The 112,855-nt window shown below is 65.1% G+C and carries 103 protein-coding genes (2 of these 103 running past the window's edge); 57 read left to right on the top strand and 46 right to left on the bottom strand.

Features of this window, described 5'->3' with window-relative positions; genetic code table 11:
* Positions 1-669 carry the 5' portion of a cisplatin damage response ATP-dependent DNA ligase gene (locus tag ACLI1C_RS17310; protein ID WP_411398802.1) on the bottom strand. 909 nt of this gene lie to the left of the window's left edge, so the window shows 669 of its 1,578 coding nt (coding positions 1-669); its start codon is at positions 667-669; its stop codon lies off the left edge, out of view.
* A complete protein-coding gene (locus tag ACLI1C_RS17305) occupies positions 666-1,664 on the bottom strand; it encodes a ligase-associated DNA damage response exonuclease (RefSeq protein ID WP_411398801.1) in 999 nt (332 codons plus the stop codon). The genes ACLI1C_RS17310 and ACLI1C_RS17305 overlap by 4 nt, the downstream gene beginning before the upstream one ends.
* 79 nt (positions 1,665-1,743) lie before the next feature.
* On the opposite strand from ACLI1C_RS17305, the gene ACLI1C_RS17300 reads away from it, so the two are divergent.
* Complete coding sequence (locus ACLI1C_RS17300; protein ID WP_411398800.1) at positions 1,744-2,580, top strand: aldo/keto reductase; 837 nt, start codon at positions 1,744-1,746, stop codon at positions 2,578-2,580.
* 51 nt (positions 2,581-2,631) lie between these two features.
* On the opposite strand, the gene ACLI1C_RS17295 is transcribed toward ACLI1C_RS17300, so the two are convergent.
* The 5 genes from ACLI1C_RS17295 to ACLI1C_RS17275 all read right to left on the bottom strand — a co-directional run bounded on the left by ACLI1C_RS17295 (position 2,632) and on the right by ACLI1C_RS17275 (position 9,728).
* Positions 2,632-5,541 carry an insulinase family protein gene (locus ACLI1C_RS17295; RefSeq protein ID WP_411398799.1) on the bottom strand — a complete coding sequence of 970 codons (2,910 nt, stop codon included), beginning with the start codon at positions 5,539-5,541 and terminating at the stop codon, positions 2,632-2,634.
* A 238-nt stretch (positions 5,542-5,779) separates the two neighbouring features.
* Positions 5,780-6,754: an aldo/keto reductase gene (locus tag ACLI1C_RS17290; RefSeq protein ID WP_411398798.1), complete on the bottom strand. Its 975-nt coding sequence runs from the start codon at positions 6,752-6,754 to the stop codon at positions 5,780-5,782.
* Between the two features lie 85 nt (positions 6,755-6,839).
* A complete protein-coding gene (locus ACLI1C_RS17285) occupies positions 6,840-7,514 on the bottom strand; it encodes a GntR family transcriptional regulator (RefSeq protein WP_411398797.1) in 675 nt (224 codons plus the stop codon).
* Positions 7,515-7,610: 96 nt separating this feature from the next.
* A complete protein-coding gene (locus ACLI1C_RS17280) occupies positions 7,611-8,924 on the bottom strand; it encodes a Gfo/Idh/MocA family protein (protein WP_411398796.1) in 1,314 nt (437 codons plus the stop codon).
* 279 nt (positions 8,925-9,203) lie between these two features.
* Positions 9,204-9,728, bottom strand: a complete 525-nt coding sequence (locus tag ACLI1C_RS17275; protein ID WP_411398795.1) for a heme-binding beta-barrel domain-containing protein — start codon at positions 9,726-9,728, stop codon at positions 9,204-9,206.
* A gap of 179 nt (positions 9,729-9,907) precedes the next feature.
* Here ACLI1C_RS17275 and ACLI1C_RS17270 point away from each other — a divergent pair, with 179 nt between their 5' ends.
* A complete protein-coding gene (locus ACLI1C_RS17270; protein WP_411399072.1) occupies positions 9,908-10,630 on the top strand; it encodes an ABC transporter ATP-binding protein in 723 nt (240 codons plus the stop codon).
* Positions 10,630-13,176, top strand: a complete 2,547-nt coding sequence (locus ACLI1C_RS17265; protein WP_411398794.1) for an ABC transporter permease — start codon at positions 10,630-10,632, stop codon at positions 13,174-13,176. Before ACLI1C_RS17270 ends, ACLI1C_RS17265 begins: the two co-directional genes overlap by 1 nt.
* A 42-nt stretch (positions 13,177-13,218) precedes the next feature.
* Here ACLI1C_RS17265 and ACLI1C_RS17260 read toward each other — a convergent pair whose 3' ends face one another.
* Complete coding sequence (locus ACLI1C_RS17260; RefSeq protein WP_411398793.1) at positions 13,219-14,193, bottom strand: alpha/beta hydrolase; 975 nt, start codon at positions 14,191-14,193, stop codon at positions 13,219-13,221.
* Positions 14,194-14,836: 643 nt separating this feature from the next.
* On the opposite strand from ACLI1C_RS17260, the gene ACLI1C_RS17255 reads away from it, so the two are divergent.
* The 6 genes from ACLI1C_RS17255 to ACLI1C_RS17230 all read left to right on the top strand — a co-directional run bounded on the left by ACLI1C_RS17255 (position 14,837) and on the right by ACLI1C_RS17230 (position 24,582).
* Positions 14,837-15,292 (top strand): Hsp20 family protein, encoded by a 456-nt coding sequence (locus tag ACLI1C_RS17255; RefSeq protein WP_411398792.1) that lies wholly within the window; start codon positions 14,837-14,839, stop codon positions 15,290-15,292.
* Positions 15,293-15,520: 228 nt separating this feature from the next.
* Positions 15,521-15,994 carry a DNA starvation/stationary phase protection protein Dps gene (gene dps / locus ACLI1C_RS17250; protein ID WP_411398791.1) on the top strand — a complete coding sequence of 158 codons (474 nt, stop codon included), beginning with the start codon at positions 15,521-15,523 and terminating at the stop codon, positions 15,992-15,994.
* Positions 15,995-16,636: 642 nt separating this feature from the next.
* On the top strand, positions 16,637-21,382 hold the full coding sequence (gltB, locus tag ACLI1C_RS17245; RefSeq protein WP_411398790.1) for a glutamate synthase large subunit: 4,746 nt from the start codon (positions 16,637-16,639) through the stop codon (positions 21,380-21,382).
* 12 nt (positions 21,383-21,394) lie between these two features.
* A complete protein-coding gene (locus ACLI1C_RS17240) occupies positions 21,395-22,822 on the top strand; it encodes a glutamate synthase subunit beta (RefSeq protein WP_411398789.1) in 1,428 nt (475 codons plus the stop codon).
* Between the two features lie 400 nt (positions 22,823-23,222).
* Positions 23,223-23,765 carry a hypoxanthine phosphoribosyltransferase gene (hpt, locus tag ACLI1C_RS17235; RefSeq protein ID WP_411398788.1) on the top strand — a complete coding sequence of 181 codons (543 nt, stop codon included), beginning with the start codon at positions 23,223-23,225 and terminating at the stop codon, positions 23,763-23,765.
* A gap of 271 nt (positions 23,766-24,036) precedes the next feature.
* A complete protein-coding gene (locus tag ACLI1C_RS17230) occupies positions 24,037-24,582 on the top strand; it encodes a DUF2087 domain-containing protein (protein ID WP_411398787.1) in 546 nt (181 codons plus the stop codon).
* Between the two features lie 28 nt (positions 24,583-24,610).
* Here ACLI1C_RS17230 and ACLI1C_RS17225 read toward each other — a convergent pair whose 3' ends face one another.
* The 6 genes from ACLI1C_RS17225 to ACLI1C_RS17200 form a co-directional block, all read right to left on the bottom strand.
* Positions 24,611-25,780, bottom strand: a complete 1,170-nt coding sequence (locus ACLI1C_RS17225; RefSeq protein ID WP_411398786.1) for a DUF459 domain-containing protein — start codon at positions 25,778-25,780, stop codon at positions 24,611-24,613.
* A gap of 71 nt (positions 25,781-25,851) precedes the next feature.
* Entirely contained in the window at positions 25,852-27,057 is a 1,206-nt protein-coding gene (locus ACLI1C_RS17220) for a lytic murein transglycosylase (RefSeq protein WP_411398785.1), read from the bottom strand.
* Between the two features lie 106 nt (positions 27,058-27,163).
* Positions 27,164-28,150 (bottom strand): UDP-glucose 4-epimerase GalE, encoded by a 987-nt coding sequence (gene galE, locus ACLI1C_RS17215; protein WP_411398784.1) that lies wholly within the window; start codon positions 28,148-28,150, stop codon positions 27,164-27,166.
* A 127-nt stretch (positions 28,151-28,277) separates the two neighbouring features.
* The gene (locus tag ACLI1C_RS17210; protein WP_411398783.1) at positions 28,278-29,519 is read right to left on the bottom strand and encodes an outer membrane beta-barrel protein; all 1,242 of its coding nucleotides are present in this window, start codon (positions 29,517-29,519) and stop codon (positions 28,278-28,280) included.
* A 146-nt stretch (positions 29,520-29,665) separates the two neighbouring features.
* Entirely contained in the window at positions 29,666-30,124 is a 459-nt protein-coding gene (locus ACLI1C_RS17205; RefSeq protein ID WP_411398782.1) for an NfeD family protein, read from the bottom strand.
* A gap of 12 nt (positions 30,125-30,136) precedes the next feature.
* On the bottom strand, positions 30,137-31,129 hold the full coding sequence (locus ACLI1C_RS17200; protein ID WP_411398781.1) for an SPFH domain-containing protein: 993 nt from the start codon (positions 31,127-31,129) through the stop codon (positions 30,137-30,139).
* A gap of 134 nt (positions 31,130-31,263) precedes the next feature.
* Here ACLI1C_RS17200 and ACLI1C_RS17195 point away from each other — a divergent pair, with 134 nt between their 5' ends.
* The 3 genes from ACLI1C_RS17195 (at position 31,264) to ACLI1C_RS17185 (ending at position 36,346) form a co-directional block, all read left to right on the top strand.
* Positions 31,264-32,145 carry a Ku protein gene (locus ACLI1C_RS17195; protein ID WP_411398780.1) on the top strand — a complete coding sequence of 294 codons (882 nt, stop codon included), beginning with the start codon at positions 31,264-31,266 and terminating at the stop codon, positions 32,143-32,145.
* Positions 32,146-32,148: 3 nt separating this feature from the next.
* Positions 32,149-34,737: a DNA ligase D gene (gene ligD / locus ACLI1C_RS17190; protein WP_411398779.1), complete on the top strand. Its 2,589-nt coding sequence runs from the start codon at positions 32,149-32,151 to the stop codon at positions 34,735-34,737.
* Between the two features lie 427 nt (positions 34,738-35,164).
* The gene (locus tag ACLI1C_RS17185) at positions 35,165-36,346 is read left to right on the top strand and encodes an L-lactate dehydrogenase (protein ID WP_411398778.1); all 1,182 of its coding nucleotides are present in this window, start codon (positions 35,165-35,167) and stop codon (positions 36,344-36,346) included.
* A 3-nt stretch (positions 36,347-36,349) separates the two neighbouring features.
* On the opposite strand, the gene ACLI1C_RS17180 is transcribed toward ACLI1C_RS17185, so the two are convergent.
* From ACLI1C_RS17180 to ACLI1C_RS17160, 5 genes are all read right to left on the bottom strand, one after another.
* Positions 36,350-37,153 (bottom strand): anti-sigma factor family protein, encoded by an 804-nt coding sequence (locus tag ACLI1C_RS17180; RefSeq protein WP_411398777.1) that lies wholly within the window; start codon positions 37,151-37,153, stop codon positions 36,350-36,352.
* Entirely contained in the window at positions 37,150-37,656 is a 507-nt protein-coding gene (locus tag ACLI1C_RS17175; protein WP_411398776.1) for a sigma-70 family RNA polymerase sigma factor, read from the bottom strand. The genes ACLI1C_RS17180 and ACLI1C_RS17175 overlap by 4 nt, the downstream gene beginning before the upstream one ends.
* An 18-nt stretch (positions 37,657-37,674) precedes the next feature.
* Positions 37,675-38,067 (bottom strand): hypothetical protein, encoded by a 393-nt coding sequence (locus ACLI1C_RS17170; RefSeq protein WP_411398775.1) that lies wholly within the window; start codon positions 38,065-38,067, stop codon positions 37,675-37,677.
* A gap of 102 nt (positions 38,068-38,169) precedes the next feature.
* A complete protein-coding gene (locus ACLI1C_RS17165) occupies positions 38,170-38,820 on the bottom strand; it encodes a response regulator (protein ID WP_411398774.1) in 651 nt (216 codons plus the stop codon).
* A complete protein-coding gene (locus ACLI1C_RS17160; RefSeq protein ID WP_411398773.1) occupies positions 38,817-40,199 on the bottom strand; it encodes a cache domain-containing protein in 1,383 nt (460 codons plus the stop codon). The genes ACLI1C_RS17165 and ACLI1C_RS17160 overlap by 4 nt, the downstream gene beginning before the upstream one ends.
* Before the next feature lie 228 nt (positions 40,200-40,427).
* Here ACLI1C_RS17160 and ACLI1C_RS17155 point away from each other — a divergent pair, with 228 nt between their 5' ends.
* A complete protein-coding gene (locus ACLI1C_RS17155) occupies positions 40,428-41,528 on the top strand; it encodes a TRAP transporter substrate-binding protein (RefSeq protein WP_411398772.1) in 1,101 nt (366 codons plus the stop codon).
* Between the two features lie 130 nt (positions 41,529-41,658).
* Here ACLI1C_RS17155 and ACLI1C_RS17150 read toward each other — a convergent pair whose 3' ends face one another.
* Positions 41,659-43,050: a TRAP transporter large permease gene (locus ACLI1C_RS17150; protein ID WP_411398771.1), complete on the bottom strand. Its 1,392-nt coding sequence runs from the start codon at positions 43,048-43,050 to the stop codon at positions 41,659-41,661.
* On the bottom strand, positions 43,050-43,613 hold the full coding sequence (locus ACLI1C_RS17145) for a TRAP transporter small permease subunit (RefSeq protein ID WP_411398770.1): 564 nt from the start codon (positions 43,611-43,613) through the stop codon (positions 43,050-43,052). The genes ACLI1C_RS17150 and ACLI1C_RS17145 overlap by 1 nt, the downstream gene beginning before the upstream one ends.
* A 296-nt stretch (positions 43,614-43,909) precedes the next feature.
* Here ACLI1C_RS17145 and ACLI1C_RS17140 point away from each other — a divergent pair, with 296 nt between their 5' ends.
* From ACLI1C_RS17140 to ACLI1C_RS17125, 4 genes are all read left to right on the top strand, one after another.
* Positions 43,910-44,887, top strand: coding sequence for a carbohydrate kinase family protein (locus tag ACLI1C_RS17140; protein ID WP_411398769.1), 978 nt, complete (start codon positions 43,910-43,912; stop codon positions 44,885-44,887).
* Between the two features lie 96 nt (positions 44,888-44,983).
* Positions 44,984-45,700, top strand: a complete 717-nt coding sequence (locus tag ACLI1C_RS17135; protein ID WP_411398768.1) for a cytochrome c biogenesis CcdA family protein — start codon at positions 44,984-44,986, stop codon at positions 45,698-45,700.
* A gap of 13 nt (positions 45,701-45,713) precedes the next feature.
* Positions 45,714-46,127 carry a thioredoxin domain-containing protein gene (locus tag ACLI1C_RS17130; RefSeq protein ID WP_411398767.1) on the top strand — a complete coding sequence of 138 codons (414 nt, stop codon included), beginning with the start codon at positions 45,714-45,716 and terminating at the stop codon, positions 46,125-46,127.
* Positions 46,128-46,193: 66 nt separating this feature from the next.
* On the top strand, positions 46,194-47,069 hold the full coding sequence (locus ACLI1C_RS17125; RefSeq protein ID WP_411398766.1) for a c-type cytochrome: 876 nt from the start codon (positions 46,194-46,196) through the stop codon (positions 47,067-47,069).
* Between the two features lie 7 nt (positions 47,070-47,076).
* Here ACLI1C_RS17125 and ACLI1C_RS17120 read toward each other — a convergent pair whose 3' ends face one another.
* On the bottom strand, positions 47,077-48,663 hold the full coding sequence (locus ACLI1C_RS17120) for an L-aspartate oxidase (protein WP_411398765.1): 1,587 nt from the start codon (positions 48,661-48,663) through the stop codon (positions 47,077-47,079).
* Positions 48,664-48,739: 76 nt separating this feature from the next.
* On the opposite strand from ACLI1C_RS17120, the gene ACLI1C_RS17115 reads away from it, so the two are divergent.
* Positions 48,740-49,183 (top strand): hypothetical protein, encoded by a 444-nt coding sequence (locus ACLI1C_RS17115; RefSeq protein ID WP_411398764.1) that lies wholly within the window; start codon positions 48,740-48,742, stop codon positions 49,181-49,183.
* Here ACLI1C_RS17115 and nadA read toward each other — a convergent pair.
* Entirely contained in the window at positions 49,180-50,247 is a 1,068-nt protein-coding gene (nadA, locus tag ACLI1C_RS17110; protein WP_411398763.1) for a quinolinate synthase NadA, read from the bottom strand. The two genes, ACLI1C_RS17115 and nadA, sit on opposite strands and share 4 nt — an antisense overlap.
* A 126-nt stretch (positions 50,248-50,373) precedes the next feature.
* On the opposite strand from nadA, the gene eda reads away from it, so the two are divergent.
* The 6 genes from eda to ACLI1C_RS17080 all read left to right on the top strand — a co-directional run bounded on the left by eda (position 50,374) and on the right by ACLI1C_RS17080 (position 55,749).
* Positions 50,374-51,009: a bifunctional 4-hydroxy-2-oxoglutarate aldolase/2-dehydro-3-deoxy-phosphogluconate aldolase gene (eda, locus tag ACLI1C_RS17105; RefSeq protein WP_332689340.1), complete on the top strand. Its 636-nt coding sequence runs from the start codon at positions 50,374-50,376 to the stop codon at positions 51,007-51,009.
* Positions 51,009-51,740 (top strand): molybdate ABC transporter substrate-binding protein, encoded by a 732-nt coding sequence (modA, locus tag ACLI1C_RS17100; RefSeq protein WP_411398762.1) that lies wholly within the window; start codon positions 51,009-51,011, stop codon positions 51,738-51,740. The genes eda and modA overlap by 1 nt, the downstream gene beginning before the upstream one ends.
* 12 nt (positions 51,741-51,752) lie before the next feature.
* Complete coding sequence (gene modB, locus ACLI1C_RS17095; RefSeq protein ID WP_411398761.1) at positions 51,753-52,433, top strand: molybdate ABC transporter permease subunit; 681 nt, start codon at positions 51,753-51,755, stop codon at positions 52,431-52,433.
* A 578-nt stretch (positions 52,434-53,011) separates the two neighbouring features.
* Positions 53,012-53,926, top strand: coding sequence for an SMP-30/gluconolactonase/LRE family protein (locus ACLI1C_RS17090; protein WP_411398760.1), 915 nt, complete (start codon positions 53,012-53,014; stop codon positions 53,924-53,926).
* Positions 53,927-54,003: 77 nt separating this feature from the next.
* Complete coding sequence (locus ACLI1C_RS17085; RefSeq protein WP_411398759.1) at positions 54,004-55,104, top strand: sensor histidine kinase; 1,101 nt, start codon at positions 54,004-54,006, stop codon at positions 55,102-55,104.
* A 6-nt stretch (positions 55,105-55,110) separates the two neighbouring features.
* Positions 55,111-55,749 (top strand): class I SAM-dependent methyltransferase, encoded by a 639-nt coding sequence (locus ACLI1C_RS17080; RefSeq protein WP_411398758.1) that lies wholly within the window; start codon positions 55,111-55,113, stop codon positions 55,747-55,749.
* A 27-nt stretch (positions 55,750-55,776) separates the two neighbouring features.
* On the opposite strand, the gene ACLI1C_RS17075 is transcribed toward ACLI1C_RS17080, so the two are convergent.
* On the bottom strand, positions 55,777-56,112 hold the full coding sequence (locus tag ACLI1C_RS17075; protein ID WP_411398757.1) for a TfoX/Sxy family protein: 336 nt from the start codon (positions 56,110-56,112) through the stop codon (positions 55,777-55,779).
* Entirely contained in the window at positions 56,109-57,659 is a 1,551-nt protein-coding gene (locus ACLI1C_RS17070; protein ID WP_411398756.1) for a UxaA family hydrolase, read from the bottom strand. Before ACLI1C_RS17070 ends, ACLI1C_RS17075 begins: the two co-directional genes overlap by 4 nt.
* 125 nt (positions 57,660-57,784) lie before the next feature.
* Here ACLI1C_RS17070 and ACLI1C_RS17065 point away from each other — a divergent pair, with 125 nt between their 5' ends.
* From ACLI1C_RS17065 to ACLI1C_RS17055, 3 genes are all read left to right on the top strand, one after another.
* The gene (locus ACLI1C_RS17065) at positions 57,785-58,534 is read left to right on the top strand and encodes a GntR family transcriptional regulator (RefSeq protein WP_411398755.1); all 750 of its coding nucleotides are present in this window, start codon (positions 57,785-57,787) and stop codon (positions 58,532-58,534) included.
* 8 nt (positions 58,535-58,542) lie between these two features.
* On the top strand, positions 58,543-58,977 hold the full coding sequence (locus ACLI1C_RS17060; RefSeq protein WP_411398754.1) for an RbsD/FucU family protein: 435 nt from the start codon (positions 58,543-58,545) through the stop codon (positions 58,975-58,977).
* Between the two features lie 97 nt (positions 58,978-59,074).
* Positions 59,075-59,926, top strand: coding sequence for a fumarylacetoacetate hydrolase family protein (locus ACLI1C_RS17055; protein WP_411398753.1), 852 nt, complete (start codon positions 59,075-59,077; stop codon positions 59,924-59,926).
* 36 nt (positions 59,927-59,962) lie between these two features.
* Here ACLI1C_RS17055 and ACLI1C_RS17050 read toward each other — a convergent pair whose 3' ends face one another.
* Positions 59,963-60,337, bottom strand: coding sequence for a RidA family protein (locus ACLI1C_RS17050; RefSeq protein WP_411399071.1), 375 nt, complete (start codon positions 60,335-60,337; stop codon positions 59,963-59,965).
* Between the two features lie 170 nt (positions 60,338-60,507).
* On the opposite strand from ACLI1C_RS17050, the gene ACLI1C_RS17045 reads away from it, so the two are divergent.
* The gene (locus tag ACLI1C_RS17045; RefSeq protein ID WP_411398752.1) at positions 60,508-61,083 is read left to right on the top strand and encodes a tetratricopeptide repeat protein; all 576 of its coding nucleotides are present in this window, start codon (positions 60,508-60,510) and stop codon (positions 61,081-61,083) included.
* An 86-nt stretch (positions 61,084-61,169) separates the two neighbouring features.
* Complete coding sequence (locus ACLI1C_RS17040; RefSeq protein WP_411398751.1) at positions 61,170-61,466, top strand: GNAT family N-acetyltransferase; 297 nt, start codon at positions 61,170-61,172, stop codon at positions 61,464-61,466.
* 3 nt (positions 61,467-61,469) lie between these two features.
* On the opposite strand, the gene ACLI1C_RS17035 is transcribed toward ACLI1C_RS17040, so the two are convergent.
* Together ACLI1C_RS17035 and ACLI1C_RS17030 are read right to left on the bottom strand one after the other, a co-directional pair.
* Positions 61,470-61,676 (bottom strand): hypothetical protein, encoded by a 207-nt coding sequence (locus ACLI1C_RS17035; protein WP_411398750.1) that lies wholly within the window; start codon positions 61,674-61,676, stop codon positions 61,470-61,472.
* Positions 61,677-61,805: 129 nt separating this feature from the next.
* Complete coding sequence (locus ACLI1C_RS17030; RefSeq protein ID WP_411398749.1) at positions 61,806-63,512, bottom strand: diguanylate cyclase; 1,707 nt, start codon at positions 63,510-63,512, stop codon at positions 61,806-61,808.
* A 197-nt stretch (positions 63,513-63,709) separates the two neighbouring features.
* On the opposite strand from ACLI1C_RS17030, the gene ACLI1C_RS17025 reads away from it, so the two are divergent.
* Positions 63,710-64,156: a hypothetical protein gene (locus ACLI1C_RS17025; RefSeq protein WP_411398748.1), complete on the top strand. Its 447-nt coding sequence runs from the start codon at positions 63,710-63,712 to the stop codon at positions 64,154-64,156.
* Between the two features lie 13 nt (positions 64,157-64,169).
* Here the strand turns inward: ACLI1C_RS17025 and ACLI1C_RS17020 are convergent, their stop codons facing one another.
* A complete protein-coding gene (locus tag ACLI1C_RS17020; protein ID WP_411398747.1) occupies positions 64,170-64,772 on the bottom strand; it encodes an alpha/beta hydrolase in 603 nt (200 codons plus the stop codon).
* A 149-nt stretch (positions 64,773-64,921) separates the two neighbouring features.
* Between ACLI1C_RS17020 and ACLI1C_RS17015 the strand changes: the two genes are divergently transcribed.
* A complete protein-coding gene (locus tag ACLI1C_RS17015; RefSeq protein ID WP_411398746.1) occupies positions 64,922-66,316 on the top strand; it encodes an L-serine ammonia-lyase in 1,395 nt (464 codons plus the stop codon).
* Between the two features lie 9 nt (positions 66,317-66,325).
* Here the strand turns inward: ACLI1C_RS17015 and ACLI1C_RS17010 are convergent, their stop codons facing one another.
* Positions 66,326-66,661 (bottom strand): hypothetical protein, encoded by a 336-nt coding sequence (locus tag ACLI1C_RS17010; RefSeq protein ID WP_411398745.1) that lies wholly within the window; start codon positions 66,659-66,661, stop codon positions 66,326-66,328.
* A gap of 16 nt (positions 66,662-66,677) precedes the next feature.
* Positions 66,678-67,343: a helix-turn-helix domain-containing protein gene (locus ACLI1C_RS17005; protein WP_411398744.1), complete on the bottom strand. Its 666-nt coding sequence runs from the start codon at positions 67,341-67,343 to the stop codon at positions 66,678-66,680.
* 146 nt (positions 67,344-67,489) lie between these two features.
* Between ACLI1C_RS17005 and ACLI1C_RS17000 the strand changes: the two genes are divergently transcribed.
* A complete protein-coding gene (locus ACLI1C_RS17000) occupies positions 67,490-68,218 on the top strand; it encodes a response regulator (RefSeq protein WP_411398743.1) in 729 nt (242 codons plus the stop codon).
* A 2-nt stretch (positions 68,219-68,220) separates the two neighbouring features.
* On the opposite strand, the gene ACLI1C_RS16995 is transcribed toward ACLI1C_RS17000, so the two are convergent.
* The gene (locus ACLI1C_RS16995; RefSeq protein ID WP_411398742.1) at positions 68,221-69,768 is read right to left on the bottom strand and encodes a PAS domain S-box protein; all 1,548 of its coding nucleotides are present in this window, start codon (positions 69,766-69,768) and stop codon (positions 68,221-68,223) included.
* A gap of 111 nt (positions 69,769-69,879) precedes the next feature.
* Positions 69,880-70,326: a pseudoazurin gene (locus ACLI1C_RS16990; RefSeq protein WP_411398741.1), complete on the bottom strand. Its 447-nt coding sequence runs from the start codon at positions 70,324-70,326 to the stop codon at positions 69,880-69,882.
* A 219-nt stretch (positions 70,327-70,545) separates the two neighbouring features.
* On the opposite strand from ACLI1C_RS16990, the gene nirK reads away from it, so the two are divergent.
* The 4 genes from nirK (at position 70,546) to ACLI1C_RS16970 (ending at position 74,714) form a co-directional block, all read left to right on the top strand.
* Entirely contained in the window at positions 70,546-71,673 is a 1,128-nt protein-coding gene (gene nirK / locus ACLI1C_RS16985; RefSeq protein WP_411398740.1) for a copper-containing nitrite reductase, read from the top strand.
* Positions 71,674-71,735: 62 nt separating this feature from the next.
* A complete protein-coding gene (locus tag ACLI1C_RS16980) occupies positions 71,736-72,629 on the top strand; it encodes an SUMF1/EgtB/PvdO family nonheme iron enzyme (protein ID WP_411398739.1) in 894 nt (297 codons plus the stop codon).
* A gap of 79 nt (positions 72,630-72,708) precedes the next feature.
* Positions 72,709-73,407, top strand: a complete 699-nt coding sequence (locus ACLI1C_RS16975; protein WP_411398738.1) for a Crp/Fnr family transcriptional regulator — start codon at positions 72,709-72,711, stop codon at positions 73,405-73,407.
* Positions 73,408-73,496: 89 nt separating this feature from the next.
* Positions 73,497-74,714, top strand: coding sequence for an NnrS family protein (locus ACLI1C_RS16970; RefSeq protein ID WP_411398737.1), 1,218 nt, complete (start codon positions 73,497-73,499; stop codon positions 74,712-74,714).
* Positions 74,715-74,724: 10 nt separating this feature from the next.
* Here the strand turns inward: ACLI1C_RS16970 and ACLI1C_RS16965 are convergent, their stop codons facing one another.
* Positions 74,725-75,231 (bottom strand): DUF2249 domain-containing protein, encoded by a 507-nt coding sequence (locus tag ACLI1C_RS16965; RefSeq protein WP_411398736.1) that lies wholly within the window; start codon positions 75,229-75,231, stop codon positions 74,725-74,727.
* A gap of 224 nt (positions 75,232-75,455) precedes the next feature.
* On the opposite strand from ACLI1C_RS16965, the gene ccoN reads away from it, so the two are divergent.
* From ccoN to ccoS, 8 genes are read left to right on the top strand one after another with little or no spacing between them, the layout of a single operon-like run.
* Entirely contained in the window at positions 75,456-77,099 is a 1,644-nt protein-coding gene (ccoN, locus tag ACLI1C_RS16960) for a cytochrome-c oxidase, cbb3-type subunit I (protein ID WP_411398735.1), read from the top strand.
* 6 nt (positions 77,100-77,105) lie between these two features.
* Complete coding sequence (gene ccoO / locus ACLI1C_RS16955) at positions 77,106-77,837, top strand: cytochrome-c oxidase, cbb3-type subunit II (RefSeq protein ID WP_411398734.1); 732 nt, start codon at positions 77,106-77,108, stop codon at positions 77,835-77,837.
* Positions 77,838-78,011 carry a cbb3-type cytochrome c oxidase subunit 3 gene (locus ACLI1C_RS16950; RefSeq protein ID WP_332686296.1) on the top strand — a complete coding sequence of 58 codons (174 nt, stop codon included), beginning with the start codon at positions 77,838-77,840 and terminating at the stop codon, positions 78,009-78,011.
* Positions 78,002-78,880: a cytochrome-c oxidase, cbb3-type subunit III gene (gene ccoP / locus ACLI1C_RS16945; RefSeq protein ID WP_411398733.1), complete on the top strand. Its 879-nt coding sequence runs from the start codon at positions 78,002-78,004 to the stop codon at positions 78,878-78,880. The genes ACLI1C_RS16950 and ccoP overlap by 10 nt, the downstream gene beginning before the upstream one ends.
* Positions 78,877-79,089: a hypothetical protein gene (locus ACLI1C_RS16940; protein WP_411398732.1), complete on the top strand. Its 213-nt coding sequence runs from the start codon at positions 78,877-78,879 to the stop codon at positions 79,087-79,089. Before ccoP ends, ACLI1C_RS16940 begins: the two co-directional genes overlap by 4 nt.
* Before the next feature lie 24 nt (positions 79,090-79,113).
* Positions 79,114-79,923 carry a DUF2189 domain-containing protein gene (locus ACLI1C_RS16935; RefSeq protein ID WP_411398731.1) on the top strand — a complete coding sequence of 270 codons (810 nt, stop codon included), beginning with the start codon at positions 79,114-79,116 and terminating at the stop codon, positions 79,921-79,923.
* Positions 79,924-79,926: 3 nt separating this feature from the next.
* Complete coding sequence (locus tag ACLI1C_RS16930; protein WP_411398730.1) at positions 79,927-82,188, top strand: heavy metal translocating P-type ATPase; 2,262 nt, start codon at positions 79,927-79,929, stop codon at positions 82,186-82,188.
* Positions 82,185-82,346: a cbb3-type cytochrome oxidase assembly protein CcoS gene (ccoS, locus tag ACLI1C_RS16925; protein WP_411398729.1), complete on the top strand. Its 162-nt coding sequence runs from the start codon at positions 82,185-82,187 to the stop codon at positions 82,344-82,346. The genes ACLI1C_RS16930 and ccoS overlap by 4 nt, the downstream gene beginning before the upstream one ends.
* On the opposite strand, the gene ACLI1C_RS16920 is transcribed toward ccoS, so the two are convergent.
* The gene (locus ACLI1C_RS16920; RefSeq protein WP_411398728.1) at positions 82,343-82,798 is read right to left on the bottom strand and encodes a hypothetical protein; all 456 of its coding nucleotides are present in this window, start codon (positions 82,796-82,798) and stop codon (positions 82,343-82,345) included. The two genes, ccoS and ACLI1C_RS16920, sit on opposite strands and share 4 nt — an antisense overlap.
* A gap of 132 nt (positions 82,799-82,930) precedes the next feature.
* Between ACLI1C_RS16920 and ACLI1C_RS16915 the strand changes: the two genes are divergently transcribed.
* From ACLI1C_RS16915 to ACLI1C_RS16880, 8 genes are all read left to right on the top strand, one after another.
* On the top strand, positions 82,931-83,377 hold the full coding sequence (locus tag ACLI1C_RS16915; RefSeq protein ID WP_411398727.1) for a hemerythrin domain-containing protein: 447 nt from the start codon (positions 82,931-82,933) through the stop codon (positions 83,375-83,377).
* Positions 83,374-84,060, top strand: a complete 687-nt coding sequence (locus ACLI1C_RS16910) for an NnrU family protein (protein WP_411398726.1) — start codon at positions 83,374-83,376, stop codon at positions 84,058-84,060. Before ACLI1C_RS16915 ends, ACLI1C_RS16910 begins: the two co-directional genes overlap by 4 nt.
* A 12-nt stretch (positions 84,061-84,072) precedes the next feature.
* Positions 84,073-85,419, top strand: a complete 1,347-nt coding sequence (hemN, locus tag ACLI1C_RS16905; protein ID WP_411398725.1) for an oxygen-independent coproporphyrinogen III oxidase — start codon at positions 84,073-84,075, stop codon at positions 85,417-85,419.
* 65 nt (positions 85,420-85,484) lie between these two features.
* Complete coding sequence (gene ligD / locus ACLI1C_RS16900; protein ID WP_411398724.1) at positions 85,485-87,914, top strand: DNA ligase D; 2,430 nt, start codon at positions 85,485-85,487, stop codon at positions 87,912-87,914.
* Between the two features lie 37 nt (positions 87,915-87,951).
* Positions 87,952-88,854 carry a Ku protein gene (locus ACLI1C_RS16895; RefSeq protein ID WP_411398723.1) on the top strand — a complete coding sequence of 301 codons (903 nt, stop codon included), beginning with the start codon at positions 87,952-87,954 and terminating at the stop codon, positions 88,852-88,854.
* 4 nt (positions 88,855-88,858) lie between these two features.
* Positions 88,859-89,935: a tetratricopeptide repeat protein gene (locus ACLI1C_RS16890; RefSeq protein ID WP_411398722.1), complete on the top strand. Its 1,077-nt coding sequence runs from the start codon at positions 88,859-88,861 to the stop codon at positions 89,933-89,935.
* A complete protein-coding gene (locus ACLI1C_RS16885; RefSeq protein WP_411398721.1) occupies positions 89,935-90,579 on the top strand; it encodes an alpha/beta family hydrolase in 645 nt (214 codons plus the stop codon). Before ACLI1C_RS16890 ends, ACLI1C_RS16885 begins: the two co-directional genes overlap by 1 nt.
* Positions 90,576-91,346 carry an exodeoxyribonuclease III gene (locus tag ACLI1C_RS16880; RefSeq protein WP_411398720.1) on the top strand — a complete coding sequence of 257 codons (771 nt, stop codon included), beginning with the start codon at positions 90,576-90,578 and terminating at the stop codon, positions 91,344-91,346. Before ACLI1C_RS16885 ends, ACLI1C_RS16880 begins: the two co-directional genes overlap by 4 nt.
* Before the next feature lie 7 nt (positions 91,347-91,353).
* On the opposite strand, the gene ACLI1C_RS16875 is transcribed toward ACLI1C_RS16880, so the two are convergent.
* The 10 genes from ACLI1C_RS16875 to ACLI1C_RS16830 all read right to left on the bottom strand — a co-directional run bounded on the left by ACLI1C_RS16875 (position 91,354) and on the right by ACLI1C_RS16830 (position 107,163).
* Complete coding sequence (locus tag ACLI1C_RS16875) at positions 91,354-93,849, bottom strand: hypothetical protein (protein WP_411398719.1); 2,496 nt, start codon at positions 93,847-93,849, stop codon at positions 91,354-91,356.
* Positions 93,849-95,090, bottom strand: coding sequence for an HAD family hydrolase (locus ACLI1C_RS16870; protein WP_411398718.1), 1,242 nt, complete (start codon positions 95,088-95,090; stop codon positions 93,849-93,851). The genes ACLI1C_RS16875 and ACLI1C_RS16870 overlap by 1 nt, the downstream gene beginning before the upstream one ends.
* Positions 95,087-96,148: an ABC transporter ATP-binding protein gene (locus ACLI1C_RS16865; protein ID WP_411398717.1), complete on the bottom strand. Its 1,062-nt coding sequence runs from the start codon at positions 96,146-96,148 to the stop codon at positions 95,087-95,089. The genes ACLI1C_RS16870 and ACLI1C_RS16865 overlap by 4 nt, the downstream gene beginning before the upstream one ends.
* On the bottom strand, positions 96,141-97,190 hold the full coding sequence (locus ACLI1C_RS16860) for an ABC transporter ATP-binding protein (protein WP_411398716.1): 1,050 nt from the start codon (positions 97,188-97,190) through the stop codon (positions 96,141-96,143). The genes ACLI1C_RS16865 and ACLI1C_RS16860 overlap by 8 nt, the downstream gene beginning before the upstream one ends.
* A gap of 2 nt (positions 97,191-97,192) precedes the next feature.
* Positions 97,193-98,326 carry an ABC transporter permease gene (locus ACLI1C_RS16855; RefSeq protein ID WP_411398715.1) on the bottom strand — a complete coding sequence of 378 codons (1,134 nt, stop codon included), beginning with the start codon at positions 98,324-98,326 and terminating at the stop codon, positions 97,193-97,195.
* Between the two features lie 12 nt (positions 98,327-98,338).
* The gene (locus ACLI1C_RS16850; protein WP_411398714.1) at positions 98,339-99,325 is read right to left on the bottom strand and encodes an ABC transporter permease; all 987 of its coding nucleotides are present in this window, start codon (positions 99,323-99,325) and stop codon (positions 98,339-98,341) included.
* Positions 99,326-99,480: 155 nt separating this feature from the next.
* Positions 99,481-101,385, bottom strand: coding sequence for an ABC transporter substrate-binding protein (locus ACLI1C_RS16845; RefSeq protein ID WP_411398713.1), 1,905 nt, complete (start codon positions 101,383-101,385; stop codon positions 99,481-99,483).
* A gap of 370 nt (positions 101,386-101,755) precedes the next feature.
* Complete coding sequence (locus tag ACLI1C_RS16840; RefSeq protein ID WP_411398712.1) at positions 101,756-102,838, bottom strand: LacI family DNA-binding transcriptional regulator; 1,083 nt, start codon at positions 102,836-102,838, stop codon at positions 101,756-101,758.
* 51 nt (positions 102,839-102,889) lie between these two features.
* The gene (locus ACLI1C_RS16835; RefSeq protein WP_411398711.1) at positions 102,890-104,116 is read right to left on the bottom strand and encodes a CehA/McbA family metallohydrolase; all 1,227 of its coding nucleotides are present in this window, start codon (positions 104,114-104,116) and stop codon (positions 102,890-102,892) included.
* Entirely contained in the window at positions 104,113-107,163 is a 3,051-nt protein-coding gene (locus ACLI1C_RS16830) for an alpha-mannosidase (RefSeq protein ID WP_411398710.1), read from the bottom strand. Before ACLI1C_RS16830 ends, ACLI1C_RS16835 begins: the two co-directional genes overlap by 4 nt.
* 253 nt (positions 107,164-107,416) lie before the next feature.
* On the opposite strand from ACLI1C_RS16830, the gene ACLI1C_RS16825 reads away from it, so the two are divergent.
* Genes ACLI1C_RS16825 through ACLI1C_RS16810 form a run of 4 tightly spaced genes read left to right on the top strand, consistent with a single transcriptional unit; the run spans position 107,417 to position 111,712 of the window.
* Complete coding sequence (locus tag ACLI1C_RS16825) at positions 107,417-109,273, top strand: feruloyl-CoA synthase (RefSeq protein WP_411398709.1); 1,857 nt, start codon at positions 107,417-107,419, stop codon at positions 109,271-109,273.
* A 4-nt stretch (positions 109,274-109,277) separates the two neighbouring features.
* Positions 109,278-110,528, top strand: coding sequence for a thiolase family protein (locus ACLI1C_RS16820; protein WP_411398708.1), 1,251 nt, complete (start codon positions 109,278-109,280; stop codon positions 110,526-110,528).
* Positions 110,525-111,283, top strand: coding sequence for an SDR family NAD(P)-dependent oxidoreductase (locus tag ACLI1C_RS16815; RefSeq protein WP_411398707.1), 759 nt, complete (start codon positions 110,525-110,527; stop codon positions 111,281-111,283). The genes ACLI1C_RS16820 and ACLI1C_RS16815 overlap by 4 nt, the downstream gene beginning before the upstream one ends.
* 9 nt (positions 111,284-111,292) lie before the next feature.
* Positions 111,293-111,712, top strand: coding sequence for an acyl-CoA thioesterase (locus ACLI1C_RS16810; protein ID WP_411398706.1), 420 nt, complete (start codon positions 111,293-111,295; stop codon positions 111,710-111,712).
* A gap of 4 nt (positions 111,713-111,716) precedes the next feature.
* Here the strand turns inward: ACLI1C_RS16810 and ACLI1C_RS16805 are convergent, their stop codons facing one another.
* A complete protein-coding gene (locus ACLI1C_RS16805) occupies positions 111,717-112,193 on the bottom strand; it encodes a MarR family transcriptional regulator (RefSeq protein ID WP_411398705.1) in 477 nt (158 codons plus the stop codon).
* A gap of 195 nt (positions 112,194-112,388) precedes the next feature.
* Here ACLI1C_RS16805 and ACLI1C_RS16800 point away from each other — a divergent pair, with 195 nt between their 5' ends.
* On the top strand, positions 112,389-112,855 hold the 5' portion of the coding sequence (locus ACLI1C_RS16800) for a crotonase/enoyl-CoA hydratase family protein (RefSeq protein ID WP_411398704.1). The gene runs 307 nt beyond the window's last position; 467 of the gene's 774 nt are visible here — the first part of the coding sequence; it begins with the start codon at positions 112,389-112,391; the stop codon falls past the right edge of the window.

Below are 112,855 nucleotides of genomic sequence, written 5' to 3'. Positions count from 1 at the left end.
CGCAAAATCCTGCGGATCGAGCTTGCCCAGGTCCTTTTCCTCGTCGATCGGATTGCTCAGCATCAGCGGGTGAAACCGCGCCGATTGATCGATATCGGGCCGCTCCGCATTGCCATCCAGCCAGGCAAACAGCTCGGCATAGGGCACCTTGAGCCCGTGCCAGACCTCCTCGATCTCCTGCACCGGCACGCCGCTCATTTCCGCCAGCGCCGTCTTGGCCAGCCGCGCCGAAACCCCGATGCGCAGCGCCCCCGTCGCCAGCTTCACCAGCGCCCAGCGCTCATTGATCCCCGCCTGCGTCAGCAGGGCCGCGATCAGCTTGGGCAGGTCCGATTTCGAGGTCGTATTGAACAGTTCGATCAGGTCCGTCAGCGAGGGCAGGTCGCCCTCCGCCCCATGATGCGGCCAGATCAGCGCAATGGTCTCGCCTAGGTCTCCGACATAGTCATAGCTCATGGCGAACAGCGTCTCGTCCACCTCGCGCAGCACCGTTTCCTTGAGCAAGGCCGGCTTCACATTGCGGAAGGTCAGCGCGCCGGTCAGCACTGCCAGCGCAAAGCCCCGGTCCGGATCCGGCACCTCGCGGAAATACTGCGTCAGCGCCGTCAGCTTGCGCGTCCGCGACGGCGTCAGCGCCAGTAGCTCCAGCAATTCGGCAAAGCGCTTCATTCCTCCGCGCCCTCCCCGCCATCGTCTTCGAAGCCCTGGATATTGAGCGGCTCGGCCTGGAGTCCCTGCGTCCGGCACCAGTAGACCAGCGCATCCTCCCGCCCATGCGTCACCCACACGGTCTCGGCCCTGGTCTCGTGGATGGTCTGCTGCAATTCGCCCCAGTCGCAATGGTCCGAAATCACCAGCGGCAGTTCCACCAGCGCCTGCCGCGCCCGCTGCTTGACGCTCATCCAGCCCGAAGCCTGGCACGTCACCGGGTCGGGAAAGCGCCGGCTCCAACGGTCGCGGATGGCCGCCGGCGGCGCGATGACGATCTGCCCTGCCATCGCCGCCTTGGGCATGCCCGTAGCCGGGATCAGCGTCCCGAGCGGCACGCCCCGTTCCTCATAGAGCTCACACAGCCGGATCATCGCGCCATGCAGATAGATCGGCCGGTCCCAGCCGGCATCGCGCAACAGGCCGATCACCCGCTGCGCCTTGCCCAGGGCATAGCATCCCACCATGTGGCAGCGTTCCGGCTGGTCGGCCACCGACTTCAGCAGCCGCCCGATCTCGACACTCGGATGCGGATGCTGGAACACCGGCAGCCCGAATGTCGCCTCGGTCACCAGGAGGTCGCATTCCACCAGCTCATACAGCTGCGAAGTCCGGTCCGGCAGGCGCTTGTAGTCGCCGGTCACCACCACCCGCTGTCCGTCCTTCTCGATCAGCACCTGCGCCGATCCAAGCACATGTCCGGCGGGGAAAAACGTGATCGTCAGATCGTCGATGGCGAGCGGCACACCGAAATCCAGCGCCTCGAACCGCCCGGCGCAGTCCTCGCCATAGCGCACTTTCATGATGGCGATCGTATCGGGCGTCGCCAGCACCGAACCATGCCCGCTCCGCGCGTGATCGGCATGGCCATGCGTGATGATCGCCCGCTCCTTGGGCGTAGACGGATCGATGAAGGCCTCGATAGCGCGGATATGGAGGTTTCGGTCCAGCAGCATCGCTTACTTTCTCGCTTGCGCAATGGAACGAGCCATAGTCGCATCAGGTTGCTCCAGCAGACAATCAAGGTGAACGCACATGCGCGATATTCCAACCACCGCTCTGCCAGACGGCACGTCCATCCCGATTTTTGGCCTCGGCACCTGGAAAATGGGCGAGCGCAATGCCGACATAGCCGGCGAAGTCGCTACCTTGAGAGCCGGGCTCGATCAGGGCGTAACCCTGTTCGACACCGCCGAAATGTATGGCTCGGGCGGCGCCGAACAGGTGTTGGGCGAAGCCATTGCCGGCAGACGTGACGCTACATTTCTGGTCAGCAAGGTGTTGCCATCAAATGCCGGTCGCGTCAGGGCGATCGCCGCCTGCGAAGCGAGCCTCAAGCGCCTCGGGACCGATCGGCTCGACCTCTATCTGCTGCATTGGCGCGGCTCGGTGCCACTGACCGAAACCGTGCGCGCCTTCGAGGATCTGGTCAGGGCTGGCAAAATCCTGCGCTGGGGCGTCTCCAATTTCGATCCGTCCGATCTTGCCGAACTCGATGCCATCTCCCGCAACTGTGCCGCCAATCAGGTGCTCTATAACCTGACCCGGCGCGGCATCGAGTTCGACCTGCTGCCCCAGGCGCAGCGCCGCGCCATGCCGGTGATGGCATACTCCCCCATCGAGCAGGGCGCCCTGCTCAATGACGCCACGCTTGCAGACATCGCCGACGGGCACGGGGCGACGCCCGCCCAGATTGCCCTGGCCTGGGTGATGCGTCGGCCCGGCGTCATTGCCATCCCAAAGACCGGCCGGGCCGAGCGGGTGAGCGAAAACCTCGGCGCTCTCGACATCGAACTCACCGAGGCCGACCTGGCGAAGCTCGACAGGGCCTTTCCACCGCCCCGGCGCAAGCAGACGCTGGAGATGATCTAGGCGCGTGTCGCCATAGCGCTATCTAGTTTCCCAGCAAGAAGGCGAGAGCCGTCACATCACCTTCGTCACGTCCATCAGCCCCGGCCGCTTGTCATTGGCCGCGGTGATCGCCGCCTCGCCGCCCAGCACCACCACATGTCCATGCTTGGCCACCGCATCCACCGCCTCGGCCAGTCGCTTGAAGTCAGCCGCCGTGGTCCCGAGGATTTCGTCCCGCCGCTGCTGCCGAATGGCGTCCGTCGTGCCGGTCAGCTGCCGCCACATCGACGAATAGCCCTTGGCGTCCGGGAATTCATAGCCGTCCACATCCCCGATCACCCCGATGATCGAGCGCGTCAGGTCATTCTCGCCGATCCCGGCATTGAGCGCCTTGCTCGCTCCGTCATAGGCGTCCAGCGTCTTGAGCAGGTTGGGGTCGCGATAGGACAGGAAGCTGAAATTGCCCGAGGTCAGGTCGAACCGGCTCGATCCGCCATAGGCCCCGCCCTGCACGCGCACCTTGTCCCAGAGATAGGTGGTGTTGAGGAATTTCAGCACCACGCTGGACGCCCCGGTCAACTCGAAGCCGAGCGCCCTCAGATTGGCGCCCTTGCCCACATAATTGACCTGCGCCGGAATGATCAGACCTTCCGACCTGGGCCGGAAATCCACGCTCCAGTCGGCCAGGGCAAAATCCTGGTTGGGCAGCCGCCCGAGAAAGCTCTCGATCTCGCCCCTGGCGCGCTCCCACAGCGATCCGTCCGCCGTGACATTGACCACCATGCGCCCGCGGTTGAACAGCGTGTCGCGGATGCGCTTTAACACCGCCTCGACCCCGTCCCAGTCGCTCTCGATGCGGCCCACCAGCTCGCGCAGGAACTGCAGATAGCTCACGCCACCCAGCTGCTCGGCGATCCAGCTCGCCTCGGTCAGCCCCGATTTCAGCCGCGTGTCGACGATGGCATTGCCGCTCGGCACCAGCCGCGCCTCAAAGCCCGCTTTTTCCTCGAGCGCCATCTGCTTGAAGCGCGCCCGGTTGTCGAGCCGAGCATCGAGCAGCACATCGCCCATGATGGCCAGCATTTCCTCGATTTTGTCCGGCACGGCCTTGCCCGAGAGGAAGAACCACGCCGCACTGCCGTCGCTGCCCTGCCGGGAGGACAGGCCCCGATGCTGCGCAATGCCGCCCGTCGAGCGGCCGATGCGCTGCGTCAGCGAAACGAAGTCTTCCTTGCTGGTCCCGGTCTGCAGCAGCGCCCGCCCGAACAGCGGCAGATAGGGCAGCAATTCCTTGTCGAGCACATGCAGGTCGAAGCCGAAATCGAGGTACAGGATCCCCAGCGTCGGCAGGTCATGGTAGAATAGCCTTGCATCGGCCAGCGTACCGATCTCGATCGGCACAGTCCGGCTTTCGCGCGGCAGGTCCGCCAGGGTCAGCGTCGGAATTTTCGCCAGCAGCGCCGGGTCGTCCACTTCCTCCTGCAGGGCCTTGAGCTTTTCGGTCTCGGCCACGGTCGCTTCCAGCGCCCGCGCATCGAGCCCCTTGCGCACCTCGGCCAATATCTCGGCCTCCCGCGCCGCCTCGCGCGCCCCCTGCTCGGGGTCGGCACTCAGCGTCACCGTGGTGCGATGCATATTGTCGAGGAACAGCCGGCGGATTTCCGCCTCGAAGTGGCCCTTGCCAGCCTTGTCCTTCAGCGCCGTCAGCGCATCCTCGAAATGCAGCTGCGCCAGCGGATCGCCGCCATGCAGCCAGGTCCCCAGCGCGTTGAACATATAGGTCATGCCACGCGGATAGGAGCCGGTATTGTTCTCGCGCAGGCTGAATTCGAACGTATTGGCCGCCGCTTCGAGCTGGTCTGCCGCAAAGCCGGTTTCGGCGATTTCGCCCAGCGTCGAAAGGATCAGCGCCTCGACCTTGCCGGCATCGGCCGGGTCGATGCCCTTCATGCCGAAGCTCGCCATCGGCTGGCGCAGCCCGCTGCCGATGCCGCCGCCGGTCATGCCCTCGCCCAGCCCGCTTTCGGTGAGCGCCTTGCGCAATGGTGCCGCCGGATTGCCCGCCAGCAGGTAGCTCAGCATGCCATGGCTGAGCGATTCCGTACGGTCGGCCGGCGGATCGATCATCCAGTTGACCGAGACCATGCCATCGCGTGCCTTGCCCGCATCCTTGGTGCCGGCATAGCTCGCCACGATCTGTCGCGGCGCATTGAACCGCGGTTGCAGCGTCACTTCGGCATCGACCGGCGCCGGCTCGAACTGGCTGAAATAGGCGTCCAGAATATCCAGTCGCGCCGCGGCATCGTCATCGCCCGAAAAGAAGGCCCGCGTATTGGACGGGTGATAGAATGTCTGGTGGAAGCGCTTGAACTGCGCATAGGTCAGCTCGGGAATGGCCTTGGGGTCGCCACCCGAACTCTTGCCATAGGTGGTGTCGGGATAGAGCGAGCGCTGCGCGATATCGCGCATCACCGCGTCGGGCGAGGAGAACACGCCCTTCATCTCGTTGAACACCACGCCCTTGTAGACCAGCGGGCCCGCCGTATCCTCGAGCTCGTAATGCCAGCCCTCCTGGCGGAACGTGTCCTCGGTGATCAGCGGGAAAAACACCGCGTCGAGATAGACATCCACCAGGTTGTAGAAGTCCTTGAGGTTCTGGCTCGCCACCGGATAGGCCGTCTTGTCCGGAAAGGTCATGGCATTGAGGAAGGTGTTGAGGCTCCCCTTGATCAGCTCCACGAACGGCTTCTTGACCGGATACTTCCGGCTCCCGCACAGCACCGAATGCTCGAGGATATGCGCAATGCCCGTCGAATCCTCGGGCGGCGTCTTGAAGGTGATGCCGAACACCTTGTTCTCGTCGTCATTGACGAGACTGAGCACTTCCGCCCCCGTCTTCTTGTGCCGGAACAGCTGCGCCTGCGAATTGACCTCCGCAATATGCTCGTCGCGGATCAGTTCAAAGGCTTGGTGATGGGACATGAGACTACTCGGCAGGATTATTGTTGTTGGTTGACAACGTAGGGACGCGAGCCGCGATCCGCTAGGGCTTCACCAAACTCTGAGCCCGCCCCCTCCCCTTGAGGGAGAGGGACGACACTTCTGCGTTCAGCAGAAGTGTCAGGGTGAGGGGTGCTGCGCCCCCCCATGCCAGACGCGAGAAGAGACCCCTCATCCGCCCTTGGGGCACCTTTCTCCCTCATGGGGGAAAAGGAAAAGCCTAGACCCCGCCCCGGATCTCGGGCTTCACATCCCGCTCGTACCATTCGCCCAATCTTCCCATCAGCGCCGGGAACAGGCTCTTCTGCTCGCTGGCGGCGACATTGTCGGCCAGCTGCTCGGGCTTGCTCACCCCGGCAATGATCGTCGACACCTGTGGATGGTCCAGGATCCAGCGCAGCGCAAACTGGCTCATCGGCATGCCCTCGGGCGCCAGCCCGCGCAACTCGGCCACCAGCTCCACCCCCCGTTCGAAGGGAATGCCGGCAAAGGTCTCGCCCACCGAAAACGCCTTGCCGTCGGCATTGTAGTTGCGGTGGTCGCTGGCATCGAACCGCGTGGTCTTGTCATACTTGCCGCTCAGCAGCCCGCTCGCCAGCGGCAGCCGCACGATGATGCCGACATCCTTTTCCGCCGCCTTGGGCAGCAGCTCTTTCGCCGCATCCTGCCGGAACAGGTTGAAAATGATCTGCAGTGTCGAACAGCCCGGCTGCTCGAGGCAGATCAAGCCCTCCTCGATCGTCTCGACGCTGGCGCCCCAGTGCCGCACCAGGCCCTCGGCCTTGAGCTCGTCCATCCAGCCAAAGATCGCCCCGTCTTCCAGCACCGGCCGCGGCACGCAATGCAGCTGCGCCAGGTCGAGGCTCGCAACGCCCAGCCGCTGCGCCGAGCCCATGAGGCTCGCCCGGATGCCGTCCTTGGAGTAATTGTCCGGAAACAGCCCGCCGCCGCGCCCCAGCTTGGTCGCCACATGCACGCCCGGCCCCTTGCCATGGCTGCCGATCCGGCTCTCGCTCAGCCCCCCGCCATAGACATCGGCCGTGTCCCAGAAGGTCACGCCGGCATCATTGGCCGCATCGAGGATGGCCTTGGCCGTATCGTCGCCTACCGGCCCGAAATCCCCGCCCAGCTGCCAGCAGCCCAGCCCGATTTCGGAGACCTCATAGCCCGTCTTGCCCAGCCGTCTCGTCTTCATGATGGTCTCTCCATGGCTTGCCGCCTTCGCAGCCACGCCCTTGTAGGCGCGGCGGCACATATCGTCACCCCGGGGTAACGCTCGACTATTCGAAATAGTCCGGATGATCGTTGATGGTCTGGCTCAGCAGCACTTCGGCCCGCGCCAGATGCGCCCGCATCGCCGCCTCGGCCGCGGTTGGATCGCCCTTGCCCACCGCCCTGGCGATGATCTTGTGCTCGTCGATCGCCACCCGCGACGAGGATGCCCCCAGCGTCAGGTAGCGCACCCGGTCGAGCTGCATCTTGTGGTCGTCGATCAGCTGCCAGGCATATTCCACCCCGGCCAGCCGCGCCAAAGTGCGATGGAACAGCTCGTCCAGCGTATGGAACCGCCGGCTGTCCTCGGCGGCCGAAGCGGCCTCCTGCTCGGCGATCAACTCGATCAGCACCGCCTGCGCATCGCCCGGATTGGCCGCGAGCCGCCGGATGATCTCGACCTCGATGCTCTCGCGGATGAACCGGCTCTGCCGCACGCCCTCGGGCGAGATTTTCTTGACCACCGTGGCCCGCTTGGGCCGGATCAGCAGCAGCCCCTGCTGGGCCAGGCGGATGAAGGCCTCGCGCACCGGCTGCCGCGATACGCCATAGCGGCCGGCAATATCGCTCTCGGAAATCACGTCGCCGGGCTTCAGCGCCATGGTCACGATGTCGTCGCGCAGCGCGCCGACAACGCGCATCGCCATGGTTTCCTCACTCGTGTTGAGCACGCTGGCGGCCACTTCTGCTGATTCTCCTCCCCGACCATGGGCCGGATGCGCCCCGCAAGGCGCCCCCGGAATGGCCGACATCCACAGTTTTCTGGCCGGCGGGCCGCCCTAGAGCGTAATCCCCGCCTCTGCCAGCATGGCGTCGACGAAGATCCGCTCCCCGTTCCGCGCGATCGACTGGTTCGCCGCAATCCCGGTCAGGATCGACCAGGCGCCGGCCACCTGGTCCGAGGCGCGGCCATATTTGTCCGCTTCCATGTTCTGCGGATCGAACAAATAGCCCAGCATGATGGGGTCCGCCCCGCCATGGCTGCCCTTGCCGGTCCACACGTCGAGCTTCTGCGGCAGTCCGCCCGCTAGGTGCAGCTCGGTCGACATCGCCTCGACCGCTTCGTCGCCGCCCCGCTCGCGGTGCCCGCCGGCAAACACGCCATGCACTTCGATATGCTTGTGCGTCAGCTCGCCCTTGGTGCCGTGGAACTTCACCTCCAGCCCTTCCCAGGGCGAATAGGCCACCAGCGTATAGTTCAACGACACACCCGAGGCATACTGCGCCTGAACCTGCATCGTGTCCTCGATGGTGATGTCGTCGGCAAAGACGCATTTGTCGCGCCAGTAGCCGTCGTCATTCTCTGCATCGAGATAGAGTTCCTTGAGCGGCTCATCCGTCTCGAGGTCCATGTAGAAGTCGCATTTATGGGCCACCGGGCAGGCATGGCAGCGCGGGCCATGGCCTTCCAGACCCAGCTTGATCGCCATTTCCGGCGTATAGAAATCGCGCTTGCCCGTGGCGCTGATGCTCTTGGGCGTCGAGCCGGCCCACCAGTTGAGCAGGTCAAAATGGTGCGTGGACTTATGCACCAGCAGCCCGCCGGACTTGTCCTTGTAGCGGTGCCAGCGGCGGAAATAGTCGGCGCCATGCACCCGGTCGAGATACCAGCGGAAATCAATGGCCGTGATCTCCCCGATCACCCCGTTCATCAGGATTTCCTTGAGCTGGGTGCGCGCCGGTGAATAGCGGTAGTTGAAGGTCACCGTCACCGATTTGCCGCTCTCGCGCTGCGCATCGAGAATGCGCTTGAGCCGGGCGACGTCGATGGTCATCGGCTTTTCGGTCATCACGTTGCGGCCGGCCTTGAGCGCCCGCACGATATATTCATCATGCAGGTAGTCCGGCGTCGTGACGATCACTGTGTCCGGATCCTGCTCGGTGAGCATCCGGTCGAAATCTTCCGCCAGGTAGGTGGCAATGCCATTGCCGCCCCTATGCGGCACCTTGTTGGCCGACAGGGCCAGCCGGCTCTGGTTCACATCGCACAGCGCGACCAGTTCGGCGCTCTCTGCATGGGTCTGGGCAACGGCCTCGCGGAACATCTGGTGGCGGCCACCCGTGCCGACGATGGCGAACTTCTTCTTGGTCATATTGGCTACTGGAGTCTTGCAAACAGGAAGGGCCGAACCGGCCGGTTACATCTTCCATACAAGATTTCCGAGCGACCCTCTAGGGCAAATCGCCCCGGTGGGGCGATTTGAGCTCGGAAAGCCATGAGGGCTACGCCCGAATGGCCCAGCCGCACCACAACCACCACACCACCTCTCCCTTCGGGGGAGAAGTCGGCGGGGAAGCCGACGGGTGAGGGGGCCTTTTCTTGGTCGAGTGCTTTGGGAAAGGTCCGCCTCTCCCCAAGGGAGAGGTGAATCCTACTGGCTGAACGGCACCGAGGCGGTCAGCACCTCGCCCGAATCATTGAACTCGACTTCGAAGTCCACCGTGATGCTGTTATTGCCGATCAGCACGATGCGCGAACCGATGCGCACATCGCTGCCGCCACGATCCTTCTGGCGCTCCTTGAGGTCGAAGCTGATCCGACCCTGGCTTTCCTGGCCGATGGCAATGCCGGTAAAGCCCGCATTGGAGCTCATCGCCGCCTCATAGCGGCGCGTGGCGTCGTTATAGGCAATGGTGCCGCTGATCGACAGCGTCGCATCCACCAGCGTGCAGCGGCCAGTATAGTTCACCTTTTGCTGGTTGCCCTTGGCAATGGCCAGCCGGCAGCGGAAGGGTTCGGGCTGGTCGCCGCCGACCAGGGCGCCCTCGCCGCGCCAGTTGCCGATATAGGAGGTGAGCAGGTCCAGCTCGGCCTGCCCGGCCTGGGCTGCCGCGGCGCCCAAAGGAACAAACTGCATGGCCAGCAGCACGGCGATAATCTTAGACCACATTTTCATCAGGAAGGCCCCCCGTCACTTCGAGACATCAGATTCTGTTTATGTCTGCCAGTCCGAAGATATCGGCGCCAGCTAAAATCTGACACATCTGTCGGCGTTGTTACGAATTCGCTAGCAAGCGATGCGTTAGAAATGACGGCGCCGGTATGCGCAGGCATGCCGTCACCCAACGCACGAAGATGGAAACGGTTCTGGTGAACACTTCTGACGCACCGATCATTGATGCCCGGGACGTAAACTACAGTCTCGAAATTGCCGGTCGCCCCCTCCACATCCTCAAGAAGGTCTCGCTGCGCGTCGCGCCGGCCGAAGTCGTAGCCATTGTGGGCCCTTCGGGCAGCGGCAAGACCTCGCTGCTGATGCTGCTTGCCGGGCTGGAACGCGCCACTTCCGGCACTGTCACCGTCAATGGCGCCGAACTTGGCGGCCTCGGCGAAGACGATCTGGCCCGTTTCCGGCGCAAGACTTTGGGCATTGTGTTTCAGAGTTTTCACCTCATTCCATCGCTGTCGGCCCATGACAATGTCGGCCTGGCGCTCGAGATTGCCGCCCCCGAACTCTCCATGTCACAAATTCGCGAGAAGGCGGCCGCTGCCCTGGTTGCGGTCGGTCTGGGCGACCGGCTCGATCATCGCCCCTCCGCTTTGTCGGGCGGCGAGCAGCAACGCGTCGGCCTGGCGCGCGCCATGGTCGCCAATCCGCCCCTGCTGCTGGCCGACGAGCCGACCGGCAATCTCGACCAGCGCACCGGCGCCCTCGTGGTCGACCTGATGTTCGACCTTGCCCGCAAGCAGGGCACCGCGGTGGTCCTCATCACCCATGATCCCGCCCTTGCCGCCCGCGCTGACCGGGTGCTGACCATGACCGTGGGCGAACTCGTCGAAACCCCGGTGGTCCGTTGATGCACCAGATCTGGGCCGCCACCCGCATTGGCCTGTTGGACATGCGCGGCGACATGCGCCGCTTTCTGCTCCTGGTGGTCTGCCTTGCCGTCGGCACCGCGCTCATCGCCGGCGTCAATTCGGTTGGCGCCAGCATCACCCGCGCCATCGATGCCGGTGCCGCCGAGCTGATGGGCGGTGATGTCGAACTCTCGCGTGCCGATCGCATCGCCACTGCCGAAGAGCTCGCCACTATGGCCGGCTTCGGCACCATATCCAGCATCATCGACACCAATGTGCGCGCCGAATCGTCCACCGGCGACGCCTTTGTCGATCTCACGGCCGTTGGCCCGACCTATCCGCTGCTGGGCCGCGTGCTCAGCCCGCAACTGCCCGAGGGTGCCTCGCTCGCCACCCTGCTCGCCCCCGCCGATGATGTGCATGGCGCCCTGGTCGATCCCCTGCTGCTCGATCAGCTCGGCATTGCAGTGGGCGACAGCTTCACCCTGGGCGGCACCATATTCGAGGCGCGCGGCACCCTGACCAAGCTGCCCGACGGCCCGGTTCGCGGCTTCCGCCTCGGCCTCACCACGCTCATCACCGCCGAGGGCCTCGTCGCCGTCTCCGATCGCAGCTCGCCTCTGCCGGGCCTGGGCACCTGGACCCGCTACAAGATCCTGCTGACCGAGGGTGAGCCGGAGTCGCGCCAGGCCGAGCTCGAAGCGGCCTTTGCCGATAGCGGCTGGACCATCCGCACTGCACGCGACGGCCTGGGGCAGATGGTGCGCTATTACGACCTCTTCATGCGCTTCCTCATCATTGTCGGTCTGGGCTCGCTGCTCATCGGTGGCGTCAGCGTCTGGACCGGCATGCAGTCCTATATCGCCGAGCGCGCCGGCGTCATCGCCATCCTGCGCTCAATGGGCGCCACCCGCGCGCGCATCTTCATCCACTTCTTTGCCCAGGTCGCCACGCTCGCCGCCATCGGCGTCGGCATTGGCCTCCTCGTCGGCGGCGGCATCGCCTTCCTCGTCCTGCCCACCATTGGCGGCGCGGTCGGCATCGATCTCGTCCCCGCGCTGCATCTCCAGCCCCTGCTGGTGGCGGCCGGCGCCGGGCTCGTGACCGCCTTTGCCTTCTCCTACCTGCCTCTGCAGCAGGCCCAGACCATCCGCCCGGTGCTGCTGTTCCGCTCCAAGGGCCTGGCCGCGCCCCCCATCGACTGGCGGGCTTTGCTTTTCTCCTGGCAGGTCCTGCCCATGGTGGTCGCCGCCCTTGCCTTCTCCATCCTGGCCTGGCTGATGACGGGCGATGTGGCTTTGGTCGCCGCCTTCGGCCTCGCCAGTATCGCATCCGCCATCGTCTTCCGCCTCTTCATCCGCGCCATTCAGGTCGGCCTGCGCCACCTGCGCGAACCCAAATGGATGATCCTGCGCCACGCCCTGCGCGCCATTTCCGGCTCGGCACAGAATGCCGCCTCGGTCGTCGTGTCGGCCGGCATGGCCCTGGCCATGCTCATCGTCGTCCTGGTGCTGCAGGCCAATCTGCGTCAGGAATTCCTCGGCGCCTCCGCCTTCGACGCTCCGACCCTGGTGGCCTCGGACCTCTTCTCCGATGAAGTGGACATGCTCGCCAGCATGGCCGGCCCCGGCACCGACATTCCCCGCTTTGTCGCCACGCCCATGCTGCGCGGCGCGCTGACCGAAATCGCCGGCACGCCCGCCGCCAGCGTCCGCACCCGCGGACCCGAGGCCACGTTCCTGCTGGCCGGCGAAGTGCCCCTCACCTTCCGCAGCCAACTGCCCGAATCCTCCCGCGTCACCGCCGGCGAATGGTGGCCCGCCGATTATGCCGGTCCGGGGCTCGTGTCCCTGCACCAGAGCCTGCGCTCGGGCCTCGGGGTCAATCTCGGCGACACCCTCACCTTCACCATTTTCGGCGAACCGGTGACCGTCGAGATCGCCAGCTTCCGGGACTATTCCTGGCAGGGCGGCATCGACTTCCTTGCCACCTTCTCGCCCGGCGTCATCGACGAATACCCCACCACGCTCTTTGCCGCCGCAACCGCGGCGCCGGGGCGTGAGGAAGCGGTCGAGCGTCTCTTCGCCACCGAACTCCCCGACGTGCGCTTCATTGCCATCGGCGATACGCTCAAGCAGATCACCGATGCCCTCAGCCAGCTCTCCTTTGCCGCAACGCTGGTCGGGGGTCTTGCCGTCGGCAATGGCCTGCTGGTGCTGATCGGCAGCCTGTCGACCGGGCGGCGTCAGCGCGAGGCCGATACCGTCATCACCAAGGTGCTGGGCGCCACGCGCTTCGAGCTCATGGCCGCATCCTTCATCCAGTACCTGATCCTGGCTGCCCTCGCAGCCCTGCCGGCACTGCTGCTGGGCACAGGCCTGGGCTGGCTGGTCACCCTGGTCATGCTCAATGTCGATTTCACCTTCAACCTCGACGCCCTGGGCGTCGTGCTGGCAGTCGCCATCGCCATTACCGCCATGCTCGGCGCCCTCACCATCCTGCGTGCGGCGTCGGCAAGGCCGGCCCGGCTGCTGCGGGACCTCTAGGCAGGACGCATCCGCCGCCTCGCGGCGCGCCGATGCTCGCCCCTAGTCGCTCTGCTCGGTAATGAAGGCATCGAATGCGGCGAACACCTGGCTGCGGATGGCGTCCGTCTCCATGAACAGCTCATGGCGCGCGCCGGCCAGCACGACATGCCGCCCGGTGCGCATGCGCAGTCCCAGCTGCTCGATCGCGGCCGTGGACACCACCTCGTCCCGCGCCGCCGCCAGCATCAGCAGCGGAATCTTGATCCGCCCGGGAAACCTGTCTTCCCCCGCCTCCGCCATGGCGCCGAAGGCCGCGGCGGCCCAGCGCACCGTCGGCGTGCCGATCTCGAGCTCCGGCCTGGCCCGCATCACCTCGACCGAGCGCATATAGCGGATCAGGTCGCCGGTCAGCGGATTGCCCGGAAAGGTCGTCTCCGACATCGGCTTGTCCTGCTTGCGGCCGACCGGCATGCGCCCCAGCCCGAGAAAGCTCAGCGTCTCGGTAACCCGCGCCATGCCCGCCATGCTGAGCGGCTGGCGGTCCAGCGCCACCATGGGGGCGGAGAGGAAAATGCGGTCGAACATCAGCCGGTCATGGATGCCGGCAAACAGCGACACCAGCCCGCCCATCGAGTGGCCGACCAGATAATAGGGCGGCGGGCAGTCGGGCAGCAGGATCTCGCCGTGAAAGCTCTTGAGGTCGCACCAATAGTCTTCGAACCGGTCGACATAGCCCAGCTTGCCATTGCCGATCAGCCGCTCCGACCCGCCCTGCCCGCGCCAGTCAAAGGTCGCCACCGCAAAGCCGCGCCGCCGGAAGTCGGCGACGGTCTCGAAATATTTCTCGATGAATTCGGTCCGCCCCTGCACGAGGCATATCGTACCCCGATGCACGCCCTCGCCCTTGGGCCAGGTCGCATAGCGCAACCGCACATTGTCGCTGGTCTTGAAATACCCCACCCGCGCGCCCTCCGGAACCGGATTGGACGGAATACTGACCAGGCTCGGTCCGTTCGGGTCGACGATGGCGTTCATGGGTGGCCTTTGACTGGGCACTATTTTGTACCGAGATTCGCGAGGCCGCCGAGTCGAAAATGGCTGGCTTTGAGAAGTTCGGAGCTTTCTTAGAAGATGTCCGGTGGACATTTTCAAGCGAAGAACGCCCGTAGAGCTGCGCTCGAAGGGCTATGGCGGAGCGTACCTTCAAGTACGTGAGCACCGGAAGCGCAAAAGCAAGCCATTTGCAGGCCGGCGGCGTCGCGAAGGTCGGTGCAAAAAGGAAAACCGGCAACTCTTGCGAGTTACCGGCTTCCTTTTGGGCGGCCCATGCGGGGGGCGGGTGATGGACCGCTTTGGGGTTGTGACGAGGTTTCCCTCAACACATGCACCCTTCTAGCGCCCCGCCGATGAACTCGAGCGGACTGGGCCGTTCATATTCCGTTCATTGAACAGTCAGGCTTGCGGCCGGACTGGGGCAAGGCCCGGCCTCGGGGCGATCCGGGTCGGCTGACCACCCGCAATATCCCCCCTCTTGAACAGCCAAAATCGCCTCCCATATTTCAGTCGTTCGCCGGATTATCCGGGAACCCCGACCTGCCAGTCAGCCGCTCGCCTATTGCTGGGAGCACGACGCAGCAGACCACCGGGATATCCACGTTGCTTTACGGAGAATGTGACCATGCAGACCATCGATTTTTCCCCCTTCTACCGCTCGACCATCGGATTTGACCGCGTTTTCAACCGCTTGGACAATCTGGTCGGCCAGGAAGCCAAGACCTACCCTCCCTATAATATCGAGCGCACCGGCGAGGATGCCTATCGCATCTCCATCGCCGTCGCCGGCTTCTCCAATGGCGACATTGCCATCGAGACCAAGGAAAACAGCCTGGTCGTCAAGGGCGCCAAGCCGGTCGAGACCGAGGACAAGACCCGCGAATTCCTCCATCGCGGCATCGCCGAGCGCGCCTTCGAACTGCGCTTCCAGCTCGCCGACTACGTCGAAGTCCAGGGCGCCTCTCTCGAAAACGGCCTGCTCCATCTGGAGCTGAAGCGCGAACTGCCCGAGAGCAAGAAGCCGCGGTCCATCCAGATCAATGGCGGCACCACGACCATCGAGGATAAGTCGGTCAACTAGACGCCGGCGCTCGCGCAAAATCGCTCCAGTGGAGCGATTTTAGGCGTCTAGGCCATGAGAGCTGCGCTCGAATGGCCCGGACTTTCCACTAGCACGATAGTACTGCACCCTCGGCTCTGCCGGGGGTGTTTTTTCGAGGAATGATCCTGCCCATTATTTCCCTCGCTCGGGAACTCCCACCCTATTCCGCCTGTTGAGTTCCACCTCCAGCGTCAAAGGACTCACCCGATGAAAACCCCATCCATCGCCCTCAAGGCCAACGCCAAATCCGCCGTCATCGAGATTCTCAATGCCCGGCTCGCCGATGCCATTGATCTGGCGCTGATCACCAAGCAGGCGCACTGGAACCTCAAGGGTCCCAATTTCATCGCCATGCATGAAATGCTCGATCCGATGCGCGCCGCCATCGATCTCCATGTCGATGTCATCGCCGAGCGCATCGCCCAGCTCGACGGCATTGCCCTGGGCACCAGCCAGGTCGTGTCCAAGGCCACCACGCTCGACGCCTATCCCACCGATATCCGCAAGGTGCCCGACCATCTCGCAGCCCTGGCCGAGCGCTTTGCCGCCCTGGCCAATCAGGTCCGCGAAGATATCGACGCCACCGATGAGGCCGGCGATGCCGATGCGGCCGATATCCTGACTGCCTTTTCGCGGGAGCTGGATAAGGACCTCTGGTTCATCAAGTCCCATCTCGAATAGGACATTCGCTTCCCAACCGGCCGCTCAGGGCGCATTCCTCGGCGAATGCGCCCTTTTTCGTCGCGCAATTCCTACGCAGTCCTACACAAAAATTGGCAAAGTCCTATTTTTCCTCCACCAAGCGGGGCAAAGGCGCTTGCCCACAGTTTGGAATTATGCAAATGTGCAGAGGTTAGGGCAGCACGCCTGTCCTATCTGACGCGTCGCCCCGCTCTCCGCGGCCAGCGCGCACGCTGGTCCGGCTGGCCCGCTATGCCATTAGCGGAAACGGACAGGCGGGGATAAGTCGAACGGCAGGACTTCGGTTCAGGCCGCGCCGAAAGGCAGTGTTTGCGAGAACCGGCACGCAGCGTACATTGGGTACGTGAACGCCGGTTGCGCAGGACATTGCCCTAGAGGCCGGCATCAACCGAAGGACAAGGTTCGAAGCCCGAATTGAGTGGCCATTTGGATGCAGCGCCACTCCCCACGCATGGATGAGTTTGCTCTTTCGAGCCGTACCGTAGTACGACCCGCCTGAGCAACTTGCCCACCAGAGGACGAGGACGCATCCAGCCCGCCGGACACCGGCACCACCAGGATGCACACGACATAGCGACAAGAGCCCGGTAACGGGCGCGATCAACGAACGAGGAAAATGACATGGCACACGCGCGGAACGGATCCCAGACTCCCGTCACGACGAGCACCGCCACCGTCAAAACCTTGATCGAGAACGGTCGCCGCGTCGCGCCGACGGGCCGCCCCGAGGCACAGGGTCTCTATGACCCCTCCAACGAGCATGATGCCTGCGGCATCGGCATGATTGCCAATATCAAGAACAAGCCCAGCCACGAAGTGGTCGAGAAGGGTCTCGAAATCCTCGAGAACCTCGAACACCGCGGTGCCGTGGGTGCCGATCCGCTGATGGGCGACGGCGCCGGCATTCTGGTGCAGACCCCGCATACCTTCTTCAAGAAGGTCATGCCCTTCGCGCTGCCCGAAAAGCACCACTACGCCGTGGCCATGCTGTTCTATCCCAACACGCCCGGCCTGCGCGATCGCGTGGCCGCGGTCGTTCATGGCTGCCTTGCCGGCGAGGGCCTGACGCTGCTCGGCGAGCGCATCGTACCGACGGACAATTCCAGGCTGAGCCAGGGCGTAATCGCCACCCAGCCGGTCATCGAGCAGATGGTCATTGCCCGCCCCGAAGGGCTGACCCTCGACGAATTCGAGCGCAAGCTCCTGATCGTGCGCAAGGTCATTTCCAACACGGTCTATGCCGCCGTACCCGAGAGCAACAGTGACAACGGCTTTTACGTCGTCTCCATGTCGGCGCGGACCATTGTCTACAAGGGCATGTTCCTCGCCTACCAGCTGGGCGCCTTCTATACCGATCTGCATGACGCCGATTTCGAGAGCGCCATTGCCCTGGTGCATCAGCGCTTCTCGACCAACACCTTCCCGTCCTGGAAGCTGGCCCATCCCTACCGCATGACCACCCACAATGGTGAGATCAACACCATCCGTGGCAACGTCAACTGGATGGCCGCCCGCCAAGCCTCGGTCTCCTCGCCCAAGTTCGGCGATGACATCACCAAGATCTGGCCGATCTCATATGAGGGCCAGTCCGACACGGCCTGCTTCGACAACGCGCTCGAATTCCTCGTGCGCGGCGGCTATTCCCTGCCCCACGCGGCGATGATGCTCATCCCCGAAGCCTGGGCCGGCAATCCGCTGATGGATGAGACGCGGCGCGCCTTCTATGAATATCACGCCGCCCTCATGGAGCCATGGGACGGCCCGGCCGCCATGTCTCTCAGCGATGGTCGCTATGTCGTCGCCACGCTCGACCGCAACGGCCTGCGTCCCGCCCGTTATCTCGTCACCCGCGAGGGCCATGTCGTGCTCGCCTCGGAATCCGGCGTGCTCGACATTCCCGATGAGGACATCGTTGAGCGCTGGCGGCTGCAGCCCGGCCGCATGCTGCTGATCGATCTCGAGGAAGGTCGCATCATCTCCGACGACGAGATCAAGCGCACGCTCGCCACCAAGAACCCCTATGCCGAGTGGCTGGCCCGCAGCCAGATCGTGCTCGAGGACCTGCCCGAAACCGAGCCCAAGGCCCCGGTCACCTCGGAGTCCCTGCTCGACCGCATGCAGGCCTTCGGCTACACTCAGGAAGACATCAAGATCCTCATGGCGCCCATGGCCACCACCGGCCAGGAAGCCGTCGGCTCGATGGGCACCGACACGCCCATTTCCGCCCTGAGCCAGAAGTCCAAGCTGCTTTACACCTACTTCAAGCAGAACTTTGCCCAGGTGACGAACCCGCCCATCGATCCGATCCGTGAGGAATCGGTGATGAGCCTCGTCTCCTTCATCGGCCCGCGTCCCAACATCTTCGATCTCGAAGGCGTCTCCAAGGAGAAGCGTCTCGAAGTGCGTCAGCCCATTCTCACCAACGAGGATCTCGAAAAGATCCGCGCCATCGGTGACATGGCCGACAACCAGTTCAAGACCAAGACCATCGACATCACCTATCCCGCCGACATGGGCGCGGTGGGCATGGAATCGGCCATCGAGGCGATCTGTGAACAGGCCGAGGCCGCCATTGCCGGCGAGTACAACATCATCGTGCTCTCCGATCGGCTGGTCGCATCCGACCGCATCGCCATTCCGGCGCTGCTGGCGACGGCTGCCGTGCATCACCACCTGATCCGCAAGGGCCTGCGCACCTCCTCGGGTCTCGTGATCGAAACCGGCGAAGCCCGCGAAATGCACCATTTCGCCATGCTGGCCGGCTACGGCGCCGAGGCCATCAACCCCTATCTCGCCTTCGAGACGCTCTCGGCGCTGCATGCCGAGGGCGAATTCCCGGCCGAGGTCGATGCCCACGAAGTGGTCTATCGCTACATCAAGTCCGTCGGTAAGGGCCTGCTCAAGGTCATGTCCAAGATGGGCATTTCCACCTACCAGTCCTATTGCGGCGCCCAGATTTTCGACGCCGTCGGGCTGCACTCAGATTTCGTCAAGCGCTTCTTCTTCGGCACCGCGACCTCGATCGAGGGCGTGGGCCTCGCTGAAGTCGCCGAGGAAACCGTGCGCCGCCATCGCGATGCTTTCGGCGACGACATCGTGCTGCGCAAGGCGCTCGATGTGGGCGGTGAATACATGTACCGCATCCGCGGCGAAAAGCATGCCTGGAGCCCCGATGTCGTGGCCGACCTGCAGCATGCCGTCCGCACCAAGGATGATTCTCCCGAAACCGCGCAGGATCGCTACAACAGCTTTGCCCAGCGCGTGAACTCAGGCGAAAACGGCTATCTCGCTATCCGCAATCTCTTCGACATCAACCCGCTCGGCGCCGCCGTGCCGCTCGATGAAGTCGAGCCGGCTGTCGACATCGTCAAGCGCTTCGTCACCGGCGCCATGAGCTTTGGCTCCATCTCGCGCGAAGCTCACACCACTCTCGCCCAGGCGATGAACCGCATTGGCGGCAAGTCCAATACCGGTGAAGGCGGCGAGGAGCCCGATCGCTACAAGCCCCTGCCCGATGGCTCGCGCAATCCCATGCGCAGCGCCATCAAGCAGGTCGCCTCCGGCCGCTTTGGCGTCACCACCGAATACCTGGTCAATGCCGACCAGCTCCAGATCAAGGTCGCGCAGGGCGCCAAGCCCGGCGAGGGCGGCCAGTTGCCCGGCCACAAGGTCGACTGGATCGTCGCCAAGACCCGCCATTCCACGCCCGGCGTGGGCCTCATCAGCCCGCCGCCGCACCACGACATCTATTCCATCGAAGATCTCGCCCAGCTCATTTACGACCTCAAGAACGTCAATGAAGAGGCCGATATTTCGGTCAAGCTGGTCTCCGAAGTCGGCGTCGGCACTGTTGCGGCAGGCGTCGCAAAGGCGCGCGCCGATCATATCACCGTCTCCGGCTATGATGGCGGCACCGGCGCTTCGCCCCTGACCTCGCTCAAGCATGCCGGCGGTCCATGGGAAATCGGCCTGGCCGAAACCCACCAGACACTGGTGCTCAACCGCCTGCGCAGCCGCGTCGTCCTCCAGGTTGATGGCGGCCTCAAGACCGGCCGTGACGTCCTCATCGGCGCCCTGCTTGGTGCCGACGAGTTCGGCTTTTCGACCGCGCCTCTGATCGCGGCCGGCTGCATCATGATGCGCAAGTGCCATCTCAACACCTGCCCGGTTGGCGTCGCCACCCAGGACCCGGTCTTGCGCAAGCGCTTCAAGGGCACGCCCGAGCACGTCATCAACTACTTCTTCTTCATCGCCGAAGAGCTGCGCGGCCTGATGGCCGCCATGGGTGCCCGCACCCTGCGCGAACTCATCGGCCGCTCGGACCTGCTCGATCAGCGCAAGATGGTCGATTACTGGAAGAGCGAAGGCGTCGATTTCACCAAGCTGTTCTACAAGCCTGAACCGCTGGGTGGCGACACGCTCTATCATTCCGAGCTGCAGAACCATCACCTCGAAGCCGTGCTCGATCGCAAGCTGATCGAGCTGGCCGAGCCCTCTCTGGCCCGCGGCGAAGCCGTGCAGATCGAGCTGCCCATCCGCAGCCGCGACCGCTCGGCCGGCGCCATGCTCTCGGGCGCCGTCGCCCGCAAGTATGGCCATGAGGGCCTGCCCGACGACACCATCTCGATCAAGCTGACCGGCACGGCCGGCCAGGCCTTCGGCGCCTTTTTGGCCCGGGGCATCTCCATCGACATGGTGGGCGACGCCAATGACTATGTCGGCAAGGGTCTCTCCGGCGGCCGCATCGTCGTGCGTCCCTCCGACAAGGTGACCTTCAAGCCCGAAAACTCGATCATCGTCGGCAACACGGTGCTCTACGGCGCCATCGCGGGCGAATGCTACTTCCGCGGCGTCGCCGGCGAACGCTTCGCCGTGCGCAATTCCGGCGCCATCGCGGTGGTCGAAGGCACCGGCGATCACGGCTGCGAATACATGACCGGCGGCGTCGTCGTTGTCATCGGCCAGACCGGTCGCAACTTCGCTGCCGGCATGAGTGGCGGCGTGGCCTATGTGCTCGACGAGGACGAAACCTTCCGCGAGCGCTGCAACCTGGCCATGGTCGAACTTGAGCCCGTGCCGGAGGAAGAAGCCCTGATGCAGCAGATCCACCACCATGGTGGGGATCTCGAATGGCATGGCCGTGTCGACATTTCCGGCGACATGACCCGCCATGACGACGAGCGCCTGCACCAGCTCATTTCCAACCACCTGCACTATACCGGCTCGACCCGCGCCAAGCACATCCTCGACAACTGGGTCGAGATGCGGCCCAAGTTCGTGAAGGTCATGCCGGTCGAATATCGCCGTGCCATCCGCGAGATGGAAAAGAAGCGCGCCAGCGGCAGCCTCGGCGTAGCGGCGGAATAAGGAGAAAGCAAAATGGGTAAGGTAACTGGCTTTCTCGAGATCGAGCGCGAAGAGCCCCGGTACGAACCGGCCTCCGATCGCATCCGTCATTTCGGCGAATTCACCATTCCGATGAGTGAAGGCCGCATTGTCGATCAGGCGGCGCGCTGCATGGATTGCGGCGTGCCCTTCTGCCACGGCGATACCGGCTGCCCGGTCAACAACCAGATTCCGGACTGGAATGACCTCGTCTACAACGGCGATTGGGAAGAGGCGGCGCGCAACCTGCACTCCACCAACAACTTCCCCGAATTCACCGGCCGCATCTGCCCCGCGCCCTGCGAGGAGGCCTGCACGCTCAATCTTGAAGACGTCCCTGTCGCCATCAAGACCGTCGAGCAGGCCATTGCCGACCGGGCCATCAAGAGCGGCTGGATCAAGCCGCAGGTGCCCGCGCACAAGACCGGCAAGTCCGTCGCCATTGTCGGCTCAGGCCCGGCGGGCCTCGCCGCAGCCCAGCAGCTGGCCCGTGCCGGCCACGACGTCCATGTCTATGAGCGCGAGCCCAAGGCCGGCGGCCTGATGCGCTACGGCATTCCCGACTTCAAGATGGAAAAGCAGCATATCGATTTCCGCGTCGGGCAGATGCAGGCCGAGGGCGTCACCTTCCACTACGGCGAGAATATCGGCGTCACCCGTCCGCTCTCGGATCTGCAGGCCCGGCATGATGCCGTGCTGCTGGCCGGCGGCTCGGAAAAGCCGCGCGATGTCGATGCCGAAGGCACCGGCTTCAACGGCGTCCACTATGCCATGCCCTTCCTCGTGCAACAGAACCGTCGCCTGGGCGACGAGGACGTGTCCGGCGAAGTGCAGCTCACCGCCGCCGGCAAGCATGTCGTCGTGGTCGGCGGCGGCGATACCGCGTCCGACTGCGTCGGCACCAGTTTCCGCCAGGGCGCCATCGCCGTGACCCAGCTCGACGTGCGTCCCATGCCGCCCGAGCTCGAGAACAAGCTGACCAACTGGCCCAACTGGGCGGTCAAGATGCGCACCTCCTCCAGCCAGGCCGAAGGCGCCATCCGCGAATTCGCCGCCGGCACGATGAAGATCATCGGCAATGCCAAGGGCCAGGTCACCGGCGTCGAATGCGCCCGTGTCGACCGCAAGCGCCAGCCCATTCCCGGCACCGAATTCGTCATCAAGGCTGACCTGGTCCTCCTGGCCATCGGCTTTGCCCACCCCATCCATGAGGGCATGCTGACCGAGCTGGGCGCCCAGCTCGACAAGCGCGGCAATCTCTTTGCCGACACGCTGAGCTACAAGACCACCGTGCCCAAGGTCTACGCCGCCGGCGACATGCGCCGCGGCCAGTCCCTCGTCGTCTGGGCCATCCGCGAAGGCCGCCAGGCCGCACGGTCCATCGACTTCGACCTGATGGGCAAGACCGACCTGCCGAGGTAACTCCGAACCGGCCGAAGGCAAAATCGCACCAGTGGTGCGATTTTGGGTAAGGAGGCCATAAGGGCTATGCCCGAATGGCCCAGATGAGCCGCAAACGCGATCTGTCCCTCCCCCTATCAGGGGGAGGTTAGGTGGGGGTATGGATGGCACAATCCTTCCGCATCCACCGCCGGGCGCCTCCACCTTGATCGGGGAGGCCGGGAGGGGGTGAGGGCTGGCCCCGAAGCTTGAGGCCAACCGACCCCCACCCTTGATCCCTCCCCACAAGGGGGAGGGTGTCGACTGAAGGTTCCGTGGCATTCAAGCCGAAGACCGACCATTCCTCCCCGCTACCGTCCCGACACGCACTCTGCTAACAGTTCCGCCCGATCGGCAGCCCGCCATGTGACTCGGAATCGCCATGACCACCAAGCCCTACACCGTCGACGAACTGATCTCCGCCAAGGCTATCGCCGCCCGCGTCGAGGCGCTGGCCAAGGAGATCTCCACCCACTTCGCCGACACCGACAAGCTGGTCGTCGTCGGCCTGTTGCGTGGCTCCTTCATCTTCATCGCCGACCTGGTGCGCGAGCTCGACCTGCCCGTCGAGGTCGATTTCATGGAGGCCTCCTCCTACGGCAATTCCACCGAATCCAGCCGCGAAGTCCGCATCCTCAAGGATCTGCGCGGCGAGATCGCCGGCCGCGATGTGCTGGTGGTCGAAGACATTGTCGACACCGGCTACACGCTCAAGCATGTGCTCGAAATCCTCGGCACGCGTCATCCCCGCCGCATGGAAGTCTGCGCCCTGCTCAACAAGCCCAGCCGGCGCGAAACCGATGTCGTGGCGAAGTGGATCGGCTTCGATATTCCGGACAAGTTCGTGGTCGGCTACGGCATCGACTACGCCCAGCGCAACCGCAACCTGCCCCATATCGGCGCCGTGCGCTTTACCGGCTTCTGAGCAGCCCGCAGGGACAAATCGCTCCAGTGGAGCGATTTGAGCGAAGAAGGTCATGAGGGCTATGCCCGAATGGCCCGGCCGGGGACTTGCTCTGCTTACGCAGCTTGAGTAAAAACCACGCCACGGTCTGCAGTTCACCGAGGCGTTGCCGTCCCGTCAGGGAAGCTAAACCTGCTTAGCACTACCTGACGATGACCCCATCCCCGGGTGCCCATTCGTAAGCCGGCGACCGACGAGCGATTTTTCGCCAATGGCACCCCTGAGGATTGTCATGTCGAAACTCCTGATCCCTTTCGCCACGCCCGATATCTCCACGCTGGCCCGTTCGCTGCGCCAGCAGCTGGCCCGGCTTGAGCACGCCCCGACCCATGTCGAAATGCTCAATCTGCTGGCCAGGGCCAATGGCCACGCCAATTTCCAGCAGCTGCGCGCCGATGCCCAGGCCCAGAGACGGCTTGCCGCCGAGGCCTCGTCCGAGCCGCCCATCGACCATGCTCGCCTCGAAAAAGTGCTGCGCCACTTCGATGCCCAGGGCCGCATGGTGCGCTGGCCGGGCAAGACCAATCACCAGGCGCTCTGCCTCTGGGTCATCTGGTCACGCATTCCCGCCGATCAACGCTTCAGCGAGCGCGAGATCAACCAGTTCATCATCGACGCGCATCTGTTCGGCGACCACGCCATCCTGCGCCGCTCGCTGGTCGATGCCCGCATGCTGGCCCGTACGCCGGACGGCAAGCTTTATCGCCGTATCGAGAAAAAGCCTGACCCCGACGCCCTGGCCCTGCTGGCCGCCATCGCCCAGCGGGTCACCGCCTGAGCGACGTCAGGCGGCGGTGAGGCCTGCCTCACCGCCCATTGGCATTGGCAGCGCCGTCCGCATCGGCATCGACACCCAGTCCGAAGGCATCGACCCGGCCCAGCGGCGCAGTCACCAATTGCTCGAGCGTGAAGGGCGGCGCAGTGGCTGGCATGCCGGCCGCGGTCAACAGGTCCCCTGCCCGCGCCGGCACGCGGCTGATCGGAATGACGGCGCCGGCCACCTCGAGCAGGCGGATCTGCCCCAGCCCCTGATAGGGCGGCCGCAGCATCGCCGCGGCATCGGTGCCCAGCAGCGGGTCGGCCACGGCAATGGAAACCCCGCTCCCCCGGTAGAAGGTGCGAATGGTCTGGCTGAGATAGAAGGCGAGCTTGTCCGAGCCGGCCGATGAAAAATGGATGCCGTCATCCTTGCGCATCCGGGCATTCTGCCCGTTCACATCCGGCCCATGCGAGGAATACTTGCCGTCCTCGCCCACGAAACGCTCATAGATGTCGAGATATTCGGCCCCGCCCGAAAAGCTCGCCAGCCGCTGGATATTGCTGATCTGGCTGATCGCGGCCGAATATTCGGTCTTGGACATGGGTGGCAGCCCGATCCACACCACCGGCTTGCGCGCCGCGCGCAGCTTGCCGAGAAATTCTGCAATCCGCGCCTGGTAGGCGACGTTCCATGGCTCGGTCAGCGGCGCATAGCGATTGCCATCGACCGTGATTTCCTGACGGTCATTGATGCCGATGATCACCACCGCGACGTCGAAACTGTCGGCCGCGATCTGCTCGGTGATCGCCTTGTCCCAGTCGAAATAGTCGTCCCGCACAAAGCCTGAGGAACTGACGCCCTGGTTGATCACCACCAGGTTTGGGTCCTCGGCGTAAAAGCGCTCCAGCGCCTTGCTGAGATCGATCGCCAGGGAGTCCCCGAATACCGCTAGGCGCGTGGCGTCGGACGCCTTCTCCACTTCCGGCTTGGACGGCGGCAGGCTGGCCGTCGCCGCGGGCGCCCGCTGGCGCGGTTGTTGCCGCTGCTGCACCGGCGGGGGCGGCGCCGCTTCTGGCTCGCCGAACAGCAGGTCGAACAGCGTGCGCCGCCGCGTTTCCTGCGCCACTTCGATCCGCGCCTCGCTCTGCGCAAGGGCAGGCGCCACGTCGATGAAGACGAGCATGCCGACCAGCAGGGCAATGGCGAAACGGATCATGATTATCCCGCGCAACAAGGCTCTATCCCTAGCAAGATCGCGATCTCAAAGCCATCTGGGTCTCCACGATGTTACCGCGCGGCCGCGGCAAGCGCCTCGTAGGATGCCCTTGTAATGAACCCGTCCGCCACCTCGCCCCGCGCCGCCTGGAAACGGGCATAGGCCTCCTGGCTGATCGGCCCCAGCCGGCCATCGACGGCCCCCTGGTAGAGGCCGAGCCGCAGCAGCGCCTCCTGAATCGCCTTGCGCTGGCTGAGATTGGGGAAGTCCGTACTGCGCGGCCAGTCATCGACGAAAGCGCCCCCGCCCTTCAGCCGGTCCGTCATATGCGCCACGCTCATCGCGTAGCTGTCGGAGAAATTGTAGCCCTTGAGCACCAGGTAATTCTGCGTCATCAGGAATTTCGGGCCGTCCTTGCCGGCCGGCACATAGAGAAACACCGGCAGGTTGGCATCGGCAAACTGCCGTCCCGCGACCCGCGCCACGCCCCGTTCGGCAAAGAAAGAGATGGGCCGCAATTCGGTCCGCGTCGCCAGCAGGTAGTCGAACCCTTCCGGCACCACCACTTCCATGCCCCAATCGACGCCTGGCTGGTAGCCCAGGCCACGCAGGAACCGCGCGCTGGTCACCAGCGCATCGGCCAGCGAATTGTGCAGGTCCACCTGACCGTCGCCATCCCCGTCCGTGCCATGCGCCACCACATTGGACGGGTTGACCTGCAGGTGCCCGATTGCTCCCGCCCAGGACCCCACCAGCGTCTGCGCGTCGCGCGGCCCGCGCTGCACCAGCTGCAGCGCCGCGATCAGGTCGGCCTCGTCCTCCACCAGTCGGGTGCGCCGCTGATGCACCAGCGTGGCGAGGGATCGCACGATCGGCCGGATCAGCCCGTCATTGCCAAGCACGGTGCCGTAGTCGGTCTCCATGCCCCAGATCGCGCCCAGGATATAGGGATCGACGCCATAGGCCTGCCCCACGGAGGCGAACAGCGCCGAATGCCGGGCGATGGCCGCCTTGCCGCGTTCAATGCGGCCCTGTGTCACCCGGCCCTCGATATAGTCCCACATCGGCGTGGTGAATTCGGGCTGGCTGGTCACAAGGTCCGGCACGCGCGGATCGGGCGTCAGCCCGCCCATCGCCGCGTCATAGGTCGACGCGTTCACCCCCGCCGCCAGCGCCTTGGCGCGGAAGCCGGCAATGAAACTGTCAAAGCTCTCCACCGGCTGCGCGAAGGCAGGCGTGGACAGCACAAGTGCAAGCATCACAAAAAGCAGGCGCATCTTTTCCCCGATCTGGCAGCTATCGCCTTCTCCCCTCGTGGGAGAAGGTGCCCGAAGGGCGGATGAGGGGGCACTTGCGCAGCCGCCAAGGGGCAGCAAACCTCCCCTAGCGATTGCGCGTCATCAGGTGCCGCTCCCACCAATAGGCGGATTCGACGATTTCCGTCAGGTCGTCATGCTGCGGCACCCAACCCAGCAGCTTGCGCACCTTCTCGCCCGTCGCTGTGATCGAGGCCGGATCGCCGGCCCGGCGTGGACCTTCATCGGCCCGCAGGTTGACACCGGACACGTCCCGCACCGTCTCGACCACCTGCCGCACCGAATAGCCCTTGCCATAGGCACAGTTGAGCGTCGTGCTCTCGCCGCCGCCGCGCAGATGCTTGAGCAGCAGGGCATGCGCCGCGATCAGGTCGGTCACGTGGATATAGTCGCGGATACCTGTGCCGTCCGGCGTCTCGAAATCGGTGCCGAAGATGTCCATCTTCTCGCGCTGGCCGAGCGCCACCTGGCAGGCCACCTTGATCAGATGCGTCGCTGCCGGCGTCGATTGCCCGCTGCGTTTGCCCGGATCGGCGCCCGCCACGTTGAAATAGCGCAGGACGCCATAGGTCATGGGATGGGCCGCCGCCACATCGGCCAGCATCCATTCGGTCATCAGCTTGGAGCGGCCATAGGGCGACATCGGGTTGAGTGGCGTGCTCTCTACCACCGGGGCCAGCCCCGTCATGCCATAGACGGCGGCCGTCGAGGAAAAGATGAAATGCTTCACCCCGCCCAGGATGGCCGCTTCGATCAGGTTGCGCGACGTCGCGGTATTATTGCCGTAATATTTGAGCGGGTTGGTGACCGATTCCGGCACCACGATCGAGCCGGCGAAATGCACGATCTCGGTAATGCCATGCTTGGCGATCAGGCTGCGCACCAGCTCGATATCGCCGGCATTGCCCGGCTCGTAGATGGCGCGGCCGTCAATGGCCCAGTCAAAGCCGGTCACCAGATTGTCGATGACGACGACCTTTTCGCCCGCATCCGCCAGGTTCAGCACCATATGGCTGCCGATATATCCCGCGCCCCCGGTCACCAGAACGGCCATTGGATAAACTCCATATTTCAAACGCTTATGCGCCCGCACGACAATCTATAGGGTGAGATGGCTCTCCCTGCCAACCCACCATGCGCACCGCTTGTGGCGGGAGCAGGACAGGGTTCAGGCGACCGGCCTAGCGCGAGATCGTGACGCCCAGCGTCACCCTGTGTGCATCCTGGATGCCGTCCGAGGTGCTGTCGGTGCGGTCATAGTCGTAGTCCGCCGTCAGCGCTGTATGGGCGTTGACCTTGTAGTCGGCGCCCGCGCCAAACCCGTAGCCGCTTTCGACATTGGCACTGCCCTCGAAGCGCGCCGTGTACCAGTCGGCCAGGGCCCGCAGCGCCAGCCAGGAATTGACCGTGTAGCCCACCTCGGCACTCGCCGTGTAATTGACCCGCGCTATGCCATTGGCATTGGGGCCGGGCGGCGCCACCACGGTGGCAAAGCCCGCCGTCATGCGCCAGGTCGGGTCGGGCGTATAGGTCAGCCGCGCGTCGTAAAGCTGGGTTACCACTTCGCCCAGGCTCGTCGCATCGAACCGGCGCAGCTGCAGGCCGGCCGAGGCCGTCGCCTCGAGCGTGTCGTTCCAGCGGCCGGTGACCCCGCCGCGCAGCGACGTATCGGTTGCGTCGGCCCGCACCAGCAGCGCCGACGACGGCAGGTCGAAAATGTCGCGTCCCAGCCCCGCCTGCCCGAACACCTCGAAGATCGGCGTCACCTGGAAGCCGACACGCAGCCCGGCATCCAGCGCCCAGTAATTCTCTTCCGAATTGTCATAGACGCTGCCGTCGGTCCGCGTGGTCGGGCCGTAGAGATTGCGCTGTGCAGCGCCCGTCACGGCGACATTGAACTTGCCGAACTGTCGCGTCACCCCCACATCGACGCCCCCGCTGGTGACCTGCGAGGCGATGGCCACATTGCTCGCCAGTCCCGGCGTACCCGGTATCGGCTTGCTCAGCGACAGGTTGGCATTGCCCGTCAGCCTGGTGACGCTGTCGAGGTCATAGCCCGTCTTCAGCCCCAGCCGCAGCGTCTCGATCTCGACGCTGTTGCCCCCGCTGGGCCGCACCAGCTCGGCCGTGCCATCAAAATTGATCGCCGACCGCGTACCGATATGTTCAAGGCCCACGCTCGGCACCAGCCGCACGTCGAACCGCTCGCCCGCCGTCGCCCTGCTATAGGTGCCGCGCAACGCCACCGACCAGTCGACATCGAAGAACGGGTCATAGGGCTCGCGCAGCCAGTCGCCATTGGCCAGCACCGGGTCGGTGGGATAGACATCGGGCAGCAGCCGCTCATTGTCGGCGTCCGAGCCCTCGCCCAGCGAATGGTCAGAGGCGGCCAACGCCGGCATGGCGAGCCAGAGGGCGCACATGGCTGTCGCGCTCGCCCGTCCGATTGTCTGCCGCCACCGCAAGGGCAAGATAAGCTCCGCCGAACTGGAAATGGCCCGCAGCATGACGCTCCGGGCTCGGCGCGATCCTTCCACCTTATGGTTAACGAAACCTTGTCGTCCCGGCGTTAACTGCCCGCCACGGCCTCGACCTTGAGCACCGCCCCGTCATGGCCGACTATGCGCACCGGCGTACCCACCGGCATATCGGCGCCCGACACCCGCCACACCGTGTCGCCCAGCACGATCCGGCCAAAGCCCTGCGCGATGGCCTGTTCCAGCACCGCCTCCTGCCCGACGAACTGGTCGGCCCGCCGGTTGAGATAGGGCCGGTCCGTCGGGGTGGGTCGATTGCGGCTCCAGCGCACCCAGAGCGCTATGCTGACCAGCGACAAGAGGCCGAAGATCAGCCATTGCAGCGGCCACTCGATGGGCTGGAACAACACCACCAGCCCCGTGACAATCCCCGAAATGCCCATCCACAGCAGGAACCCGCCCGGCACCACCAGTTCGAGGCCCAGCAGGATCAGCCCGGCCACGATCCAGGCCCAGGGCCCGTTGCTGCCGATGAATTCGATGACCTGCATCCTGGCCTCCTGTTACGACTGGCCCGCCGTAGGGGGACGCCCCGACCGCACGGGCGCCGACGGCGCGGCGCCGCCAAACGTCTCGCGCGCGATTTCGGCAATGCCGCCGATCGATCCGATCACGCTGGCTGCCTCGACCGGCAGCATCAGGATCTTCTGGTTGGGCGAGGTGGCAATGGCCTCCAGCGCCTTGATGTAGTTGTTGGCGACGAAATAGTTGATCGCCTGCACGCTTCCCGCGCCAATGGCGTCGCTCACCATCTGCGTCGCCTTGGCCTCTGCTTCCGCCGACCGCTCGCGCGCCTCGGCATCGCGGAATGCCGCTTCCTTGCGGCCCTCGGCCTCCAGCACCTGCGCCTGCTTGGCGCCTTCCGCCTGCAGGATTGCCGACTGCCGGCGGCCCTCGGCCTCGAGAATGGCGGCGCGCTTCTCGCGCTCTGCCTTCATCTGCCGTCCCATCGATTCCACCAGGTCCTTGGGCGGGTCGATATCCTTGATCTCGATACGGGTGATCTTGATGCCCCAGGGCGACACCGCCGTATCCACCACCCTCAGCAGCCGTTCGTTGATCTCGTCGCGATGGCTCAGCAGCTCGTCGAGGTCCATCGAGCCCATCACCGTGCGGATATTGGTCATGGTCAGGTTGAGAATGGCGTTTTCGAGCCCCGAAATCTCATAGGCCGCCGCCGCGGCATCCAGCACCTGGTAGAAAGTCACGCCATTGGCGGTGATCGAGGCATTGTCGCGGGTGATCACCTCCTGGTGCGGCACGTCCAGCACCTGCTCCATGACATTGATCTTGTGCCCCACGCTGTCGATGAAGGGCACGATCAGGTTGAGGCCAGGCTTGAGCGTGCGGGTATATTTGCCGAACCGCTCGATCGTGTAATTGTAGCCCTGCGGCACCGTCTTGGCGCCGGCGAACAGCACCAGCAGCGCCAGTATGCCAAGGCCGATCAGCGTGATGCTGAGCCCGTCGAGCGCAAAGCCGTTCACGATTTCCATCGCTGATTCTCCCTTGGTCTTCATTGCCGCGACCTTATGGTTGCGCCCGCCTTGGCGCAACGCCGTCCCGATCGGAACGAAGCCCCGCCGGGACTCGTTGGGATGGCACGATCAGTCAGCCCCAGAGTGCCACCATGCCTGCTTCCCGTCCCATCTGGAAAGGCCAGTTGCGCCTCTCCCTCGTCTCGATCGCGGTCGAGCTCTTTACGGCGACCAAGTCCAGCGCCAAGCCCAGCTTCCGCCAGATCCACGAGCCGACCGGCAAGCCGATCAACTACGAAAAGGTGGTGGCAGGGGTCGGACCCGTCGACAAGGACGAGATCATGAAGGGCTTCGAATATGAGAAGGGCGACTATGTCCTGCTCACCGACAAGGAGATCGACGCCGTCAAGCTCGAGACCCGCAAGACGCTGGAGCTGACCCAGTTCGTCGGCGCCTGCGAGATCGACCCGATCTATTTCGACAAGCCCTATTACATGGTGCCTGCCGACGATCTGGCCGAAGATGCCTTCGTCGTCATCCGCGATGCCCTGCGCAAATCCAACAAGGTGGGCCTCGGCCAGCTGGCCCTGCGCGGCAAGGAATACCTCGTCGCCATCAAGCCCTCGGGCAAGGGCATTCTGCTCGAGACGCTCCATTACGAGGAAGAGCTGCGCAAGGCCGATCCCTATTTCACCGAGATTCCCACCAAGACCGCCGATGCCGACCTGCTGGAGGTCGCCACCGCCCTGATCGACAAGAAGACCGCCAAATTCGATGCCGGCGTTTTCAAGGATCACTACCAGGCCGCCTTGCGCGAACTGATCGGACGCAAGCTCAAGTCCAAGGGCAAGACCGTTTCGACCAGGGACGAGCCCGCCGAAAGCCGGCCCAGCGGCTCCAATGTGGTTGACCTGATGGCTGCGCTCAAATCCTCGCTCGAAGGGGGCAAGGCGGAATCGGCAAAGGCTCCAGCCAAGAAACCGGCGGCAAAGAAACCAGCCGCCAAGGCTGCCCCTCGAAAGAAGGCGAGCTAGACCATGGCGACCCGGGCCGAGACGCTGCTCAAGGAATATCAGGCCAAGCGCGACTTCACCAAGACGCAGGAGCCGTCAGGCACGGCAGGCGGCGAGGCTAAGCCGACCGGCTTTCGCTTCGTGGTGCAGAAGCACGACGCCACTCGCCTCCACTACGATTTCCGCATCGAACTCGATGGCGTGCTCAAGAGCTGGGCCGTGACCAAGGGGCCCTCCAACAATCCGGCCGACAAGCGCCTCGCCGTGCGGGTCGAGGATCATCCGCTCGACTATGGCAGCTTCGAAGGCACCATTCCCGCGGGCGAATATGGCGGCGGCACCGTCATGCTCTGGGACGAGGGCACCTGGGAGCCGATCGGCGATCCACATCAGGCCCTGGAGGACGGTGACCTCAAGATGAAGCTCAACGGCCAGCGCATGAAGGGCGAGTGGGTCCTGGTCCACATGAAGGGGCGCGACACCAGGCGCAAGTCCGGCCCCGCCCGCGAGAACTGGCTGCTGATCAAGCACAAGGACGATTACGCCAGGGACAAGGAAACCCTGGTCAGCCGCTTCACCAAATCCGTGTCGACCGGCCGCGATCTCGAAGGCATAGCCAAGGGCCTCAAGCCTAAAAAGCAGACCACCACTGCAGCCTCCGCCGTCTGGCATTCCGACGAAGACAAGGCTGGCGATAATCCCCTGCCGGCCAAGACCAGGCGCAAGGCCAAGGCCGCCGCCCTGCCCGATTTTCGCCCGCCCCAGCTGGCGACCCTGGTCAACGACGTGCCCCAGGGCGGCGACTGGGTCTTCGAGATGAAATATGACGGCTATCGCTGCCAGGCCGCGATCGCCGGCGATCAGGTGCGGGTCTATACCCGCACCGGCAAGGACTGGACCACCCAGTTCGCCGCCATCGTGCCGCCCCTTTCTCGCATCACCAGCGGCAGCGCCCTCATCGATGGCGAACTCTGCGCCTTCGACAGCAAGGGCCGCACCGATTTTTCCACCCTCAAGGATCATCTCTCCAACGGGGGTCCGCTGACCTTCTTTGCTTTCGACCTGCTCGAACTGGACGGCGAGGACCTGACCGGGCTGCCTCTGCTCGAGCGCAAGGCGCGGCTCGAAAAGCTGCTGGGCACAATCGAATCCTCCTCGCTCGTGCAGTTCTCCACCCATGTCACCGGCAATGGCCAGAAGGTGTTCGACGCCGTTTCGCGTGAAGGCCACGAGGGCATCATCGCCAAGGAGGCGAACGCCCCCTATCGCAGCGAGCGCACCCGCAGCTGGCTCAAGATCAAGGCCAACCGGCGCCAGGAATTCGTCATCGCCGGCTGGTCACCCTCCACCAGGAAGAAAAGCTTCGCCTCCCTGCTGCTCGGCACCTGGGACGACGGCAAGCTGGTCTATCGCGGCCGCGTCGGCACCGGCTTTTCAGCCGAACTCGCCACCACGTTGCAGCAGCAGCTCGACAGGCGGGCCCGCAAGACCAATCCCTTTGTCAATGTCCCCAGGCCCATTGCCCGCAACGCCCATTGGGTCGCGCCCGAACTGGTGGCCGAGATCGGCTACGCCGAATTCACCCCCGATGGCATCCTGCGGCACCCCTCTTTCCTCGCCTTGCGCGAGGACAAGCCGGCAGGCGACATCACCCTCGAACAGCCCACTCCGGCCCTCGGCGTCGCCGTGGGCCTCAGCGCCCAGGCGGGCATCAACGCCGCCGAGGCCGCAGGCATCAAGCTCACCAGTCCCGATCGCGTCGTCTATCCCGGCCAGGGCGTCACCAAGGCAGACCTCGTCGCCTATTACGCCGCCGTGGCCGAGCGCATGCTGCCCTATATCGAAAACCGTCCGTTGAGCCTGCTCCGCTGCCCGCAGGGCCGCTCCAAATACTGCTTCTTCCAGAAACACGATACCGGCGGCTTTCCCGACGCCATGAAGTCGGTCCTGATCACCGAGAAAGACGGCAGCAAGGAAGACTATTTCTACATCGACGACCTGGCCGGCCTTATCTCCGGCACGCAGATGAACGTGCTCGAATGGCACCTCTGGGGGTCGCTGATCAAGGATGTCGAAAAGCCCGAGCGCATCATTTTCGATATCGATCCCGATGAGGGCCTGGGCTTCGAGCATGTGCGCAGCGCCGCCATCGATATCCGCGAGGAATTGCAAGCCTGGGGCCTTGAGAGCTATGCCCTGGTCAGCGGCGGCAAGGGCGTGCACGTCATCGCCCCGCTTCGCCCCACCACCGAATGGCCTCAGGTCAAGGGCTTCTGCAAGACCTTCGCGCAGCGCCTTGCCGACAAGCATCCCGATCGCTTCGTCGCCACCATGAGCAAGGCCAAGCGCAAGGGCAAGCTCTTCATCGACTACCTGCGCAACGAGCGCGGCTCCACCGCCATCGCCCCCTGGTCCACCCGCTCGCGCGAAGGCGCCCCTGTCGCCGTCCCGGTAGCCTGGGCGGAACTCGACACCATCAAATCCGCCAACCAGTTCACCCTCGCCGACGCCGCCGCCCGCGCCAGCCAGCCCGACCCCTGGAAAGGCTATTTCTCTACCACCCAGTCCATCACCAAGGCCATGTGGAGCGCCGTGGACGGGCCGAAGGGCTAGGCGGTCGCAGGAAGGGCCGGGGCCATACCACCCCACCCTTGATTCCTTCCCACAAAGGGGAGGGTGTCGACTGAAACATCGTCCCCCACTTATCCCCCTCGCCAAAACCCATGCCATAATCCTCCCCATCACTCCGCATGGGCGGCCTGCAGGCGAACAGTGGCGGGGTGAGCCGGGCGCGGGTTTTGCCTCTCGCGCAGGTTCGAGTGCCGGCCGCAGCATGGCGAGCGATCATTCTGCGCGATAACCGGTCCTGTTCCAAAAACCGGCGCCCCGAGGCGAATGTCGTCTCGTTTTATATTTCCAGAGGCGGCATCCGCCTCGGGGCTCGTCCATCTCGATAACCGCGCTGCAGGCGGCACTTCCGCACGTCGCATTGACGACTAACATGTTAGTTGCTAGGGCAGGGCAAATCCGGAGCTCAGGCATGGCCGCACTCGACAGCATTCTCACCGTGGACGAGATGAAGACCCGCGCGCGCCGCAGCGTGCCCAAGATGTTCTTCGAATATGCCGATAGCGGCAGCTATACCGAGGGCACCTATCGCGACAACGAGAGCGATTTCAACAGGATCAAGCTCAAGCAGAAGGTCGCGGTCAATCTCGAGGGGCGCAACCTCTCCACCGAAATGCTGGGCAAGGCCATCACCATGCCGGTGGCCATCGCCCCGGCCGCGACCGGCGGCATGCAGATCGCCGATGGCGAGATCAAGGCCGCCAAGGCGGCCGAAAAATTCGGCATCCCCTTCACGCTCTCGACCATGTCGGTCTGCTCCATCGAGGACATCGCCGAAAATACCACCGCCCCCTTCTGGTTCCAGCTCTATGTGATGCGCGACCGCGGCTTCATCGAGCGGCTGATCGACCGGGCCAAGGCGGCAAAATGCTCCGCCCTGGTCCTGACCATGGACCTGCAGATCCTGGGCCAGCGCCACAAGGACATTCACAACGGTCTGTCCACCCCGCCCAAGTTCAATGCCTATTCGCTCTGGCAGATGATGCAGCACCCCATCTGGTGCGCGCGCATGCTGGGCACCCGGCGGCACACCTTCCGCAACATTGTCGGCCATGTCAGCGGCGACCATGACCTGGCGTCGCTCTCGGCCTGGACGGCCAGCCAGTTCGACCCGACCCTGAATTGGGCCGATATCGCCTGGGTCAAGCAGCGCTTCGGCGGTCCGGTCATCGTAAAGGGCGTGCTTGATCCCGATGACGCACAGGCGGCGATCGACAATGGCGCCGACGCCATCGTGGTCTCCAACCATGGCGGCCGCCAGCTCGATGGCGCGCCCTCCACCATCCGCGTCCTGCCCGAGATCGTCGACCGCGTTGGCCACAAGACCGAGGTCTATCTCGACAGCGGCATCCGCTCGGGCCAGGACGTGCTCAAGGCCCTGGCCTATGGCGCCAAGGCCACCTTCATCGGCCGGCCCATGCTCTATGGCCTGGGCGCCGGTGGCGAGGCGGGCGTGACGCGGGTTCTCGACATCATCCGCAAGGAACTCGATACCACCATGGCCCTGTGCGGCGAGCGCGACATCCTCAATGTCGGCTTGCACAATATCTATTCCAACGACATCCCGCCGCGAAACGCGCCCGTCGCCAAATAGCACTTATCCCCGGTAGGGCCGTCCGGTGCTAACATCGCCTTCGGTGAGCTGGGAATAGACCGCCTCGGCCACCGCCTTCATCTGCGCCTCGGGCAGCGTGCCCACCACCGTGCAGGTGATGCGGGCATTGGCCCAGTAAAAAGCCTCGGCGCCCTCATGGGAGGCGAACTGATAGGCCGGCTGGCCATCGGGCAAGGCGGCGGTGACATAGATGGTGACGCGCTGCTTGTCGGGGTTTTCATACATCAGCTGCGCCGCACGCCCGCCGGCATTGGGCGCGCCCGGCAGCAGGCGGCCGCCCACCAGCGCAAATCCCTGCGCCTGGAGGTCAGGCATGCCCAGCGTCGTGTCGAGCCGGTTGGACAGCCAGCTCGTCAGGTGCTCGCTGTCATCGCTCCCCACCTCGACGGCGTGGCGGTTCTCGGCGACATAGACCGTGTGCGCATTGACGGCATCGGCAATCAGCGTGGCGCTGGGCGGACGCGTCTCCAGCAGCGGCCGGACGAACCAGCCGGCGCCCAGCCCGACCCCGACCAGCAGCACGGCAGCTACCGCCCAGCCCCAGCGACGGGTCCGGCGCCGACCAATCTCGGCGGCAAGGCGGCGCGGCTTGAGACGGGCCGATACCGGCTCGGCCCCGGCCGGTCTGAACATGGTGCGGATCGCATCATTCTGCCGCTGGATCAGCGCCACCTCGGCAGCAGCTTCCGGATTGGCAGCCAGATGGGCTTCGACGGCCAGCCGATCGCTCTCGGGCAATTGTCCGTCGCAATAGGCCATCAGCATGTCGCGGGTGATCTGCGTCATTTGACGGTCCTCAAGTGCGGTTCGGCAGGCGTGCCGGTCAGCAGGCGCAGCGCGGCGCGCGCCCGGCCGAGCCGGCTCATCAATGTACCGACGGGAATATGCAGGATATCGGCAGCCTCCTGGTACGGCAGGCCTTCCAGGGTAACCAGCAGCAAGGCCTCCTTCTGCTCCAATGGCAGCGTTTCAATGGCACGGGCCAGTTCGGCCAGCGCGATGTGGCCCGGCTGCGGCGCCGGCATGGCCAACTCGGGAACGGTGTCTATATCCACCTGCTCCCCCCGCCGCCGCGATGTCCGGAGCGTGTTGCGATAATGGTTCAGCAGGATGGTGAACAGCCAGGCGCGAACCGGACCGGTGGGCCGGAACAGGCCGCGCCTGGCAATGGCGCGTTCGAGACAGTCCTGCACGAGATCGTCGGCCAGGTCGATATTGCGCGTCAGCGCGCGGGCATAGCGCCGCAGCGCCGGCACGCAGGCTTCGACCTGGTCGAGGAAGTCGCTCAAGGATCGGTCCCGTCGGGATTATTCGATGGCAAGATGCCAGACACCGCCGACGCCGTCACCGGTGATGTCGCCAGGAGCCTTGTCATCCTTCCAGTAATACAGCGGCATGCTCTTGTAGGCCCACATCTTGGTGCCATCGGTGCGATCGACGACCGTGAAATCGCCTTCCGCGGCGGCCGAGGCATCGGCCATCAGCGGCGGCCAGTTGATGGCGCACTGCTCGTAGCAATTGGTGACGCCGGGCTCATCCTTGTCGAAGATGTAGAGCGTCATGCCATTGGCATCGGTCAGCACCATCTTGCCGCCGATATCGGTCGATTTGACGGCACCGCCCAGATAGTCGGTGGCGAAGGCAGGCATGGCGAACAGCGCAAGAGCAGCGGCGCCGGCGAGGATCGAACGGAGTTTCATGGGATGTTTCCCTCCATGTTGCGGGACCGTCATCGCGGCCCTCAACCTGTCAACATCCCTGCCGTGGGTTTAATCCGGCCGCGCGACGATAATTTTCAGATCTCAGTCGTCTGTCGCCATCAGGCCATGGTCGATCACATAGCGCGTCAGGCCCGCCGTGGTGCCGATGCCCAGCTTCTTTTTGATGTTCTTGCGATGCGTCTCGACCGTGCGCACCGAAATATCGAGCTCGCCCGCCACATCCTTGTTCGAGCGACCACGCGCCACCAGCAGCAGCACCGACTGTTCCCTCGTGGTCAGCGGCACCACGGCGCTCTGCTTGCTGCCCTTGTGCAGTATGGCTTCGGCCACGCCCGTCGAAAAATATGTCCCGTTGGCCGCCACAGCCTCGATGGCCGAAATGATCTCCACCGGCGAGACATCCTTGAGGATATAGCCGGCCGCGCCATACATCACGGCGGTGGAGATATATTCCCGGCTGTCATGCATCGAGAGCATCAGCAGCCGCGCTCGCGGCAGGCGTTCGCGGAACAGCTCGATGGCGTCGAGCCCGCTCAACTCGGGCATGTTGATGTCCATCATCACCACGTCCGGATTTTCCAGCTCCGCCAGCGCCAGCGCCGCATGGGCCGAACGCACGGCGCCCACCACCTTGATATGGTCGAAGGTCTCGACCACCGAGCGGATGCCTTCCAGCACCAGCGGATGATCGTCGCAGATCAGGACCTTGATGGGAGCTGCGGCAGCACTCATGCGGGCACCGGGTCGACATGCTGGGTGATATAGGTGGATTTGGGCAGGCGGGCCTTGAGCGTGGTGCCCTTGGAGGTGGTGCGGACTTCAAGCGAGCCGCCGAAATGCTCCATGCGCTCCTGCATGTTGCGCAGGCCGAGCCCCCGGCTGCTGCGGCCGGCAGGCGGGTGGACGAAGCCCTGGCCATCGTCCTCGATCAGCATTTGCGGGCCATGACCGGCACTGGTGATGACCACGCGCACCTTGGTAGCATTGGCATGGCGTTCGATATTGGTCAGCGCCTCCTGCGCCACTCGATAGAGTGCGGTACGGGCTTCGGGCAGGATCATGTTCTTGAAGGCGACCGACTTGAGTTCGACCGCTACGCCCGTGCGCTCGGCAAAGCTGTCGGTGAGCGCCTCGAGGGCCGCCGTGAGTCCAAGATCGTCCAGCACGCCGGGCCGCAGGTCATGCGAGATGCGGCGGATTTCCTTGATGGCATTGTTGAGGCCCTGGCGCCCCCGCTCGATGACATCGGCGGCGTCGCTCGATCCGGCCCTTACCTTGGAGGCGGCGAGGTCGAGCATGTAGCGCGCGGCCACCATGGTCTGGGAAATGCCGTCATGCAGCTCGCGGGCAATGCGGGCGCGCTCTTCTTCCTGCGTGTCGACCACGCGCTGCGCCAGCTCCTTGAGCTTGCTGTCGGCCAGGCGGCGCTCGCGCAGGGTGATGAGGAAACTGGCGAGGAACACCGCAAAGACGATGGGCACGGTAATGGCGGCCACGATGATGAAGGTCGTGTCGATATGGCTGCGCAGGTCCGCCTCCGCTGCCGCCGTCTGGGCGAAGACATCATCGAGATACACGCCCGTTCCCAGCATCCAGCGCCACTTGTCGAGCCCGACGGCCCAGGAGAGCTTGTCGGCAATTTCCCCGGTCGAGGGTTTCTCCCACTTGTATTGATGCAGCCCGCCCCCCTCCTTGGCGCGCTCGATCAGGTTGTAGATGACGCGGTTGCCATCCGGATCGGTCAGCCCCAGCCAGTTCTGGCCATGGCGGAAGGTCTGTCGCGGATGGACGATATTCACCCCGTCATAGTCATAGGCGAAGAAATAGCCATCCGGGCCATAGTCGAGTTCGGACAAAATGGCCTGCACCTGCCGCTTGGCATCCTCGTCATCGGCATCGGCAGCCTGATAGATTTCGGCAATGGCCGAGACGGCCATATTGGTCAGGTTGAGCAGCTCGCTTTCCTTGGCCTTGAGCAGGTTGCGCTCGAAGGTAGCGATGCTGGCACGTGCCAATTGGGTCGACTGCGACGTCACCAGCGCGGTGATGGCGAGGATCGCCAGCATCAGCGGCAGGACCGACAGGGCCAGGATTTTCTGTCTGAGATTCATCGTCGCCTTCAGGCTCCTCCACCCGATGTCAATATTCTAGCATGTCTGGGCAGGTTCGATCTGCGTATTAGTGGGTAGTCCGGCGGCGAGATCGTGGCGCGCGGAACCACCTGCTCTGGACACGGGCACTGCAGGCGGTAACTCTGTCGCCGACACGAGCCCGCCCTCATTTGAGAAGGCGGCAAGTCAATCCGGCGGCGCCAATGCCGCCCATCCTCGGGAGGAACTATGAAAAGACGTGAGTTTTTCAAGTCGGCTTCGGTCGCCACGATCGGCGCTGCCGCCGCCGCCACACTGGCCACCCCGGCCATTGCCCAGGGCAATATCAACTGGCGCATGGTCACCACCTGGCCCAAGAATTTCCCCGGCCTCGGCGTTGGCGCGCAGCGTCTTGCTGACCGCATCACCGCCGCTTCGGGCGGCCGCCTGACCGTTCAGGTCTTCGCCGCCGGCGAAATGGTACCGGGCCTGCAGGCCCTCGATGCCGTCATCGACGGTTCGGCCGAAATGAGCCATGGCGCTGCCTATTACTGGCAGAACAAGAGCCAGGCCCTGTCCTTCTTCACCGGCGTGCCCTTCGGCATGACCAGCCGCGAAATGACCGGCTGGGTACGCCACATGGGCGGCCAGGAAATCTGGGACGAGATCTATGACCAGTTCGGCCTGCAGGGCTTCCTGTCGGGCGATACCGGCACCCAGGCGGGCGGCTGGTTCAAGAACGAGATAACCGGCCTCGGCGATGTGCAGGGCCTGCGCTTCCGTACCCCGGGTCTGGGTGGCCAGGTCTGGGCCAAGCTTGGCGCCTCGGTGACCAACCTTGCCGCAGGCGAAATCTTCGCTGCGCTGCAGTCCGGCACGCTGGATGCTGCCGAATTCGTCGGTCCCTATAACGACCTGGCGCTCGGCTTCTACCAGATCGCCAAGAACTACTACTTCCCCAGCTTCATCGAACCGGGCCTCGCTACCGAACTGGTGGTGGACAAGGCCAAGTTCGCGGCGCTGCCGGCCGACCTGCAGGCGCTGGTCAAGGATGTCTGCCAGGCCGAATACGACAACGTCGCGGCTGACTTCGCTGCCAACGATCCGCGTGCCCTGCAGTCGCTCGTCAGCGAGCACGGCGTGCAGATCAAGCAGTTCCCCGAGGAAATCCTCGAGGCCGGCGCCAAGGCTGCTTCCGAACTCCTGACCGAGATCCGCGAAAGCGGTGATGCTCTCACCAAGAAGACGGCCGAAAGCTTCATCTCCAGCCTCAACATCGTGCGCCAGAAGACCGAGGGCACCGACTCGCTGTTCCTTGCAGCGCGCCAGAAGTACTTCACGCTGAGCTAAGCGCCTCGGCACAACGCCAGCCATCCCGGCCCCATCGCTTCGGCGGTGGGGCTTTTTACTGCCCGCACAAAAGAGAAGGGCCCGGACGGCAATGCCATCCGGGCCCTTGGCTTGTCTGACGCGCGTCGCCTCAGTTGTAGATCATCCTGGGCAGCCAGGTGATCAACTGCGGGAAGGCAAAGAGGATCATCAGCCCCACCACCTGCAGGATCACGAAGGGCACCACGCCCTTGTAGATCATGCCGGTACTCACCCGCGGTGGGGCCACGCCGCGCAGATAGAACAGGGCAAAGCCGAAGGGCGGGGTGAGGAAGCTGGTCTGCAGGTTGACGCCAACCATCACGCCCAGCCAGATCGGGTCGACGCCCAGCGCCAGCAGCACCGGTGCGGTGATCGGAATCACGATGAAGATGATCTCGAACGTGTCGAGGATGAAGCCCAGCAGGAACATGATCAGCATGACGATGATGGTGGCGCCGATCGCGCCGCCCGGCATGGACGAGAGGAATTCGTGCACCAGGTTGTCGCCGCCCATCATGCGGAACACGATGGAGAACACCGCCGCGCCGAACAGGATGATGAACACCATGGAGGTGATGGTCGCCGTCGAGATCACGGCCTGGCGCAGGATGGAGAAGGTCAGCTTCCAGCGCAGGGCGGTGAGGATGATGGCGCCCACCGAACCCACCGAGGCGGCTTCCGTCGGGGTGGCGATGCCGGCCAGGATCGATCCGAGCACGGCCAGGATCAGCAGCAGCGGCGGCAGAAGTGCCACGACCACTTCCTTCCAGAGTCCGGCCTTCTCCGCCTCCGGCACCGGCGTTGCCGGGCAGGATTTGGGGTCGGTGACCGCCTTGAAGACCACCCAGGTGGCATAGAGCCCCACCAGCAGCAGGCCCGGAATGATGGCGCCGGCAAACAGCGCACCCACCGAGACCGGCTCGGGCGCGAAATTGCCCTTCTCCATCTGCACCTGGGCATTGATGCCCGAGAGCATGTCGCCCATGAAGATCAGGACAGTGGACGGCGGAATGATCTGCCCCAGCGTGCCCGACGCGCAGATGACGCCCGTGGCCAGCTTGGGATCATATCCGGCCCGCAGCATGGCCGGCAGCGAGATAAGACCCATGGTCACCACGGTGGCGCCGACCACACCGGTCGAAGCGGCGAGCAGGGCACCCACCAAGATAACCGAGAGGCCGAGGCCGCCACGCAGGTTGCCGAAGAGCTTGCCCATGGTGAGCAGCAACTGCTCGGCAATGCCGCTGCGTTCCAGCATGACGCCCATGAAGATGAAGAGCGGCACGGCGACCAGCACCTCATTGGTCATCAGGCCAATGTAGCGCCCGGCCAGCGAACCGTAGTTGGACGGGTCATAGACGCCGAGCCACCACCCGACGAGACCGAAGATCAGGGCTGTGCCGGCGAGGGAGAAGGCCACCGGGAAGCCCAGCATGAGCACGCCGATAACGCCCAGGAACATGAAGCCGGCGAGGATTTCGCCAATCAGAATGGGATCCATCAATGCGCTTCCTTGGCGTCACGGGCGCCGTAGCGCAGGTCATCGGGCAAGAGGTCGTCGCGGCCGGCCAGCACCAGTATGGACCGGGCCGCCATGGCCAGGCCCTGCAGGCCCACCAGCACGCAGAACACGATGATGAAGCTCTTGAGCACGAACAGGCCCGGCATGCCGCCAATATTGCCCGACCCCTCGTAGTAGCTCCAGGAGCGCAGCACGGCGGGGGAGGTATAGGTGTAGACGACGTAGATGAAGGGGAGCAGGAACAGCACGACGCCGAACAGGTCGGCTATCGCCTTCCGGCGGATCGAAGCGGGGCGGTAGAAAATGTCGACCCGCACATGATCGTCGCGCATCAGGGCAAAGCCGGCCACGCCCGTGAACATGGCCCCGCCCAGCCAGACATAGAGATCCTGCATCCACAGGGTCGACGTACTGAACGCATAGCGCTGCACGACGACTGCGAAGCAGGCCAGCACGCAACCCAGCGCGAGCCACGACAGAACCTCGCCGACAACGCGGTTCAAACCGCTGATCGTGCGGGCAAGCAAAGCAAGAGCTTGCAATCTATCCTCCCCTCTCCCCGCCGGGATGGTCCCGGCATTCTTGCCGATTGATCGGCAGGTTGCAGTCACGTCAACACGGTTGGTTGGCCGCCGCAAGATGCTCTGGCATCTGCAGCCGCACCGATAGGGGAAACCTACTCCTGTCACAACGCCGGGCGGCACCGAAGTTGTGCGGTACCCGTAGTAGTGGGTAGCCCGCCCGCAATGCGCCCTCCGCTTGGGCGAATGCTCACTGGGCTGGTGACAGTCTCTGCAAAAATGCTATGTCGCTGCCGACCGCGCTGGGAGGGCACTGCATGTTTGTCGTTGGTGGGGAAAGCCTGATCGATCTCAAGGCCGAGGTGGCGATGCCCGACGGCAAGCTGATCGGCCGGGACGGCGAAGGCCAGATCGTGATGACGGCGCATCCGGGCGGCTCGCCCTATAACTGCGCCATCGCGCTGGCCAAGCTGGGCAATGATACGGGCTTCCTCTGCCCGATCTCCGCCGATGCCTTCGGCGACTATCTGTTGCAACCGCTGGCAGAGGCCGGCGTCAAGTCGTTGCTGACCGAGCGCGTCAAGGAATATACCACGCTGGCCGTGGTCAATTTCGACGCCAATCACAATGCCCGCTACGGCTTCTACCGCTCGGCAGATGGCGCCATCGATGCCACCACGGCAATTGCCGCCCTGCCGGCGAAGCTCGATCTCTATCAGATTGGCGGCTTCTGCCCGATCAAGCCGGACGAGGCGGCAATCTGGCTCGAAATCGTCAAGGCGGCCATCGGCAGGGGCGCCACCATCTCGATCGACCCCAATGTACGGCCAAGCCTGGTCGATGATTTCACTGGCTACAAGGCACGGCTTTCGACCTTCCTTGATCTGGCCCATGTGGTGAAGGTCTCCGAGGAGGACCTCGAGGCGCTCGACCCCAGCAAGAGCATCGAGCAGCACGCCGCCGATCTTCTGGCACGGCCCAATTGCCAGCTTGTTGTGGTGACGCTGGGCGACAAGGGCTCGCGGGCCTTCACCGCAAGCGGCAACGCCAAGGCAGCCATCTATTCGCCGCCGGTCTTCGGCGACACCGTTGGCGCCGGCGACAGCCTGATGGCTGGCATCCTGTCATGGCTGGCCGAACGCGGGCTCCTCAAGCCGGGCAAGCTCGATGGCTTGGGCGATGGCGCGCTCAGCGACATGCTGCGTTTCGGCGCCGTCGTTGCCGGCATCAATTGCGGCCGCAAGGGTTGCAAGCCGCCTACCCGCGCCGAAGTGGACGCGGTACTCGGCGTCTGACAGTCACGCCGAGTTGAACGGCGGGCCGGAAACCATCTGGCCTCCCTGCACGAATAGAGCGTAACCGACTGGTTCGCTCGTTGCTGCGGGGTTGCTGTGCTCGATCTCCTCTTCGCCTACGCCGCAGGCCTGCTGACGCTGCTCAACCCCTGCGTATTGCCCCTGCTGCCCCTGATCGCTGCTGGCGCGGTGGCCCGCCACCCTCTGGGTCCGCTGGCCATGGCCGGGGGCATGGCGGTCAGCTTCACCCTGGCCGGCATGGGCGCTTTCGCCTTGACCCGCGCGACCGGACTTGCCCAGGAGGACATTACTGTCGCGGCGGGCTGGATGATGATCATCTTCGGACTGATCCAGCTCATTCCGCAGGCGCAGGCCGGTTTCGGCCGCCTGGCAGGTGCCGCCGCAGGCGGCGGCACAAGGCTTATTGGTCAGGTGGAGGGCAAGGGTCTGATGGGCGAGGCGCTCGGCGGCGCGCTACTGGGCCTGGCCTGGTCGCCCTGCATCGGCCCCACGCTTGGCGCAGCGATCGGCCTCGCGGCGCAGGGTGAGAATCTGGGTTTCGCGCTTGCCATCATGGTCATGTTCTCGGCCGGGGCCGCCACCATCATGCTGGCGCTGGCCTATGGCACGCGATCGCTCATCTCGAGCCGCCGGGCCTTGCTGGCGCGCCTCACACCACACGCCAAGACTATTCTGGGCTGGGGGCTGATCGTCGTGGGCCTCGCCATCGTCTTCCAGCTCGATCGACTGGCCGAGGGCTGGGCCCTCACCGTACTGCCCGCCTGGTTCACCGATATTTCCGTCAGCATCTAGCAAAGGACGTCCCATGCTCCTCACCCGCCGAACCACACTCGCCCTGATGACCGGCCTTGCCGCATTGGCAGTCACCCGCCCCGCCAGCGCCTCCGCAAAGTTTGTCGACTACAGTGAGGCATCGCTCGCCGAGCTGGCAGCCGGTGGCCAGCCCTATCTCATCGACTTCTTCGCCACCTGGTGTTCCACCTGTGCAGCGCAGGAGCGGGTCCTCAATGGACTTGCCGGGGAGAACCCGGCCTATGCCGCCATTCCCATCGTCCGCGTCGATTGGGACGAGCACAGCCGGGGCGATCTGGTGCGACAGATGGCAATTCCCCGCCGCTCGACCCTGGTGATGATGCGCGGGACGACCGAACTCGGCCGCCTGGTCGCCGATACGCGGCGGGACGCCATTGCCGGCCTGCTCGATCTCGCAGCCAGTTGAACCAGGCGCGGTTGCGCTGCGCCGCAGGCTCTGGTTCTATCGCCGAATTCTCGATGGGGCATCGGCATGCGGCGTGGGCTTTGGGTTCTGGGCATACTGGCCGTGGTTGGCATTGGCGCGGCGGTCTATCTGCTCAAACCGGTCAATGGTCCGGCACGCGATCTGACGCTGGTCGGCGATGTCGAGCGGGGCAATTACCTGATCCGGCTGGCCGGCTGCGTGGCCTGCCACACCAATAACGCGGCTGGCACGGGTTTCCTGGCCGGTGGCTTCGGGCTGGAGACCCAGTTCGGCACCTTCGTGCCGCCAAACATCACCTCTGATCCCGATGCCGGGATCGGTGCCTGGACGCTGGCCGAGTTTTCGGACGCCATGAGCAATGGCATGGGGCCGCAGGGCCATCTCTATCCGGCCTTTCCCTATGAAAACTATACCCTGATGAGCGATCAGGAGATCGCCGATCTCTACGCGGCGCTACTGGCCACCGAGCCGGTGAGCACGCCGGCTGCCGAAAGCCAGATCACCTTCCCGTTCAATATCCGCCTGCTCATGGCAGGGTGGAAAAATCTGTTCTTCGCGCCGGCCCGCTTCGAGCCGGATCCCGACCGGTCCGAGACCTATAATCGCGGCAAATACCTGGCCTATGGGCCGGCCCATTGCGTGGCCTGCCATACGCCACGCAACCTGCTGGGGGCGCTGGACTGGAATGCCGCCCTGACCGGATCGCCTGGCGGCACGGGTGGCCGGGCCCCTGCCATCACGCGCAAAGCGCTGCTCGACGAGGGCTATGACGCGGCGACCCTGGCCCAGACGCTGCTCGACGGGTTCACGCCCGGCTTCGACGTACTGGGCGGGGCCATGGGCGAGGTGATCAAGGATGGCACTTCGCAATGGACCGAGGCGGACCGCGCCGCCATCGCCGAGTATCTGCTGGCCGAGTGACGCGCAATCAGGCTCCGGCGCGGATCGTCAGGGCCTCCTCCAGCGTCATTGTCGTGTGATGCTCCCAGCGCTCGTCGGTCTGGGGATAGTCGATGCGGAAATGGCCGCCCCGGCTCTCGGTGCGCTTGAGCGCCGCCGCGGCGACCAGGGTGGCCGAAGTGGTCATGTTGAGATAGGCGCTGGTCACCTGTTCAGCGGTGGCTTCGAGATGGGCGATGCGGCGCAAGGCCTTCCGCAGCCCCTCGGCATCGCGTTCCACGCCAACTAGGTCGGTCATGACCTGCCGCAGGTCCTGCACGGCAACGGTGCCCCGCAGCACATCCTCCGCCCGCTGCCCCTCCGCCTCGTCCCACTCGATGCCCTTGAACGGCGCCAACTCCCGCGCTGGCTCCAGCCCGCCAATATCCTCGGCAATGCGGGCGCCATAGACCGTTGCCTCGAGCAGCGAATTGGACGCCAGCCGGTTGGCGCCATGCAGGCCCGTGCAGCTGGCCTCGCCGCACACCCAGAGCCCCGGCAGCGATGAGCGGCCGCGCTCGTCGACCTGCACGCCACCCATGTGGAAATGGGCTGCGGGGGTCACCGGGATCATGCCATGCACCGGATCGATGCCCGCATCGAGACAGTATTTGGCCACGGTGGGGAAGCGGGTGAGAATGCTCTCGCCCAGCACCTGCCGCGTATCGAGGAAGACCTTTCGGCCGGCCTGGATCTGCCGGAAATTGGCCCGCGCCACCACGTCGCGCGGCGCCAGTTCGGCATCGGGATGGATGGCGGGCATGAAGCGCTCGCCCAGATCGTTGACCAGGATGGCGCCTTCGCCCCGCAACGCCTCGGTCGCGAGGGGCGCCGGATCGGCGCCGGTGGCAATGGCGGTGGGGTGGAACTGCACGAATTCCGCATCGGCAATCAGCGCGCCGGCCCGCGCCGCCATGCCCATGGCATGGCCGCGCACGCCGGGCGGATTGGTGGTGACGGCATAGAGCCCGCCCAAGCCCCCCGCGGCGAGCACGGTGGCACGGGCGCGGATGAAGACGGGCTCGGAATAGCGGTCGCCCAGACGGCGGCAGAAGACGCCAACAATGCGGCCGTTGTCACGGGCGAGGCTCAGCGCGGTAATGCCTTCGACGACGCGGATGGACGGGGTGCGGCGCACCTCGGCGATGATGGCCTGCATGATGGCCCAGCCCGCCCGGTCGCCCTCGACCTTGACGATGCGGTTGGCCGAATGGGCGGCCTCCTTGCCCAGTTCGTAATTGCCGAAATCGTCGCGGTCGAAGGGCGTGCCCCAGCGGGCGAGATCCTCGATGCGGGCGGCGGCCTCGGCGGTGACGCTTTCGGCCGTGCCGTGATCGACAATGCCGGCACCGGCCATTTCGGTATCGACCGCATGGGCATGGCTGCTGTCGCCCTGCCCCACGGCAGCGGCGACCCCGCCCTGGGCCCAGGCCGAGGAGGCGCCGGTACCCAATGGCTTGGGCGACAGCACCGTGACCGGACGGGGCGCGAGCTTGAGGGCGGTGAAAAGCCCCGCCAGCCCCGCCCCGACGATCAGGGCGCCATCGGCATTGAGGGTATTGTCGAAGGGGGTCATGGTCTGGCTCGCATGGTTTTCAAGCTACGCAGTAATCCGTATGATCATTCCCGCACGAACATTTCGGAGGCGGCAATTGGGCGGTGCGGGCGACGACGGCTTCGAGGAGGCGCGCCAGCCGGGCTTTGCGGCGGGCGAGACGCTGGACAGCTATGAAAGCCTGCAACGGCTGGTGCTGACCAGCTATGGCTATCGCTGCGCGCTGACCGGGGAAAGCTTTGCGCCGGTCAGCGGCCTGTTGCATCCCCGGCTCGACGTGGTCGCCATCCGCCCGCGCATCCATGGCGGTCCGCTCTCCATCGCCAACTACCTGCCCATGGTGGGGGAACTGGTCGACGCCTTCGAGCATGGCACCATCCTCGTCGAGGACGACTACCGCATCGTCGTGCCCAATACCGACCTGCTGGACCCCGCGCACCGCATCCGCCTGCGCTCGGCCCTGCATGTGCCGGCCGAGCACCTGTTCAGGCCCGGCGCGGCCTATCTCGCCTATCATCGGCGCTTTGTCCTGGGGCGCTAGTCGCCCTTCCGGCTCATCTCGATCATGCGTTCCACGGCCAGCCGCGCCGCCGGGATGATCGCGGGATCGACCAGCACTTCCTCGGTCATGGTGTGCAGGCTCCACAGCACGTTTTCGAGGTTGATGCGCTTCATATGCGGACAGATGTTGCAGCCGCGCAGGAAATCGACGCCCGTGGTCTCCGAGGCCACATTGTCCGACATCGAGCACTCGGTGACCATGACCACCCGGGGTGGCTTGTTGGTCTTGACCCAGTCGATCATGGCAGCGGTCGAGCCGGCAAAATCCACCGCATCGATCACCTCGGGCGGGCATTCGGGATGGGCGATGATCTTGGCCGTCGGATAAGCGTGGCGCAGCTCGGAAATGTCCTCGGCCGTGAAGGTTTCGTGCACCTCGCAGGCGCCGGCCCAGGTGATGACCTTCTTGGCCGTCTTCTTGGCGGTATTCTGCGCCAGATACTGGTCGGGGATCATGATGACCGTGTCGCCATCGACGCGATTGACGATGTCGAGCGCATTGGACGAGGTGCAGCAGACATCCGTCACCGCCTTCACGGCCGCCGAGGTGTTGACATAGGTCACCACCGGTACGCCCGGATATTTTTCCTTCATCATCAGCACGTCATCGGCCGTGATGCTTTCGGCCAGCGAGCAGCCGGCGCGGCTGTCCGGGATGAGGACGGTCTTGTCCGGATTGAGCAGCTTGGAGGTCTCGGCCATGAAATGCACGCCGCATTGCACGATCACCTGCTGGCGCACCTTGGTGGCCTCGACGGCCAGCTGCAGGCTGTCGCCGACGATATCGGCGACGCCATGATAGATCTGCGGCGTCTGGTAATTGTGGGCGAGGATGACCGCGTCCTTCTCGCGCTTGAGCTGGTTGATCTGGAAGATCAGCGGCGCATAGAAGGGCCATTCGATCTCGGGGATCTTGTCGCGCACGCGGTCGAACACCTTCTCGGTGGCCCGCTCGACGGCCTTGGAGAATTTGAGGTCGAAATGCTGGGACAGGATGGCGCGCGCCTCGTCGAGAGGCGTAATCGCGTTGATCGTCTGCACCATTGGACTATCCCTCCCGAAGTCGTGGCGGAACCTAGGGATTTTTTCCGGGCTTTTCAATGAACGGGGTTGCGTCAATTTTGCCAAGCTCCTAACCGTTCCCCCCAACAGCACCGATGAGGACTGACCATGCCGCAAGACACCGCCGCCATCCGCTCCATCCTCTCGCTCGCTCCGGTTGTCCCGGTGATCATTCTCGACGATGTGAGCCAGGCGCGGCCGCTGGCCGAGGCGCTGGTCGCCGGCGGACTGCCTATCCTCGAGGTCACCCTGCGTACGCCCAACGCGCTCAGGGTGATGGAAGAGATGGCCAAGGTCACCGGCGCCATTGTCGGCTCGGGCACGGTGCGCACGGCGCTGCACATGAAGCAGTCCGTCGATGCCGGCTGCCGCTTCATGGTCTCGCCCGGCATTTCCCCGCGCATCCTCGACGCCGCCGACGATATCGGCATTCCGCTGCTGCCGGGCATTGCCACGCCCAGCGAGGCAATGACGGCGGCCGAGCGCGGCTATGGCTTCCTCAAATTCTTCCCGGCCGAAGCCAATGGCGGCGCCCCGGTGCTCAAGGCCTTTGCCTCGCCCCTGCCCGACATCACCTTCTGCCCGACGGGCGGCATAGATCCGGCCAAGGCCAAGGTCTATCTCGGCCTCCCCAATGTCATCTGCGTGGGCGGCAGCTGGATCATGCCGGCCGACGCCCTGGCCGCCAATGACTGGAGCCGCATCGAAGCCCTGGCGCGCGAGGCCAGCGCACTGCGCGGCTGATGCGGCGGCTCGGGGCGGCACTGGTGCTGGTCGGGCTGATCAGCCCCCCCGCCCAAGCCGAAGCCGTCCATGTTGCCGTTGCCGCCAATTTCACCGCGGTTGCCGAACAACTGGCGCCGCTGTTCACGGCCGAGACCGGCCATGGTGTGACCTACAGCTTTGGCGCGACGGGCCTGCTCTATACCCAGATCAGCCAGGGCGCGCCGTTCGAGATCCTGCTCGCCGCCGATGAGGAGCGGCCCGCCCGGGCGGTTGCCGAGGGTCTTGGCGTCGCGGGCAGCGTCTTCACCTATGCCATTGGCGCGCTGGCGCTCTACAGCACTGCGCTCGATGTCAGCAATGGCGCGGCGGTGCTCGGCGGCGCCGGTTTCGACAAGCTCGCCATCGCCGATCCACGATCGGCGCCTTACGGCAGGGCCGCCATGGAGACCATCGCGGCGCTGGGCCTCTCCGAAACCATCATGCCCCGGCTGGTGACCGGCGAGAACATCACCCAGACGCTGCAATTCATCGAGACCGGCAATGCCGAACTCGGCTTCGTCGCCGCCAGCCAGGTGACGGGCAAGACAGGCGTCTGGATCGTACCGGGCGATCTTCATGCGCCGATCCGTCAGGATGCCGTGCTGCTCAAGGCGGGGGAGGCCAATCCGGCGGCCACGGCCTTCCTCGATTTCCTGAGGAGCGAGACAGCCATCGCCGTGATAGAATCGGCAGGCTATCGCGTCGACTGAACGGATCCCGCAATGAGCCTTGCCGATATCTGGACGCCGGTCAGCCTGACGCTGAGCCTGGCCACCATCAACACGCTCGTGCTGCTGGTGCTGGGCACGCCCATCGCCTGGTGGCTGGCGCGCAGCCGGAGCCGCTATCGCGAACTGGTGGGCGCGCTGGTAGCCATGCCGCTGGTGCTGCCGCCGACCGTGCTGGGCTTTTACCTGCTGATCGCGCTGGGTCCCAACGGACCGGGCGGCTGGATTGCCGCGCTGTGGGGCGGACGCACGCTGGCCTTTTCCTTCACCGGCCTCGTCATCGGCTCGTTCTTCTATTCGCTGCCCTTCATGGTGCAGCCGCTGCGCAACGGCTTTGCGGCGATCGGCGAGGAGCCGCTCGAGGCGGCCGCGACGCTGGGCGCTTCGGGCTGGCAGCGCTTCTGGCGTATCGCCCTGCCACTGGCGCGCCCGGGCTACATCACCGGCGCGGTGATGACCTTTGCCCATACGGTGGGCGAATTCGGCGTCGTGCTGATGATCGGCGGCAATATTCCGGGCCAGACCAAGGTCATCGCCATCGCGCTTTACGACCATGTCGAGCGCCTGCAATGGCAGGAGGCGCATGTCATTGCCCTGGGCATGGTGGTCTTTGCCTTCGTGGTCATCGCGGTGACGCTGAGCATCGACCGGCGGGTGAACGTGCCGATGCCGTAGGGGCGTGCGGAAGCGCCGCCTGCAACGCGGTTGTCGTGTGGTTCGCTCTGCTCACCGAGTGAGCCGTGATGGCGAGGCAACTGCCTCGAAGGTTAGTTTGGATAGTGAGACAGACGCCTCGCCATCACGCCGGGATTTTTCACACACGCATCGAGCGGCCGCCCTTTCGGATTTTATCGCTTCCGTTCCCGCTCTGGGTTCGTGCCATTCGAGCGTAGCTCGCATGGCCTTGCCCTGCGGGACGGCGCGAGGCCGGTGGTCAGCATACATGCGGGAGCCTGGCGACCCATGCTCCCCGGCAGTCTAGCCCGCTCATCACTCGTCATGATCGCGCTCTGGCGGGTAGATGAGGTGATTATGCAGGAGGTCTTGGGGAGGGGGATAAGTTTGTGGTGGCGGCTGAAAGGTGAGCGGGGGTGGAGGGTTAGCTGATCCGGATTGTGGGAAGGCCGCGTTTTGAGCGTGCGGCCCAGCGCCGGAAGACCGCGGCTAGCCATGCGCGCATACCTCGATCCGCGGCCCCCTTGCCACCCGACCTCCCTTCCCTTCAAATGCACGCGGGACCCGGGAGGAACGGCATGGCTATCGGCGGCGACGCGCTCGAATTCATTGACAGGAAGTTTTACGATCTGGCCATCGGCATTGCCGCGCTCGAAGTGCTCTATGACGGCTGCCGCTGGGCCGAGGGGCCGGTCTGGTTCGCCGATGGCAACTTCCTGGTCTGGAGCGACATTCCCAACAACCGCATGCTCAAATGGGTGCCGGGCCTTGGCGTCACCCCGTTCCGCACCCCATCCAACTATGTCAACGGCAATACCCGTGACCGGCAGGGGCGGCTGATCTCCTGCTCGCATGGGGCCCGCGCCGTGCTGCGCACCGAGTGGGACGGCACGGTGACGACGCTGGTCGACCGCTTTGAGGGCAAAAGGCTCAATTCGCCCAATGACGTCGTGGTCAAGTCGGATGGCACGATCTGGTTCACCGACCCGCCCTATGGCATTCTCAGCGACTATGAGGGCTACAAGTCGGACCAGGAACAGGCCGGCTGCTTTGTCTATCGCTTCGACCCGGCCGATGCTTCGCTGACCGTGGTCGCCGACGATTTCGCCAAGCCCAATGGGCTGGCCTTCTCGCCCGACGAGTCGGTGCTCTATGTTTCCGATACCGGCCAGAGCCACGACCCCGACTGGCCCGCCCATATCCGCCAGTTCGACGTCAACGGCGCGAGGCTCACCAATCCAAAGGTCTTTGCCGATATCGATTCGGGCCTGCCCGACGGGTTCCGGCTCGATACCGAGGGCAATGTCTGGACCAGTGCCGGCCTGGGCGTGAATGTCTACAATTCCGCCGGCGCCCTGCTGGGCCGCATCAAGACGGGGGCCAAGACCTCCAACGTCACCTTTGGCGGACCGCGCCGCAACCGGCTGTTCATCACCTGTAGCCAGTTCGTGATGGCCACCTATGTCAGCGCCACGGGCTTGCAGCATCCCTAGCAATGGACCTGACATGAACCGGCCCATTCATGCTAGGAAGGATGCGGGGCGACTTACTTGCACATCGGAACATCGTATTGACAGCCAACGACCATGAAGCCGCTCCCGCCGAGGAGTTGCTCGAGACGCCCCATCTGGCGGATGCGCTGGAAAGCGACCGGTTCAAGCAGTTTCTCGATCATGTGCCCTTCGGCATCGCGGTTTCCGAACTGCATCCGCAGGAGCGGCTGTCCTACGCCAACCTGGAATTCGAGCGGCTGATCGGCACCTCGGGCGGACAGCTCGAGGGCAAACCTTGGGCCGTATTGCCCCCCAATGCCGTGGCCCGCGACGATGGCGAACTGTTGAGCCAGGCCGTCGCCCTGCGCGACGACTATATCGGCACCTTCGTGATCAGGCGCGACGAGGGCGAGATCACCGTCGATGCCTGGTCCAACATCATCGAGGACGATGACGGCAAGCCGACCTTCCGCCTCGTCGCGCTGGCCGAAACCGCCAACCGCACGCCGGAGCACGCCGCCGACCTCAAGGCCCAGATCCAGGAAAAAGACACCCTGCTGCGCGAATTGCAGCACCGGGTGAAGAACAACCTGCAGATGATCACCGCGCTGATCCGGCTCGAAGCGCGCAACATGCCCGACGATACCTCCAGCCAGGCCTTCCAGCGCCTGGCCGGGCGGATCAGCTCGCTGGCGCTGCTCTACCAGTCCCTGTCCGAGGACGGGCAATCGGAAAGCGTCGATCTCGGCGTCTATCTCAGCCAGGTTGCCTCGGCGGTGATGGCCGCCCATGCCATCGAGGGCATAAGGCTCAACCTGCAGGTCGATACCTGGCCGGTCTCGGTCAATGTCGCCATGCCCACCGGGCTGGTGGTCAACGAGCTGATGATCAATGCGCTGAAATACGCCTTTGTCGGCCGCGAAGGCGGCACGATCACGCTGCAGTCGCTGGTCAACGAGACCGGCTGCCGCGTTACCGTTTCCGACGACGGCATCGGCCTGGCCGAGGGCACCAACTGGCCCAAGCCGGGCAAGCTCAGCGCGCTCATCGTGCATTCGCTGGGGCAGAATGCCAAGGCGCGGGTCACCATCGATTCCACGCCAGGGGCCGGGCACACCGTCTCGATCTTCTTCGCCCGGGCCAATGCCGAGCCCGAACCAGAGCCCGAAGCGACCTGAGACGGCATGGCGACCGCGATTACCCGCTTCATCCAGGACAACCTGGAGCTGCGTCCGCTACCGGCGCTGCCCGCGATCAGCCTCTACCTCTCCCACCCCAGGAGCCGCCTGTCGCGGCTGGCCGATCCGGATGATGCCGATCCGCCGCCGCCCTATTGGGCCTTCCCCTGGGCCGGCGGACTGGCTCTGGCGCAGCACTTCGCGGCCCATCCTCAGGCCATTGCTAACAGGCGCGTGCTCGATCTGGGCGCGGGATCGGGGCTTGTGGCCATCGCCGCAGCAAGGGCGGGGGCCGTGGTCAGTGCGGCGGAAATCGACCCGCATGGACGGGCCGCGATTGCGCTCAATGCGGCGGCGAACGGGGTTGCGGTCGACCTGACCGAGGTGGATGTGACGGGGCCACCGCCGGCCGATGTCGAGCTGATCGCGGCGGGCGACGTCTTCTACAACGCCGAGGTGGCGGCGATCATGCTGCCCTTCCTGCTGCGCTGCCGCGCGGCCGGGATCGACGTGCTGATCGGCGACCCGGACCGGCGGGACCTGCCCAGGCATCGGCTGGAACGCGTGGCGTCCTATGCCGTGGGCGATGTCGGGGATGGCCGGGACGATGCCGGGCGGGTGGGGAGTGTCTATCGCCTGCGCTAGGGGCTGGACCGAGTGGTTTGCAGCAGCCTACTTGCTGCCCTTCGGCTTCTTCGGCTCGGGCGCCGGCAAGTCGTCTGTCGTGGTCTTGACCAGTCCCGCCAACCAGTCGGCATCGTCCCAGCGGTCGCCATCGATCAGGAAATAGGGCTTGGAACCCGGATAGGCCTCGGCTTCCGTCACCGTGCCCAGATAGGCGCGCCCCGCCGCGGTGGGCTTGATGAACAGCTGGTCGTCGCAGATGAAGGCCATGACTTTGCCGTCGCAATACATGCCGTATTCGCCGAACATTTTCTTGGTCGTGATCGTGCCGGCGCCGGCGCTTTGCTCGACGATATAGTCGACCGTCTTCTGCTGGGTGCTCACATCACCGCCCCGACCTGCCAGGGTACGAATTCATTGTCGCCATAGCCGAGCTCTTCGGACTTGGTGCGCTTGCCCGAGGCAATGTCGAGCAGCATGTCGAAAATCTGCTGCCCCTTGTCCTCGATGGAAACGCCCTCGACGATATCGCCGCAATTGATGTCCATGTCGTCGGTCATGCGGGCATACATGTCCGAATTGGTGGCCAGTTTCATGGAAGGCACCGGCTTGCAGCCATAGGCCGAACCGCGCCCGGTGGTGAAGGCCAGGATATTGGCGCCGCCGGCCACCTGCCCCGTCGCCGAGACCGGATCAAAGCCGGGCGTATCCATGAAGACAAAGCCCTTCTCGGTCACCAGCTCGGCATATTCATAGACCGCCGTCAGCGGCGTCGTGCCGCCCTTGGCCGCCGCGCCGAGCGACTTTTCGAGAATGGTGGTGAGGCCACCCAGCTTGTTGCCGGGCGAGGGATTGTTGTTCATCTCGCCATGGTTGCGACGGGTATAGTCTTCCCACCAGTGAATCCGGCTGATGAGCTTTTCGCCCACCTCGCGGCTGACGGCCCGGCGGGTGAGCAGGTGTTCGGCGCCGTAGATTTCCGGCGTCTCACTGAGGATGGCGGTGCCGCCATTGCGCACCAGGATATCGGCCGCATAGCCCAGCGCCGGATTGGCAGTAATGCCCGAATAGCCGTCCGACCCGCCGCATTGCAGCGCCAGGCTCAGGTGGCTGGCATCGACCGTCTCGCGGCGCGCCGCGGCGGCGATGGGCAGCATTTCCTTGACCTTCTCGACGCCCCACTCGATCATCTTCTTGGTGCCGCCACGCTCCTGGATGGTCATGGTCTGGAAGGTCTCGCCTTCGGCAATGCCGTACATTTCCTTCATGCGGCCGATCTGGAACACCTCGCAGCCCAGGCCGATGAGCAGCGCCGCGCCCAGATTGGGATTGGACGCATAGCCCCACTGCGTACGCTTGAGGATGTCAAAGCCCTCGCCACGGCTCTCCATGCCGCAGCCCGTGCCATGCACGAAGGGCACCACGCCGTCGATCTCGGGATAATCCTCGAGCAGGCCGGAGCGATTGATCGCCTCGGCGACGAACTTGGCGACCGTGGCCGAACAATTCACCGAGGTGAGGATGCCGATATAGTTGCGGGTGCCCACCTTGCCATTGGCACGGCGATAGCCCTCGAAGGTGGCGCGCTGGCCGAGAGGGATCATCTCGGGCGCTATGGCCCCTTCGGCAAAGGCATAGTCATGCGTCAGCGTGCCGTCGGCGCCGCCCATGCCGCAATTGTGCTCATGCACCCAGTCGCCCGGCACGATGGCTTCGCTGGCAAAGCCGATGATCTGCCCGAACTTGATCACGGCCTCGCCGGCGGCGATGGCCCGGCTGGCGAATTTGTGGCCCTTGGGCACGCGCCTGACAATGCGCACGCCCTGCGGCGTATCGCTGCCGACATCGAGATTGGCCAGTGCCACCGCAATATTGTCGGCCGCATTGAGCACCAGCGTGCGGGACTGGGGACGGGTCATCGTTTCGGACATCAGGGGACTTTCGCGGGGTATGGTCTCAACTGCGCTTTACGCCGGCCCCGTTTGCCGCCAGATTGCGCGCGCATTCGGCAGCGACGGGCGTTGTAAAGCACCACTTCACTAACTAACATGTTAGCATGACAACCGCAGCAAGTCCCTATTCTTTTCTGGCGCGCCCGACCACCCTCACCCGCGGCAGCGTCACCGCGGACGTGACCCATGCCATCCGCACTGCCATCGTCACCCTGGCCCTGCCCCCCGGCAGCACCATCGACAAATCGCTGATCTGCGCCGAGCTCGGCGTCTCGCGCTTTCCGGTGAGCGAGGCGCTGGCGCGGCTGCAGATCGAGGGACTGGTCGATATCGCCCCGCAGCGCGGCTCCACCGTCTCGCTGGTGCGCATCGCTGATGTCCGCGAATACATGCTGATCCGCAAGGGGCTGGAATCGGAAGCCCTGCGCGTGCTGATCGGCAGCCACGACCCCAGCCTGATCGACGCCTTGCATGCCAATATGGCCGCCCAGCGCGAGGCGGCAGAGCGCGACGACGCCGAGACCTTCCACCAGATCGACGTCGAGTTCCACGACATCATCTACCGCTCGATGCGGCTGACCAAGGTCAAGACCATCATCGATTCCGCCCGCGCCAATCTCGACCGGGCGCGGCGGCTGATCATCACCCCGCGCCGGCTGGCGCTGACCATTGCCGAGCACCAGGCCATCTTCGACGGCATCCTCGCCGCCGACGCCGCCCAGGCCACCCGCGCCATCCGCGCCCATATCGACGCGGTCATGGTGGAGCTCTTCGCCTTTGCCCGCGAGCATCCAGGCCTCTTCGCCGATGGCGAGAGCCTGGGCACCGACAGCGACAGTTTCCCCTTCGGCTAGGACACATCATGCTCAAGAACATTCCGCCCATCCTCGGCCCCGACCTGCTCGCCATCCTGCGCGCCATGGGGCATGGCGACGAAATCGCCATCGTCGATGCCAATTACCCGGCGGATGCGGCCGGCCCGGTGCTGGTGCGGCTCGATGGCATCAGCGCCACCGACGTGCTCGACGCCATCCTGACCCTGATGCCGCTGGATGACTTCGTGGCCGAGCCCGCCCTCTGCATGCAGGTGGTGGGCGATGCCGGCCGGCGCGAGCCGATCATGGACGAATTCGAGACCATCATCCGCCGGCACGAGCCCAAGATGGGCCTCGCCTCGCTCGAACGCTTTGCCTTCTATGACCGGGTCAAGACCGGCTATGCCGTGGTCCAGACCGGCGAGCGCCGGCTCTATGGCAATATCGTGCTCAAGAAGGGCATTGTCCGCCCCGACGGCTGAAAATGCCGCGACCGAACCGATCGGGCCAAGGTCGCCCTCGACAGACTAACATGTTAGCGGCTAAGGCCTAGTCAAACGGCAACAGGGATACTCCACCATGAAACTGCTCCGCATTGGCGCCAAGGGCGCGGAAAAGCCCGCAATCCTGGCCGAAGACGGCTCGATCCGCGACCTCTCCGGCATTGTCGGCGACATCGGCGGCCAGACCCTGACGCCCGAGGGCCTGGCCAAGATCCGCGCCCTCGATATCGGCGTGCTGCCCCGGCTCGATGCCGGCCAGCGCATCGGGCCCTGTGTTGCCAATGTCGGCAAGTTCATCTGCATCGGGCTCAACTATGCCGACCACGCGGCCGAGACCGGCGCGCCGATCCCGGCCGAGCCGATCATCTTCATGAAGGCCACCAGCGCCATTATCGGCCCCAATGACGATGTGATCATCCCCAAGAACGCCATCAAGCCGGACTGGGAAGTCGAGCTGGGCGTGGTCATCGGCAAGGAGGCCCGCTATGTCGACGAAGCCGACGCCATGGACCATGTCGCCGGCTATTGCGTCATCAACGACGTCTCCGAGCGCCACTTCCAGACCGAGCGCGGCGGCACCTGGGACAAGGGCAAGGGCAGCGACACCTTTGGGCCCATCGGCCCCTGGCTGGTGACGCGCGACGAAGTGGCCGATCCCCAGCAGCTGGGCATGTGGCTCGACGTCGACGGCAAGCGCTACCAGAACGGCTCGACTCGAACGATGATCTTCGGCGTCGCTCATGTCGTGAGCTATGTCAGCCAGTTCATGAGCCTGCAGCCGGGCGACATCATCTCGACCGGCACCCCGCCCGGCGTCGGCATGGGCATCAAGCCCGAGCCGGTCTGGCTCAAGCCCGGCAATGTCATGCGCCTGGGCATTGAAGGCCTCGGCGAGCAGCAGCAGAATGTGAAGGCCTACAGCGCCTAGCGTCTTCACCTCTCCCTTGGGGGAGAGGTGAGAGGGCTAAGGCCGCCGGGCGACGAGGTCGATCTCGACCAATGCCCCCACTGCCAGTGCGGTCACGCCGATCGTGGTCCGCGCCGGCAGCTTTCCGGCTTCGAAAAAGCTCGGCCACAGCGCGTTGAGCGCGGCATAGTCGCGCTCGAAGGCCGAGAGGTAGATGCGCACCATGGTGACATGCTCGAGCCCCAGGCCGATCCCGCCCAGCACCAGCTTGAGATTGTCCATCACCCGCCTGGTCTGCGCCTCGACGCCGGCCGGAAGCGGCGCATCGGGTGCCGCCGGGTCGGTGGGCATCTGGCCGGTCACGAACACCCAGCCATCGGCCTCCACCGCGTGGGAAAACGGCGCCACCGGCCGCGGACCCGAGGCGATCATGTGATGCAGTAGCTGGCTCATGCGGACACTCCTTTGCGCCTGAGCCTCACCGTCTGGGCAGCCATAAGTCAACGCCTGGCTTGCATTGCGCACCGATGATCTTGCGTGATCGTCCGATCACGAATTGCTGTCTTGCGGCGCGAGCAAAAGCGGATCACTGTTTCGGCATCATGCGCAGCTGGATCGCCCGTCACCGGTTCGTTCTTGCCGCCCTTTTCGGGCCCGTCATCATTTTGACCCCCGCCATCCCATTGGCCACCGCCCAGTCCGAACGCGAGAATGCCGCGCTCGATGCCCTGTTCGACCAGCTCCGCCTGGCCCCCGACCAGGCAGCGGCGCAGGCCATTACCAGCCAGATCTGGACCTACTGGATCACCCCGCGGGACCCGATCCTGGCGGCGCGCATGCAGGACGTGCTGAGCCTGCGCCAGCGTGCCGATTTCCCCGGCGTCATTGCCCTGCTCGATGAGATCGTCGTCGACTATCCCACCTATGCCGAGGCCTGGAACCAGCGCGCGACGGTCTACTATCTGCTGCGCAACTACGATCAATCCCTGGCCGACATCGAGAAGGTGCTGGAATTCGAGCCACGCCATTTCGGCGCCCTGGTGGGTCGCGCGGTGATCTACAAGAACCAGGGCAAGGACGATCTGGCGCGCGCCGACATGATTGCCGCGCTGGCCATCCACCCCTATCTCGTCGAGCGGGCCCTGTTCCCCGAACTCGAGGACATCAAGTTCATCTGAACCCAAGTTCATGTGAACCATTGACCGCGTCTTGCGGCCCGGCTCTGTTGTTCCCACATCAGGCCCTCCGCAACGAAAGACGTTTCATGACCGACACCGACCTGACCGTGCTCCGTGAAGATGGGGCAACCCGTGGCCGCTATGTCATCCACCTGGCTCCGGGCTTTGAAGCGGAGATGACCTTCCGCATTGGCGAAGACCGCACCATCACCATCGACCATACCGGCGTGCCGCCCGAATATGAGGGCCGCGGCATAGCTGCCCGCCTGGTTCAGAAGGCCGTTGCCGACGCACGCGAGCAGGGCTTCAAGATCGTCCCCATCTGCTCCTATGTCGTCGCCCAGTTCCGCCGCCATCCCGAATGGGCCGACCTGCGCGCCTGAATCTCAATGTCCCGAGGCGCTGCGCTGGCGGAAGATTTCGGTCAGCCGGGCCAGCGCCACCAGATGGATATGTTCGGGCGTGGTCGGCTCCTTGAGGCAGGTGACCTCGGTCACCACGGTGAAGACGCAGCCATTGCGCTCGCCGGTCGCGGCAAATTCAAGCCGTCGCCGCTTGGGCCAGTAGCGTGCATAGGTGACCTTGAACTGCATCGGAAACCGTAGCGCCGCCCTGTGATACGGCGGCCCTGGCGGCCGCCACTTGGTCACCAAGGGTGACGCCCCTCGGCTCGATGGCATGACGCTGGCAGGCGACCGCCATTGCGTCAACCGCCATGCGCGCTAAAGCGCGCCCGTCGTCGGAGCGTGACGGCCATCCGTCGCGTCTGGCTCCATGATGCTGGCGCGGTTGCGCCCCTCATTCTTGGCCACGTAAAGCGCGGCATCGGCCATTTCGATAACGTCGTCCATGCTGTCGCCGGGCATGATGAGACACGCGCCGACGCTGACGGTGACGCTGACCGAGCGGCCATCGGGCAGCGCAATGGGCTGATCGACGATGGCCGCCATCAGGCCATAGGTGGCCGCCCGCAGCAGGTGCGGCGCACTGTCCTGCAGCAGGACGATGAACTCGTCGCCACCCCAGCGCGCACAATCGCCGCCCGCCCCGATACTGTCGGAAATGCGCTGTGCCATCGCCAGGATCACCGCGTCGCCGGCGGCATGGCCATAGGTATCGTTGATGGTCTTGAAGTGATCGATATCGATCAGCAGCAGCCCGCGCTGGCCGCTTGCCGCCGCATCGGCAAATCGCGCGATGAAGCTGCGCCGGTTGGCCAGGCCCGTCTGACCGTCCCGGAAGGCCAGCACTTCCAGCTCCTCGGTGCGCTCGCGAATCCGCGCTTCCAGCTGTCGCGTATTGTCGCTGACCGCCAGCGCCATATCGGCAAAGGCCGTCGACAGGCGGCCCACCTCGTCCTGCGAATCCGTACCCATGGCGAGCGCCGGTGCGTAATCGCCGGCGCGCGCTGCCCAGACAGCCCCTTCGAGGCGCTTGAGACGATCCAGCACCTGCCGCTTGAACAGCAGCAGCAGCATGGCAGCCACCAGTCCCGCCACCGCCGCCAGCAGTAGGCCGATGGGCAGGAACAGCCGCTTGTCGATGATGGCGTCGATATCCATCAGCGTGACATTGAACCAGCCCAGCCGATCCAGATAGCCGATGCCCACCAGCGTTTCCTTGCCGCCGACCGTCATGAAGCGCGAGCTGACACCAGCATCGCCGGCCGCGACCTGGTCCATCAGCGCGCGCAGCGCAACCTGGTCTTCCGGCTTGTCGAGCAAGGAAAACACCGTGCGCTTGGCGCTCATCTCGGCCGTGAGGCTGCGCAGGTCGACCATGTTCTCGTCGCGATGCGCCTGAACTGCGCCCCACCGGTCGACAAACATCGAACTGACGCCGACCTGGGGGATATTGACCACTTCCTGGATGAAGCTGGTGAGGTCGATGCCCGTGCCCAATACGCCCAGCACCCGCCTTCCCTCGCGGATGACGCAGTTCATCCAGACCTTGGTGACCCGCAGATTGGCATCGTTGTCGACATTGAGATGACAGCCCTCGCCCAGGGCCGATGTGGCGAAATACCAGGCGTCGCGCGGGTTGTCGCGGTTGACGGTATAGCGGTACTGGTCGCCGGCATAGGAATTCGACGCGTCGTTGAAATAGTAGTTGCCGGAGGAATTGACGACGAAGAAGTAGCTTTTGTCCGAGAAGGACTGGCGGAAATGCTCGAGCTCGGCAATGCCGCGGCGCTTGAGCGTTTCGTTGCTCTCGTCATTGGCCCAGTCGCGGATCGACTGCGATCCGGCCAGCGTGTCGGCCAGCGAGACTTCGCGCATCAAGGCATCGAGCCCGCGATGCCGATCGTAGAGCACCTGTTTTTCGGCAAACAGCGTACCCAGCTGGATGACCGTGGACGCCACCACCCAGTTGAAGGCGACATAGGCTGGGACGGCAACGACCAGGATGCCGACCAGGACCAGGATCAACAGTCGGATACGCAGGCTGCCGGCAATGCTGTCTCGAAGTCCGAAGATTTGGACGCCCTCGCCCGCTCTGGGATTGCGGCCGTTCCGGCCACTTCATCAATCTAGGCAGCAGGCGTTTAGAGTCCGTTAAGCCTTTGCGCTCGCCTGAACCCCCGTGCCCGCGATACGTTATCCCTGTGGCAACTGAGGAGACAGCCATGAGCCCGCTCGAAACCAAGGTCCGCGCTTTGTTCGACGCCTATGGCAAGCGCAGCGACGACGCATTGCAGAACCCGCCCCGCGAGGATGTCGAGGGCATGATCGCTTCCTTTGCGTCCTTTTTCGTCGAATCCAGCCCCAAGGGGGTGATCGGCGGCGCCAATGACGACAGGTTCCGCCAGGTCATCCCGACCGGCTTTGCCCGCTACCGCCGGTTCGGCGGCAAGCACATGACCATCAAGGGGATCCGGGTGATCGAACTCGATCGCCTGCATGCGGTCGCCGATGTCGACTGGCAGTTCGACTATGTGAACAAGGCCGGCAAGGCGGGCCAGGTGACCTTCACCAATTTCTACTGCGTCACCATTGCCGGCGGCACGCCCAGGATCTTTGCCTATATGACGCCGGACGAGGACCAGGCCATGCAGGAGCACGGTCTGGTCTAGCGAGTGCGAAGGTCTAGCCGTGGGCGAGGAAGGCCTGCGCCTCGCGCAGTTCCTCGGGCCGCAACTCGTGGCCGCCCGGATGCCAGAACAGCGACGCGCTGGCGCCATTGCCGGCGAAATAATCGCTCAGCGCCTGCGTCATGGCGGCGGGCCCGATGGGGTCGCGCTGGCCGGCAGTGATCAGCACGCGCCGGCCGGCAAAGTCGGCGCTGGGCGGCGCAAACGGGATCAGCGGATGCATGAGCACGGTCGCGTCGAACAGGCTGGGCGCTGCGAACTGCATCGATGCCAGGATATTGGCGCCGTTCGAATAGCCCAGCCCGATCACCTGGCGCGGTGCGCCCTCGGCTTGCCGCGCTTTGACAAAGGCGATCATCTGCTGCGTGCGCAGCGCCAGGTCGTCCATGTCATAGACGCCCTCGCCGGTGCGGCGGAAGTAGCGCAGCGCCCCGCCCTCGCTGACATCGCCGCGCGGCGCGATGATCCGCGCTCCGGGCAGCAGCTCACCGGCCAGATCGAAGAACTGGTTTTCGTCACCCCCCGTGCCGTGAAAGACCACAAAGAGCGGCGCGACGGCGTCGGCACCCTTGCCTTCGCGATAGTGGTAGTCGGCCATGGTCCGTCTCCTGAACTGATATTGAACCGATATATCGGCCGGCTCGGCCTTTCGGGCAACCATCGCCGGCGACCACGCACTGTTGCCATTTGCGGAACAATCGCGTGCACTCGATTGCTGGCCGCCCGCATTCATGCACAATGCCGCCCATGTTCCTTTCCATCTTCGACGTCTTCAAGATCGGCATCGGGCCATCCAGCTCCCACACGATGGGGCCGATGACCGCTGCCAGGCGCTTTCTCGACGAACTGGCCGACGGCAACTGGCCGCGTGCCGCCAGCGCCCGCCCCGCGGCGCTGACGGCCAGCCTGCACGGCTCACTGGCTTTCACCGGCATCGGCCATGGCAGCGGCCGCGCCGTCATCCTCGGCCTCTGCGGCGAGGATCCAAGAACCGTCGACCCCGATGCCATGGATGGCCTGGTTGCCGCGGTCGAGGCGAAGGGCATCGTCCATCCCCCCGGCCACGCGGCCTATCGCTTCCGACCGGCGGTGGACCTGGTCCTCGACAAGCGCAATCCCCTGCCGCTCCATCCCAATGGCCTGCAGTTTTCCGCCTTCGATACCGATGGCCAGCTGCTGTTGCGGCGCGCCTATTATTCGATCGGCGGTGGCTTCGTGGTCAGCGCCGAGGAGCTCGAGGCCCTCAAGCACGCCTCACCAGCCCAGGCTGACGTGCCCTATCCCTTTGCCCATGCCCGCGACATGCTGGACATGGCTGCCGCCTCGGGCCTGTCCATTGCCGGCATGAAGCGCGCCAATGAAGAGGCCACGCGCAGCCGTATCGCGCTCGACCGCGGCATCGACGAAATCTGGTCGGTGATGAGCACCTGCATCGACCGCGGCATCGCCCAGGAAGGCATCATGCCCGGCGGTCTCAACGTCAAGCGCCGCGCGCGCGGAATCTTCCTGCAGCTCGATGCGCAGTGGCAGCGCAACGAGCTGACGCCACTGATGGCCAATGACTGGCTGAGCCTCTACGCCATGGCGGTCAACGAGGAGAATGCCGGCGGCGGCCGCGTCGTCACAGCGCCCACCAATGGTGCGGCCGGCGTCATTCCGGCGGTGATGCGCTATTATCTCAAGTTCAATGCCGCGGCCGGTCCGCAGGACATTCGCGACTACCTGCTGACCGCGGCCGCGATCGGCGGCATCGTCAAGCACAATGCCTCGATCTCGGGCGCTGAAGTGGGCTGCCAGGGTGAAGTCGGCTCCGCCTCGGCCATGGCTGCGGCCGGCCTCTGCGCCATCATGGGCGGCACGCCGGCCCAGGTGGAAAACGCCGCGGAAATCGCGCTGGAACACCATCTCGGCATGACCTGCGATCCGGTGGGCGGGCTGGTGCAGATCCCGTGCATCGAGCGCAATGCCTTTGGCGCCGTCAAGGCCGTTACCGCGGCCTCGCTCGCGCTCAAGGGCGACGGCACCCACGCCGTGCCGCTCGATGCCTGCATCGAGACGATGCGCCAGACGGGCTTGGACATGAGCGAAAAATACAAGGAAACCAGCCTGGCGGGGCTGGCTGTCAACGTGGTGGCCTGCTGAACGGCACGCTCAGTGCAGCGCGGTCCTGGGCGGATTGACATCGTGCAGCTGAACGCTCTCGGCGGGGCTTTCCAGCAGGGCGCCGGCGACGAGCTGTTCGTCCCGCACCGTCTCGAGATAGACGCGCAGCATGATGTGTCCCGCGGCAGGCAGGTCAGGGTTCCTCAGGTCGACGGGTTCCTGATCGGGGCCATGCGGCACGAGGCCCGCCGGTGCCTGATCGGCCGGCAGGGCAAAGCACTCATGGCGTCGAATGCCGAGCGCATCGAGCCGCGAAATGGCGTTTTGGGCATCCTTGACGCTGGCAAAGATACCAATGGCCATTCGCCGACGGATTGGGGCCATGGCGGTCTCCACCCGATCAGTGCATGTTGCCGTCGCACTGCGCGAGCAGCCGCAGCCGGTCCATGTCGCGCACGACGAAATTGCCGCGATTGGGCAGGTCGATCACCCGCATGGCCCGCAGCCGGGTCATGTTGCGGCTGACTGTCTCGATGGTGAGGCCGAGATAATCGGCAATGTCGGCGCGGCACATGGGCAGCGGCACCATGTCACTCGTGGTCCGGCCGGCCATGGAGAGCAGGAAGCTGGCCATGCGTTCGATCGCAGTCTTGCGGCAGAGCAGGATTGACAGATCCTGCATGTTGGCCACTTCGTCGCCGGCCACCTTGAGCAGCTTCTCGGCCAGTTCGGGCCGCTCGCGCATGGCGCGCAGCAGCGAGGATTTGTGGATGGCGCGGACACGGGTCATGGTCAGCGCATCGCAGTCGAAGCGATAGGTTTCACCATGGCCGAAGCCGACAATGTCGCCGGCAAAGCCAAAGGCGACAATCTGGCGGCGGCCATCGGGGAAAATCTTGTAGGCGCGCACGGCGCCGCTCAGGATCTCGTAGAAGCCCGTGGTTTCATCGCCCTCACGGAACAGCGCATCGTAGGCGCCCAGCAGACGGACGCCGCTGGTGCTGACCGCGCCGCCCATCCAGGGCGTTTGAGTATCAACCGTCGATGCGATAGTGGATAGCTGCATGATACGTCCCCGGACCGAGTAAAGTGTTGTCGTCTGGGGAAAACATAGATCGCCTATGTAAGCGGCGTTCCGGCGCTACGTACTGAATTGTAACGCAATGTATCGGGCGGCGGCGCCCGGGGACAAAGCAGGAGCGGATCGCACTGATGGCAGGGGGGCAGCATCACATTCTCGTCGTGGACGACGACGATCAGGTGCGGCGCATGCTGCGGCGATGCTTCGAGGATGAAGGCTACCGCGTCAGCGAGGCCACCGACCAGACCGGCGTGGAAGCGGCCCTGGCGACCGGCCTCGACCTCATCACGCTCGACCTCAACCTGGGCGGCACCGACGGGCTTTCCATCGCGCGGACAGTGCGGCAGAACTGGGACCTGCCCATCATCATGATCACCGGCAAGGGCGACATGATCGACCGCATCGTGGGCCTCGAAATCGGCGCCGATGACTATATCGCCAAGCCGTTTCACCTGCGCGAAGTGCTGGCCCGCGTCCGCTCGGTGCTGCGCCGCGCCGGGTCGACCGCCCAGCCCGTCGCCCCCGCCCGTCCGCCTGCCAAGGCGCAGATCGGCTTTGACGGCTTCGTGCTCGACCTGGGCCGGCGCGAATTGCGCGGCCCCGATGGGCAGGACGTCCGCATCACCAGCGGAGAATTCGATCTCCTGGCCCTGTTCGCGCAGCATCCCCATCGCGTGCTGAGTCGCGACCAGATCATGGACATGCTCAAGGGGCACGACTGGGCACCCAACGACCGCAGCATCGACAACCAGATCGCCCGGATCCGCAAGCTCATCGAGGCCGATAGCCAGCAGCCGCGACTGCTCAAGACCGTGCGCGGCGCCGGCTACAGCTTCACCCCGAAAGAGCTCAGCGCCTGAGACTATGCCTTGATGGCGTCCTCGATGGCGGCGGCCAGGTCGGCCATGCGATAGGGCTTGCGCAGGATCCTGATATCCTCTTCGGCCGTGCGGTTGCCGGCCAGTTCCTCGGCATAGCCCGATGTCAGCAGGACCGGCATATGCGGATAGAGCGCGCGCGCCTGCTGGCGCAGCTGATAGCCCGACATGCCGCCCGGCATCACCACGTCGGTGAACAGCAGATCGATCCCCGGATTGCTCGCAAGCAGCTCCAGCGCCTCGGCGCCGCTGGCGGCCGCCAGCACCACATAGCCCAGCTGCGTCAGGCGCGAGACGGTGAGCTTGCGCAGGCGGTCATCATCCTCCACGGCCAGGATAACCTGCCCCGTGCCCGATGCGGGGGCGTCAGCGTCGCCGATCGCGGTCGCCTGCAACGGCTCGACGCGATGCCTGGGGAGATAGATGGTCACCGTAGTGCCCTTGCCGACCGTGCTGTCAATGGTGACAAGCCCGCCCGACTGCTTGGCAAAACCATAGATCATGGAGAGGCCGAGCCCCGTGCCACGCCCCTGCTCCTTGGTGGTGAAAAATGGCTCGAAGGCGCGCTCGCGCACCGCCTGGCTCATGCCCGCGCCGGTATCGGAGACCGAGAGGCGCACATAGTCCCCGGGCGACAGGCCATCGAGCCGGCTCGACATGTCGGCATCGACCGCGGCATTGCCGGTTTCGATCAGCAGGCGCCCGCCATCGGGCATGGCATCCCGCGCGTTGACGGCAAGATTGACGATGGCGCTCTCCACCTGAGACGCGTCGACCCGGGCCGACCACAGATGCGGGGTGAGCGCGTTGGACAGATAGATGGTGGCCCCCAGCGTGCGGTGCAGCATATCGGTGAGGCCGACGACGAAGCTGTTGAGATTGACGGTTTCCGGCTCGAGATGCGACCGGCGGGCGAAGGCCAGCAACCGCGCGGTCAGGCGGGCGCCCAGATCGGCTGCCTCCAGTGCCTCGTTGGTTAGCTCGCGCTGCAGCGGCGTCGTCAGCTTGCCCTCCAGCATTTCCAGATTGCCGATGATGACGGTCAGCAGATTGTTGAAATCATGCGCAATGCCGCCGGTGAGCTGGCCCATGGCTTCCATCTTCTGGGCCTGGCGCAGGGCCAGTTCGGTGGCCTTGCGATCCGACAGGTCGTGGATGATGCCGGTAAAGTGCGTCCGCCCATCCGTCTCGAATTCACTGACCGCCAGATGCATGGGAAACAGCGAGCCGTCGCGCCGGCGGCCGGTGACCTCGCGGCCGATGCCGATGATCTTGCGCCGTCCGGTGGAGCGGTAGTTGTGAATGTAGCCGTCATGCTCGGAATGGTAGGGCTCGGGCATGAGAAAGTGCACGTTGCGCCCCAGGAACTCGGCCTGATCATAGCCAAACAGACGCGCCGCTGCGGGATTGACCGTGGTGATGGTCCCCTGCCCATCGATGGTGATGATCGCGTCGACGGCGGATTCCAGGATGGCCTGGAGCTTGCGGGCCTGGCCCAGCAGCGAGGAATTGGGTTCGTCTTGGTCCGTCACCGGGCGGCTCGCTCTCTTGCTATGCTCGGTGAATCGTAACGAGCCGCGCGGGCCGGCACAAACAAAAACCCCGCAGGCAAGCCTGCGGGGTCTTGTCGGACTGCTGAAACCTCAGAGGGCCAGTTCGGTATAGATGGCCTCGAAGCGCTCGCCGACCTTCTTGGGAACCTTGATGGCCTTGATGGCCTCGAGATTGCTGGTGTCTTCGCCGACCACGATCAGGCCAACCATGCCCATGGCAAAATGCGGAGTGCACTTGACGCCATAGACGCCGGGGACGTCGACGGTGAGCACATAGGTCTCGTTGATCTTGCTTTTGAAAATCTCGACGCCTTCGGGCAGCATGTCCTTGATCGCCTCGACATTGTGGCCCTTGTCGGTGGGAATGAACGTCACCGTGTCGCCGGGCTGCGCCTGCACGAAGGCCGGCTCGAACACCATGGTGCCGGCCACGCCCTTGTTGAGCATGTGAACTTCGTAATCAGCGGCAAACGCGGGGGCGACGGCAAACCCGGCAAGGGCAATTGCGGCGATCGCAGTCTTGAGGGCGTTGCGCATGGTGGATCTCCTTAAAGTGGGGTCCTGTAGCGGGCCCGTTCGCCTCTCTCTACGCATTGCGGGCACCGCGCTCTTTGACCGGCATCAAATTTTTCTCGCATTTCGAACGCCCTGAATTCGGGCGGATATTTGCGCTTGATCAAAGAAAATGGACTGAAGAGCCAATACTCAAGATCATACGGGCAAAGAAGAAGTCGAGCCCAAAAACAGGATACTGAAATGGCAAATCTTCCAGGAATTTCGCGTCGCGCATTGCTTGCCGGCGCCACGGCAATTGGAGCAGCGGCACAGTTGGCAGCAGTATTGCCCGCTGCCGCTCAGGAAGCTGCCGCAACCGCCGCCGTCGACCTGAGCACGCTGGAACGCGTCAAGGTCGAACTGGTGCCGCCCCCCTTCGTGCATGCGCATGAGCAGGTCGCGACCGGCGCGCCCAAGATCGTCGAGTTCACGCTGACCATCGAGGAAAAGCTGCATGAAGTGGACGCCGAAGGCACGACCGTCTGGGCCATGACCTTCAATGGTTCGGTGCCGGGCCCGCTGATGGTGGTGCATGAAGGCGACTATGTCGAACTGACGCTGATCAACCCCGACACCAACCTGATGCAGCACAATATCGACTTCCACTCGGCCACCGGCGCCCTGGGCGGCGCGGGCCTCACCATCGTCAATCCGGGCGAGAAGGCGATCCTGCGCTTCAAGGCCACCAAGGCCGGCGTGTTCGTCTATCACTGCGCGCCTGAAGGCATGGTCCCCTGGCATGTCACCGCCGGCATGAATGGCGCCATCATGGTGCTGCCGCGCGACGGCCTGACCGACGGCAAGGGCAATGCCCTGGCCTATGACCGCGTCTACTATGTCGGCGAGCAGGACTTCTACGTGCCCAAGGATGCCGAGGGCAACTACATGGCCTATGAGAGCATCGGCGACGGTTATGCCGATGCGCTCGAGGTGATGCGCACGCTGCTGCCGAGCCATGTCGTGTTCAACGGCAAGGTGGGCGCCCTGACCGGCGAGAATGCCCTGACTGCGGCCGTCGGCGAGCGCGTGCTGGTCGTCCATTCGCAGGCGAACCGCGATACGCGGCCCCACCTGATCGGCGGCCATGGCGACTATGTCTGGCAGAGCGGCAAGTTCCACAACGCTCCCGAGGTGGATCTCGAGACCTGGTTCATCCCCGGCGGTGCCGCAGGCGCGGCGCTCTACACCTTCCTGCAGCCGGGCGTCTACGCCTATGTGAACCACAACCTGATCGAGGCCTTCGAACTGGGTGCCGCCGGCCATTTCGTGGTGAGCGGGGACTGGAATGACGACCTGATGACCAGCGTGCTGGCCCCCAGCCCGATCTGACGGCAACGACCTTCATGCGCGGCGCCCTCCGGCGCCGCGCATAGCTCCAGCAGAGATGCAAAATGACCACCCTGGCCCGCCCCGTGCACGACGTCCTGACTTCGCTGGCCCTGCCCGGGGCCCTGCTGGTTGTCGGCACCGCACTGATTGCACTGCAACTGGGCCTGCCCAATCTCAGCCTGGGCATGGGCGGCATTGCCGGACCCGAGACGGTTACCCTCATCCCCGCCGATTTCACCTATCGCGTCGAGGGCCACTTCCTGCGCGACGGCAATCCGGTTGATGCACCAATGGTCCAGCGGCGGCTCGATGCCCCCCTCGTGATGATGAAATATCAGGTCAGCGTCGCCGACTACGCCGCCTGCACTGCCGAAGGCGCCTGCGCACCAGCCGAGCCACGCAATATCGGACAGGGCAATGTGCCGGTCACGGGCGTCAATTTCGACGATGCCATCGACTATGCGGCCTGGCTGTCGGACCGCACGGGCCAGGACTGGGCCTTGCCGACCGACCGGCAATGGGCCTTCGCGGCCGGTGCGGGCTTTGTCGACGATGCCCTGGGTCTGGCCGAGGACAATGCCAATCCGGCGGCCCGCTGGCTGGCCAATTACGAAAAGGAAGCCGCGCGCGAAAGCGATGGCGGCCGCGTTCCCCTGCCTTTGGGCAGCTTCGGCAGCAATGAAAACGGCATTGCCGACATGGGCGGCAATGTCTGGGAATGGACGCAGACCTGCCATCGCCGCGTCCATGTCGATGCCGCCGGCGCCGTGCTGAGCGAGACCCCGGCCTGCACCATCAAGATCCTCGAGGGACAGCACCGCACGCCGATGAGCTTTTTCATTCGCGACGCAAGAAGCGGCGGCTGCTCGGTGGGCGTCCCGCCCAACAATCTCGGCTTCCGCCTGGTGCGGCAGCCGGCATGGCATGAGCGCCTGTTCGCCCTGATCGGCCGGTGAACGCTGCGGCCGATTGCCGAATACCGGAATGCGGGACTATCGTGTAAGGCACAGCCGACAACACGATAGGACAGCTCCTTTGGCAGACATCGACCGCAGCCTTGTGCGCGCCTTGCCGCTGTTCAACAAGCTGAGCGACGCCGAGCTGGATCGCCTGCTGGCCAGCGCCACCATGCGCCGGGTGGCCATGGGTGAAGCGGTGTTCGAGCAGGGGCAGAAGGCCGACCGCTTCTTCCTGCTGCTGCATGGGCGGCTCAAGGTGACCCAGGTCACGTCCGACGGCCAGCAGATCATCGTCCGCATGGTTCATCCCGGCGACATATTCGGCTTCGCCAAGGCGCTGCAGCGGGACGACTATCCCGGCACGCCCACCGCCTCGGCCGAAAGCGTCGTCATCTGCTGGCCCACCGAAGTCTGGGGCCTCTTCGTCGAGCAGAATCCCCATCTCGCCGTCAACGCCATGCAGACCATCGGCCAGCGCCTGCAGGAAGCCCATACCCGCATCCGCGAAATGGCCACCGAGGAGGTTGAGCGCCGCGTGGCCCATGCCGTGCTGCGTCTGGTCGAGCAGGCCGGCAAGACCGAAGGCACCGGCATCCGCATCGACTTCCAGATCTCCCGCCAGGACATTGCCGAGATGACGGGGACCACGCTGCACACCGTCTCGCGCATCCTGAGCGCGTGGGAGGCCAAGGGCCTGGTCGAGGGCGGACGGCAGAAACTGCTGGTGCGCGACACGGCGGGCCTGCAGATCCTGGCGGAAGGCCAGGCCGACTAGACTGGCGCATTCGTTGCGCCAGGACAAAGACCCTCACCCTGTCCGGGGATAGACCGCCCGCTGAGCAAAGCCGCTCGGCCGGAGCCCCAATGACCCAAGCCCCACCCGCCGCCACCAAGCGACAGCCCGTGCCACGCGGCATTGCGCGCAGCGGGCCGGTGCTCTTTTCCTATGGATTCCGGCCCTTCTTCCTGGCGGCCGGACTGTGGGCCATTGCGGCAATGGCCCTGTGGGTCGGGGCCCTGGCCGCCGGCTGGGAGATCGGCGGCAGCTATGGCGGGGCCTATTGGCACGCCCATGAAATGCTGTTCGGCTATAGTTCCGCCGCCCTGGCCGGGTTCCTGTTGACCGCCGTGCCAAACTGGACCGGGCGCCTGCCCGTATCGGGCACGCCATTGATTGCACTCTTTGCGCTGTGGTGCGCGGGACGGCTGGTCCTGCTGGCGCCCGACAGCGTCGGCCTGCCCCTGGCCATCGCCATAGACGCAGCCTTCCTGCCGGCACTTCTGGCCATCTGCGCCCGGGAGATCATCGCCGGCCGCAAATGGAAGGACCTCAAGGTCCTGGCCGGCATCCTCGCTTTGGCTCTCGCCAATATCGGTTTTCACCTGCTGGTCACGGGAGGCGGGGATGCGGCGCTGGCCAACCGGCTGGGCGTAGGCGCCTTCGTCATGCTGGTCACCATCATGGGCGGGCGCGTCGTGCCCAGCTTCACCCGCAACTGGCTGGCGCGGCGCCACAGCAGCGCCCTGCCGGCGCCCTTTGACCGCTTCGACACCATCGCCCTGCTGACCGGACTGGCGGCGCTGCTCCTTTGGGTCATCCTGCCGGACACAATCCTCACAGCGCTGGCCTGCCTCGTGGCCGCAGGCCTGCACCTGGGGCGGCTCTGGCGCTGGCGCGGCGGGCAGACCTGGGACGAGAAGCTGGTCCTGGTGCTGCATCTTGGCTATGCCTTCGTGCCAGCGGGTTTTCTGGCGATAGCCCTGGTCCAGTTGGGCTGGGTCGAGCCGGTCGCTGCGCTCCATGTCTTTACCGTCGGCACGATCGGGGTGATGACCCTGGCGATCATGAGCCGGGCCACCCGTGGCCATACCGGCCTGCCGCTCGCCGCCTCCGCCATGACGACGGCCAGCTATGCCGCACTGATCGCCGCCGCCCTGTTGCGCCCGCTGGCCAGCGTCTGGCCGGACCGTGCCACCGAACTGCTGTCAGCCACGGGCCTCTGCTGGATCCTGGCTTTCGCGCTCTATGTCATCGAATATGGCCCGGTGCTGGTGCAGCGCCGCCGCGAGCGGGGCGACTGACCGAAAAGGCCTATGCTTTTCGCCCGGCCCTGATCATCAGGCGATAGGCCGTTCCGGTCTCATCATGATCGCCTACAAAGGCATGGCCGCGCGCCTGGAGTTCTGGATAGAGGAATACCGGCTCGCGGCCCAGCAAGGCAAACAGCACCTCGCCCTCCGCCATGGTGTCCAGCCGGCCCAGAATACGCGTCATGGGCTCGGGGGGCACAAGTTCGGAACAATCGAGATAATAGGCGGGGTCGGCCCAGGTCTCGGGCGCTTCGGCACGGGATTCGACCATGTCGATGGGTGCGGCAGCCGGCGTGAAAACGACCATCCAGTCGCCGTCCTCGAGTCGGCTGGCGTCACTGGCAAAGCCGCGATTGGCCATGACCTGAAATAGCGGTTCGGGCCTGAAGGTGGCATAGAGCCTGAGCCGCTGGCCCCGGGCCAGTTGGTCCACAGCTCCCATGATCGCACCGAACGGCTCGCCGCCATTGCGCAGGATCGGACGGATATCGAGTTCAAGATCGTTCATGGCGCTTTCCTCGAAGTAGGCGAGATCGAACCAAACCTAGGCTATGGCCAGCCGCGCCACTTTGTCGCCTGACAAACAAATCCGCACCCAGATTGCAGCCCCCTGTGCACAGGCGATCGCCATAGCGGCACGTCTTTGCGCTGGATCAAAGACCGGGTGGCTTTTTGCGCTACGGCTCACGGGGAAGCGGGCTTGCACCCGCGGGCTGAAACGGGACGACCAACATGATTGCAGACCTGACGCGGGCCGAACGGCAATGGGCCATGATGATCCTGGGGGCGCTGGGCATTGTCGGACTGGCCATGGCGGTTGCCGGCCGCAACGACCTGCTGGGCATCCACGGCTGGATCGTGCTGGCGGCAGGGCTCGGCGGGTTCATCGTCTTCATGCGCGGCAAGGATGCCCCCGAGCCCAGCGATGACCGGCTCAACGAATATTATGATGCGCCCACCCGGCTGGGCATCATCCTCACCCTGCTCTGGGGCGTGGTCGGCATGAGCGCCGGTCTCTGGGTCGCGTCGCTCCTGGCGTGGCCGGAACTGACCTTCGACGCGGCCTGGGCCAGCTTCGGGCGCCTGCGCCCGGTCCATACCAGCGGCGTCATCTTCGGCTTTGGCGGCAATGCGCTGATCGCCACCTCATTTCATGTGCTGCAGCGCACGACTCGCGCCCGCCTGCCCGACCAGATCAGCCCCTGGTTCGTGCTGCTGGGCTACAACCTGTTCTGCGTCATCGCCGCCAGCGGCTATCTGATGGGCCTGACCCAGTCGAAGGAATATGCCGAGCCCGAATGGTATGCTGACATCTGGCTGGTCGTGGTGTGGGTGGTCTATTTCGCCATCTACATGCGCACCCTGGCCCGCCGCAAGGAACCCCATATCTACGTGGCCAACTGGTACTACATGGCCTTCATCCTGGTCGTGGCGATCCTCCATATCGTCAACAACCTGGCCGTGCCCGTCTCCTTCGGCAGCGCCAAATCCTATTCGCTGTTCTCGGGCGTCCAGGATGCCATGACCCAGTGGTGGTATGGCCACAACGCCGTGGCCTTCTTCCTCACTGCCGGCTTCCTCGGCATGATGTACTATTACCTGCCCAAGCGCGCCGGCCGGCCGATCTTCTCCTACCGGATGTCGATCATCAGCTTCTGGGGCATCACCTTCATGTATATGTGGGCCGGTTCGCACCACCTGCACTACACCGCCCTGCCCCATTGGGTGCAGACGCTGGGCATGGCCTTCTCGGTCGTGCTGCTGGTGCCCAGCTGGGCTTCGGCCGGCAATGCCCTGCTGACGCTGAACGGCGCCTGGCACAAGGTGCGCGACGATGCCGTGCTGCGCTTCATGGCCCTGGCCGCGATCTTTTACGGCATCACCACCTTTGAAGGCTCGTTCATGGCCATCCGCGCCGTGAACTCGCTCAGCCACTATACCGACTGGACCATCGGCCACGTCCATGCCGGCGCCCTGGGCTGGGTCGCCATGATCACCTTCGGCTCGCTCTATTCGATCGTGCCGTCGATGTGGAAACGCCCGAGCCTCTACTCGGCCAAGCTGGTGGAAGTCCACTTCTGGCTCGCCCTGTCGGGGACCGTCGTCTACGTCTTCGCCATGTGGAATTCGGGCGTCATCCAGGGCCTGATGTGGCGCACCTATACCGAGAGCGGCACCCTCAGCTACTCGTTCATCGACAGCCTCGTGGCCATGCATCCCTACTATATCGCGCGCGCCTTCGGCGGCCTGCTGTTCCTGCTCGGCGCGCTCGTAGCCCTCTACAATGTCGTCATGACCATCCGCATGGCTGCCCCGGCGACGGAAGACGCCACGCTCGACATTCCCGTTCAGCCCGCCCTGCAAGCCGGAGAATAAAGAACTATGTTCGGCCTACACTACAAAATCGAGCGCAGCGCGATCGGCCTCGTCACCTTCATTGTGCTGGTCGCTTCGATCGGCGGCCTCATCGAGATCGCGCCGCTCTTCACCATCGACGAGACCGTGGAACAGGCGCCCGACATGCGCGTCTATACCCCGCTCGAAGTGGCCGGGCGCAACATCTATATCCGCGAAGGCTGCTACGCCTGCCACAGCCAGATGATCCGCACCCTGCGCGACGAAGTGGAGCGCTATGGCCCCTATTCGCTGGCCGTGGAAAGCAGCTACGACCATCCCCAGCTCTGGGGCTCCAAGCGCACCGGGCCGGACCTGGCCCGGCTGGGCAACAAATATTCGGATGCCTGGCACACGGTGCACCTGTTCAATCCGCGCGACGTGGTGCCCGAATCCAAGATGCCGGCCTATCGCTGGCTGCTGCGCGATCCGCTGCGCACCGACGATCTGGGCAATCACCTATCGGCCCTGCGGGCGGTCGGCGTGCCCTATACCGATGAGCAGGTCGCCAATGCCGCGCTCGATGCCTATGGGCAGGCCAATCCGGAAACCGCAGCAGCCGACGGTGTCGCCGAGCGCTATGGCAGCGCAACCAATATCCGCATGTTCGACGGCGTTTCGACCCGCCTGACCGACATGGACGCGCTGGTTGCCTATCTGCAGGTGCTCGGCAACCTGACCGACGCCGCCCATCAACCCAATCAGCCGGAGGCAGAATAGATGCCCTTCGACCACGATACCGTCGTTGGCTTCTCCAAGTCGTTCGGCCTGTTCTACCTCGTTACCCTCAGCGTCATCGCGCTGGCCTGGACCTATTGGCCCTCCAACAAGAAGGGCTTTGACGAGGCCGCCAGGCTTCCCGTGCGTGAAGAGGAGGACCGGCCATGGCGCTAGGCGAACGCGACAAGATTACCGGGCAGATGACGACCGGGCATGAGTGGAACGGCATCAAGGAACTCAACACGCCCGTCCCGCGCATCGTCTATTTCTTCCTCATCGCCATGGGCGGCTTCGCCATTCTTTGGACGGTGCTGATGCCCAGCTGGCCCGGGATCAACGGCTATTTCCGCGGCCTGTTGGGCGCGGACCAGCATGCCGCCGTCATCCAGAGCGTCGAGCAGGCGCAGGTCGAGCGCGCCAGCTGGACCAGTCGCATCGACAGCGAAGACTTTGCCGCCATCCAGGCCGATGAAGAGCTGATGACCATCGTGCGCCAGACCGGCGCCGCCCTGTTCGGCGACAATTGCGCCGCCTGCCACGGCACCAATGCCCAGGGCGGACCCGGCTTCCCCAACCTTGCCGCCGCGCCGATCATGTGGGGCGACGATCCGGAAATCGTGGCCGAGACCATTCGCGTGGGCATCAACGGCACGAGCCCCGAAACACGCTTTGCCCAGATGCTGGCCTTTGGCCGCGACCAGATGCTCGAGCGCGCCGATATCGACGCTGTCGTGGCCTATGTCGAAACCCTGTCGCAGCCCGATCTGGTCGCCACCGCCGACCCGGCAATGCTGGCGACCGGCGCCGAGCTCTTTGCCGCCAATTGCGCAGCCTGCCACGGCGAGAATGCCCAGGGCATGATCGAGACCGGCTCGCCGAACCTGACCGACGAGCACTGGATCTATGGTGGCGACCATTCCAGCATCCGCAGCTCGGTCTATAATGGGCGCATCGGCACCATGCCCTCCTGGGAAGGGCGCCTGACCCCCACCGACATCAAGCTTCTGACGCTCTACGTCCTCGACCTGCGGGCCAGCCAATGAGCGCGCCCTCGGTCACCCATGACAGCACCATGCGGCAGTCCGGCACGCGCCGGCTGCTGATTGGCGCCGCCGTGGTGATCGTGGGCGTGCTGCTCGTCGCCAATGCCCACCTGGTCTATGTCGCCTTTTCCTCGCAGCCTGACTGCGTCACCCACCTCAAGGGCGGGGGCGAGCCCGGCACGTTCCGCGCCGCCAAATCGGCCTGCTGACCACCAACCCAACGGATCGCCCCCATGGCCAAGACGCTGCATCCCACCGCCGATATCATCCCCGATACCGTCCCCGCTTTGCCCAAGGCGATCGACCATAACCGCCACCTGCCTGCGACCGCCGCCTTCCAGTGGCTGGCCCTGGGGTGGCGCGACCTGTGGAACCGGCCGATGCCGAGCCTGCTCTACGGGCTGGGCATTGCACTCCTGTCCTTGCTGGTCATCGCGGCCATGGTCGCCTTCGGCTGGGCCCAGATCCTGTTTCCGGCACTGGCGGGTTTCCTTGTGGTCGGGCCACTGCTGGCGACCGGGCTTTACGAAAAGAGCCGGCGGCTGGAGGCGGGCGAGCCCGTCACCCTGTGGCACATGATCTTTCCGCGCCGCGGCGGCGGAGCCCACCTGTTCTTTGTCGGCGCTGTCCTGCTGACGCTGATGCTGGTCTGGATGCGTGCCGCCGTCTTGCTCTACGCGCTCTTTCTCGGCTGGCGGCCGTTTCCTGGCTTCGACTCCGTGGTCAACATGCTGTTCACCACCCCCACGGGCCTGCTCATGCTGGCGGTGGGCACGGCGGTCGGCGGGCTGTTTGCCGCCTTTGCCTTCGCCATCAGCGCTTTCTCCATTCCCATGATGCTCGACCGGAGGCTCGATGCCTTTTCGGCCATGGGCCTGTCCATGTCGCTGGTGTGGAACAACCTGCCCGCCGCCCTGCTCTGGGGCGCCATCGTCTTGGCACTGACCGTCTTCAGCCTGGGCACCGCGCTCATCGGTCTCATCCTGATTTTCCCGCTGCTCGGCCATGCCACCTGGCACGCCTATGCCGCGGTCCGGCCATAGACCATGAGCTGCTGCCTGCCCCCGCCCGAATTCGTCGAGGCCGTTGCCGGCCCGATCCAGCGCGGGCCGGCTGCCGACGAAGTGCGGCTGGCCAGCCGGGACATCGGCAATGGCCTTCGCCAGACCGATCTGTCCGTGCCTGCCATCCATTGCGGCGGCTGCATCCAGACCATCGAAAAGGCCCTGGGCAAGCTCGAAGGCGTGCAATCGGCCCGGGTCAACCTCTCGACCAGGCGCGTCGCCGTGCGCTGGCGCGACACCGGTGCGCCGCCCGCCATGGTAGAGACGCTGACCGGGCTGGGCTATGAGCCCCATCTTTATGAGACCGAGGACAGCCAGCAGGACAGGACGCTGCCCGCCCTGATCCGCGCCCTGGCCGTGGCGGCCTTTGCCTCGATGAACATCATGATGCTGTCGGGCTCGGTCTGGTCCGGCGCCGATGGCGCGACCCGCGACATCCTGCATTGGATCTGCGCCGGGCTGACCCTGCCGGCTCTGCTCTATTCCGGCCGGGTCTTCTACCTCTCGGCCTGGAATGCCATTCGCCATCGCCGCACCAATATGGATGTGCCGATCACCATCGGCATTGCTCTCGCCTTCGCGCTGAGCCTTTACGACACCATCCATTCGGGCGAGCAGGTCTATTACGACGCTACGGTCTCCCTGATCTTCTTCCTTTTGATCGGGCGCACGCTCGATCACGTCATGCGCGAGCGCGCCCGCACCGCCGTCAAGAGCCTGGCCCGGCTGGCGCCGCGTGGCGCGCTGGTGCTGCATGCCGATGGGAGCCCGGAATATCTGCCTTTGCGCGAGATCGTGCCGGGCATGACCATCCTGCTGGCCGCCGGCGAGCGTGTGCCGGTCGACGCCAGGGTACTGACCGGCGCATCGGACCTCGACCGCAGCCTCATCAGCGGCGAAAGCATGCCGGTCGCCGCGGGGCCGGGCACCCGGCTCGAGGCCGGTACGCTCAACCTCACCGGCCCGCTGACCATTCGCGCCGAAGCGGGCGAGCAGGATTCCACCCTGGCCCAGATGGTGCGGCTGATGGAAGTGGCCGAGAGCGGACGCAACCGCTACCGCCGCATCGCCGACCGCGCCGCCGAACTCTATTCGCCCATCGTGCACCTGGCCGCCTTTGCCGCCTTCGCCGGCTGGATGCTCCTCAACGGCGACCTGCACAATGCCGTCACCGTGGCCATTGCCGTCCTCATCATCACCTGCCCCTGCGCGCTGGGCCTCGCCGTGCCCATGGTGCAGGTGGTCGCGGCGCGGCGCTTGTTCGACGCCGGCATCATGGTCAAGGACGGCTCAGCGCTGGAGCGGCTGGCCGAGATCGACAGCGTGGTCTTCGACAAGACCGGCACGCTGACGCTGGGCACGCCGCAGCTGCTGGACCAGGGCGATGTCGAACCGCGGCTCCTCGCGCTGGCCGCCGCGCTCGCCGCCTATTCCCGGCATCCCTATTCGCGGGCCATCACCACGGCCGGCGCCGGCCTGCCCGATGCGCCGACCTTCACCATCGCCAGCGAACTGCCCGGCTTTGGCGTCGAGGCCATGCTGGATGGCGACCGCTATCGGCTTGGCCGCGCCGACTGGGCGCTGTCTGCCAATGATGTTGCGAGCGGCACGGTCTTGAGTCGCAACGGCACCGAACTGCTGCGCTTTGCCTTCCACGACAGGCTGCGGCCCGGCGCGCATGGCGCGGTCAAGGCCCTCAAGGCCGCCGGATTGGATGTCGAGATCGTCTCGGGCGACACCAGCGACGCCGTCGCCACCATTGCGGACGACCTGCAGATTGCAGCCCGCTCGGGCAGCGTCCTGCCGGGCGGCAAGGCCGATCGCATCGCCGCTTTGCGCAGCGCGGGCCACAAGACCCTCATGGTCGGCGACGGGCTCAACGACGCGCCGGCTCTCATGGCCGCCCATGTCTCGATGGCGCCCTCCGGCGCCGCCGATGTCGGGCGCAGTGCCGCCGATTTCGTGTTCCTGCACGACGATCTGACGGCCGTGCCGCTGGCGCTGGCGGTGGCGCGCGACGCCGGCCGGCTGGTCCGGCAGAACCTGGCGCTCTCCGTGCTCTACAACGCCATCGCGCTGCCCATCGCCATTGCCGGCTACGTCAATCCGTTCATGGCGGCCATCGCCATGTCGCTGTCCTCGCTTGTCGTGGTGCTGAACGCGCTGCGCCTGGGCTGGGGCGGCTATCGGGGCTATCGCTGGCCGCTGCGCGCCACGCCCCGAACCGTGCCGGTACGCCCATGAGCGACTTTTTCTACCTGATCCCGATCTCGGTCATCCTGGGCGCGGCGGGGCTGGCGATCTTTCTCTGGACGCTGCGCGACGGGCAGTATGACGACCTCGACGGCGCCTCCCAGCGCATCCTCTACGAAGAGGACAAGCCACGCCCCGACCCGGACTAGAACCGGTTCATCAGCGCCCCGGTCGATAGCCGTGCGCGGGCCCTGAGCAGCAAGCGCTGCTGTGCCACCCCATCCTCGGCCGCGACGCTCTTGAGCAGGCGGGCCAGCTGTTCGCTGATCTCGGCGACCACCGCCGCGCTATGCAGCGGCAGAGCCACCAGCGCGCAATCGAGCAGGATGTCGGCCAGCAGGTCGATCGCCGTGTCATCCAGCATGCGAACGGCCCGCGCCAGCCAGTCGCCATCGACCGCCGGGCGCTCTTGCAGGAATAGGGTGGAACGCAGGAAGCCGCCCATGGCCGCCTCGGCATCCTCCCAGCGATTGCCGACCAGCCCGTCCATGGCCGGACGCAGCAAGGGGCTGCGACGCACCCGCTCGCTGAACTCGGCAGCCAGCGTATCGATATCCGCCTCGTCGAAAAACACCGAGGGCGCAAAGGGTGGAAACGGCATGGCAACCTGCGTTCGGGGACGCGCGCAATCTAGGCCGATCAAATGCGGGTCAGCTTGATCCCGGTCAAACGCCCGGCACTTTGCCCTTGCTATGCTGCAAGCCACAACGGGACCTCCCGGGGGGTGCTCGAAATGTCGCCAAATCGCCGGACGGAGCCGCTAGAGAAAAGCTATCAGCAACTGCTCGACCTCTGCGACGTGCTCGAGGCCATCGCCGACAGCCTGCCCCACCCCGATGCCGGCCTTTGCCTCTCCACGGCCGATGCGCTCGAACCGCTGGTCGAGCTAACGCACAGGCAGGAAGAAGACGTGCTCTTCCCCATCCTGGCCGCATCCAGCCGGCCCGAACTGAACCAGACCGTGGCGCGGCTGCGCCGGGAGCATCTCTCCGACATGGCCACGGCCGGCGAAGTCACCGACGCCCTGCGCGGGGTTGCGAGCAGCAGCTCGCCCCTGTCTCCCGATGCGGTGGGTTACCTGCTGCGCTCGTTTTTCGACAGCATGCGGCGGCACGTCTATGGCGAGCTCGAGCTGATCCAGCTCTTTGTGCCCGGCCGCAGCGAGGGGCCCATCAGTTGACCCAGTTTGTCGCGGCGCTTGTCGTCTTTCTCGCCTTGCACATGGTGCCGGCCATTCCCCCGCTGCGCGCCGGGCTGGTCGGAGCCCTCGGTCGCCGCCCCTACCTGATCACCTATTCGCTGGTGTCCCTCCTCGCCTTGGCCTGGCTGTTCCACGCCACCATGCGCCTCGATTTCGTGCCGCTCTGGGATGCAGCGGCCTGGCAGGCCTGGATACCGCTGGTGCTGACCCCCATCGGGCTGGTCTTCCTCGTGGCAGGGCTGCTGAGCCCCAACCCCGCCTCGATCACCCTGCGCCGGCCCGGTCTGGCGCCCGGCGCCATCACCACCGTGACGCGCCATCCGGTGCTGTGGGGCTTTGCCCTCTGGGCCGGCAGCCACCTCGTGCCCAATGGCGACATGCGCAGCCTCCTGCTGTTCGGATCGCTCTTTGCCTTTGCCCTTCTGGGCATGGTCATCACCGACCGCCGCGCCGGGCGCCGCCTGGCTGCGCAGTGGCCGCCCATCGCCCACAGCACCTCAATTCTGCCCTTTGCCGCCGCGCTGGCGGGCAGGACGCGGCTGCGGGTGGATGGATCGATCATCATCGGCCTGTTGACCAGCGCCGCCCTGACCGCCTGGCTGCTGCTGGGCGGGCATACACTGCTGTTCGGCGCCGATCCGCTGGCGCTGGCCGCCGCCTAGATGGAGTTCCCCATGCAATTCGACCTGATCGAACGCTATTCGGCGCCGGTGCCGCGCTATACCAGCTACCCCACCGCGCCGCATTTCCACGCCGGCATCAGCGCCCAGACCTATGCGCGCTGGCTGGGGGAGGTAGCCGATGACGCGACGATCTCGCTCTACCTTCACATTCCCTATTGCGATCGCCTCTGCTGGTTCTGCGGCTGCCACACCAAGCACACGCTGCGCTATGAACCCATCGCCCATTATCTCGAAGCACTCCATGCCGAGATCGACTGGGTCGCCGACCAGCTGGGCGGCCGGGGCGTGGTGACCGCGATCCATCTTGGCGGCGGCTCGCCCACCATGCTGACAGCGGACGATATGGCGATCCTCAAGGCCCGGCTCGCCGCGCGCTTCACCATCGCTCCCCATGCCGAGATCAGCATCGAGATCGACCCCAACGATCTGGGCGAAGACCGCTTCGACGCCATGGCGGCCTTCGGGCTGACCCGCGCCAGCGTCGGCGTGCAGGATTTCGACGAGCGCGTGCAGCGCGCCATCAACCGGCTGCAGAGTTTCGAACAGACCAGGCATGTCATCGATTCCGTGCGGGCGCGCGGCGTCCATTCGGTCAATGTCGATGTTCTCTATGGCCTGCCCTATCAGACGCTGGACAGCATCGAGGCCACCATCGCCCAGGTGCTGTCGCTGGCGCCGGACCGCACCGCGCTGTTTGGATATGCCCATGTGCCCTGGATGAAAAAGCACCAGCAGATGATCCCCGATGAAGCCCTGCCCGACATTCATGCGCGCTTCGCCCAGTCCCAGCTGGCGGCCGGCCTGCTCAATGCCGGCGGCCTGCAATCGATCGGCTTCGACCATTTCGCCCGCCCAACCGACAGCCTGGCCCTCGCTGCTGCCGCCGGCCGCCTGCGCCGCAATTTCCAGGGCTATACCGATGATCGCGCCGATATGCTGATCGGCCTGGGTGCCTCGGCCATCGGGCAATTGCCGCAGGGCTATGTGCAGAACATCACGCCCACCGGCGACTATCAGAAATCCGTATTGGCTGGTGGCGGCGCGACGACGCGCGGCTTTGCCCTGACCCCGGCGGACCGGCTGCATGGCTTTGCCATCGAGGCCCTGCTCTGCCGCTTCGCGCTGCGGCGCGACGAATTGCGCCAGTTCGGCGCCGCGGGCGAGACCCTGTTCGACGCTGCCGGCATCATCGCCGCAACCGATCCCGACGGCCTGACCCGCGCCGGCGCCGACTGCTTCAGCGTCACCGAACGCGGCCGCCCCTTCGTGCGCGCCATCGCGGCCAGGTTCGACACCTATCTGGCGACCGGGGCAGCGCGGCATTCCCTGGCGGTGTGAACCGGCGCGGGGGAATTGCCGCACAAGTCGCTGGCTCCCGGGCAAATCCCATGTAGATTTCGCCCATGGTCGACAAGAAGCTCGAGAACTATCGGGGCAAGCGCAATTTCACGAGGACAACCGAACCTGTCGGCACGGTAGCCGACGGGGAGAGCCGCTTTGTCGTGCACAAGCATTCGGCCAGTGCCGACCATTACGACCTGCGGCTCGAACTGGGCGGCGTGCTGAAAAGCTGGGCCGTGCCCAAGGGCCCCTCGCTTAATCCCGCCGACAAGCGCTTCGCCGCGGCGACCGAGGATCACCCGATCGAGTATATCGACTTTGAGGGAGTGATCCCGGAAGGCGAATATGGCGGCGGCCCCATGATCGTCTGGGATACCGGCACCTGGGCGCCGATGGGCGACCCTGTAGCCGATCTGGCAAAGGGGGCCTTCAAGTTCCGCCTCGTGGGGCAGAAGCTGCGCGGCGGCTGGATGCTGACCCGGCTCAAAGGCAAGCCGGAAGACAAGGGCAAGGAGGCCTGGCTACTGTTCAAGGAACGCGACCCGGCCATGAGCACCGAGATCGACATTCTCCTCGAGCGCCCCGAAAGCGTCAAATCCGGCAGGCGGATCGAGGAACTGGTGGCGCCTCCCCCTGCCCCGGTCAAGCGCAGCAAGCCGCAGCCCGGCAAGCTCGTCGGGGCGGCGAAGACGCCAATGCCCGCGACAGCCGAAATGCAGCTGGCCAGCCCCGCCGCGGCGCCGCCCAGGGAAGGCCCCTGGCTGCACGAGATCAAGTTCGACGGCTATCGCACCCTGGCCTTCCTCGATGGCGGCACGGCGCGGCTCATCACCCGCGGCGGGCTCGACTGGACCAGGCGCTATGGCGACCTGCCCGCGGCCTTCGCCGCGCTCAACTGCCGGGAGGCGGTGATCGATGGCGAGATTGTCGTGCTCGACGACAAGGGTATCAGCCGCTTTGGCAAGCTGCAGGATGCGCTCTCGACCGGCGCCGGCAACAGACTGGTCTTCTATGCCTTCGACCTGCTGCATCTCGACGGCTGGGACCTGCGAGCTGTGCCGCTCATAAAGCGCAAGGCGCTATTGGCGCAACTGTTGGCCGGCCATGTCAGCGGGCGCTCGGCCATCCAGTTCAGTGACCATGTCGAAGGCGACGGCCGGCCGCTTTATGACCATGCCTCCGAGCTGGGGCTGGAGGGAATCGTCTCCAAGCGCTCCGATGGCAGATATATCGGCGGCCGCGGCAGTACCTGGCTCAAGATCAAGGCGCTCAAGACCGGCGACTTTGTCATCGGCGGCTATAGCGTGAGCGAGGCCAATGGCGGCATCGGCGCCCTGGCCATGGCCGAATGGGTCGGCGAGGACCTGGTCTATCGCGGCAAGGTCGGCACCGGCTTTGATGCCGCCACCATGAAGGACCTGGTGCGCCGCCTCGAAGCCCTGCGCATCGACGACAGGCTGGACGGCGCGCCCAAGGACATCCTCCCGGTCAGGCCGACGCTCAAGGCGCGGGTGCAATATGCCACCATCACCAGCGACGGCATGCTGCGCCACGCGGTGTTCAAGGGCCTGCGCGAAGCGGAATTGACCACCGCCGTGACGGCGCCGCGCAAGCGCATCGTCTCCGATGCGGACCTCGCCGGCATCTGGGTGACCAATCCCACCCGCCGCCTGTTCGGCAAGTCCGGCCCGACCAAGCTGGAGATCGCCGTCTATTACGCGGCGGTGGGCGACTACATGCTGCCCCATCTGTTCGACCGCCCGGTCTCGCTGTTCCGCTGCCCGACCGGCAAGCCGCAGGACTGCTTCTTCCAGCGCCACCCCTTCACCGGCATGCCGGGGACGATCAAGAGCTTCGTCACCGAGAATTCCGATGGCGAGAAACAGACCTATATCGCGGTCGAGGACGCCAAGGCCTATCTGGCCCTGGCGCAGTTCGGCGTGGTCGAATTCCATGCCTGGGGCACGCATCAGAGCCATCTCGACAAACCCGACCGGGTGATCTTCGACCTCGACCCCGGCGAGGGCGTTGCCTGGCGCGACGTGGTCAATGCGGCGGTACACCTGCGCGGCGAGCTCGAGGCCATGAACCTCGTGCCCTTCGTCAAGACCTCTGGGGGCAAGGGCATCCATATCGTGGTGCCGACCACCCCGAAGCTGACCTGGAAACAGACGCACGCGACCTGCGCCAGTATCGCGACGAGGCTGGCCGCCACTGGCCGGGACACCTTCACCACCACCATGGGCGAGCAGAACCGCAAGGGCCGCATCTTCATCGACTACCACCGCAATGCGCGCAGCGCGACAGCAGTCGCGGCCTATTCGCTGCGCGCCCGCCCGCACCTGCCGGCATCGACGCCAATCGATTGGCGCGATCTTGAGTCCATCGACTCTCCCACGGACCTGAATTACTCTTCGCTTCCGGGTTTGTTAACCACATCGGGCGACCCCTGGGCCGACATTAACGAGTCAGCACGGGATTTGGCGCCATGAATTACTGTGGTGAACTGCGTACGCGTAGGAGGCGGCGATGGCTCCAAGAGCAAGCTGGAAGGGTCAACTGAGGCTGAGCCTGGTCAGCTGTCCGGTCAAACTGTTTCCGGCGACCAGCGCCTCGGAGCGCATCAGCTTCAATCAGCTGCACAAGGACACGCATAACCGCATCAACATGAAGGCGGTCGATCCCGAACTGGGCCTGGTCGAGCGCAGCGATCTGGTGCGCGGCTACGAATACGAGCCCAAGCAATATATCATCATCGATGATGCCGATCTCGAAGCCGTGCGCATCGAATCCAACCACACGATGAATATCGAAGCCTTCGTCGATGCCGGCGAAGTCGACGTGCTCTACCAGGACGCGCCCTATTACCTGGCGCCCGACGGCGCCATGGCCGAAGAGACCTTCGTCGTGCTGCGCGAAGCCCTGCGCAAGAGCGGCAAGGTCGCCATTGCCCGCCTGGTGCTGACCAATCGCGAACGCGTCGTCACCATCGGCGCGCGCGAAAACGGCATGTTCGTCACCACCTTGCGCAACCCCAACGAGGTGCGCGGCACGGCCGAGTATTTCGACAATATCCCGGTGGGCAAGCCGGAGCAGGAAATGCTGGACCTCGCCCAGAAGCTCATCGAGCAGAAGGTCACAACCTTCAATCCCAAGGACTACGAGGACCGCTACGAGCTGGCGCTGATGGCCATGATCCGCGAGAAGCTCAAGGGCCACAATCCGATCATCGCGGCGGCCCCGGAACGCGGCAATGTCATCAACCTGATGGATGCGCTCAAGGCCAGCCTCGGCGAGGCCAAGCCCGCCGCCAGGAGCAAGGCCAAGGCGCCTGCGCCCGCCAAGGAATCGGCTGCCAAGGTCTCGCTGAAGGCAGCGCTCGAAGCCAGCAAGGCAACGGCACCGAAAGCGGCGTCCAAGAAGAAGGCCTGATCGCATGCCGGCAAGCGGGCAAAGCTATGGCGTCGTGGGGGCGCTCAAGGCCTTCCCGCTCCGCCTTGCCGCCAAGCTGGTCGCCTCGCGTGGCGGCCGGCTGCACCGCAGCATCACCCGCGGCACCACGCGCATCGTCATCGGCCGCACCCTGCTGTCGCGCCTGGGCGAAGGCGAGATCGAGCAGCGTATCGCGGCCGCGCGCGACAGCGGCGCGCCCTTGCTCAGCGAGAACGCCTTCCTGCGCACTTTGGGCAGCCTCCCCGCCAGCCCGCCCGCCGATCTCGGCCGGCAATCCATGCTCGACCAGTCCGGCCTCAGCGGCGACACGCTCGACCTGCTGACCCTGTTCGACGCCTTCGAGCATCACGGCCCGCCCTATTCCTTTCGCGACATTCTCCTCGCCAGAAAATATGCCGGCCTTGTCGCCACCGGCGCCAGCTGGAGCGCCATAGCCCGCTCCATCCACCAGATCGGGCCGGTGGGTTCGCTGACCGCGCTGACGCTGCAGACCGGGGCCGACAAGATCCTCACCAGCGACGCCCATTCGCTCGCCGAACTCGACGGCCAGCGCCTGCTGCCGCTGCTCGACACCGCGGACGAGGCCGAGGATTATTTCGGCCTGGCCGAAAGTGCCGAGGCGGCCGAGCTCTTCGCCGAAGCCGCCACGCACTACGCCCATTGCGCCGCCATCGACGGCAGCGACGCCACCGCGCCCTTCAACCTCGGCAATTGCCTGCGCAAGCTGGACGATCTCGATGGCGCGGCCCTGGCCTATGCCACCGCCCTCAAGCGCGACCCGCACTTCATCGAGGCCTGGTTCAACTATGGCGGCCTGCTGCGCGACATGGGCCGCATCGCCGCCGCCCGGCAGCACCTGGCGCGCGCAGCCGAGCTCGACCCCGGCTTTGCCGACGCCATCTATAACCTCGGCGCGCTCGAATATGATGCCGGCGACCTCGGCGCCGCGCGCCACTGGTGGACGCAGTATCTCGGCCTCGATGACAGTTCGGACTGGGCGCGACGTGCCCGCGCCGGCATAAGGCTGGCCGACCAAGTCTCGCGCAGGACAGCCAGCTGATGACAACCGACTTTCTCTTCGACGGCCCCGAAGACGCCCGTATCACCATCCTCCTGGCCCACGGCGCCGGCGCGCCGATGGATTCGGCCTCGATGAACGCCGTCGCCAAGGCCTTGGCCGAGCAGGGCTTCCGCGTCGCGCGCTTTGAATTCGCCTATATGGCCAGCCGCCGCACCGCAGCCGGCAAGAAGCCGCCGCCTAAGGCCGAAACCGTGATGCCGGAATATGTCGCCGCCATTGACGATCTGGGGCCGACCAATGGGCCTTTGCTCATCGGCGGCAAGTCGATGGGCGGCCGCGTCGCCAGCATGGTGGCCGATGCCCTGTTCGATGCCGGCCGGATCGCCGGACTGGTCTGCCTCGGCTATCCCTTTCATCCGCCGGGGCGGCCACAGCAGTTGCGCACCGCCCATCTCATCAACCTTCGGACACCGACCCTGATCTGCCAAGGCACGCGCGACGAATTCGGCGATCACTACGAGGTTGGCGAATTCGGGCTCTCCGACGCCATAGAGGTGCTGTGGCTCGAAGATGGCGACCATGATCTCAAGCCGCGCAAGTCGGTCTCGGGTTTCTCCACGGCCGACCATCTCAAGACCGTGGCCAGCAGCATCGATGCCTGGGTCAAGCGCATCGCGCCGTGAAGATTGCCACCTACAATATCAATGGCATCAACCGCCGCCTGCCCAACCTGATGGATTGGCTGGCCGATGCCGCGCCCGACGTGGTGTGCCTGCAGGAACTCAAGGCCACCCAGAAGCAGTTTCCCGCCACCGCCCTCGCCGATGCCGGCTATGGCGCGGTCTGGCTGGGTGAATCGAGCTGGAATGGCGTGGCCATCCTGGCGCGGGGCGCCGAGCCGGTGCTGACGCGCAATGAACTGCCGGGCGACAGCGCCGACAAGCAGGCCCGCTACATCGAGGCGGCCGTCAATGGCGTACTGGTCGCCTCGCTCTATGCGCCCAATGGCAATCCGCAGCCGGGGCCGAAATTTGCCTACAAGCTCGCCTGGACCGAGCGCCTGCTCGGCCATGCTGCCGAACTGTTCGAGACCGGCCTGCCCGTGGTGCTGGCGGGGGACTACAACATCGTGCCCGAGCCGCGTGACATGTATGAAACCACATCCTATCGCGACAATGCCCTGGTCCAGCCGGCCAGCCGCGCCCTGTTCGGCCAGTTGCTGGAGCAGGGCTGGACCGACGCCATCCGAACCCTCTATCCGACCGAGACGGTCTACACCTTCTGGGACTACATGCGGAACCGCTGGCCCCGCAATGCCGGCCTGCGGCTCGACCATCTGCTGTTGAGCCAGGACCTGTCAAAGCAGCTGGCATCCGGCGGCGTCGACCGGGATGTCCGCGGCCAGCCCGGCGCCAGCGATCACGCCCCGACCTGGATCGTCCTCGACTAGACCGCGGTTAGATGCGGAACGGCCTGGTCCCCACCACCCTGGGCACCACTGTCCTGTTGGGGAATTCGGCAACAACCCCGTCCACGGCGAGACCATTGTGCCAGTCCAGCGCCAGCACCGGCTGGTCCGGACGCCGCAGCGTGACCGCCATCGCCGCCGCATCGAAACCGAGCTCGACCCCCGCCAGATAGCGCCGGAACGCTGCGAAGGCGTCCGGCCCCGTACCATCTGCCACGATCGCGACCCAGGCACTGCGCGTCCCCGTCACCCGATATTCGCGACCCGCCCCCGGCCCCTGCGTCACCGCCGCAATCGGCCCCGACGCGCCCAGCGCCACCAGTCCCTCGCCCGACCGGGCAATCAGCCAGTGTCCATCGACCAGCGTCTCGTCGATGCCTTCGCTCGACAGGTAGGCATGGGTGAACGGAATCCGCGCCGTCTCGCCCAGATCGTAGAGCATCAGCGTCGCATTGCCCGCCTGCCCGACCCGCGGCAGCACACCATTGCCCGCCCAGTAGGACGGCCGGTTCTGTCCCCATGGATCGTCTTCGCCGGGATGGTTGATCCAGGCCCGGGCAAAGGGGTGGCTGGCAAAGCGCACATCCATGATGTGCTGCTGGTGCCCGCTGGCGCCCGGCCGTCCATCGACGGTGGCCGACAGCTGCACATGGGCGCTCTTGTAGAGCGCCAGCCGCGCCGCCTCGTCATGGCCCTGCACGTAATGCGCCTCGAAGGCCGCGTCGCCAGCCGGCTCGGCATAGCGCAAGAGATCGGCGGGTGGGGCATAGGTCGCCAGCAGGAACTGCGGCAGCGCGGCGACGCCGGCATTGAGCCATCCCCGGCCAAAGGCCACGGCGGCAAAGGGCGCCAGTTCCGTCAGCGGCCCGGCCCGCAATTCCTTGTCATAGGCACGGCCCATGCTGCCGGCAGGCACGCCGCCCAGCGTATGCAGGGCAATCATGGTGAAGAGCCGGTCGAGCAGGGCACGGGCGCGATCCGCCACCGCGCCATCGCTCAGTTCGGCCAGCGCCAGCAGCCCGATGAAGTCGATCGGGTAATAGGCCGCTGAATTCCATTCGGCGAGGCCATCACGCTCGACGGCATCGAACCATTTGCCGAGGCGCATCTTGGCCAACTCGGCCTGTTCGGCGCCCAGCCGTCCCGAGGTCGAGAAGCGCTCCGCGCCCAGCCATTGCCCGGCCAGCAGCTGGGACACATGGAAACACAGCACATGGTTCTCGCTCCAGAACCACATGACGTCATTGCCCGGCTCGTCGACCCAGTAGCGATAGTCGAGCACGGCGCGGCGCGCCCGCGCGGCCAGGTCAGCCGGCATCTGCTCACCATGGCGCATCAGCGCCCAGAGCAGCGGTACCATGACGAAATCCGAGCAGTCGCGCCGCTCCTCGATGGCATCGAGCGTCAACTCGATGATCGGGCGCAGCCGCGCCTCATCCTGCTGCCCGGTCGCGAGCAGGGCCAGCGCCGTACCCATGCGCATCTCGCCATGGCTGGCCACATGGTCCAGCGCCAGCCGCTTGCGCTGGTCGAGATCGGCGCCCAGCACTGTCGGCGTGGTTTGCGCCAGTACGGCGCAACCGATCTTCCGCGTTACCCGGGCAGCACCGGCCGAAAAGACCAGGTCGACCTGATGATAGCCATCGGGCAACACGCCGCCGGCGCAGACGGGCAGTTTGGTGGCGCCCGCCGGCAGCTCCAGCGTGCTTTGCAGAATGGCCCCCTCGGCATGCGAGGTCGGCTGCACGGTGACGCGCACCGCTACGGGTTCGGCGACCGGCCGGTCAAACACCAGCGTAAGCCCCTCGGCACCGACAAACTCGCCGGCCGGGCGGACACTGTCGGCGAGGGTCTTGAGCGCTGCGCCGTCGGCGGGCGCGACAGCGCCCGGCAGCATCACCTGCAGTGTAACCGCGCTCACCAGGCTCAGCTCGAAATACCAGTTGGTGTCCCGCTCGGCCATTTCCTCTGTCAGGATGATGACTTCGCTCCCCGCCTCGCGCAGCGGCAGCGAGATCTCGCGGCGCTGCTCGACATTGCGGGTATAGGGCTCGAACGCCGCCAGCAATTGCCCGTCCACCCAGACATGCACGCCGCCACAGGTCACGATATCGAAGCGGTAGTCGCCATCGGCCTGCGGCACCAGGATGGTGCGGCACCAGCGCGCGAGGCGCGTCGGCCGGTGCCGGAACCGGCTGAAGGCGACGCGCCGGTTGGCGCCGGGCAGGTGCAGGCTCTCGACCGGCCAGTCGCTCTCCAGCACCGGCCGGCGGGTCGCCAGTTCGCGGAACAGCGCCACCCGGCAGGGCAGCGTGCCGACATCGACGAAACCGTTGATGAAGCGATAGTTGACCCGGTCCTCGGCCAGGGATGGCTCGCCGGGATAATAGCGCTCGCTGACGGGCGACAGCGCCCAGGCCGTAATGCTGTCGCCACGGGCGACGGCAAAGGTGGCGCCATCCAGCATCGGGGAATCCTGTTTCATCATGCCTCTTGTCGGGCCTGGCCCGCTTGCGTCAGGGGCGGCAGGGCCAGCTCGATGCTCTCGAGCAGGCCCGGCAGTTGCGACAGCGCGGTAATCACATGGTCGGGCTGTTGCAGCGGCGAGGCGGGCACCCTGCTGCGCCGGTCGGACCAAGAAAAGAAGATCGAGCCTATGCCCACGCCATTGGCGCCGGCAATGTCGCGCTCGAGATTGTTGCCGACCATGACCACGTGGCGCGCGTCGTCGCGTGTCAGCCCCGCCTGCCGCAGGGCCGTGTCGAACATCAGTGCCGAAGGCTTCAGCGCGCCGACATCCTCGGAGATCACATGGGCGTCGAACTGGTCCCACAGCCCGTGCTGGACCAGGATATTGCTGAAGGTTTCGCGCGGACCGTCTGCCACGAGGATCAACCGGTGCCCTGCGTCACGCAGGGCGGCCAGGGTTGCCGTCGCGCCCTCGATCAGCTCCGCCGTCAGGACCACGTCTGTGCCCGGCCGCTTGATCTCGGTGCCTTCATCGACCAGCGTATCGCCACAGTCGAGAAAGATGGCCCTCAAATGCGGGACCTCGGCCTCCAGCCCCGCCATGACGGCCGCGACGCGCTGTGGCACGAACCGTTCGAGATCGTCCCACGGCACGAGCGGCGCCTCGCCCTTCAGTGTCGAAAACTCGAAACTCGGCTCGAACCGGTCGCCCTGCATCTTGAGCCGCGCCAGCCTGTCCTGCTGCGGCTGCACCCCATAGGCGCCGGCCTCGTAGAAGAAATTGCCGCGATGCACGGCCTCGTGCCCGGCAAGCGCATCGCAACACAGCCGCAGCCGCTCGCCCGCCTCGGCGCGCATGGCATCGGGATCGGCCCAATGCGCATGCTTGCCCGGCTCGGCAAAGAGTACCGGGCGCACCCCGTCCATCAGCGGCAGCCCGGCATCGCGCACCATCGGCTCGCGCCGGCCATGCGCCGAGGCCTCCACTTCCACTACCGCGCCGCTCCCGTCCACATGCACCCAGACATGCTCGAGGTCATAGAGGTGGCCGATGTCCCAATCGTAGTAGATGGCATATTCGATCGTCGCGCCGCCGCGGGGCGCAATGGCGAACTTGCTCGACGGCGACTGGCCCGGCGCACGGAACACCGTATAGCCGATACGCACCGGCAAATAGGGTTCGCGCCGGTCGAACTGCAAAACAGGACGGTGCCGGTCCGCGAGGTCACGATCAGCTATGGTCGCCAGACCGCTCATGCCGCCACTCCGGTCAGGTCAAGCTCCCCGGCAAAGTGGCAGCGCACCTGCCGGCCGGCCGCCACTTCGCGCAGGGCCGGAACATCGGTGCGGCAGCGTTCCTGCGCATAGGGGCAGCGTGGATGAAAGGTGCAGCCTGTCGGCGGATTGGCCGGATTGGCAATCTCGCCCTTGAGCGGCACGCGCTTGCGGGTGCGGTTGCCGCGTGGATCGGGCTGCGGCACCGAGGCCATCAGCGCCTCGGTATAGGGGTGGAGCGGCCGGGCAAAGAGATCATCCGTATTGGCGATTTCCATCAGCCGGCCGAGATACATCACCCCGATGCGATCGGCGATATGCTCGACCATGCCCAGGTCATGCGTGATGAACAGATAGGTCAGCCCGAACTGCTCCTGCAGATCCTGCAGCAGGTTGATATTCTGCGCTGCCACCGACACGTCGAGCGCCGAGACAGCCTCGTCGGCGGCAATGAAGCTGGGATTGAGCGCCAGGGCCCTTGCGATGCCGATACGCTGGCGCTGGCCGCCCGAAAAGGCATGCGGATAGCGCAGCAGGAATTCGGGGCGCAGGCCCACCACCTTGAGCAGGTCGGCCACGCGGTCGCGAATTTCGCTCTGGCTGCCGACGCCATGGATCACCAGCGGTTCGCCCACCAGTTCGAGCAGGTTCATGCGCGGATTGAGCGAGGAATAGGGATCCTGGAAGATCATCTGCATCTCGCGCCGCATCTCGCGCATCTGCCGCTCGTTGAGGCTGGAGATGTCGACCACCTCGCCACTGTCGCGGCGGAACAGGATCGAGCCATCGGTCAGGGTATAGGCACGCAGCATCAGCCGGGCGACGGTGGATTTGCCCGAGCCGCTTTCGCCCACCAGCCCGAAGGTTTCGCCCTTGCGGATATCGAGCGACACATCGTCGATGGCCTTGACGGTCCCCACCTCCTTGCGCAGCCAGCCGGCCGTGATCGGAAAGTATTTCTTGAGATTGCGGACCGAGATCAGCACGTCATCGGGCATGGCCGTGGCCAGGTCTGCGCCAGACAGGTTTACGTCAGACATGGGCATCAGCCTCCGCGAGCTGTTCGGCGAAGTGGCAGCGGGCTGCCTGGCCATTGGGGAATATGTGCTGCTCTGGCGCCCGCACGTCGCAGGTGCCGGCCACGCTGTAGCCGCAGCGCGGATGGAACGAGCAGCCAGTCGGCACGCTATAGGGGTCGGGCACCATGCCCGGAATGGTGGGTAGCCGCCGCCCCTGATCGACACCCAGCCGCGGGATCGAGTTGAGCAATGCCCTCGTATAGGGATGCTTGGGCGCATAGAAGATGTCGTCGACCGAGGCGGTCTCGACGATCCGCCCCAGATACATCACCGCCACCCGGTCGGCGATATCGGCCACCACGCCGAAATTGTGGGTAATGAACACGATGGCCATGCCCAGCTCGGCCTGCAGGTGCTTGAGCAGTTCGAGGATCTGCGCCTCGGTGGTCACGTCCAGCGCCGTGGTCGGCTCGTCGGCGATCAAGAGGCTCGGATCGCAGGAGATGGCCAGCGCGATCATGGCGCGCTGCCGCATGCCGCCCGACAGCTGATGCGGATAATTGTCCAGCATCTGCTCGGGCCGCGGCATGCCGACCTTGCTCAACTGGTCCGCGGCCCGCCTGCGGGCAGCATGCCGGTCGAGCCGCATATGCAGCTGGATGGTGCGGATGATCTGGTCGCCGATCGAATGCACCGGCGAGAGCGCGGTCATCGGCTCCTGGAAGATCATGCCGATATGCTGGCCACGGATCTGCCGCACGGCGCGGCTGTCGCGGCCCAGCGCCGAAAGGTCATGCAGCTCTCCCGTGCGCGGACGGAACTGGATGTGGCCGCCCTCCTCCCGCGCATTGCGCGGCAAGAGGCGCATGATGGCGCGGGCGGTGATGGATTTGCCCGAGCCGCTCTCCCCGACAATGCCGAGCACCTCGCCGCGATCGACATGGTAGGACACCCCGTTCACCGCCTTGACCACGCCTTCGCGGGTGGGGAAATGCACCTTGACGTCGTCGAGATCGAGCAGGCGCTCGGCCGGCATGGACAGCTGTGGGTTCATCTTGAGCATGGTCACTGTCCATATGGATCGGCGGCGTCGCGCAGGCCATCGCCGAGGAAGTTGAAGGCCAGCACGGTGAACACCACCGCCAGGCCCGGCGACAGCAGCCACGGCGCCAGCGAGATCGACCGCAGGTTCTGTGCATCCTGCAGCAGCACGCCCCAGCTCACCACCGGCGGCCGCAGCCCGAGGCCGAGGAAGCTCAGCGCCGTCTCCCCCAGGATCATCTCGGGCACGGCCAGGGTCAGTGCCGCGATGATATAGGAGGTCATCGAGGGCAGCATATGCTTGGTGATGATGCGGAATTCCGACGCCCCCGCCAGCCGCGCCGCCAGCACGAAATCCTCGTTGCGGATGGCAAAGAACTGCCCGCGCACCACGCGCGCCAGATGCGTCCAGCCGATCAGGGCCAGGATCAGCGTGATCAGCACATAGACAAAGATCGGGTCCCAGGCCACCGGCAGCGCCGCCGCCAGCCCCATCCACAGCGGAATGGTCGGCACCGAGCGGATGAACTCCATCAGCCGCTGGATTGAGGCATCGATCCAGCCGCCGAAATAGCCCGAGATCGAGCCCAGCGTCAGCCCGAGCACGAAGGCGAAGGCCACCCCGATCAGCCCCGCCGACAGCGTCACCCTGGCTCCATGCACCAGCCGCGAGAACACGTCGCGCCCCAGCGAGTCGGTACCCAGCAGGTTGATCTTGTCGCGCCGGCTGTCGACGCCGAACAGGTGGATATCGGTCTTGAACAGGCCGAAGAACGAATAGTCGTCGCCCGAGATGAAGAGCTTGATCGGCAGCACCTTGTCATAGTCGTCGACATAGGTGACCCGCGCCGTCTCCGGGTCCCGCTCGCGCGCCAGGCCATAGACGAAGGGCCAGTGCAGCTGCCCGTCATGGATGATGCGCACCGCCGTGGGCGGCGAGAAGGTCAGGAGCCGCTCGATGCCGAACGGGTCATAGGGTGCCACGGTTTCGGCAAACACCGCCATCAGCGACAGGATGGCCAGGAACCACAGCGACACCATGGCCAGCACATGCTTGCGGAAGCGCCACCAGATCAGTGTCCAGGGCTTGGCGGTATAGAGGTTTTCCTTGGCGGCGGGCGCCGCCGCTGCGGGAGCATTGATTGCCTGATCGGTCATGGCCGGTCCCTCCTAGGCGTAACGGATACGGGGGTCCGACCATGCCAGCAGCACGTCGGAGACCAGCGTGCCGATGACGGTGAACACGCTCAGGATGAGGATGAAGCTGCCGGCCAGATACATGTCCTGCATCTGCAGCGCCTTGAGCAGCAGCGGCCCGGTGGTCGGCAGGTTGAGCACCACGGCAGTGATGACATCGCCCGAAAACAGCGCCGGTAGCGCCCAGCCAACCGTGGAAATGAACGGGTTGAGCGCCACGCGCACCGGGTAGTTCCACACCACCTGCCGCTCGCTCAGCCCCTGCGCATAGGCCGTCTCGACATAGGGCTTGCCCAGCTCGTCCAGCATATTGGCGCGCATCACGCGGATCAGCCCCGCCGCGCCGCCCGTGGCCAGCACGACGATGGGAATCCACAGATGCGACAAGAGGTTGATGACCTTGTCAAAGCTCCATGGCGCCGTCTGGTACTCGGGCGAAAACAGCCCGCCGACATCGATCTGCATATAGGCAAAGCCGATCCACATCAGCACCAGGGCGAGCAGGAAATCGGGGATGCCCTTGCCCAGAAAGCCGAAGACAGTGAAGAGGTAGTCGAAGACCGAATATTGCCGCGTCGCCGAATAGACCCCCACCGGAATGGCGATGGCCCAGGTGAACAGCATGCTGAGGGTGGAAATGGCCAGCGTCAGCCCGAGCCGGTCCCAGATCAGCGTGCCCACCGGCGCATTCCATTCCAGCGACTGGCCGAAATCGCCACGGCACACGATGTCGGAAATCCAGCGCCAGTATTGCACGATGATCGGGTCGTTGAGCCCCATGCTCTGGCGCAGAGCCTCTTCCTGGGCCAGCGTCACATACTCGCCGCCATTGCGCAGCTGCGCCACATAGGCCGTGACATAGTCGCCGGGCGGCAGCTGGATGATGAAGAACGAGATCAGGGAGACGAAGATGAGCGTGGGGATTGCCCAGAATGCCCTGTGCAAGATGAAGCCGACCATGGCGTCTCCTTAGCCGCCGCAAGGCGGAGCAATTGGCCCGAAAAAGGTGTTGGAACCGGACAGTCGGCACTGCCGGGGCAGTCCGGTCCCAACACCAGTGGGCGATACGGGCAAGGTGAGTGCGTGTGCCCACCTTGCCGCCGCTCGGGAGAACTTTACTCCGACATCCACATCTGCTGGGTCTGGCCAAGGCCGATGCCGCGGGCGACGTCGTCCATCACCAGGCCAGAGCGCAGGTTGTGGAAATTGTTGCTGACGATGGTCGGCACGGTCTCCTCGCCGACCACGCCGATGACAAAGCCGCTGGTCACGAAGGTCTCGATCATCTCGTTGACCGCCGCATCGGCCGTGGCGATATCGCTGGCAGTGGAGGCCTTGTCCCACGCCGCCCAGATCGAGCGGATCGGGTGGTCGGCCGGCGGTTCGGTGCCGGATTCGCCATCGGTGCTGTACCAGACGTAATACTGGGCCGCGTAGCTGTCATTGCCCATGATATTGCGCGGATCGGCCGGCACGACCGACATGCGGTCGAACGGATACCACTGCACCTGGAAGTTGTTGTTGTCGCGATTGTCGTCCCACTGGGTGCGGTCGATGATGCGCGGCAGCACCTCGATGCCCACATCGGCCAGGTTGTCGGCCAGCAGCTCCAGCTTGGGGCCGTGCGCTGCGTCATTGGCCTCGACGACCAGCGACAGCCGCTGGCCATCCGGACGCAGGCGATAGCCATCGGCATCCATCTCGGTCAGCCCGACGCTGTCGAGCAGTTCATTGGCCGTATCGGGGTCGTATTCGGCCCAGTGCATTTCCAGGTCGGCATTGTAGTAGGGCGAACCGGTGATCGGGGACGCCTGGCGCCCTTCGGCAAGGCCGGAAAAGGCCAGCTCGTTGACCAGTTCACGGTCGATCGCAATGCTGAGGGCCTGGCGGAAGTCCGCCGTCTCTAACAGGGTGCGGAGCACCTCGTCGGTCGTATTGTAGTTGGGCAGCAGCGACCAGGTGGTGGCGCCGATCCAGTTGACCACCGAGTAGTCGCCGCGCGCCTCGTTCTCCTTGTAGAACGTGTAGTCGGCGAGGCTGACATAGCGGCTCTGCATGTCGATCTGGCCCTGCACGATCATCAGGTTGAAGGTTTCCTGCTGCTCGAAAAGCTTGTGCTCGATGCGGTCGATATAGGGCAGCTGGTTGCCCTCCTGGTCGACGGCATAATAGTAGGGATTGCGCACCATCGAGACGACATCGGCCGGAGCCGGGCTCTCGATCTTCCAGGCGGTGATCACCGGCAGGTCCGGATTGGCCCACCAGCCGGTCACCGGGCTCGAGGAGCCCCACAGGTCCTGCCACTTCTCGAGGTTATACTTGGCCACATGGGCTGCCAGCTCTTCGGGCGTGGCATACTTGTCGTTGAACTGGCTGAGATAATGCTTGGGGAACAGGAAGCTCGGGCGGTCAAGGCTCGGCTCGCCCGTCGAGTCCTTGGCCAGGATGGTCAGGAAATACACATAGGGCTGCTCGAACTTGATGATGAAGGTGCGCTCATCCACCACTTCGAGCGTCAGCGGCTTGCCGCCGGGCGAGAAGGTCGGATCGATGGTGGGCGTGATGGCGGGGTTGAGGAAGATGTCCTCATACCAGAACTTCACATCCTCGGTCGTCACCGGGTGGCCGTCGGACCACTTGAGGCCCTCGAGCAGGGTAAAGGTGAACTCGGTAGAGGTCTCGTTGACGCTGTAGGACTCGATATAGCCCGGCGTCAGCTCCATGGAGCCGTCAGCGCTGGGCGTCCACTTGAGCACGCGCTCTTCCATAAGCTTGGTCGGGCCCCAGCGGTCGCCCGGACCCTTGTAGCCGCGCTGCCAGGTGCCGCCATACTGGCCGACCTCGACCGCATTGATGACGGCGGGCTTGACCGGCAGGCGCTCTTCGACCGGCGGCAGCGCACCGGCAGCAACCTGTTCGGCCAGGATCGGCGATTCCTGGAAGGCCCAGGCCGCCGTGGCGAGGCAGGTGGATGCGACAAGGCCGGCCGCAATAGACGTGAGTAGGCGTTTGCTGAGCATGGTTTGAACCCTCCCCGGTTCCGTTATCCGCCCACCCCGCACGGGATGTGAGCAAACCTCTGAAAAACCATCATGAAAATACTTTCATGACTGTGTTACATTCTGGTTGAGCGACACTGGGGCCTTCTGGCGAATAGTGCCTATTTTTCCTGCCTGTGCCGGTCATAGCAACAGAACAATTGCGCCAAAAAATCTCCAAATCAATCAGAAAATTCTTTCACGATGCGTTTTTTCACCAGTTGGTTACATAGCAGGATGGAATGAACGTGCCGAAACGCGATTAAAATGGAATGTTTGCAGCGCCTTAGCGCGATCCACCGGATCGCGACAAAGGGCGATGAAAAAAGTCGTAAAGGCGGGGGATGGTCGGTCAGACAGACCGCTTGGCGGCGATCAGCGAGGCGACGCTGTCGCGGATGATCAGCTGGCAACCCAGCTCGAGCCGGTGGGAGGCGCGCGCCGGCTGGTCGCTGGAGACACGCTGCTCCAGCAGGTGCAGGGCATCTGGCCCCATCTGGTCGAGGGGCACGTTGATGGTGGTCAGGCTTGGCGAGGTAAACTCGCCCGGCGCCACGCCGTCGAACCCCATCACCGATATATCCCGGGGTATCTGGAAGCCCCTGGCTTCGAGCCCCCGCATCACGCCCAGCGCCAGGTTGTCCGCCGCGCAGAAGATCGCCGTGACGCCGTCAAGCCCGTCATGCTGGGTCAGCCACGCGCCGATGGCCTTCTCGCCCAGATGCGGCTCCCAGCCTTCGGCAAAGCAGAAGCGGGCACCTTCCGTGGGCAGGTTGTTCTCGGCAAAGGCATCAAGAAAGCCGTCGCCGCGGCGGCGGATCGTCGCGCGTCCCTTCCAGGTCACATGCAGGATATTGCGGTGGCCCTGGCTGATCAGCCAGTTGGTCGCCAGCGCCGAGGCGAACCGGTTGCCCGGCGTCACGCTGTCGAGGCGCATCGAGCTGTCCTCGCCATTGATCAGCACCGCCGCCAGGCCCGATCCGGCAATGCCCTGGATCAGCTCGGGCCGGTCTACATTGAGCAGCAATATGCCATCGGCACCCGCCGAACGCGCCGCATCGACAATGGCCCGTGCCGAATTGGTCTCGCCCTCGAGCCGCAGCGGCACGAGCTTGATGCCCCGCCGCTCGCATTCCCGCCCCAGCGCCCCCAGCACCGTCCAGGACACCAGGTTGATATTGCTCTGGGCCAGCGTATCAGGCGGCACGGCCAGCAGCACTGTCTCCAGCGACGAAATCGTCGCCTTGGCCTGCCGCTGGGCCAGGTAGCCCAGGCGCCGCGCCGCATCGAGCACGCGCGACCGCACTGCCGGGGAGATCGATGCTGTGCCATTGAGTACATGCGAGACGGTCGAGATCGAGACATCGGCCTCGCGGGAGACGTCCTTGATGCCGACCTTGCGATCGCGCTTGTCTCCGGCGGTGTCCTTGGCCATGCCCAGTCCCCGTAGTCTCTGCCTGCCCGTCACCATGCCCCCGCCGCCCCGCTAGCCGGCGTAGAAGGGATTGGTGAAGAGCCGCGGCTCATCTCCATGCCAGATCTCGAACCGCAGGAAGCGGCCATCCAGCCTGCCACCCCAGGTGAGGCGATCGCCATCGGCAGCAACGACCCCGCTGGTGCCGGTTTCATCGACCACCCGCAGCTCGTCGCCGGCCAGCAGCGCGGTGAACTCCACCTCAATGGGCGAGCCCGCCACAATCGTGTCTCCGAACATGGGCGCGCCGTCAACCGGGCGGGCCATTGTGTCCTCCGGTGAAAAGCACACTACGTTCCGCCCGGCCCGGATTGCCGCCAGGATATCGGCGATCGAATGGCCCGCCGCATGCACCCGGTTGGAGGGCCGCCCGTGGCGCCGCCGGTTCTTGAGGTGAAAGTCGCTACCCCCCGTCACCGGCGCGACATGCCCTGCCACCAGCCGCTCCTGCCAGAAGGCCAGCGCGTCCGCATTGAGCGGCGACCAGTGGCCGTTCCAGATCTCCATGGCATCGAAGGCCACGTCATAGCCGGACTGCCACTTGCCGCCCGCCGAGCGCTGGAAGGGATGGTTGATGACGATGGTCGCGCCATTGGCCCGCGCTTCCGCCATCTTGTCGGCCACGTCCCCGGGGCTGGTGCAGCGCCAGTCTTCCACTGGCTTGTGCACGCCCAAAAAATTCGTGTGCCCGTAATAGCTGGTCAGCTCCATGCCGGGCATGACCAGGATGCCCGGATCGTCGGGCCGGATGAAGTTCTGCGAAATGGTGTTGTGGTCGGTCAGCGCCACGAAGTCGAGCCGCGAGGCCCGGGCGCGCTGGATGGCGTCGACCACAGTCACCCCGCCATCGGAATGCTCGGTATGGCTGTGGATGTCCCCCACCAGCCAGCGCGCCTGCTTTTCCACCACCCTTATGGTGACGTCGACGCGGCAGTTGGGGCCGATGGTGACGATGCCCAGCACCACGGCCCAGTTGCCGGCCAGGGGACCCGCATCATAGCTGGGCGTGGCGCGGTCGGCTTCGATGGTGATATGGGCCCGCTCGGCGCCGCTCCAGCCGCGCATGCGGCCTTCATGCGCCACGCCCAGATCGATGACGCTGCCCCCGCTGCCGGCCGGAAACAGGTAGCTGACCTCAATGCGGTCGGTATTGGGACCGGCCTGGAATGGCACCTCGACAAAGGACTTTTCGCCACCGGGAAAATCTATGATGGTGGCTGAGATCTGGTGGCTGCTCATGGCGCCCTCCCCAGGCTTATGGTCTTGATTTCAAAGGGCTTGAAGGCAAGCTCGACCACTCCATCGGCCACCGGCAATGCCGCCGGCTGGCGCTCCATCAGGTCGGTTTCCGCCGCCACGGCAAAGCCCGCCGGCAGGGTCAGCTGCGCGGTCTGGCGCATGCCGCCCGTCTCCCATAGGCGCAGGATGAGGTCATCGCTGTCCTCGGCCAGCTTGAGGGTTTCGAGAGTTATCCCCTTGCCGTCCAGCCGCAGCAGGCGGGCGACTGGAGCGGCCGTGGCACTGCCGCCTTCGAGCAGCAGGAGGGGCATGTTGAAGTCTTCGGCGGCCTGGTTGACCACAGAAACGTCACCACTATGAACCATCAATGAATAGCGCATGCGGTGCTCGCCCTGGTCGGCCTCGGGCCAGGGATAGGTGGGCGAGCGCAACAGGGTCAGCCGGATCGTCGTGCCCTTGGCGTCATAGCCATATTTGCAGTCATTGAGCAGGGCGACGCCGAAATCGGGCTCGGACACATCGACCCAGCGCTGCATCGAGCATTCGTAGCGCGCCTCGTCCCAGCTCGTATTGGCGTGGGTCGCCCGCTGCACATGTCCGAACTGGATCTCGGCGCGCACCGCGCTGGCATTGACCGCGATTGGGAAGGCCGCCTTGAGCAGCGTATTGTGCTCATGCCAGTCGATGAAGGTCTCCACCTCCACCTGCCGCGCATCGGCCTCCAGCGACACGACCTGCACGATGCGCGAGCTTTCATAGCGCCATTCAAAGCGGATAGCGGCCCGCAGCGGCCCGGTCTCGGTCACCCGCACCGATTCCAGCGCATCGATCTCCCAGACCTGGTCCTCGAAGGAGCGATCGATATCCCAGGCGTCATATTGCGCTGGCCGGTCGCGATAGGCCTGGAGGCGATTGCCCAGCCCGCCCTCGGTCAGGACCTGCCGTCCGGTCACCCGGTCTAGGATCGAGGTCATCCGCCCCACGGCATCGAAGCGCACCTCGATCCGCTCATTGGCCAGATGTCCGGTCGACACCGACAGCGTCCCCTCCGGCGCTGAAGCCGCGATCGGCGCCATGCCGAGCGCCGGCACGGCATCGATCCTGACCACCGAGGTCAGCCGTCCATCGGCCCGCTCGATGGCCTGGCCGGCGACCCGGTCGGTCTCGACCAGCCCGCCCCGGCTCCGCCCCAAGACATTGCAGGCAAACTGCAAGTTTGCTGGCAGCAAAACGCCGGCAAGCTGCCGCTTGATTGCCTCGGCCTGGGTGAAGAACCGCGCATAATCCGCGTCGCTGTCATCGAACACCGCACCGATCGAGGAGCCCGGCAGGATATCGTGGAACTGGTTGAGCATGACGATCTGCCAGAGGTCCCACAGTTCCGCCCGCGGATAGGCATGGCCGGCCATCGAGGCCATGGCCGCCAGCGCCTCGATCTCGCGTAAGGCGTTCTCAGCCTTGCGATTATTGGCCTTGTTCTTGGCGACCGAGGTCAGCGTGCCGCGGTGGAATTCGAGATAGAGTTCGCCCACCCAGGTCGGAAACCGCTCGGGCTCCGCCGCCATCTTGTCCAGCAAACGCTCGAAAAACGGCCGCATCGGCTCGTGGCTGACCTTGGGACAGCCGGGAATGCCGCGCTCCATGCGCCGCACATTCTCCAGCATCTCCCGCGTCGGCCCCCCACCCCCATCCCCATGCCCATAGACCAGAAACAGCTCATCATTCACCGGCTTCTGCCCATACCGCTTCCAGGCGCCCATCACATGAGTGGGTTTCAGATCGGGGCAGTAGGTGGTGCCGATACTGGTCGAGGTATAGGGCTGGGTGGTGAGGAAGTAGGCCGCCACCTTGGTGCCGTCGATGCCCTGCCAGCGGAAGGTCTCGTAGGGCATGCGGTTGGTGTCGTTCCAGCTCAGCTTGTGGGTGACGAATGTATCGAGGCCCGACCGATCCATCAGCTGCGGCAGCGCCGCCGAATAGCCGAACGTATCGGGCAGCCACAGCATGCGCGGCCGCACGCCATAGGTCTTTTCGTGGTAGCGCACGCCATAGAGGATATGGCGGACCAGCGACTCCCCGCTCGAGACATTGACGTCCGGCTCGAGCCAGAGTGCGCCTTCGATTTCGAACTGGCCGCTTTCGACCTTCTGTCCGATGCGCTCGAACAGCTCGGGATAATCCTCGGCCAGATAATCCAGCAGCACGCACTGGTTGTACATGAAGCGGTAGTCCGGATAGGCCTCCATCAGGGCCAGCGCCGTCGCCATCGACCGCGCCATCTTCTGGCGCGTCTCGCGCACCCGCCAGAGCCAGGCGACGTCGATATGGGTGTGCCCCGTCGCGACGATCCTGGGCATGGATGCAGCGTCGGCCAGCGCATAGATCGCGTCGGCATGGCCCTGGGCGGCAAGCAGGCTCTGTCGGAACCGCTCCGCATTACCCGGCCGCAGGTCGAGCACGGCAAGCCCGGCCTCGATGTGGCCGACAATGGCGTGGCGCCGCCCATCATCCTCGGGCAGGAGGCGCGCGACTTCGCCGGGCACCTTGAGGTCATAATAGACCGTCTCGGCCAGCCCATCATGCACCACCAGTTCGCAGGCAAAGCCCAGCTGCCGCCGGTCTTCGATTGTGCCGACCTCAAAGAGAATTTCGAAGTTTTCGCCGGCCCGTGCCCTCTCGGTCAGCAGCACCGTCCGGTGATTGCCATCGACCCCTTGAGCAATACGGCCATTGATCCGCACCAGGCATTGCGGATCGGACCGCCCCATGACGCTGCCGAACTGGGCATCGACCCTGAGATGCACCGCCGCGCCGTCGAGCGCTTCGGGAATGGTCACATCGCCGGCAAACCAGTAATAGCCATCCGGCTCGCCCCAGATCAGATCGCGGTCGACTGGCGTCCACCCCTCGCGATTCTCCGCCACGACCTGGGCCCGGTCATTGTGGTGCGCCGGGCGAAACCGCAGTGGCACCGTCACACCGGACGGCGTAAAAATGCGCTTGCCCAGTTCGGTCAGCAGCACGTCAATGGCAGGAAAGGGGCTCATAACTTCCGTCGCGCTGGTCGCGCGCCTCGCTTTTGATGAAACACTTTCATTGCAGAGTCACCCGAGGATGGCAATTTCCTAGCGGAAATAAGTCACTATTTTCCCGAGTGAATGAAATTCTTTTCGCGACACTAGTCGCTCAGACCTACCTGACTGGCCACCTGGCAACGGGCGGAAGGCCCGACAGGAGGCACTTGAATCCGGCTCCGCTATATTGTTATGTAATATAACAATAAGGGAGAGAGGCTCAGTCATGCAGGGCGAGGCTGTGTATCGACCGGTGCGTATGGGAGAGATGCGCGCCACACTGACGGAGGGTGCGGACGGCATTGTCTATGTCCGCTCGAGCGAAACGCTCGGCCCCTATCCGCGCGCCATGACCGACCTGCTGGCCCGCTGGGCTGCCGAACGGCCCGACCATGTCTTTCTCGCCGATCGGGGACCGGACGGCGACTGGCGCAAGGTGAGCTATGCAGAAGCCTGGCGCACCGTGCAGTCGCTGGCCCAGGCGCTGCTGGATGCCGGCCTTCATGCCGAAAAACCACTGCTGATCCTGTCGGGCAACGAGATCGAACACGCGCTGCTCGGCTATGCCGCCATGCTGGTCGGCATTCCGCATGCGCCGCTTTCCCCGGCCTATTCGCTGGTCTCCAGGGATTTCGCCAAGCTCAGGCACATTGTCGGCCTGATCGCGCCCGGCATGGTCTATGCCAGCGACGGGGAGCGCTTCGCACCCGCCATCGCCGCCGCGCTGGATGCCAGCATTCCCGTTGTGGTGCGCGCCAATCCCGTGCCGGGCCGCCCGGCCCTGCTCTGGGATGATCTGGCGCAGACACCCGTGACCCCCGCCGTCGCCGAAGCGGCGGCCCGGGTCACACCCGACACCGTGGCCAAGCTGCTGTTCACCTCGGGCTCGACGGGCATGCCCAAGGCGGTGATTACCACGCAGCGCATGCTGACCTGCAACCAGGAGATGATCCGCACCGCGCTGGCCTTCCTCGCCGATGAGCCGCCCGTGCTGGTCGACTGGATGCCCTGGAACCACGTCGCCGGCGGCAGCCACAACCTAGGCATCGCGCTCTACAATGGCGGCAGCTTCTATGTCGACGACGGCGCGGCCACGCCCGAGGGCATGAAGCGCACGGTGCGCAACCTCACCGAAATCTCCCCGACGCTCTATTTCAACGTGCCCAAGGGCTATGAATTCCTGGTCGAGCATCTGGCCGTCGACGCGGCCCTGCGCGAGGGCTTTTTCAAGCGCCTGCTGGTCATGCAATATGCGGGCGCCAGCCTCGCCCAGCATGTCTGGGACGGCCTCGACCACGCCGCCTATACGGCGACCGGCCAGCGCATCCGCATCATCACCGGCTACGGCTCGACCGAGACCGCGCCCTTTGCCTTCACCACCACCTGGACGGTCGAAAGCGCCGGCCTGGTCGGCCTGCCGGCCGCGGGCATGGAAATCAAGCTGGTGCCGAACGAGGCCAAGCTCGAACTGCGCCTGCGCGGCCCCAATGTCACGCCCGGCTACTGGAAACAGCCAGAGAAGACCGCGGAAGCCTTCGACGAAGAGGGCTATTACAAGATCGGCGATGCCCTCAGATTCGCCGATGCCAATGACCTGAGCAAGGGCTTCGCCTTTGACGGCCGCGTCACCGAGGATTTCAAGCTGGCAACCGGCACCTGGGTGAATATGGGCGGAGTGCGCCTCGGAGCCATCGCGGCCGGCGCGCCCCTGCTGCGCGACCTGGCGCTGACCGGGCTCGACCGCAACTTCATCGCCGCGCTGATCTTCCCCGATTTTGAAGCCTGCCGGCAATTGGCTGATCTGGATCGCGCCGCGACCCATGCGGAAATCGTCGCCCACCCCGCGGTGCGCGCCGCCTTCCAGGCGCGCTTCGATGCCCTCGCCGCCAAGGCAACCGGCAGCGCCAGCCATATTGCCCGCGCCATTCTCCTGGCCACCCCGCCCTCGGTCGATGCCGGGGAAATCACCGACAAAGGCTCGATCAACCAGCGGGCGGTGATCGCCGCGCGGGCGCAAGATTTCGCCGACCTCTACGCCGAGCCTGCCCCGAGCCATGTGCTGACCTTCGCCCGAAAGGCCTGATGAAATGAGCAAGCCAGCCGGCCTCGCGGCCACTTTCGCCGATGCCTATCTGATCGACGGCATGCGCACCCCCTTCGTCGACTATCGGGGCGCCCTCTCGGCCATTTCGCCCATTGATCTCGGCATCAAGGCGGCCCGTGCCGCCATTGCCAAGGCGGGCGTGGACCCGGCCGATATCGGCACCACCATTGCCGGCTCGATGGCGCAGGCCTCGTTCGACGCCTATGTGACGCCGCGCCATATCGGCCTTTATGCCGGCGCTCCGGTCGAACGGCCGGCCCATCTGGTGCAGCGCATCTGCGGCACCGGCATCGAAGTGCTGAGCCAGGCGGCCGATGCCGTTTCCCTGGGCCGTGTCGACCTGGCGCTGGGCGTGGGCACCGAGTCGATGAGCCGCAACCCCATCGCCGCCTATACCCACCGCAACGGCTTTGCCATGGGGCAGGTCGAGTTCAAGGACTTCCTCTGGGAAGCGCTAATGGACCCTTCCGTGCTCTGCAATATGGGCGACACCGCCGAGAACCTGGCCAGGCAATATGGCATTTCCCGCGAAACCGTCGACCGCTTCGCGGCCCGCAGCTTCGAGCGGGCCATTGCCGCCCGCGACAGTGGCTTCCTCGCCGGCGAGATCGCGCCGGTCGTCACCGAGGACTTCACGATTGAAGGTCTCGAAACCCGCGGCATCAGGCTGGGCAAGGGCGTCGACAGCGTCGCGGTCGATAGCCATATCCGCCCCTCGCCCTATGACGTGCTGTCGCGCCTGCGACCCGCCTTTGGCGGCGTGCAGACCGGCGGCAATTCCTCGGCCATCGTCGATGGCGCAGCGGCGGCGCTGGTGGGATCGTCGGACTATATTTCGGCCAAGGGCCTCAAGCCGCTAGCGCGCATCCTCGCCAGCGCTGCCGTCGGCGTACCACCCCATATCATGGGCATCGGCCCGGCCCCGGCCATTCGCGCCCTGCTCGATGCCAGCGGCCTGAGCCTCGACCAGATCGACCGCATCGAGATCAACGAGGCCTTCGGCGCGCAGATCCTGGCCTGCATTGCCGAGCTCGGGCTGGATGAGGACAAGGTCAACGTCAATGGCGGCGCCATCGCCATCGGCCATCCGCTGGGCGCCACCGGCGTGCGCATCACGCTGACCCTGGCGCGCGAACTGCAGCGCAGCGGGTTGCGCTATGGCATTGCCTCGGCCTGCATCGGCGGCGGCCAGGGCATTGCCATGCTGATCGAGAATGTGGGGGCGGCATCATGAGGATCGAAGGCGCAACGGCCCTCGTCACCGGCGGCGGCTCGGGCCTCGGCGCTGCCACGGCCCGGGCACTGGCGGCCCGGGGCGCGCGTGTCACCATACTTGACCGCAATGCCGAGGCCGGCACCGCCGTGGCTGCCGAGATTGGCGGCTTCTTCGCTCCATGTGATGTGGCTGATGCCGCAAGCGCGACGGCAGCCCTCGCCGCCAGCCGGGCGGCGCTCGGCGTGCCGCGTATTCTCGTCAACTGCGCCGGCATTGGCGGCGCCGGCCGCGTCGTCGGCCGGCATGGCCCGCTGCCGCTCGATGCCTTTGAGCGGATCATCCGCGTCAATCTCATCGGCACCTTCAACATGATGCGGCTGGCCGCGGCGGACATGTCGGTGGCCGAGCCGGTGGACGGCTCGCGTGGCGTGATCATCTCGACCGCTTCGGTCGCCGCCTTCGAGGGCCAGATCGGCCAGGCAGCCTATGCCGCCTCCAAGGGTGGCATCGCGGCGCTGACCCTGCCGGTGGCGCGCGAACTGGCGCGCTTCGGCATTCGCGTGCTGACCATTGCGCCTGGCCTGTTCAAGACGCCCCTGCTGGCCGAGCTGCCGCAGGAAGCCCAGGATGCTCTGGGCGCGGCGATCCCCTATCCCGCGCGCCTCGGCGAACCGGCCGAATTTGCCCAGCTCGTCACCGCCATGGTCGAGAACGACTATCTCAATGGCGAGATCGTCCGGCTCGATGGCGCCCTGCGCATGCAGCCGAAATAGGAGCCAGCCATGCTTGTGAACACCCGCAGCGTCGAGATCGAATTCGGCGATTGCGACCCGGCCGGCATCGTCTACTACCCCAACTATTTCCGCATGTTCGACGCCTCGACCGCCCACCTCTTCGAGGCAGCCTTGGGCATGAAGAAGATCGCCTGGATCCGCCATTTCGGCATTGTCGGCATCCCCATGGTCGATACCGGCGCCAGGTTCCTGCGGCCCTCGGCCTTTGGCGACGTGGTCCGCATCCAAACAACGGTCACCGAATTGCGCCGCTCGAGCTTCGTGGTCGGCCACCAGCTTTTCAATGGCGATGCGCTTGCCGTGGAAGCCCACGAAATCCGGGTCTGGGCCGGCAAGGACCCGGACAATCCAGATCGCATCAAGTCGCGGGCGCTGCCGCCCGAAGTGGTCGAGGCGCTGTCGCGCTAGCCGCCTACTCTTCGTCGAGCAGCCGCCCCAGCAATTCCATCAGCTGGTCACGCGCCGCCGGTCCGCCCAGCCGCTCGATGCAATGGGCCTCGAAATCGGCCTGCACCTTGTTGAACACCGCGATCTGCTCGATGCCATGCGGCGTCAGATAGAGCGCCTGCGAGCGCCGGTCATTGGCCGGCTGGCGCCGCTCGACCAGGCCCCGGCCCTCGAGGCCATTGATCAGCGCCACGAAATTGGCGCGCTTGATGCCCAGCGCCCTGGCGATCTCGATCTGCTTGCTGCCCGGATTGGCCTCGATCAGCGCCAGCGTCGAATAGTCGGCCGGCCGCAGGTCATGCGTGGCGAAGCGGGCGATGAACTGCTGGAACACCTGGATCTGGGCCCGGCGCAGCCGATAGCCGACAATGTCGGTCACGACATCGGTGTGGAACCGGCGGCGGGCCGGCTTGGTGCGCGGCGCTGGGTGCTGTTCGTCCATCCACTATCCCCATTGGCGGCTCGGCCGCTGGTTCCTTATCGGCAAGGCGACGGCGCCGGGCAAGAGACCTCGCCACCAAAAATTGCCGCCCGCCTCATCACCTACTGGTACTCCGAATTGTTATATAGTAGAACAATTATCAAGGCAGTCATACCGGGCCAACCGGTCGCCTGCAGCATCACGTCGGGGTCGAGCATGATCGAGGAAAAGTCCGTTGTGGACGTGCGGATCGAGGGCAACATAGCCCATGTGCAGTTCAACCGGCCGGCCAAGCGCAATGCGGTCAACGACCAGACCATTTCCGAGCTGCAGGGCTTTTTTGGCGCCATCCCCAAGGGCGTGCGCGCCGTCGTGCTGTCGGGCGCGGGCGGGCATTTTTCCGCCGGACTCGACCTCAGCGAACAGATCAGGCGCGATCCGCAGGAGGTGATGCGCCACTCCCGCAACTGGCATGCGGTGATGGGACTGGTGCAGTTCAGCGGCGTGCCGGTGGTTGCCGCCATGTCGGGCGCGGTGATGGGGGGCGGTCTCGAGATCGCGGCCGCATGCCATGTTCGCGTCGCCGAACCCGGTACGCTGTTCCGCATGCCAGAGGGCCAGCGCGGCATCTTTGTCGGCGGCGGCGCCACGGTAAGGCTGGCCGCCATTATCGGCGCCGACCG

It is taken from the genome of Devosia sp. XGJD_8 (assembly GCF_046614475.1).
GTDB lineage: Bacteria > Pseudomonadota > Alphaproteobacteria > Rhizobiales > Devosiaceae > Devosia.
This window is presented reverse-complemented; position numbering and strand designations above follow the sequence as displayed.

What these genes read in the sequence shown, in the direction of transcription:
- ACLI1C_RS17305 (WP_411398801.1), bottom strand. Translation starts at nt 1,664, where the DNA reads ATGCTGCTGGACCGAAACCTCCATATCCGCGCTATCGAGGCCTTCATC.
- ACLI1C_RS17300 (WP_411398800.1), top strand. Translation starts at nt 1,744, where the DNA reads ATGCGCGATATTCCAACCACCGCTCTGCCAGACGGCACGTCCATCCCG.
- ACLI1C_RS17295 (WP_411398799.1), bottom strand. Translation starts at nt 5,541, where the DNA reads ATGTCCCATCACCAAGCCTTTGAACTGATCCGCGACGAGCATATTGCG.
- ACLI1C_RS17290 (WP_411398798.1), bottom strand. Translation starts at nt 6,754, where the DNA reads ATGAAGACGAGACGGCTGGGCAAGACGGGCTATGAGGTCTCCGAAATC.
- ACLI1C_RS17280 (WP_411398796.1), bottom strand. Translation starts at nt 8,924, where the DNA reads ATGACCAAGAAGAAGTTCGCCATCGTCGGCACGGGTGGCCGCCACCAG.
- ACLI1C_RS17275 (WP_411398795.1), bottom strand. Translation starts at nt 9,728, where the DNA reads ATGAAAATGTGGTCTAAGATTATCGCCGTGCTGCTGGCCATGCAGTTT.
- ACLI1C_RS17270 (WP_411399072.1), top strand. Translation starts at nt 9,908, where the DNA reads ATGGAAACGGTTCTGGTGAACACTTCTGACGCACCGATCATTGATGCC.
- ACLI1C_RS17265 (WP_411398794.1), top strand. Translation starts at nt 10,630, where the DNA reads ATGCACCAGATCTGGGCCGCCACCCGCATTGGCCTGTTGGACATGCGC.
- ACLI1C_RS17260 (WP_411398793.1), bottom strand. Translation starts at nt 14,193, where the DNA reads ATGAACGCCATCGTCGACCCGAACGGACCGAGCCTGGTCAGTATTCCG.
- ACLI1C_RS17255 (WP_411398792.1), top strand. Translation starts at nt 14,837, where the DNA reads ATGCAGACCATCGATTTTTCCCCCTTCTACCGCTCGACCATCGGATTT.
- dps (WP_411398791.1), top strand. Translation starts at nt 15,521, where the DNA reads ATGAAAACCCCATCCATCGCCCTCAAGGCCAACGCCAAATCCGCCGTC.
- gltB (WP_411398790.1), top strand. Translation starts at nt 16,637, where the DNA reads ATGGCACACGCGCGGAACGGATCCCAGACTCCCGTCACGACGAGCACC.
- ACLI1C_RS17240 (WP_411398789.1), top strand. Translation starts at nt 21,395, where the DNA reads ATGGGTAAGGTAACTGGCTTTCTCGAGATCGAGCGCGAAGAGCCCCGG.
- hpt (WP_411398788.1), top strand. Translation starts at nt 23,223, where the DNA reads ATGACCACCAAGCCCTACACCGTCGACGAACTGATCTCCGCCAAGGCT.
- ACLI1C_RS17230 (WP_411398787.1), top strand. Translation starts at nt 24,037, where the DNA reads ATGTCGAAACTCCTGATCCCTTTCGCCACGCCCGATATCTCCACGCTG.
- ACLI1C_RS17225 (WP_411398786.1), bottom strand. Translation starts at nt 25,780, where the DNA reads ATGATCCGTTTCGCCATTGCCCTGCTGGTCGGCATGCTCGTCTTCATC.
- ACLI1C_RS17220 (WP_411398785.1), bottom strand. Translation starts at nt 27,057, where the DNA reads ATGCGCCTGCTTTTTGTGATGCTTGCACTTGTGCTGTCCACGCCTGCC.
- galE (WP_411398784.1), bottom strand. Translation starts at nt 28,150, where the DNA reads ATGGCCGTTCTGGTGACCGGGGGCGCGGGATATATCGGCAGCCATATG.
- ACLI1C_RS17210 (WP_411398783.1), bottom strand. Translation starts at nt 29,519, where the DNA reads ATGTGCGCCCTCTGGCTCGCCATGCCGGCGTTGGCCGCCTCTGACCAT.
- ACLI1C_RS17205 (WP_411398782.1), bottom strand. Translation starts at nt 30,124, where the DNA reads ATGCAGGTCATCGAATTCATCGGCAGCAACGGGCCCTGGGCCTGGATC.
- ACLI1C_RS17200 (WP_411398781.1), bottom strand. Translation starts at nt 31,129, where the DNA reads ATGGAAATCGTGAACGGCTTTGCGCTCGACGGGCTCAGCATCACGCTG.
- ACLI1C_RS17195 (WP_411398780.1), top strand. Translation starts at nt 31,264, where the DNA reads ATGCCTGCTTCCCGTCCCATCTGGAAAGGCCAGTTGCGCCTCTCCCTC.
- ligD (WP_411398779.1), top strand. Translation starts at nt 32,149, where the DNA reads ATGGCGACCCGGGCCGAGACGCTGCTCAAGGAATATCAGGCCAAGCGC.
- ACLI1C_RS17185 (WP_411398778.1), top strand. Translation starts at nt 35,165, where the DNA reads ATGGCCGCACTCGACAGCATTCTCACCGTGGACGAGATGAAGACCCGC.
- ACLI1C_RS17180 (WP_411398777.1), bottom strand. Translation starts at nt 37,153, where the DNA reads ATGACGCAGATCACCCGCGACATGCTGATGGCCTATTGCGACGGACAA.
- ACLI1C_RS17170 (WP_411398775.1), bottom strand. Translation starts at nt 38,067, where the DNA reads ATGAAACTCCGTTCGATCCTCGCCGGCGCCGCTGCTCTTGCGCTGTTC.
- ACLI1C_RS17165 (WP_411398774.1), bottom strand. Translation starts at nt 38,820, where the DNA reads ATGAGTGCTGCCGCAGCTCCCATCAAGGTCCTGATCTGCGACGATCAT.
- ACLI1C_RS17160 (WP_411398773.1), bottom strand. Translation starts at nt 40,199, where the DNA reads ATGAATCTCAGACAGAAAATCCTGGCCCTGTCGGTCCTGCCGCTGATG.
- ACLI1C_RS17155 (WP_411398772.1), top strand. Translation starts at nt 40,428, where the DNA reads ATGAAAAGACGTGAGTTTTTCAAGTCGGCTTCGGTCGCCACGATCGGC.
- ACLI1C_RS17150 (WP_411398771.1), bottom strand. Translation starts at nt 43,050, where the DNA reads ATGGATCCCATTCTGATTGGCGAAATCCTCGCCGGCTTCATGTTCCTG.
- ACLI1C_RS17140 (WP_411398769.1), top strand. Translation starts at nt 43,910, where the DNA reads ATGTTTGTCGTTGGTGGGGAAAGCCTGATCGATCTCAAGGCCGAGGTG.
- ACLI1C_RS17130 (WP_411398767.1), top strand. Translation starts at nt 45,714, where the DNA reads ATGCTCCTCACCCGCCGAACCACACTCGCCCTGATGACCGGCCTTGCC.
- ACLI1C_RS17125 (WP_411398766.1), top strand. Translation starts at nt 46,194, where the DNA reads ATGCGGCGTGGGCTTTGGGTTCTGGGCATACTGGCCGTGGTTGGCATT.
- ACLI1C_RS17120 (WP_411398765.1), bottom strand. Translation starts at nt 48,663, where the DNA reads ATGACCCCCTTCGACAATACCCTCAATGCCGATGGCGCCCTGATCGTC.
- nadA (WP_411398763.1), bottom strand. Translation starts at nt 50,247, where the DNA reads ATGGTGCAGACGATCAACGCGATTACGCCTCTCGACGAGGCGCGCGCC.
- eda (WP_332689340.1), top strand. Translation starts at nt 50,374, where the DNA reads ATGCCGCAAGACACCGCCGCCATCCGCTCCATCCTCTCGCTCGCTCCG.
- modA (WP_411398762.1), top strand. Translation starts at nt 51,009, where the DNA reads ATGCGGCGGCTCGGGGCGGCACTGGTGCTGGTCGGGCTGATCAGCCCC.
- modB (WP_411398761.1), top strand. Translation starts at nt 51,753, where the DNA reads ATGAGCCTTGCCGATATCTGGACGCCGGTCAGCCTGACGCTGAGCCTG.
- ACLI1C_RS17090 (WP_411398760.1), top strand. Translation starts at nt 53,012, where the DNA reads ATGGCTATCGGCGGCGACGCGCTCGAATTCATTGACAGGAAGTTTTAC.
- ACLI1C_RS17080 (WP_411398758.1), top strand. Translation starts at nt 55,111, where the DNA reads ATGGCGACCGCGATTACCCGCTTCATCCAGGACAACCTGGAGCTGCGT.
- ACLI1C_RS17070 (WP_411398756.1), bottom strand. Translation starts at nt 57,659, where the DNA reads ATGTCCGAAACGATGACCCGTCCCCAGTCCCGCACGCTGGTGCTCAAT.
- ACLI1C_RS17065 (WP_411398755.1), top strand. Translation starts at nt 57,785, where the DNA reads ATGACAACCGCAGCAAGTCCCTATTCTTTTCTGGCGCGCCCGACCACC.
- ACLI1C_RS17060 (WP_411398754.1), top strand. Translation starts at nt 58,543, where the DNA reads ATGCTCAAGAACATTCCGCCCATCCTCGGCCCCGACCTGCTCGCCATC.
- ACLI1C_RS17055 (WP_411398753.1), top strand. Translation starts at nt 59,075, where the DNA reads ATGAAACTGCTCCGCATTGGCGCCAAGGGCGCGGAAAAGCCCGCAATC.
- ACLI1C_RS17050 (WP_411399071.1), bottom strand. Translation starts at nt 60,337, where the DNA reads ATGATCGCCTCGGGTCCGCGGCCGGTGGCGCCGTTTTCCCACGCGGTG.
- ACLI1C_RS17045 (WP_411398752.1), top strand. Translation starts at nt 60,508, where the DNA reads ATGCGCAGCTGGATCGCCCGTCACCGGTTCGTTCTTGCCGCCCTTTTC.
- ACLI1C_RS17040 (WP_411398751.1), top strand. Translation starts at nt 61,170, where the DNA reads ATGACCGACACCGACCTGACCGTGCTCCGTGAAGATGGGGCAACCCGT.
- ACLI1C_RS17035 (WP_411398750.1), bottom strand. Translation starts at nt 61,676, where the DNA reads ATGCAGTTCAAGGTCACCTATGCACGCTACTGGCCCAAGCGGCGACGG.
- ACLI1C_RS17025 (WP_411398748.1), top strand. Translation starts at nt 63,710, where the DNA reads ATGAGCCCGCTCGAAACCAAGGTCCGCGCTTTGTTCGACGCCTATGGC.
- ACLI1C_RS17020 (WP_411398747.1), bottom strand. Translation starts at nt 64,772, where the DNA reads ATGGCCGACTACCACTATCGCGAAGGCAAGGGTGCCGACGCCGTCGCG.
- ACLI1C_RS17015 (WP_411398746.1), top strand. Translation starts at nt 64,922, where the DNA reads ATGTTCCTTTCCATCTTCGACGTCTTCAAGATCGGCATCGGGCCATCC.
- ACLI1C_RS17010 (WP_411398745.1), bottom strand. Translation starts at nt 66,661, where the DNA reads ATGGCCCCAATCCGTCGGCGAATGGCCATTGGTATCTTTGCCAGCGTC.
- ACLI1C_RS17005 (WP_411398744.1), bottom strand. Translation starts at nt 67,343, where the DNA reads ATGCAGCTATCCACTATCGCATCGACGGTTGATACTCAAACGCCCTGG.
- ACLI1C_RS17000 (WP_411398743.1), top strand. Translation starts at nt 67,490, where the DNA reads ATGGCAGGGGGGCAGCATCACATTCTCGTCGTGGACGACGACGATCAG.
- ACLI1C_RS16990 (WP_411398741.1), bottom strand. Translation starts at nt 70,326, where the DNA reads ATGCGCAACGCCCTCAAGACTGCGATCGCCGCAATTGCCCTTGCCGGG.
- nirK (WP_411398740.1), top strand. Translation starts at nt 70,546, where the DNA reads ATGGCAAATCTTCCAGGAATTTCGCGTCGCGCATTGCTTGCCGGCGCC.
- ACLI1C_RS16980 (WP_411398739.1), top strand. Translation starts at nt 71,736, where the DNA reads ATGACCACCCTGGCCCGCCCCGTGCACGACGTCCTGACTTCGCTGGCC.
- ACLI1C_RS16970 (WP_411398737.1), top strand. Translation starts at nt 73,497, where the DNA reads ATGACCCAAGCCCCACCCGCCGCCACCAAGCGACAGCCCGTGCCACGC.
- ACLI1C_RS16965 (WP_411398736.1), bottom strand. Translation starts at nt 75,231, where the DNA reads ATGAACGATCTTGAACTCGATATCCGTCCGATCCTGCGCAATGGCGGC.
- ccoN (WP_411398735.1), top strand. Translation starts at nt 75,456, where the DNA reads ATGATTGCAGACCTGACGCGGGCCGAACGGCAATGGGCCATGATGATC.
- ccoO (WP_411398734.1), top strand. Translation starts at nt 77,106, where the DNA reads ATGTTCGGCCTACACTACAAAATCGAGCGCAGCGCGATCGGCCTCGTC.
- ACLI1C_RS16950 (WP_332686296.1), top strand. Translation starts at nt 77,838, where the DNA reads ATGCCCTTCGACCACGATACCGTCGTTGGCTTCTCCAAGTCGTTCGGC.
- ccoP (WP_411398733.1), top strand. Translation starts at nt 78,002, where the DNA reads ATGGCGCTAGGCGAACGCGACAAGATTACCGGGCAGATGACGACCGGG.
- ACLI1C_RS16940 (WP_411398732.1), top strand. Translation starts at nt 78,877, where the DNA reads ATGAGCGCGCCCTCGGTCACCCATGACAGCACCATGCGGCAGTCCGGC.
- ACLI1C_RS16935 (WP_411398731.1), top strand. Translation starts at nt 79,114, where the DNA reads ATGGCCAAGACGCTGCATCCCACCGCCGATATCATCCCCGATACCGTC.
- ACLI1C_RS16930 (WP_411398730.1), top strand. Translation starts at nt 79,927, where the DNA reads ATGAGCTGCTGCCTGCCCCCGCCCGAATTCGTCGAGGCCGTTGCCGGC.
- ccoS (WP_411398729.1), top strand. Translation starts at nt 82,185, where the DNA reads ATGAGCGACTTTTTCTACCTGATCCCGATCTCGGTCATCCTGGGCGCG.
- ACLI1C_RS16920 (WP_411398728.1), bottom strand. Translation starts at nt 82,798, where the DNA reads ATGCCGTTTCCACCCTTTGCGCCCTCGGTGTTTTTCGACGAGGCGGAT.
- ACLI1C_RS16915 (WP_411398727.1), top strand. Translation starts at nt 82,931, where the DNA reads ATGTCGCCAAATCGCCGGACGGAGCCGCTAGAGAAAAGCTATCAGCAA.
- hemN (WP_411398725.1), top strand. Translation starts at nt 84,073, where the DNA reads ATGCAATTCGACCTGATCGAACGCTATTCGGCGCCGGTGCCGCGCTAT.
- ligD (WP_411398724.1), top strand. Translation starts at nt 85,485, where the DNA reads ATGGTCGACAAGAAGCTCGAGAACTATCGGGGCAAGCGCAATTTCACG.
- ACLI1C_RS16895 (WP_411398723.1), top strand. Translation starts at nt 87,952, where the DNA reads ATGGCTCCAAGAGCAAGCTGGAAGGGTCAACTGAGGCTGAGCCTGGTC.
- ACLI1C_RS16890 (WP_411398722.1), top strand. Translation starts at nt 88,859, where the DNA reads ATGCCGGCAAGCGGGCAAAGCTATGGCGTCGTGGGGGCGCTCAAGGCC.
- ACLI1C_RS16885 (WP_411398721.1), top strand. Translation starts at nt 89,935, where the DNA reads ATGACAACCGACTTTCTCTTCGACGGCCCCGAAGACGCCCGTATCACC.
- ACLI1C_RS16875 (WP_411398719.1), bottom strand. Translation starts at nt 93,849, where the DNA reads ATGAAACAGGATTCCCCGATGCTGGATGGCGCCACCTTTGCCGTCGCC.
- ACLI1C_RS16870 (WP_411398718.1), bottom strand. Translation starts at nt 95,090, where the DNA reads ATGAGCGGTCTGGCGACCATAGCTGATCGTGACCTCGCGGACCGGCAC.
- ACLI1C_RS16865 (WP_411398717.1), bottom strand. Translation starts at nt 96,148, where the DNA reads ATGTCTGACGTAAACCTGTCTGGCGCAGACCTGGCCACGGCCATGCCC.
- ACLI1C_RS16860 (WP_411398716.1), bottom strand. Translation starts at nt 97,190, where the DNA reads ATGCTCAAGATGAACCCACAGCTGTCCATGCCGGCCGAGCGCCTGCTC.
- ACLI1C_RS16855 (WP_411398715.1), bottom strand. Translation starts at nt 98,326, where the DNA reads ATGACCGATCAGGCAATCAATGCTCCCGCAGCGGCGGCGCCCGCCGCC.
- ACLI1C_RS16850 (WP_411398714.1), bottom strand. Translation starts at nt 99,325, where the DNA reads ATGGTCGGCTTCATCTTGCACAGGGCATTCTGGGCAATCCCCACGCTC.
- ACLI1C_RS16845 (WP_411398713.1), bottom strand. Translation starts at nt 101,385, where the DNA reads ATGCTCAGCAAACGCCTACTCACGTCTATTGCGGCCGGCCTTGTCGCA.
- ACLI1C_RS16840 (WP_411398712.1), bottom strand. Translation starts at nt 102,838, where the DNA reads ATGGCCAAGGACACCGCCGGAGACAAGCGCGATCGCAAGGTCGGCATC.
- ACLI1C_RS16835 (WP_411398711.1), bottom strand. Translation starts at nt 104,116, where the DNA reads ATGAGCAGCCACCAGATCTCAGCCACCATCATAGATTTTCCCGGTGGC.
- ACLI1C_RS16830 (WP_411398710.1), bottom strand. Translation starts at nt 107,163, where the DNA reads ATGAGCCCCTTTCCTGCCATTGACGTGCTGCTGACCGAACTGGGCAAG.
- ACLI1C_RS16825 (WP_411398709.1), top strand. Translation starts at nt 107,417, where the DNA reads ATGCAGGGCGAGGCTGTGTATCGACCGGTGCGTATGGGAGAGATGCGC.
- ACLI1C_RS16820 (WP_411398708.1), top strand. Translation starts at nt 109,278, where the DNA reads ATGAGCAAGCCAGCCGGCCTCGCGGCCACTTTCGCCGATGCCTATCTG.
- ACLI1C_RS16815 (WP_411398707.1), top strand. Translation starts at nt 110,525, where the DNA reads ATGAGGATCGAAGGCGCAACGGCCCTCGTCACCGGCGGCGGCTCGGGC.
- ACLI1C_RS16810 (WP_411398706.1), top strand. Translation starts at nt 111,293, where the DNA reads ATGCTTGTGAACACCCGCAGCGTCGAGATCGAATTCGGCGATTGCGAC.
- ACLI1C_RS16805 (WP_411398705.1), bottom strand. Translation starts at nt 112,193, where the DNA reads ATGGACGAACAGCACCCAGCGCCGCGCACCAAGCCGGCCCGCCGCCGG.